The 112995-nt window shown below is 67.3% G+C and carries 111 protein-coding genes and 2 tRNA genes (2 of these 113 running past the window's edge); 26 read left to right on the plus strand and 87 right to left on the minus strand.

The annotated features are described in order from the left end of the window. Both valS and ILP86_RS11035 read left to right on the plus strand, forming a co-directional pair. Nucleotides 1-123 carry the 3' portion of a valine--tRNA ligase gene (gene valS, locus ILP86_RS11030; protein ID WP_193761914.1) on the plus strand. Its footprint begins 2493 nt before the window's first position, so the window shows 123 of its 2616 coding nt (coding positions 2494-2616); the start codon falls outside the window, past its left edge; it ends in the stop codon at nucleotides 121-123. Then, nucleotides 123-338, plus strand: a complete 216-nt coding sequence (locus ILP86_RS11035; protein ID WP_046749254.1) for a hypothetical protein — start codon at nucleotides 123-125, stop codon at nucleotides 336-338. The genes valS and ILP86_RS11035 overlap by 1 nt, the downstream gene beginning before the upstream one ends. A gap of 83 nt (nucleotides 339-421) precedes the next feature. Here the strand turns inward: ILP86_RS11035 and ILP86_RS11040 are convergent, their stop codons facing one another. From ILP86_RS11040 to tdh, 4 genes are read right to left on the minus strand one after another with little or no spacing between them, the layout of a single operon-like run. Further along, nucleotides 422-640, minus strand: coding sequence for a hypothetical protein (locus tag ILP86_RS11040; RefSeq protein ID WP_058632262.1), 219 nt, complete (start codon nucleotides 638-640; stop codon nucleotides 422-424). Beyond that, on the minus strand, nucleotides 637-1254 hold the full coding sequence (locus tag ILP86_RS11045; RefSeq protein WP_193761915.1) for a transcriptional regulator: 618 nt from the start codon (nucleotides 1252-1254) through the stop codon (nucleotides 637-639). The genes ILP86_RS11040 and ILP86_RS11045 overlap by 4 nt, the downstream gene beginning before the upstream one ends. A gap of 54 nt (nucleotides 1255-1308) precedes the next feature. After that, complete coding sequence (locus tag ILP86_RS11050; RefSeq protein ID WP_058632261.1) at nucleotides 1309-2487, minus strand: glycine C-acetyltransferase; 1179 nt, start codon at nucleotides 2485-2487, stop codon at nucleotides 1309-1311. Beyond that, the gene (gene tdh / locus ILP86_RS11055; protein ID WP_046749258.1) at nucleotides 2487-3530 is read right to left on the minus strand and encodes an L-threonine 3-dehydrogenase; all 1044 of its coding nucleotides are present in this window, start codon (nucleotides 3528-3530) and stop codon (nucleotides 2487-2489) included. Before tdh ends, ILP86_RS11050 begins: the two co-directional genes overlap by 1 nt. Before the next feature lie 99 nt (nucleotides 3531-3629). Here tdh and ILP86_RS11060 point away from each other — a divergent pair, with 99 nt between their 5' ends. The 3 genes from ILP86_RS11060 to ILP86_RS11070 are packed head-to-tail and all read left to right on the plus strand — an operon-like array spanning nucleotide 3630 to nucleotide 7147. After that, complete coding sequence (locus tag ILP86_RS11060; RefSeq protein ID WP_061016388.1) at nucleotides 3630-4547, plus strand: LysR family transcriptional regulator; 918 nt, start codon at nucleotides 3630-3632, stop codon at nucleotides 4545-4547. A gap of 31 nt (nucleotides 4548-4578) precedes the next feature. Further along, on the plus strand, nucleotides 4579-6630 hold the full coding sequence (locus tag ILP86_RS11065) for a M3 family metallopeptidase (RefSeq protein WP_193761916.1): 2052 nt from the start codon (nucleotides 4579-4581) through the stop codon (nucleotides 6628-6630). Nucleotides 6631-6649: 19 nt separating this feature from the next. Continuing rightward, nucleotides 6650-7147 carry a GyrI-like domain-containing protein gene (locus tag ILP86_RS11070; protein WP_058632258.1) on the plus strand — a complete coding sequence of 166 codons (498 nt, stop codon included), beginning with the start codon at nucleotides 6650-6652 and terminating at the stop codon, nucleotides 7145-7147. 33 nt (nucleotides 7148-7180) lie between these two features. On the opposite strand, the gene ILP86_RS11075 is transcribed toward ILP86_RS11070, so the two are convergent. From ILP86_RS11075 to ILP86_RS11125, 11 genes are all read right to left on the minus strand, one after another. Then, nucleotides 7181-7717, minus strand: a complete 537-nt coding sequence (locus ILP86_RS11075; protein WP_193761917.1) for an NUDIX hydrolase — start codon at nucleotides 7715-7717, stop codon at nucleotides 7181-7183. Then, complete coding sequence (clpX, locus tag ILP86_RS11080; RefSeq protein WP_046749262.1) at nucleotides 7714-8982, minus strand: ATP-dependent Clp protease ATP-binding subunit ClpX; 1269 nt, start codon at nucleotides 8980-8982, stop codon at nucleotides 7714-7716. Before clpX ends, ILP86_RS11075 begins: the two co-directional genes overlap by 4 nt. 176 nt (nucleotides 8983-9158) lie before the next feature. Further along, on the minus strand, nucleotides 9159-10010 hold the full coding sequence (locus ILP86_RS11085) for an aldehyde dehydrogenase family protein (protein WP_193761918.1): 852 nt from the start codon (nucleotides 10008-10010) through the stop codon (nucleotides 9159-9161). Then, complete coding sequence (locus ILP86_RS11090) at nucleotides 10007-11449, minus strand: aldehyde dehydrogenase family protein (RefSeq protein WP_058632256.1); 1443 nt, start codon at nucleotides 11447-11449, stop codon at nucleotides 10007-10009. Before ILP86_RS11090 ends, ILP86_RS11085 begins: the two co-directional genes overlap by 4 nt. Nucleotides 11450-11462: 13 nt before the next feature. Then, entirely contained in the window at nucleotides 11463-12464 is a 1002-nt protein-coding gene (deoC, locus tag ILP86_RS11095) for a deoxyribose-phosphate aldolase (RefSeq protein WP_141369326.1), read from the minus strand. Continuing rightward, on the minus strand, nucleotides 12461-13396 hold the full coding sequence (locus tag ILP86_RS11100; RefSeq protein ID WP_231728769.1) for a sugar-binding transcriptional regulator: 936 nt from the start codon (nucleotides 13394-13396) through the stop codon (nucleotides 12461-12463). The genes deoC and ILP86_RS11100 overlap by 4 nt, the downstream gene beginning before the upstream one ends. Nucleotides 13397-13544: 148 nt before the next feature. Next, nucleotides 13545-14186 (minus strand): ATP-dependent Clp protease proteolytic subunit, encoded by a 642-nt coding sequence (locus ILP86_RS11105; RefSeq protein ID WP_046749265.1) that lies wholly within the window; start codon nucleotides 14184-14186, stop codon nucleotides 13545-13547. Nucleotides 14187-14206: 20 nt separating this feature from the next. After that, nucleotides 14207-14803 (minus strand): ATP-dependent Clp protease proteolytic subunit, encoded by a 597-nt coding sequence (locus ILP86_RS11110; protein ID WP_017830295.1) that lies wholly within the window; start codon nucleotides 14801-14803, stop codon nucleotides 14207-14209. A gap of 81 nt (nucleotides 14804-14884) precedes the next feature. After that, nucleotides 14885-15379: a tetratricopeptide repeat protein gene (locus tag ILP86_RS11115; RefSeq protein WP_058632255.1), complete on the minus strand. Its 495-nt coding sequence runs from the start codon at nucleotides 15377-15379 to the stop codon at nucleotides 14885-14887. A 72-nt stretch (nucleotides 15380-15451) separates the two neighbouring features. Further along, on the minus strand, nucleotides 15452-16957 hold the full coding sequence (gene tig, locus ILP86_RS11120; RefSeq protein WP_193761919.1) for a trigger factor: 1506 nt from the start codon (nucleotides 16955-16957) through the stop codon (nucleotides 15452-15454). Between the two features lie 63 nt (nucleotides 16958-17020). Further along, nucleotides 17021-17094: transfer RNA gene (locus ILP86_RS11125), tRNA-Pro, on the minus strand. A 109-nt stretch (nucleotides 17095-17203) separates the two neighbouring features. Between ILP86_RS11125 and ILP86_RS11130 the strand changes: the two genes are divergently transcribed. Together ILP86_RS11130 and ILP86_RS11135 are read left to right on the plus strand one after the other, a co-directional pair. Further along, a tRNA-Gly gene (locus tag ILP86_RS11130) sits at nucleotides 17204-17277 on the plus strand. Between the two features lie 109 nt (nucleotides 17278-17386). Beyond that, a complete protein-coding gene (locus tag ILP86_RS11135) occupies nucleotides 17387-18589 on the plus strand; it encodes a hypothetical protein (protein WP_193761920.1) in 1203 nt (400 codons plus the stop codon). Between the two features lie 67 nt (nucleotides 18590-18656). Here ILP86_RS11135 and ILP86_RS11140 read toward each other — a convergent pair whose 3' ends face one another. From ILP86_RS11140 to ILP86_RS11215, 16 genes are all read right to left on the minus strand, one after another. Then, nucleotides 18657-19010 carry an RNA polymerase-binding protein RbpA gene (locus tag ILP86_RS11140; RefSeq protein WP_017830291.1) on the minus strand — a complete coding sequence of 118 codons (354 nt, stop codon included), beginning with the start codon at nucleotides 19008-19010 and terminating at the stop codon, nucleotides 18657-18659. Further along, nucleotides 19010-19258, minus strand: coding sequence for a preprotein translocase subunit SecG (gene secG, locus ILP86_RS11145; protein ID WP_017202783.1), 249 nt, complete (start codon nucleotides 19256-19258; stop codon nucleotides 19010-19012). Before secG ends, ILP86_RS11140 begins: the two co-directional genes overlap by 1 nt. 81 nt (nucleotides 19259-19339) lie before the next feature. Continuing rightward, the gene (tpiA, locus tag ILP86_RS11150) at nucleotides 19340-20131 is read right to left on the minus strand and encodes a triose-phosphate isomerase (RefSeq protein WP_046749268.1); all 792 of its coding nucleotides are present in this window, start codon (nucleotides 20129-20131) and stop codon (nucleotides 19340-19342) included. Beyond that, nucleotides 20122-21336, minus strand: coding sequence for a phosphoglycerate kinase (gene pgk / locus ILP86_RS11155; protein ID WP_113680972.1), 1215 nt, complete (start codon nucleotides 21334-21336; stop codon nucleotides 20122-20124). Before pgk ends, tpiA begins: the two co-directional genes overlap by 10 nt. A 10-nt stretch (nucleotides 21337-21346) precedes the next feature. Next, nucleotides 21347-22357, minus strand: a complete 1011-nt coding sequence (gene gap / locus ILP86_RS11160) for a type I glyceraldehyde-3-phosphate dehydrogenase (protein ID WP_193761921.1) — start codon at nucleotides 22355-22357, stop codon at nucleotides 21347-21349. 115 nt (nucleotides 22358-22472) lie between these two features. Then, nucleotides 22473-23099 (minus strand): superoxide dismutase, encoded by a 627-nt coding sequence (locus tag ILP86_RS11165; RefSeq protein ID WP_025105027.1) that lies wholly within the window; start codon nucleotides 23097-23099, stop codon nucleotides 22473-22475. A 185-nt stretch (nucleotides 23100-23284) separates the two neighbouring features. After that, on the minus strand, nucleotides 23285-24262 hold the full coding sequence (whiA, locus tag ILP86_RS11170) for a DNA-binding protein WhiA (RefSeq protein WP_017830285.1): 978 nt from the start codon (nucleotides 24260-24262) through the stop codon (nucleotides 23285-23287). A 67-nt stretch (nucleotides 24263-24329) separates the two neighbouring features. Next, nucleotides 24330-25202 (minus strand): RNase adapter RapZ, encoded by an 873-nt coding sequence (gene rapZ / locus ILP86_RS11175; protein ID WP_046749271.1) that lies wholly within the window; start codon nucleotides 25200-25202, stop codon nucleotides 24330-24332. Between the two features lie 34 nt (nucleotides 25203-25236). After that, complete coding sequence (gene uvrC / locus ILP86_RS11180; protein ID WP_193761922.1) at nucleotides 25237-27141, minus strand: excinuclease ABC subunit UvrC; 1905 nt, start codon at nucleotides 27139-27141, stop codon at nucleotides 25237-25239. Continuing rightward, nucleotides 27141-30029 (minus strand): excinuclease ABC subunit UvrA, encoded by a 2889-nt coding sequence (uvrA, locus tag ILP86_RS11185; protein ID WP_113680975.1) that lies wholly within the window; start codon nucleotides 30027-30029, stop codon nucleotides 27141-27143. Before uvrA ends, uvrC begins: the two co-directional genes overlap by 1 nt. Before the next feature lie 9 nt (nucleotides 30030-30038). Further along, a complete protein-coding gene (locus ILP86_RS11190; RefSeq protein WP_193761923.1) occupies nucleotides 30039-30635 on the minus strand; it encodes a hypothetical protein in 597 nt (198 codons plus the stop codon). Next, nucleotides 30632-31945: a DUF58 domain-containing protein gene (locus ILP86_RS11195; protein ID WP_308431916.1), complete on the minus strand. Its 1314-nt coding sequence runs from the start codon at nucleotides 31943-31945 to the stop codon at nucleotides 30632-30634. Before ILP86_RS11195 ends, ILP86_RS11190 begins: the two co-directional genes overlap by 4 nt. Continuing rightward, a complete protein-coding gene (locus ILP86_RS11200) occupies nucleotides 31942-32913 on the minus strand; it encodes a MoxR family ATPase (protein ID WP_193761924.1) in 972 nt (323 codons plus the stop codon). The genes ILP86_RS11195 and ILP86_RS11200 overlap by 4 nt, the downstream gene beginning before the upstream one ends. Further along, entirely contained in the window at nucleotides 32910-33383 is a 474-nt protein-coding gene (locus ILP86_RS11205) for a YeaH/YhbH family protein (RefSeq protein ID WP_227750954.1), read from the minus strand. Before ILP86_RS11205 ends, ILP86_RS11200 begins: the two co-directional genes overlap by 4 nt. Continuing rightward, the gene (locus tag ILP86_RS11210; RefSeq protein WP_193761925.1) at nucleotides 33380-34135 is read right to left on the minus strand and encodes a DUF4129 domain-containing protein; all 756 of its coding nucleotides are present in this window, start codon (nucleotides 34133-34135) and stop codon (nucleotides 33380-33382) included. Before ILP86_RS11210 ends, ILP86_RS11205 begins: the two co-directional genes overlap by 4 nt. A gap of 71 nt (nucleotides 34136-34206) precedes the next feature. After that, nucleotides 34207-34650: a MarR family winged helix-turn-helix transcriptional regulator gene (locus ILP86_RS11215; RefSeq protein WP_193761926.1), complete on the minus strand. Its 444-nt coding sequence runs from the start codon at nucleotides 34648-34650 to the stop codon at nucleotides 34207-34209. 45 nt (nucleotides 34651-34695) lie between these two features. On the opposite strand from ILP86_RS11215, the gene ILP86_RS11220 reads away from it, so the two are divergent. Further along, the gene (locus ILP86_RS11220; RefSeq protein WP_105724504.1) at nucleotides 34696-34938 is read left to right on the plus strand and encodes a hypothetical protein; all 243 of its coding nucleotides are present in this window, start codon (nucleotides 34696-34698) and stop codon (nucleotides 34936-34938) included. Between the two features lie 55 nt (nucleotides 34939-34993). Here the strand turns inward: ILP86_RS11220 and ILP86_RS11225 are convergent, their stop codons facing one another. The 12 genes from ILP86_RS11225 to rpsA form a co-directional block, all read right to left on the minus strand. Continuing rightward, nucleotides 34994-35344 (minus strand): TfoX/Sxy family protein, encoded by a 351-nt coding sequence (locus tag ILP86_RS11225; protein WP_218867902.1) that lies wholly within the window; start codon nucleotides 35342-35344, stop codon nucleotides 34994-34996. Between the two features lie 13 nt (nucleotides 35345-35357). After that, on the minus strand, nucleotides 35358-37430 hold the full coding sequence (gene uvrB, locus ILP86_RS11230) for an excinuclease ABC subunit UvrB (RefSeq protein ID WP_046749425.1): 2073 nt from the start codon (nucleotides 37428-37430) through the stop codon (nucleotides 35358-35360). Nucleotides 37431-37477: 47 nt separating this feature from the next. Further along, nucleotides 37478-38269 (minus strand): GNAT family N-acetyltransferase, encoded by a 792-nt coding sequence (locus tag ILP86_RS11235; protein ID WP_193761927.1) that lies wholly within the window; start codon nucleotides 38267-38269, stop codon nucleotides 37478-37480. Nucleotides 38270-38281: 12 nt separating this feature from the next. After that, on the minus strand, nucleotides 38282-39499 hold the full coding sequence (locus ILP86_RS11240) for an MFS transporter (RefSeq protein ID WP_141369306.1): 1218 nt from the start codon (nucleotides 39497-39499) through the stop codon (nucleotides 38282-38284). Next, nucleotides 39496-40095 carry a dephospho-CoA kinase gene (gene coaE / locus ILP86_RS11245; RefSeq protein ID WP_058632240.1) on the minus strand — a complete coding sequence of 200 codons (600 nt, stop codon included), beginning with the start codon at nucleotides 40093-40095 and terminating at the stop codon, nucleotides 39496-39498. The genes ILP86_RS11240 and coaE overlap by 4 nt, the downstream gene beginning before the upstream one ends. Before the next feature lie 31 nt (nucleotides 40096-40126). After that, on the minus strand, nucleotides 40127-40714 hold the full coding sequence (locus ILP86_RS11250) for a CoA-binding protein (protein ID WP_227750955.1): 588 nt from the start codon (nucleotides 40712-40714) through the stop codon (nucleotides 40127-40129). After that, entirely contained in the window at nucleotides 40711-42015 is a 1305-nt protein-coding gene (locus tag ILP86_RS11255) for an O-acetylhomoserine aminocarboxypropyltransferase/cysteine synthase family protein (RefSeq protein WP_193761928.1), read from the minus strand. The genes ILP86_RS11250 and ILP86_RS11255 overlap by 4 nt, the downstream gene beginning before the upstream one ends. Nucleotides 42016-42040: 25 nt before the next feature. Continuing rightward, entirely contained in the window at nucleotides 42041-44047 is a 2007-nt protein-coding gene (acs, locus tag ILP86_RS11260; protein ID WP_193761929.1) for an acetate--CoA ligase, read from the minus strand. Beyond that, complete coding sequence (locus ILP86_RS11265) at nucleotides 44038-44898, minus strand: ABC transporter permease (protein WP_058632237.1); 861 nt, start codon at nucleotides 44896-44898, stop codon at nucleotides 44038-44040. Before ILP86_RS11265 ends, acs begins: the two co-directional genes overlap by 10 nt. Next, nucleotides 44895-45935: an aliphatic sulfonate ABC transporter substrate-binding protein gene (locus ILP86_RS11270; protein WP_141369298.1), complete on the minus strand. Its 1041-nt coding sequence runs from the start codon at nucleotides 45933-45935 to the stop codon at nucleotides 44895-44897. The genes ILP86_RS11265 and ILP86_RS11270 overlap by 4 nt, the downstream gene beginning before the upstream one ends. Then, the gene (locus ILP86_RS11275) at nucleotides 45932-46780 is read right to left on the minus strand and encodes an ABC transporter ATP-binding protein (protein WP_046749288.1); all 849 of its coding nucleotides are present in this window, start codon (nucleotides 46778-46780) and stop codon (nucleotides 45932-45934) included. The genes ILP86_RS11270 and ILP86_RS11275 overlap by 4 nt, the downstream gene beginning before the upstream one ends. A 142-nt stretch (nucleotides 46781-46922) precedes the next feature. Continuing rightward, on the minus strand, nucleotides 46923-48377 hold the full coding sequence (gene rpsA, locus ILP86_RS11280) for a 30S ribosomal protein S1 (protein WP_046749289.1): 1455 nt from the start codon (nucleotides 48375-48377) through the stop codon (nucleotides 46923-46925). 239 nt (nucleotides 48378-48616) lie between these two features. Here rpsA and ILP86_RS11285 point away from each other — a divergent pair, with 239 nt between their 5' ends. Both ILP86_RS11285 and ILP86_RS11290 read left to right on the plus strand, forming a co-directional pair. Beyond that, complete coding sequence (locus tag ILP86_RS11285; protein ID WP_193761930.1) at nucleotides 48617-49174, plus strand: hypothetical protein; 558 nt, start codon at nucleotides 48617-48619, stop codon at nucleotides 49172-49174. Nucleotides 49175-49371: 197 nt separating this feature from the next. Further along, nucleotides 49372-49971: a hypothetical protein gene (locus ILP86_RS11290; protein ID WP_227750956.1), complete on the plus strand. Its 600-nt coding sequence runs from the start codon at nucleotides 49372-49374 to the stop codon at nucleotides 49969-49971. Between the two features lie 18 nt (nucleotides 49972-49989). Here ILP86_RS11290 and ILP86_RS11295 read toward each other — a convergent pair whose 3' ends face one another. After that, complete coding sequence (locus tag ILP86_RS11295) at nucleotides 49990-50715, minus strand: hypothetical protein (protein ID WP_058632816.1); 726 nt, start codon at nucleotides 50713-50715, stop codon at nucleotides 49990-49992. 107 nt (nucleotides 50716-50822) lie between these two features. Between ILP86_RS11295 and ILP86_RS11300 the strand changes: the two genes are divergently transcribed. Further along, complete coding sequence (locus tag ILP86_RS11300) at nucleotides 50823-51758, plus strand: 5'-3' exonuclease (protein ID WP_193761931.1); 936 nt, start codon at nucleotides 50823-50825, stop codon at nucleotides 51756-51758. 21 nt (nucleotides 51759-51779) lie between these two features. Here the strand turns inward: ILP86_RS11300 and ILP86_RS11305 are convergent, their stop codons facing one another. Continuing rightward, nucleotides 51780-52766, minus strand: a complete 987-nt coding sequence (locus ILP86_RS11305) for a PHP domain-containing protein (RefSeq protein ID WP_193761932.1) — start codon at nucleotides 52764-52766, stop codon at nucleotides 51780-51782. A gap of 2 nt (nucleotides 52767-52768) precedes the next feature. Next, nucleotides 52769-53839 (minus strand): anthranilate phosphoribosyltransferase, encoded by a 1071-nt coding sequence (trpD, locus tag ILP86_RS11310; protein WP_046749293.1) that lies wholly within the window; start codon nucleotides 53837-53839, stop codon nucleotides 52769-52771. Nucleotides 53840-54127: 288 nt separating this feature from the next. Between trpD and ILP86_RS11315 the strand changes: the two genes are divergently transcribed. From ILP86_RS11315 to ILP86_RS11345, 7 genes are all read left to right on the plus strand, one after another. Beyond that, complete coding sequence (locus tag ILP86_RS11315) at nucleotides 54128-54685, plus strand: heme-copper oxidase subunit III (RefSeq protein WP_227751204.1); 558 nt, start codon at nucleotides 54128-54130, stop codon at nucleotides 54683-54685. A gap of 20 nt (nucleotides 54686-54705) precedes the next feature. After that, entirely contained in the window at nucleotides 54706-55509 is an 804-nt protein-coding gene (locus tag ILP86_RS11320) for a c-type cytochrome (protein ID WP_058632814.1), read from the plus strand. A 36-nt stretch (nucleotides 55510-55545) separates the two neighbouring features. After that, nucleotides 55546-56622, plus strand: a complete 1077-nt coding sequence (locus ILP86_RS11325; RefSeq protein ID WP_193761933.1) for a ubiquinol-cytochrome c reductase iron-sulfur subunit — start codon at nucleotides 55546-55548, stop codon at nucleotides 56620-56622. Next, on the plus strand, nucleotides 56619-58430 hold the full coding sequence (locus tag ILP86_RS11330) for a cytochrome bc complex cytochrome b subunit (protein WP_058632813.1): 1812 nt from the start codon (nucleotides 56619-56621) through the stop codon (nucleotides 58428-58430). The genes ILP86_RS11325 and ILP86_RS11330 overlap by 4 nt, the downstream gene beginning before the upstream one ends. A 79-nt stretch (nucleotides 58431-58509) precedes the next feature. Then, entirely contained in the window at nucleotides 58510-58914 is a 405-nt protein-coding gene (locus ILP86_RS11335; protein ID WP_046749297.1) for a RidA family protein, read from the plus strand. A gap of 30 nt (nucleotides 58915-58944) precedes the next feature. Then, nucleotides 58945-59460, plus strand: coding sequence for a GNAT family N-acetyltransferase (locus tag ILP86_RS11340; protein WP_193762030.1), 516 nt, complete (start codon nucleotides 58945-58947; stop codon nucleotides 59458-59460). 115 nt (nucleotides 59461-59575) lie between these two features. Next, nucleotides 59576-59995 (plus strand): rhodanese-like domain-containing protein, encoded by a 420-nt coding sequence (locus tag ILP86_RS11345; RefSeq protein WP_141369293.1) that lies wholly within the window; start codon nucleotides 59576-59578, stop codon nucleotides 59993-59995. A gap of 68 nt (nucleotides 59996-60063) precedes the next feature. On the opposite strand, the gene ILP86_RS11350 is transcribed toward ILP86_RS11345, so the two are convergent. The 5 genes from ILP86_RS11350 to ILP86_RS11370 all read right to left on the minus strand — a co-directional run bounded on the left by ILP86_RS11350 (nucleotide 60064) and on the right by ILP86_RS11370 (nucleotide 65117). Beyond that, nucleotides 60064-60498 (minus strand): cytochrome c oxidase subunit 4, encoded by a 435-nt coding sequence (locus ILP86_RS11350; protein ID WP_046749300.1) that lies wholly within the window; start codon nucleotides 60496-60498, stop codon nucleotides 60064-60066. A gap of 3 nt (nucleotides 60499-60501) precedes the next feature. Next, nucleotides 60502-62235 carry a cytochrome c oxidase subunit I gene (gene ctaD / locus ILP86_RS11355; protein WP_171011008.1) on the minus strand — a complete coding sequence of 578 codons (1734 nt, stop codon included), beginning with the start codon at nucleotides 62233-62235 and terminating at the stop codon, nucleotides 60502-60504. A 3-nt stretch (nucleotides 62236-62238) separates the two neighbouring features. Further along, nucleotides 62239-63141 carry a cytochrome c oxidase subunit II gene (coxB, locus tag ILP86_RS11360; RefSeq protein WP_046749301.1) on the minus strand — a complete coding sequence of 301 codons (903 nt, stop codon included), beginning with the start codon at nucleotides 63139-63141 and terminating at the stop codon, nucleotides 62239-62241. A gap of 139 nt (nucleotides 63142-63280) precedes the next feature. Further along, a complete protein-coding gene (gene erpA, locus ILP86_RS11365; protein ID WP_017830247.1) occupies nucleotides 63281-63643 on the minus strand; it encodes an iron-sulfur cluster insertion protein ErpA in 363 nt (120 codons plus the stop codon). A 61-nt stretch (nucleotides 63644-63704) separates the two neighbouring features. Beyond that, nucleotides 63705-65117 (minus strand): dipeptidase, encoded by a 1413-nt coding sequence (locus ILP86_RS11370; RefSeq protein WP_193761934.1) that lies wholly within the window; start codon nucleotides 65115-65117, stop codon nucleotides 63705-63707. 46 nt (nucleotides 65118-65163) lie between these two features. Between ILP86_RS11370 and ILP86_RS11375 the strand changes: the two genes are divergently transcribed. Continuing rightward, entirely contained in the window at nucleotides 65164-65736 is a 573-nt protein-coding gene (locus tag ILP86_RS11375) for a DUF3043 domain-containing protein (RefSeq protein ID WP_046749303.1), read from the plus strand. Here ILP86_RS11375 and ILP86_RS11380 read toward each other — a convergent pair. From ILP86_RS11380 to ILP86_RS11510, 27 genes are all read right to left on the minus strand, one after another. After that, a complete protein-coding gene (locus ILP86_RS11380; RefSeq protein ID WP_127012075.1) occupies nucleotides 65711-66748 on the minus strand; it encodes a quinone-dependent dihydroorotate dehydrogenase in 1038 nt (345 codons plus the stop codon). The genes ILP86_RS11375 and ILP86_RS11380 overlap by 26 nt on opposite strands. Nucleotides 66749-66758: 10 nt before the next feature. Further along, complete coding sequence (nrdR, locus tag ILP86_RS11385; RefSeq protein WP_046749305.1) at nucleotides 66759-67229, minus strand: transcriptional regulator NrdR; 471 nt, start codon at nucleotides 67227-67229, stop codon at nucleotides 66759-66761. Nucleotides 67230-67239: 10 nt separating this feature from the next. Continuing rightward, a complete protein-coding gene (gene hisD / locus ILP86_RS11390; protein WP_127012074.1) occupies nucleotides 67240-68544 on the minus strand; it encodes a histidinol dehydrogenase in 1305 nt (434 codons plus the stop codon). A 2-nt stretch (nucleotides 68545-68546) separates the two neighbouring features. Then, a complete protein-coding gene (locus ILP86_RS11395; RefSeq protein ID WP_193761935.1) occupies nucleotides 68547-69776 on the minus strand; it encodes a hypothetical protein in 1230 nt (409 codons plus the stop codon). 72 nt (nucleotides 69777-69848) lie between these two features. Next, nucleotides 69849-73367, minus strand: coding sequence for a DNA polymerase III subunit alpha (dnaE, locus tag ILP86_RS11400; protein ID WP_193761936.1), 3519 nt, complete (start codon nucleotides 73365-73367; stop codon nucleotides 69849-69851). A gap of 63 nt (nucleotides 73368-73430) precedes the next feature. Then, a complete protein-coding gene (locus ILP86_RS11405) occupies nucleotides 73431-74561 on the minus strand; it encodes a hypothetical protein (RefSeq protein ID WP_193761937.1) in 1131 nt (376 codons plus the stop codon). Continuing rightward, complete coding sequence (locus tag ILP86_RS11410; RefSeq protein ID WP_308431918.1) at nucleotides 74554-75093, minus strand: sigma-70 family RNA polymerase sigma factor; 540 nt, start codon at nucleotides 75091-75093, stop codon at nucleotides 74554-74556. Before ILP86_RS11410 ends, ILP86_RS11405 begins: the two co-directional genes overlap by 8 nt. A gap of 79 nt (nucleotides 75094-75172) precedes the next feature. Further along, nucleotides 75173-75772, minus strand: coding sequence for a GNAT family N-acetyltransferase (locus ILP86_RS11415; RefSeq protein WP_193761939.1), 600 nt, complete (start codon nucleotides 75770-75772; stop codon nucleotides 75173-75175). 50 nt (nucleotides 75773-75822) lie between these two features. Further along, nucleotides 75823-76743, minus strand: coding sequence for an RluA family pseudouridine synthase (locus ILP86_RS11420; RefSeq protein ID WP_046749314.1), 921 nt, complete (start codon nucleotides 76741-76743; stop codon nucleotides 75823-75825). Nucleotides 76744-76745: 2 nt separating this feature from the next. Continuing rightward, nucleotides 76746-77420 (minus strand): signal peptidase II, encoded by a 675-nt coding sequence (gene lspA, locus ILP86_RS11425; protein WP_082682713.1) that lies wholly within the window; start codon nucleotides 77418-77420, stop codon nucleotides 76746-76748. A gap of 9 nt (nucleotides 77421-77429) precedes the next feature. Further along, a complete protein-coding gene (locus ILP86_RS11430; RefSeq protein WP_058632802.1) occupies nucleotides 77430-78020 on the minus strand; it encodes a DivIVA domain-containing protein in 591 nt (196 codons plus the stop codon). 181 nt (nucleotides 78021-78201) lie between these two features. Beyond that, nucleotides 78202-78501, minus strand: coding sequence for a YggT family protein (locus tag ILP86_RS11435; protein WP_046749317.1), 300 nt, complete (start codon nucleotides 78499-78501; stop codon nucleotides 78202-78204). A 3-nt stretch (nucleotides 78502-78504) separates the two neighbouring features. Further along, entirely contained in the window at nucleotides 78505-78978 is a 474-nt protein-coding gene (locus ILP86_RS11440) for a cell division protein SepF (RefSeq protein ID WP_046749318.1), read from the minus strand. 43 nt (nucleotides 78979-79021) lie between these two features. Further along, complete coding sequence (locus ILP86_RS11445) at nucleotides 79022-79729, minus strand: YggS family pyridoxal phosphate-dependent enzyme (RefSeq protein ID WP_193761940.1); 708 nt, start codon at nucleotides 79727-79729, stop codon at nucleotides 79022-79024. Then, nucleotides 79726-80868: a cell division protein FtsZ gene (gene ftsZ / locus ILP86_RS11450; RefSeq protein ID WP_193761941.1), complete on the minus strand. Its 1143-nt coding sequence runs from the start codon at nucleotides 80866-80868 to the stop codon at nucleotides 79726-79728. Before ftsZ ends, ILP86_RS11445 begins: the two co-directional genes overlap by 4 nt. 164 nt (nucleotides 80869-81032) lie before the next feature. Next, nucleotides 81033-81965, minus strand: a complete 933-nt coding sequence (locus tag ILP86_RS11455) for an FtsQ-type POTRA domain-containing protein (protein WP_141369276.1) — start codon at nucleotides 81963-81965, stop codon at nucleotides 81033-81035. A 3-nt stretch (nucleotides 81966-81968) separates the two neighbouring features. Further along, the gene (murC, locus tag ILP86_RS11460) at nucleotides 81969-83369 is read right to left on the minus strand and encodes a UDP-N-acetylmuramate--L-alanine ligase (protein ID WP_058632800.1); all 1401 of its coding nucleotides are present in this window, start codon (nucleotides 83367-83369) and stop codon (nucleotides 81969-81971) included. Nucleotides 83370-83408: 39 nt separating this feature from the next. Next, nucleotides 83409-84485, minus strand: coding sequence for a glycosyltransferase (locus ILP86_RS11465; RefSeq protein ID WP_058632799.1), 1077 nt, complete (start codon nucleotides 84483-84485; stop codon nucleotides 83409-83411). Next, nucleotides 84482-85687 (minus strand): putative lipid II flippase FtsW, encoded by a 1206-nt coding sequence (gene ftsW / locus ILP86_RS11470; RefSeq protein ID WP_046749429.1) that lies wholly within the window; start codon nucleotides 85685-85687, stop codon nucleotides 84482-84484. Before ftsW ends, ILP86_RS11465 begins: the two co-directional genes overlap by 4 nt. After that, on the minus strand, nucleotides 85656-87191 hold the full coding sequence (murD, locus tag ILP86_RS11475) for a UDP-N-acetylmuramoyl-L-alanine--D-glutamate ligase (protein WP_193761942.1): 1536 nt from the start codon (nucleotides 87189-87191) through the stop codon (nucleotides 85656-85658). The genes ftsW and murD overlap by 32 nt, the downstream gene beginning before the upstream one ends. Further along, nucleotides 87181-88287 (minus strand): phospho-N-acetylmuramoyl-pentapeptide-transferase, encoded by a 1107-nt coding sequence (gene mraY / locus ILP86_RS11480; RefSeq protein WP_046749324.1) that lies wholly within the window; start codon nucleotides 88285-88287, stop codon nucleotides 87181-87183. Before mraY ends, murD begins: the two co-directional genes overlap by 11 nt. Next, nucleotides 88284-89696: a UDP-N-acetylmuramoyl-tripeptide--D-alanyl-D-alanine ligase gene (murF, locus tag ILP86_RS11485; protein WP_179516387.1), complete on the minus strand. Its 1413-nt coding sequence runs from the start codon at nucleotides 89694-89696 to the stop codon at nucleotides 88284-88286. Before murF ends, mraY begins: the two co-directional genes overlap by 4 nt. 27 nt (nucleotides 89697-89723) lie before the next feature. After that, a complete protein-coding gene (locus ILP86_RS11490; RefSeq protein WP_058632795.1) occupies nucleotides 89724-91493 on the minus strand; it encodes a penicillin-binding protein 2 in 1770 nt (589 codons plus the stop codon). A gap of 25 nt (nucleotides 91494-91518) precedes the next feature. Then, on the minus strand, nucleotides 91519-92085 hold the full coding sequence (locus tag ILP86_RS11495; RefSeq protein WP_046749327.1) for a hypothetical protein: 567 nt from the start codon (nucleotides 92083-92085) through the stop codon (nucleotides 91519-91521). Next, nucleotides 92082-93020: a 16S rRNA (cytosine(1402)-N(4))-methyltransferase RsmH gene (gene rsmH, locus ILP86_RS11500; protein ID WP_046749328.1), complete on the minus strand. Its 939-nt coding sequence runs from the start codon at nucleotides 93018-93020 to the stop codon at nucleotides 92082-92084. The genes ILP86_RS11495 and rsmH overlap by 4 nt, the downstream gene beginning before the upstream one ends. A gap of 102 nt (nucleotides 93021-93122) precedes the next feature. Further along, the gene (gene mraZ, locus ILP86_RS11505) at nucleotides 93123-93554 is read right to left on the minus strand and encodes a division/cell wall cluster transcriptional repressor MraZ (protein WP_017830220.1); all 432 of its coding nucleotides are present in this window, start codon (nucleotides 93552-93554) and stop codon (nucleotides 93123-93125) included. A 265-nt stretch (nucleotides 93555-93819) separates the two neighbouring features. After that, a complete protein-coding gene (locus tag ILP86_RS11510; RefSeq protein WP_046749329.1) occupies nucleotides 93820-94194 on the minus strand; it encodes a DUF3040 domain-containing protein in 375 nt (124 codons plus the stop codon). Nucleotides 94195-94291: 97 nt separating this feature from the next. Here ILP86_RS11510 and ILP86_RS11515 point away from each other — a divergent pair, with 97 nt between their 5' ends. Further along, a complete protein-coding gene (locus ILP86_RS11515) occupies nucleotides 94292-95380 on the plus strand; it encodes a polyprenyl synthetase family protein (protein ID WP_308431919.1) in 1089 nt (362 codons plus the stop codon). Nucleotides 95381-95384: 4 nt separating this feature from the next. Here the strand turns inward: ILP86_RS11515 and ILP86_RS11520 are convergent, their stop codons facing one another. Next, complete coding sequence (locus ILP86_RS11520; RefSeq protein WP_371861849.1) at nucleotides 95385-95747, minus strand: Rv2175c family DNA-binding protein; 363 nt, start codon at nucleotides 95745-95747, stop codon at nucleotides 95385-95387. Nucleotides 95748-95870: 123 nt separating this feature from the next. Here ILP86_RS11520 and ILP86_RS11525 point away from each other — a divergent pair, with 123 nt between their 5' ends. Both ILP86_RS11525 and pknB read left to right on the plus strand, forming a co-directional pair. Then, entirely contained in the window at nucleotides 95871-97085 is a 1215-nt protein-coding gene (locus tag ILP86_RS11525; RefSeq protein ID WP_193761943.1) for a LysM peptidoglycan-binding domain-containing protein, read from the plus strand. Nucleotides 97086-97163: 78 nt separating this feature from the next. After that, entirely contained in the window at nucleotides 97164-99110 is a 1947-nt protein-coding gene (gene pknB, locus ILP86_RS11530; RefSeq protein WP_193761944.1) for a Stk1 family PASTA domain-containing Ser/Thr kinase, read from the plus strand. Nucleotides 99111-99220: 110 nt separating this feature from the next. Here pknB and ILP86_RS11535 read toward each other — a convergent pair whose 3' ends face one another. Together ILP86_RS11535 and ILP86_RS11540 are read right to left on the minus strand one after the other, a co-directional pair. Then, the gene (locus ILP86_RS11535) at nucleotides 99221-100561 is read right to left on the minus strand and encodes a class II 3-deoxy-7-phosphoheptulonate synthase (RefSeq protein WP_113680234.1); all 1341 of its coding nucleotides are present in this window, start codon (nucleotides 100559-100561) and stop codon (nucleotides 99221-99223) included. 47 nt (nucleotides 100562-100608) lie between these two features. Beyond that, nucleotides 100609-101298: a 1-acyl-sn-glycerol-3-phosphate acyltransferase gene (locus ILP86_RS11540; RefSeq protein ID WP_058632790.1), complete on the minus strand. Its 690-nt coding sequence runs from the start codon at nucleotides 101296-101298 to the stop codon at nucleotides 100609-100611. 151 nt (nucleotides 101299-101449) lie between these two features. Here ILP86_RS11540 and ILP86_RS11545 point away from each other — a divergent pair, with 151 nt between their 5' ends. Continuing rightward, the gene (locus ILP86_RS11545; RefSeq protein ID WP_058632789.1) at nucleotides 101450-103282 is read left to right on the plus strand and encodes a long-chain fatty acid--CoA ligase; all 1833 of its coding nucleotides are present in this window, start codon (nucleotides 101450-101452) and stop codon (nucleotides 103280-103282) included. A 55-nt stretch (nucleotides 103283-103337) separates the two neighbouring features. Here ILP86_RS11545 and def read toward each other — a convergent pair whose 3' ends face one another. The 3 genes from def to ILP86_RS11560 form a co-directional block, all read right to left on the minus strand. Next, nucleotides 103338-103829, minus strand: a complete 492-nt coding sequence (def, locus tag ILP86_RS11550) for a peptide deformylase (protein ID WP_046749335.1) — start codon at nucleotides 103827-103829, stop codon at nucleotides 103338-103340. Beyond that, entirely contained in the window at nucleotides 103829-105505 is a 1677-nt protein-coding gene (locus ILP86_RS11555) for a MinD/ParA family protein (RefSeq protein WP_193761945.1), read from the minus strand. The genes def and ILP86_RS11555 overlap by 1 nt, the downstream gene beginning before the upstream one ends. A 65-nt stretch (nucleotides 105506-105570) precedes the next feature. After that, a complete protein-coding gene (locus ILP86_RS11560) occupies nucleotides 105571-108978 on the minus strand; it encodes a pyruvate carboxylase (protein WP_058632787.1) in 3408 nt (1135 codons plus the stop codon). A 93-nt stretch (nucleotides 108979-109071) separates the two neighbouring features. On the opposite strand from ILP86_RS11560, the gene ILP86_RS11565 reads away from it, so the two are divergent. Further along, on the plus strand, nucleotides 109072-109884 hold the full coding sequence (locus tag ILP86_RS11565; RefSeq protein ID WP_046749338.1) for a ParA family protein: 813 nt from the start codon (nucleotides 109072-109074) through the stop codon (nucleotides 109882-109884). 75 nt (nucleotides 109885-109959) lie between these two features. On the opposite strand, the gene ILP86_RS11570 is transcribed toward ILP86_RS11565, so the two are convergent. The 3 genes from ILP86_RS11570 to ILP86_RS11580 all read right to left on the minus strand — a co-directional run bounded on the left by ILP86_RS11570 (nucleotide 109960) and on the right by ILP86_RS11580 (nucleotide 111776). Further along, nucleotides 109960-110505: a MerR family transcriptional regulator gene (locus ILP86_RS11570; RefSeq protein ID WP_046749339.1), complete on the minus strand. Its 546-nt coding sequence runs from the start codon at nucleotides 110503-110505 to the stop codon at nucleotides 109960-109962. A 99-nt stretch (nucleotides 110506-110604) separates the two neighbouring features. Further along, on the minus strand, nucleotides 110605-111291 hold the full coding sequence (locus ILP86_RS11575) for a MerR family transcriptional regulator (RefSeq protein ID WP_046749340.1): 687 nt from the start codon (nucleotides 111289-111291) through the stop codon (nucleotides 110605-110607). Continuing rightward, nucleotides 111291-111776, minus strand: coding sequence for an FHA domain-containing protein (locus tag ILP86_RS11580; RefSeq protein ID WP_046749341.1), 486 nt, complete (start codon nucleotides 111774-111776; stop codon nucleotides 111291-111293). The genes ILP86_RS11575 and ILP86_RS11580 overlap by 1 nt, the downstream gene beginning before the upstream one ends. Before the next feature lie 100 nt (nucleotides 111777-111876). Between ILP86_RS11580 and ILP86_RS11585 the strand changes: the two genes are divergently transcribed. Then, the gene (locus ILP86_RS11585; RefSeq protein WP_193761946.1) at nucleotides 111877-112527 is read left to right on the plus strand and encodes a copper resistance CopC family protein; all 651 of its coding nucleotides are present in this window, start codon (nucleotides 111877-111879) and stop codon (nucleotides 112525-112527) included. A gap of 9 nt (nucleotides 112528-112536) precedes the next feature. After that, nucleotides 112537-112995, plus strand: the 5' end (the start) of a protein-coding gene (gene lpdA, locus ILP86_RS11590) for a dihydrolipoyl dehydrogenase (protein ID WP_046749343.1). It continues 939 nt past the right edge of the window; the window shows 459 of its 1398 coding nt (coding positions 1-459); the start codon lies at nucleotides 112537-112539; the stop codon falls past the right edge of the window.

The raw sequence follows: 112995 nt of genomic DNA on the forward strand, positions 1-112995 counted from the left end.
GAGGCCCTGCGCGCCGCGGCGGACGACCTCCGCGCGGTCGGCCGCATCGCCGAGCTCGAGATCACCGAGGCGGAGGAGTTCGCGGTCACCGCGATCGAGCTCGCCCCGATCGAGGCCTCCTGATGCAGCTCGGCACGCGCTGGGCCGCGGGTGCACAGCCGCCCGCCTCCGTCCCCGAAGCGCTGCGTCCCGCCATCGCCGAGGTCGAGTCCCAGGGCCTCACCGGCCACTGGACCCTCACCTGGCTGGAAGGGCGTGCGATCGCCGAGCTCGACGCCGGCTGGGAGGTACTCCAGACCGCGTCCGGTGAGGTCGTCGCCCGCCCGTTCGCCGACTGAACCGCACCCCGCCATCGGGACGAGACCCCCTGACACCCGTGCGGATATCAGGGGGTCTCGTCGCGCGGCCCCGGGCCACGGCGTCAGCGGCGGGTCACTCCCCGTTGCGCGAGGGCATGGTCGACGGCACGGGGGTCCTGCCGGCGGGTCTGTTGTTCGCGCAGCAGATCGAGCGAGAGCTCACGCCGCTCCGCGCGATGTGAGATCCGATTCTCGACGTACGCCGTCAGCCGATCGGCCAGTCGGAGCAGCCGACGCTCGGTTCGCGTCGGTGCGACGAGATGGAGAGTTGCCGCGGTCATGATGCCTCCTCGTTGTCGACGGCGGGCGAGGTCGTGCGCGGGGTCGGCAGATCGAAGAGCTCGGCGCGGAGCGAAACCCGCCGCACGTCCGGCCCCTCCTGGCCCCGGTACCGCTCGATGGCGCTCTCGACGATGGCTTCGAGTTCCTCGCGGAGCGACATCGCCTGCTCCGGTGTCATGTCGAGGTGCGTGGTGATCGTGATCCCGACGTCTCGCCACGTTTCGGGGACCTCGGCCTGCGGTCGGTTCAGGTAGCTCATGAGGGTCTCGTGGCGGACGCGGAAGAACTCCGAGGTGACGATCTGCGCCGCGGCGCGGTTCGCCGGCGAGGTCATCTCATCGGGGCCGGGCACGTCGATGCGCCCCTTGGGCCGTTCCCACCATCGCTCCCTCGCCGTGCCTCGCCCCTCCACCTCTCGGATCAGGTCGTGAGCTGCAAGCGCACGCAGGTGATAGCTGGTGGATCCCGATGTCTCTCCCACGAGGGCCGCAAGGGAGCTGGCGGTCTGCGGACCTCGCGCCGCGAGGATGTCGAAGATCTTGACCCGCAGTGGGTGTGCCAGCGCCTTGAGCGCGCTGGCGTCGAGCGTCCTGACCTGCGTCTCGTTCGTCATGAATGCAAAGATACCCTTGCAAAGGATTCTTTGCAAGCTTTTCTTTGCATGTGCTCAGTCGATTGCGTCGCGCGCGGCGACGAAGGCGCCGACGCAATACTCGATCTGCTCCGCCGTGTGCGCCGCCGACAGCTGCACGCGGATCCGTGCCAGGCCGCGCGGCACGACCGGGAAGCTGAACGCGGTCACGTAGATGCCACGCGCCTGCATCTCCTGAGCGATCCGCGCCGTCTTCGCCGCGTCCCCGAACATGACGGGGACGATGGGGTGTTCGCCCGGAAGCAGATCGAAGCCCTCCGCCGTCATGCGCTCGCGGAACAGCGACGCGTTCGCACGCAGCCGCGCCCGAAGGTCCGCGGACCCTTGGACGAGATCGAGGGCGGTCAGCGTGCCGGCGACGATCGCGGGGGCGAGAGTGTTCGAGAACAGGTAGGGACGAGAACGCTGGCGCAGCAGAGCCACAATCTCGGCGTGCGAGGCGACGTACCCGCCCGATGCGCCCCCGAGCGCCTTGCCGAAGGTTCCGGTGTAGATGTCGACACGATCGGCTACTCCGCAGAGCTCCGGTGTGCCACGACCGTTCTCGCCGACGAAACCGACCGCATGGGAATCGTCGACGAAGACGAGAGCGTCGTAACGGTCGGCGAGATCGCAGATCTCGGCGAGGGGCGCGATGTAGCCGTCCATCGAGAACACGCCGTCCGTCACGATCACACGGAATCGGGCGTCCGTTGCCGCCTGCAGCTGCGCCTCGAGATCGGCCATGTCCCGGTTGCGGTAACGAAGCCGCCTCGCCTTCGAGAGTCGGATGCCGTCGATGATCGAGGCGTGGTTCAGCTCATCGGAGATGATGGCGTCCTCGGGTCCGAAGAGTGTCTCGAACACTCCCCCGTTCGCGTCGAAGCACGACGAGTACAGGATGGCCTCGTCCGTGCCGAGGAAGTCGGCGAGGCGGCGCTCCAACTCGAGGTGCTGCTCCTGCGTGCCGCAGATGAAGCGCACACTCGCGAGGCCGTAGCCCCACTCCTCCAGGGCCGTCGTCGCGGCCGAGAGGATGCGCGGATCGTCGGCGAGACCGAGGTAGTTGTTCGCGCAGAAGTTCAGCACGTCAGCGCCGTCAGCGGTGATCTCGGCGTTCTGCGGCCCGCGGATACCGCGCTCGCGCTTGGTCAGGCCGGCCTCCTCGATCGCCGCCAGCTCGTCCGACACATGCTTCTGAAAGGTCCCGTACATCACAACTCCGTCCAGTCGAGGATGATCTTGCCCGTTCCCGCCGATTCGGCGGCGGCGAATCCGCGTTCCCATTCACGAGCGGGGACGACTTCGGCGATCACTCGGCCGATGGCATCCCGCAGGGGCGCACTGGTCTGCAGCATCGCCCCCATGGCGTTCCACGTCTCGAACATCTCGCGTCCGTAGATCCCCTTGATCGTGAGCATGTGGGTGACGAGCTTGCCCCAGTCGATCCCGAACCCGGCACTCGGCAGACCCAGCATCGCGATACGCCCACCGTGGTTCATGTTGTCGATCATGGCGGGGAGGGCCGATGGCGCACCGCTCATCTCGAATCCGATGTCGAAACCCTCGCGCATTCCGAGCGCCTGCTGCGCCTCCCTGATATCGCGGACCGAGACGTCGACGACTTCGTCGGCGCCCATCCGACGAGCCATCTCCAGACGCGGTGCGCTGACATCCGTCGCGGTGATGAACCGCGCCCCGGCGTGCCTGGCGACGGCGATGGCCATGAGCCCGATCGGGCCGCAGCCGGTGACGAGCACGTCTTCTCCGACGAGCGGGTACGTGAGCGCCGTGTGGACCGCGTTGCCGAGCGGATCGAAGATCGCGCCGAGCTCGGGAGTCACCTCGGCGTGGTGCACCCACACGTTCGCCGCAGGAAGCGCGAGGTACTCCGCGAACGCACCGTCCCGCTGCAGACCGAGACCGATCGTCCGGATGCACATCTGCCGGCGCCCTGCCCGGCAGTTGCGACACGTCCCGCAGACGATGTGGCCTTCACCGGAGACGCGATCACCCACGGAGATGTCGTGCACGCCGGGTCCGACCTCCACCACTTCGCCGTAGAACTCGTGACCGGGGATCAGCGGGGCGGCGATCGCCGACGCCGCCCAGTCATCCCAGCGGAGGATGTGCAGATCGGTTCCGCAGATGCCGGTGCGCAGCACCCGGATGACGACCTCGTCGGCGCCGGCCTTCGGTTCGGGACGCTCGACCAGCTCGAGCCCCGCGCCAGGCGCGCCTTTGAACAGTGCTCTCATGCGGACAGTGCCTTCATGATCTCGATCACATCGCATCCACGGTTGTAGATCAATCGGCATCGTCTGCACCGTCCATGTAGCCGCCGCTAAACTGTTCTCGTGGAACTCCATCAGTTGCAGATCCTGAGAGAGCTCGGCGCCCTCGGCAGTGTGACCGCCGTGGCCGACGCGCTCCGAGTCACTCCATCTGCCGTCTCCCAGCAGCTCGCAACCCTGCAGCGTGGTGTGCCGACACCGCTGACCCGCAGAGTCGGGCGCACGCTCGCCCTCACACCCGCCGGCGAAGTACTGGCGACTGCCGGCGCCGAGGCGATCGACGCCATGGCGGCGGCACGACACGCCCTGGACGACTTCGAGGGTTCTGCGACGGGAGTCGTGAGCATCAGCGGGTTCCACAGCGTCGGGCAGGCGCTGTTCGGAGCACTCGTGCGGGAGCTGTCGTCCGCAGCGAACGCGCCATCGGTGCAGCTCACGGACGAGGATGTCGCGCAGACGGATTTCCCTGCGCTCACAGCACGCTACGACCTCGTGCTCGCGCACCGCATGGAGCATTCCGAACCGTGGCCCGCGCAGGGTGTGCGCAGCCTCACCCTGATCCGCGAGCCCCTGGACGTGGCGGTAGCGGCCTCACATCCGCTCGCCGGTCGTGCCAGCCTCACACCGGCCGAGGTCGCAGGAGAGCGATGGGTCACCAGTCGCATCGGCTACTCCCCCGACGACGTGCTCCGTGCCGTATCGGCGGTGGCCCATCGGCCCGTCGACATCCAACACCGCATCAACGATTACGGCGCGGTGTCGGCCGTCGTGGCCGCCGGAGGGGTGATCGGGATGCTACCGCGCTTCACCTCGCGCAGCGTCGACGACCGCGACCTCGTGCGCGTCCCTCTCGAAGGTGTGAGCACGCACCGGATGATCGACGTGCTCGCGCGGCCCGAGACACTTCGTCGTCGATCGGTCCGCGTGGTCGTGGAAGCCCTTCGCGGCGTGATGACGCGCCTGAGCGAGAGCGGCTCCTGAGCACGCCCGGCGCGGTGGATAGGCTCGGAGGATGACCGACGCCACCAATCCGCTGCTGCAGCCGTCGACGCTTCCCTACGGGCTCCCCGACTACGCCGCGATTCGGCCGGAGCACTATCTCCCCGCTTTCCAGGCGGGTTTCGAGGAGCAGCTCCGCGAGATCGAGCGCATCACCGTGGTGCGCTCGATGCCCACGTTCGAGAACACCCTTGAGGCGCTGGAGCGATCCGGCGAGCTGCTGGATCGTGTCGCGCACACCTTCTACACGGTGAGTTCGGCCGATGCGACGCCCGAGATCCAGGAGATCGACGAGCAGCTCGCGCCGCTCATGGCAGCGCATGAGGATGCGATCACGCTCGACAGCCGGCTCTACTGGCGTGTGCAGCAGGTGTACGAGCAGCTCGACGCACTGAACCTCGATCCGGAGCAGCGGAACCTCGTGGAGCGCCGTCATCGCGAGATGACCTTGGCCGGTGCGGGCCTCGACGACGAAGCGAAGGCGCGGCTGACCGCCATGAACCAGAAGCTGTCGACCCTGACCAACACGTTCGAGCGCAACCTGCTGAACGACACCAACGACCTGGCCGTGGTGTTCGACACGGCCGACGAGCTCGACGGATTGAGCGCGGGAGAGCTCTCCGCTGCCGCACGTGCCGCCACGGACAGGGACTTGGACGGAAAGCTCCTGATCACTCTCCCGCTCTTCACAGGCCACCCTGCTCTGGCGCAGTTGCGCCCGCGGGAATCGAGACGTCGCATCATGGCGGCCTCGCTCGCACGCGGGTCTCGCGACAACGCGAACGACAACCGTCCGGTCCTTCTCGCGATCGTGCGTCTGCGGGCGGAGCGTGCACAGTTGCTCGGCTACGACTCGCACGCTGCCGCCGTGACCGCGGATGAGACGGCAGGAAGCCCGGAGGCGGTCGAGCGGATGCTCCGACGCCTCGCCGGACCATCCGCGCGCAACGCCCTGGCCGAACGCGCAGCTCTGCAGACGATCGTCGACGAGACCGAGCAGATCCCGTTCCCGGTCGAGGCGCACGACTGGGCCTTTTACACCGAGCGGGTGCGCACTGCACGATACGACATCGACTCCAGCGCGCTTCGGCCCTGGTTCGAAGCGGAGCGCGTGCTCCAGGATGGCGTCTTCTTCGCGGCGAGGCAGCTCTACGGCGTCACGTTCTCCGAGCGCGATGACCTCGCCGCGTATCACCCCGGCGCGCGCGTCTTCGAGGTGCGCGACGCCGACGGCTCGCCGGTCGGTCTCTACGTGCTCGATCTGTACACGCGCGATTCCAAGCGCGGCGGCGCGTGGATGAATGCGATCGTCAGCCAGTCGCGACTCCGCGGCACCGCTCCGGTCGTGGTCAACAACCTGAACGTGCCGCTTCCCGGAGAAGGGGAGCCGACGCTCCTGACGCTCGACGAGGTGACCACGCTGTTCCACGAGTTCGGACACGCTCTGCACGGCCTCTTCGCGACTGTCACCTACCCACACTTCGCGGGGACGAACGTGTTCCGCGACTTCGTCGAGTTCCCGAGCCAGGTGAACGAGATGTGGATCCTGTGGCCGGAGGTCCTCGAGAACTACGCGCGTCACCACGAGACCGGCGCTCCACTCGATCCCTCGATCGTCGAGCGCCTGCGAGCGACCGAAACGTTCGATCAGGGGCACGCGACCAGCGAGTATCTGGCTGCCGCATGGTTGGACCAGGCCTGGCATCGTCTCGGCACAGATGCCGAGGTCGACGACGTCGCCGCTTTCGAGGCCGCCGCTCTGGCGGACATCGGTCTGAAAGACCCGACCGTGCCGACGCGGTACTCATCCACCTACTTCGCCCACGTGTTCGCCGGCGGCTACAGCGCGGGGTACTACTCGTACATCTGGAGCGAGGTGCTCGACGCCGACACGGTCGACTGGTTCCGAGAGAACGGTGGTCTCACCCGGGCGAACGGCGACAGATTCCGCGCACGACTCCTCGGCGTGGGAGGTTCCAAGGATCCTCTCGAGGCATACCGCGACTTCCGGGGCCGCGATGCGGATATCGATCCGCTCCTGAAGAGGCGTGGACTGGGCGACTGAGGCGTGAGACGCTGAGCGCATGAACGCCTTTCGCGACGCCCCGTTCGGTCCTGCGGACCGCCTCGACCTCGAGTCCGTCCCCCTCGCCGTCATCCGCCACGAGGGCATCCGCCTCGCCGATCTCCCGGAGGCGTTCGACGCCGGCTACTCGGCGATCGCGCTCACCTTCGCCGGAGGCGTGCTCGTCCCGACCGGCCCGGCACTCGCGGTGTATCACGGCGATCCGATGGGCGTCTTCGACCTGGAACTCGGCTTCCCCGTGCAGACGGCACCGGCGAACCCCATCCCCACCGCGAGCGGCCGCGTCATCGTCGCTTCGACACTGCCCTCAGGACCCGCGGTCGCGACCACGCTGTTCGGCTCCTATGAGGAACTGGGTGGCGCATGGGCCGCCCTCGTCGAGCGCGCGTCGGCGCAGGGGCTTCGTCCCGGGGGGATCTGGATCGAGATCTACGTGTCCGACCCGAGCGCTCCGGCACCAGAACTGCGTACGGACCTGATCATGCCGATCGGCTGACGAAACCCGTCACGCGCAGAGCCTCGTTCGGAGTCACCGTCCGAGCTGGTCCATGGCTTTGTACCAGGTGAGCTGGTGGTAGCTCTGCGGGAGGAGGTCGCCGAGTCCATCGAGCGACAGCACATGTACGACGATCGACTCGCTGTCGTCGAGAGACTGCTCCGCGACGCGCGCACACCCGCGTGCGAGGAAATGATGCACCCGGTTCGTGTGGTTGCCGAAGTTCGCCCAGGTCGATCCGAGATCGATGAGATCGTCGGCGGCATACCCGGTCTCCTCGAGCAGCTCACGGCGCGCCGCAGCCTCCGGCGACTCACCAGGCTCTACTCCCCCGCCGATGGTGCCGACGGCCACGACGCCTGCACCGTGCCGATACTCTTCGACGACGATGGCGTCATCGTTCCGGTCCAGGGCGAGGACGGAGATCCAGTCCCCGTACTCCAGCACGTAGTACGGGGCGATCGACATACCGCTGCCATTCACGCACTCGTCGGCGTGGAGGCGGATCCACCGGTCGGCGACGAGCGTCTCGCGCGCCACCGTCTTCCAGGGAGCCGGCTCCGCGCTCATGCGCTCTTGCGCTTGCGCTCCATCACGATGGTGGGCGGTGCGCCTTCGTCGACGGCAGCGCGGGTCACGATGACCTTCGCCACGTCCTCGGCGGAGGGGATCTCGAACATGATGGGTCCGAGCACGTCTTCCAGGATCGCCCGAAGACCGCGAGCACCGGTCTTGCGCTCGACGGCGAGGTCGGCGATGGAGCGCAGTGCCTCTTCTTCGAACTCGAGCTGCACGCCGTCGATCTCGAACATCCGCTGATACTGCTTCACCAGCGCGTTGCGCGGGCCCGTCAGGATGTCGATCAGCGCATCCTGGTCGAGCGGTGACACGTTGGTCACGACCGGCAGACGCCCGATGAACTCGGGGATCAGCCCGAACTTGTGCAGGTCTTCCGGAAGCACCTCGCTGAACAGGTCGAGGTCCTTGCCCTTGTCGTGCAGCGGAGCACCGAAGCCGATTCCATGCTTGCCGACGCGGGCCGACACGATGTCTTCGAGACCCGCGAAGGCTCCGGCGACGATGAACAGCACGTTGGACGTGTCGATCTGCAGGAACTCCTGGTGCGGGTGCTTGCGACCACCCTGGGGCGGCACCGAGGCTACCGTGCCCTCGATGATCTTCAGGAGCGCCTGCTGGACGCCCTCGCCCGAGACGTCGCGCGTGATGGAGGGGTTCTCCGCCTTGCGGGCGATCTTGTCGACCTCGTCGATGTAGATGATGCCCTGCTCGGCGCGCTTGACGTCGTAGTCGGCGGCCTGGATGAGCTTGAGGAGGATGTTCTCGACGTCTTCGCCGACATAGCCGGCCTCGGTAAGAGCGGTGGCATCGGCAACGGCGAACGGGACGTTCAGCCGCTTCGCGAGCGTCTGTGCGAGGTACGTCTTCCCACAGCCGGTCGGGCCGATGAGCAGGATGTTGCTCTTGGCGATCTCGACCTCTTCGGCCTTCTGCTCAGCGGTCTGAAGAGTGCCGTGGGCGCGAACGCGCTTGTAGTGGTTGTAGACGGCGACGGAAAGAGCGCGCTTGGCCGGCTCCTGGCCGACGACGTACTCCTCAAGGAAGGAGAAGATCTCACGCGGCTTGGGAAGCTCGAACTCGGCGACCCCGTCGGCAGACGACTCGGCCATGCGCTCTTCGATGATCTCGTTGCACAGTTCGACGCACTCGTCGCAGATGTACACACCGGGGCCGGCGATGAGCTGCTGCACCTGCTTCTGGCTCTTTCCACAGAAAGAGCATTTGAACAGGTCAGCGCTTTCACCGATGCGGGCCATGCGCGTCCTCCTAGGGGGGATCAGAGATCGTCCTTCGAGCCTAACCGCTGCTTACGACACCGGGCCGCATTGAGGGCACTCGACATCGCGCCCATTGGACGGCGAAGGGATCGACAGCCGTCTGGCGCCTTCTCCGGGCGACGGCTGCCGACCCTTTCGCGAGATCGACTGTTCGGTCAGACCATGCTCTTCGTGTGCCAGACGGTCTTCACCTCGGTGAAGGCGCCGATCCGTTCCGGCGAGGCGACGACCTCACCGGGGGTAAGCACACGCTTGAGCGTCTCCGCTGCGGCGATCTGCATGTCCACCCAATCCAAGGCGCCGGCACCCGCGAGGTCGAGGGCGTTCACGTCCTGGTGGGATGCCAGCCATGGAGCCATCTCCGCCGGCGAACCCGTCAGCACATTGACGACGCCACCGGGGACATCGCTGGTGACGAGGACCTCGGCGAGGCTGATGGCCGAGAGCGGGTGCTGCTCACTCGCGATGACGACCACGGTGTTCCCGGCGACCAGCGCGGGAGCCACGACCGACACCAGGCCGAGCAGCGCCGAGTCCTGCGGTGCGATGATCGCGACGACGCCCGTCGGCTCCGGCACGGAGATGTTGAAGTACGGCCCGGAGACGGGGTTCGCGTTGCCCGCCACCTGGGCGTACTTGTCGCACCAGCCGGCGTACCAGACCCAGAGATCGATCGCCTCATCGACCTGCGCGGCCGCAGCGGCGGACGACACGCCCTCCTGCGCCGAGATCTCGTCGATGAACTGCGCACGGCGACCCTCGAGCACCTCTGCGACGCGGTACAACACCTGTCCGCGGTTGTAGGCGGTCGCCCCCGACCAGCCCTTCACCGCCGCACGAGCGGCGACGACGGCGTCACGGGCATCCTTGCGAGAGCCCTTCGCGGCGTTCGCGAGGAAGCCCCCCTTGGAGGAGAGCACCTCGTACGTGCGGCCGGACTCGCTCCGCGGGAACGCTCCGCCGATCGCGAGCTTGTAGGTCTTCGGCACGGTCAGTCGCTTGCTCATGCTGCGGCTCCCTTGAGGTAGGCGGTGAGCCCCTGACGGCCGCCCTCGCGACCGTATCCGGACTCCTTGTAGCCGCCGAACGGGCTCGACGGGTCGAAGCGGTTGAAGGTGTTCGCCCAGATGACACCGGCACGCAGGCGATCGGCCACCGCGAGGATGCGCGATCCCTTGTCGGACCAGATCCCCGCGGAGAGCCCGTACGGCGTGTTGTTCGCCTTCGCGATCGCCTCGGCGGGGGTGCGGAACGTGAGCACCGAGAGCACAGGCCCGAAGACCTCGTCGCGGGCGATGCGGTGCGACGCCTCGACGCCGGTGAAGATCGTCGGCGCGAACCAGAAGCCCTGCTCCGGGATCGCGCAGTCCGCCGTCCAGCGCTCTGCGCCCTCGGCCTCGCCGATGTCGCTCAGCTCACGGATGCGGGCGAGCTGCGCTGCGGAGTTGATCGCGCCGATGTCGGTGTTCTTGTCGAGAGGGTCGCCGAGGCGGAGGGTCGACAGGCGCGACTTGAGCCGATCGACGACCTCGTCGTGGATCGACTCCTGCACGAGCAGTCGGCTTCCGGCGCAGCAGACGTGGCCCTGGTTGAAGAAGATGCCGTTCACGATGCCTTCGACCGCCTGATCGATGGGGGCGTCGTCGAACACGATGTTCGCGGCCTTGCCGCCCAGTTCGAGCGTCAGCTTCTTCGGAGTGCCGGCGACAGCCCGGGCGATGTCCCGTCCGACACCGGTCGAACCGGTGAAGGCCACCTTGTCGACGTCGGGGTGACGCACGAGCGCAGAGCCCGTCGCTCCGGCACCCGTCACGATGTTGACGACACCGGCCGGAAGGTCGGCCTGCTGCAGGATCTCGGCGAAGATCAGCGCGGTGAGGGGCGTCGTCTCGGCCGGCTTGAGCACCACCGTGTTGCCGGCGGCGAGAGCGGGAGCGATCTTCCAGGCCAGCATCAGCAGCGGGAAGTTCCACGGGATGATCTGACCCGCGACGCCGAGAGCCCGCGGGTTCGCGCCCAGTCCCGCGTGATCGAGCTTGTCGGCCCAGCCCGCGTAGTAGAAGAACCAGGAGGCGACGAGCGGCACGTCGACGTCGCGGCTCTCCTTGATCGGCTTGCCGTTGTCGAGGCTCTCGGCGACGGCGAGCTCACGGGCGCGCTCCTGCACGAGGCGGGCGATGCGGAAGAGGTACTTCCCTCGGTCGCGACCGCTCATCTTCGACCAGGTCTTCTCGTAGGCGCGACGCGCGGCGGCGACCGCACGGTCGACGTCCTCATCACTCGCCGAAGCGATCTCGGCGATGTGCTTCTCGGTCGCCGGTGAGATGGTGTTGAACGGCGTGCCGGAGCCGTCGACGAACTCGCCGTCGATGAACAGCCCGTAGCTGTCCTTGAGGTTCAGGACCGCGGTGGACTCCGGTGCGGGAGCGTATTCCAGAAATGACATGTTCGTCTTCCCGTCAGTCGATCGTGACGTAGTCGGGGCCCGAGTAGTGGCCGGAGCTGAGCTTCTGACGCTGCAGGAGCACGTCGTTGAGGAGGCTGGAGGCGCCGAAGCGGAAGAGGTGCGGCTGGAGCCACTCCTCGCCGACAGTCTCGGCGACGGTGACGAGATACTTCACCGCATCCTTCGACGAGCGGATGCCACCGGCTGGCTTCACACCGATCTTCTCTCCGGTGCCGCGGTACCAGTCGCGCACGGTCTCCAGCATGAGGAGCGTCGTCGGGAGGGTGGCTGCGGGCTGCACCTTGCCGGTCGAGGTCTTGATGAAGTCCCCTCCCGCCAGGATGCCCAGCCACGAGGCGCGCTTGATGTTGTCGTAGGTGTTCAGCTCGCCGGTCTCCAGGATCACCTTGAGCGAGGCGTACGAACCGTCCTCACGACGGCAGGCCTCCTTGACCTGGGCGATCTGGTCGAAGACCAGGCCGTACCGGCCGGACAGGAACGCGCCACGATCGATCACCATGTCGATCTCATCGGCGCCGGCAGCCACCGCCTCGGCGGTGTCGGCGAGCTTGATCGCAAGCGAGGAGCGTCCGCTGGGGAATGCCGTGGCGACGGCCGCGACGGAGATCAGGCCGTCATCGGGGTCACCGTGCATCCCGCCGAGCGCGGTCACCGCGTCGCCGACCATGTCACCGTACACGCAGACCGCTGCGACCCGCGGGGTCGAAGGATCCGCGGCGTCCGGATTCTTCGCCTTGGCCACGAGAGAGCGCACCTTTCCGGGAGTGTCAGCTCCCTCGAGCGTCGTGAGGTCGATCAGCTTGATGATCGTGTCGAGCGCCCACGCCTTCGAGGTGGTCTTGATCGACCGGGTGCCGAGCCCGGCAGCGCGCTGCTCCAGACCGACGGCATCCACGCCGGGAAGTCCGTGCAGGAATCGCCGGAGCGTGGCGTCGTCGGGCTCGCCGCCCAGAACGTCCACCGCCGCCCTGCGACTGAGTTCTTTGGTCGTCACTGTTCCTCCAACAATGCTCGTGCTGTGGTCTCATCGGTCACCAGAACGCCGCACAGGCCGCTGGTGACCACGGTGCGTGCGATGTCGTGCTTGGCGGGGCCTGCCGTCACGAAGATCGCACGAGCGGCTCCGCGCAGACGGTCGAGAGAGACTCCGACGGTCCGTGCATCGAGCTGCGAGTCGACGATGTTGCCCTCCGCGTCGACGTAGCGCCCGAGGACGTCGCCGACGGCGCCGCGTCGTGCGAGCTCTTCGACATCCTCCGCACTGAGGTAGCCGTTCTCGACATGGGCGGACGAGGCATCGCAGGGTCCGGCGGTGAACAGGAAAGCCTGGGCCTCGGCTGCCTCTTCGAGGACGGCGGCGACGGTGCGGTCGGACTCGATCGCCTGCTTCGTCTCCACGCGCTCGAGGATGGCCGGGCTCGGCAGCAGGGAGACCTGCCCCGAAGCGCGCTGGGCGATCGTGACGGCGAGGCCTGCTGCGCCTCCGGAGCGTCGGTTCAGGCTCACTCCCCCGTTGAGCTGCACCACGGTCACGCCGTTCGCCCAGCCGTCCGGAAGCGCCTCGGCCACGGCACGGAGTGTACGGCCCCAGCTCACCCCGAGGGTGCGGGGAACGGGGCGCAGCGCGGTCAGGAAGTCGGCTGCGGCCTGAGCGACGCGTTCGAGGGTGCCGTCATCGCCTTCCGGAGCCGGCACGACCACGGCATCGGTGAGGCCGAAGCGTTCGACGAGAAGCCGCTCCAGGCCGAGTCGGCGGGCGCGCGGGTGCACGATCTCGATGCGGACGATGCCGCGTTCGCGGGCCTGGGTCAGCAGACGGCCGACCTTCCAGCGCGAGATCTTGAGGAGTCCGCCGATCTCGTCCTGGGTCTTGTCCTCGTCGTAGTACAGCTCGGCGACGCGGACCATGAGCAGATCTTCTTCCACGGCTTCCTCCTTCCTCCTCCAGAGTAGGCCCTCGTCAGCGTTCGCGCACCACAGTGCTCATATGCGCACTTTGTCGTCGGGTCGTGCACATCCGCCGGGCACGACGAAGGGCGCCCGTCGGATGACGGACGCCCTTCGATCGATCGGGTCAGACGCGCTTGCGCGTCGTGAGCACCTGGTCGACGATGCCGTACTCCAGCGCCTGTGCGGCGGAGAGGATGTTGTCACGATCGATGTCGCGGTTCACCTGCTCCGGGGTGCGGTTGGTATGTCCCGCGAGCGTCTCCTCCAGCCAGGTGCGCATGCGGAGGATCTCCGCGGCCTGGATCTCGATGTCGGACGCCTGGCCGTGGCCGGCCTCCCCCATCGCGGGCTGGTGGATGAGCACGCGGGCGTTCGGGAGCGCGAGACGCTTGCCCGGCGCACCGGCAGCGAGCAGCACGGCCGCAGCCGAAGCCGCCTGGCCGAGCACCACGGTCTGGATCTGCGGCGCGACGTACTGCATCGTGTCGTAGATCGCCGTCATCGCGGTGAACGAGCCACCAGGCGAGTTGATGTACATCGTGATGTCGCGCTCGGCGTCCTGGCTCTCCAGAACGAGGAGCTGTGCCATCACGTCGTCGGCCGAGGCGTCGTCGACCTGCACGCCGAGGAAGATCACGCGGTCTTCGAACAGCTTGTTGTACGGGTCCTGGCGCTTGAAGCCGTAGGCGGTGCGCTCTTCGAACTGCGGCAGCACGTAGCGGCTGGAAGGCAGGTCACCGGCTGAGCGGAAGGTGGGTGTGTACATGAGCGTCCTTTCGCTTTCCGTTACTCGGTGTCCTGGTCGGTTCCGCCGCCGCCGATGACGTCGGAGGCCGATTCGCGGATGTGATCGACGAAGCCGTACTCGAGCGCTTCCTCAGCCGTGAACCAGCGGTCGCGGTCACCATCGGCGTTGATCTGCTCGACCGACTTGCCGGTCTGGGCAGCGGTGATCTCGGCGAGGCGGTTCTTCATCGACATGATGAGCTGCGCCTGCGTCTGGATGTCGCTCGACGTTCCGCCGAACCCGCCGTGGGGCTGGTGCAGCAGCACGCGTGCGTTGGGCGTGATGTACCGCTTGCCCTTGGTGCCGGCGGTCAACAGCAGCTGCCCCATGGAGGCGGCCATTCCGATGCCGACCGTGACGATGTCGTTCGGCACGAACTGCATCGTGTCGTAGATCGCCATGCCCGCGGTGATCGATCCGCCGGGCGAATTCACGTAGAGGTAGATGTCTCGCTCGGAGTCTTCTGCGGCGAGGAGAAGGATCTTCGCGCAGATCTCGTTCGCGTTCTCGTCGCGCACCTCCGACCCCAGCCAGATGATGCGGTCCTTCAGCAACCGGTCGAAGACGCTCGTTGCGAGGAGGGGTTCTGCAGCCATGTCAGCTCCTGATTCCGTGTTTCAGTGATTCGAATCTACCGGCGACAACGCGGCGCCCAGGCCGTGTTCGCCGTCGGCATATCAGGTGTCGGCGTCCGCGATCTCGTGGGCATAGGCCGTCATCGAACGGTGGTAGCGCGGCAGATGCGGGACGAGGGCGAGCAGTGCCACGGAGAGACCCTCCGCCGGGCGCCCGGCGCTGGCCAGGATGAGGGCATGCACGCAGGCGACGGCGTCGCGATAGGGGCCGTCGGGCGCGAGCTCCTCCTCGGCACGGATCACGGCGAGTGCTTCGTCGTACTCGCCGAGATTCCGGAGCGAACTGGCCATCTGGATCACGCACTGCGGACGATGCTCACCATCCAACCCCAGAGCCAGCGCGCGTCGATACAGGGCGACAGCCTCCGCCGGCCGGCCAGCGGAATCCCGTGCACCGCCGCGCTCGAACTCCGCGCGAGCGTCGTCAGGGCCGCGCTCAGCGGCGAGGGCGTCGATGCGGCTGATCGTGTCGTCACCCACCGCTTCGCCCGTCGCGTCGTCCCACACCTCGTCGATGCGCTCATCCCACGTCTTCATCGCTGCCCTCTCCTCGGATGGAAAAGAGGGCGGATGCCGCAGCACCCGCCCTCTTCACTGGATCGTTTTCGATCACTCAGCCTTGTCGGCCGCCTTCTTGGCCGGAGCCTTCTTGGCAGCAGGCTTCTTGGCCGGAGTCTTCTCGGCCGGAGCCTTCTCAGCGGCGGGCTTCTCGGCGTCGTCGGCCTCGGCGGCCTTCTTGGCCGGAGCCTTCTTGGCGGCGGGCTTCTTGGCAGGAGCCTTCTTCGCCGGCTTCTCCTCGGCTTCCGCGGAGTCCGCGTCCGCAGACTCGGCCTCGTCGTCGGTGACGATGAAGTCGGACAGATCGACGGGCTTGCCGTTGCTGTCGACGACCTTCACCTTGCCGAGCGCGATCGCGAGCGCCTTGTTCCGGGCGACCTCGCCGACGAGCGCCGGGAGCTGGTTCGAGGACTGCAGCGCCTCGACGAACTCCTGCGGGGCCATGCCGTACTGGGCAGCCGACTGGATGAGGTACTGCGAGAGCTCCTCCTGCGAGACCTGCACGTCGGCCTGCTCGGCGATCGTGTCGAGAAGAACCTGCGTGCGGAACTGCTTCTCGCTGGCCTCGGTGACCTCGGCGCGGTGCACGTCGTCCTCGAGACGGCCTTCGCCCTCGAGGTGGTTGTGCACCTCGTCCTCGATGAGCTGCGGCGGAACCGGGATCTCGATCTGCTCGAGCAGCACCTCGACGAGCTTGTCGCGTGCGGCGGAGCCCTGCGTGAACACGCCCTGCTGAGCGACGCGCTCCGCGAGGCTCTCACGGAGCTCGGCGATCGTGTCGAACTCGCTCGCGATCTGCGCGAAGTCGTCGTCGGCCTCGGGAAGCTCGCGCTCCTTGACCGCCTTGACCGTCACGGAGACCTCGGCCTCGGACCCGGCGTGGTCGCCACCGACGAGAGCGGAGCGGAACGTGGTGTCCTCACCCGCGGTGAGCGACTCGATCGCGTCGTCGATGCCCTCGAGCAGCTCGCCCGAGCCGATCTCGTAGGAGACGCCCTCGGCGCGGTCGATCTCGGCGCCGTCGATCGTGGCGACGAGGTCGAGCTCGACGAAGTCACCCTTCGCGGCAGGCCGGTCGACCGGCACGAGCGTGCCGAAGCGGGCGCGCATGTTGTCGAGCTCGGCGTCGAGCGCAGCGTCATCGGCCTCGACAGCGTCGACGGTCACGGTGATGCCGTCGTAAGAGGGCAGCTCGATGTCGGGACGGACGTCGACCTCGATGTCCACGAGCAGGTCACCCGAGAAGTCCTTCTCGTTCGGCCACTGCGTGATGTCGGCCGCCGGGCGCCCCACGACGCGCAGCTTGTGCTCGTTGGTCGCCTCGCGGAAGAACTTGTCCAGGCCTTCGTTCACGGCGTGCTCGATGACCGCGCCGCGACCGATGCGCTGGTCGATGATCGGTGCCGGGACCTTGCCCTTGCGGAAGCCGGGGATCTGGACGTCCTGAGCGATGTGCTCGTACGCGTGAGCGATGCTGGGCTTGAGGTCGTCCGGGGTGACCGTGATGGTGAGCTTGACCCGGGTCGGGGTCAGCTTCTCGACGGTGCTGTTCGCCATGCTGGTGTGTTCTCCTTGTGATTTCCGCTTCGAATCGCGGCTGTAAGGTCCGTGGGGGCCGTGTCGGGGCGACAGGAGTTGAACCTGCGACCTCCCGCTCCCAAAGCGGGCGCTCTACCAAACTGAGCTACGCCCCGGGGAATCCGCATGCGGATTCAGCCCCACCGAGTCTAACGGACAGGAGCATGCGTCAGAGTCCGGTATAGTCGATGAGTCGGTAACCGAACCTTTCGAGGCTCGGATTCCGGGGCTGTAGCTTAGTGGTAAAGCCTTAGTCTTCCAAACTAATGATGCGGGTTCGATTCCCGTCAGCCCCTCCACTCGAGAGGGCCCCCGCCATACGGCGGGGGCCTTCCGCATTTCCGGTCGCCTCGTCGAATACGCTGACAGCATCGCTGCACGCAGGCTCCGACCGGAAGGCATCATCGAATGGGTCAGTCGCCCCGCGACGGCGGGCATCAGCTTCCCGTCGTCTTCTCTTCCGGGGCCTCGTCCTCCACGCCGACACGGTCGCGTCGGAGGAGACGGCCGGGGCTCGTCATCGGCCTGCTCGGCGGCGCCGCGCTGATCGCGGCCTTGGCCATCGTCCAGGTGAGCACGAACCTCGGATACGACGATGCGGCGTCCCGTTACGAGAGCGCAGCTCAGACGACATCGACCGCGAAGACGCAGCTCCGCGCCGACATCGCTGAACTGCGAACCGTCACCGACGCAGCGGGCCAGGTGGTTGCAGGGGGCGATCAGCCGATCTCCGTGCCCGACGAACTGCACGCGAGCTTGGCCTCTGCCGTCGAGGAGGGCACCGCTACCGCGTCAGACGCGGACGGCGTGGTCTCCGTGGCGATCGCTCCGCTGAGCGAGAAGCCCGACTGGTTCTGGGAACTGTTCGGTGCCACCTCGGAGCTCGAACAGCGACGTGACGAAGTGGAGGACCTGTCCGTCGAGGTCGCCGGCGCGGCCGGCGACGTCTCGTCGGCGCACACGGCGATGACGGAGAGTGGCCTCGCGGTGATCACGACGGCCGGAGCGGCTGCGCCTGGATTCGAAGCGGCACATCTGTCGGCCCGCAACGACGCGGTGATCGCGCTACGCGACGCCGCCGCCGATGCCACTGCCGCGACGACGCTCGACGAAGGCACCGCAGCCGCCTACCTCGCCCTGCAGACCGCGGCGGCGCAGGTCGTCGCCACCGAGAGCGAAGAACTGGCGGAGAAGGCAGGCCCGCTCCTGAACTCCCGGCTCGAGATCGAAGCGTTCGCCCGCTCCCTCGCGCCCGGCGTGCTCCTGGACTTCGACTGGGCGCCGGTCGTCAGCGGCGCCGGTTACAACGGCAGCATGGGCGGCTACACGACCTGGTGGTGGGGCGAATCGGGGCGGGCGACCATCGCGTTCTCGAACTCGGTCGCCGAGCAGTGGCCGGCCGTTCGCAGCAAGGCACTGATCGCGCACGAGGTGGGGCACGCGATCAGCGTGAGGTGCCAGAGCATGTACGACTCCTCCACGCAGGACAGCATCGAGAAGTGGGCGACGGCGTGGGCCATCAGCATGGGCTACACCGATGATGCGAACGGCGTCTGGGCGTATGGGTACCCGCCGCAGAGCTACATCGATGCGGCGGCGGGCTGCCGCTGACCGCCGCCTGATACGGAAGAAGCCGCCGCGATCGCTCGCGACGGCTTCTTCGATGTCAGCCTCGAGGTCACTGCCCCCGACGCTCGCGCAGCTGCGTGAGCGCGTCGTCGAGCAGCTGGACGGCTTCCTCGTCCGTACGGCGTTCCTTCACGTAAGCGAGGTGCGTCTTGTACGGCTCCGCCTTCGCGAGCGCAGGAGGATTCTCCTTGTCGCGACCGGCGGGGAGCCCGGACTGCGGGTGGTCGATCGTCTCCGGGATCTCCTCTTCGGGGAGACCAGCGGCGAAGTAGCGGACGGTCTCGTTGCCGAGACCATCCCAGTAGGAGACCGCGATGCGGTCGGCGTGATAGCCGTGGTCCTGCTCCCCCATGGGGCCGGAGCCCACGCGGGTGCCACGGATCGCGTTTCCACCGGTAGCCATCAGATGACCTCGAATTTCGTGATGAGGCCCAGCGCGACGATGGAGACGAACCATGTCAGAGCCAGGACGACGGTGAAGCGGTTGAGGTTCCGCTCCGCAAGCCCGGACGAGCCGACCGCAGAGGTCATGCCCCCGCCGAACATGTCGGAGAGGCCGCCACCGCGGCCCTTGTGCAGGAGGATGAGGAGGGTCAGCAGAACGCTGGTGATGCCCAGCACGACCTGCAGGACGAACTCGAGAATTGCCACGAGAAAGAGCCTTTCGCTGGGGCCGGAGCGCCCCCGTAACGGTCAAGTATACGGTGCGGCGGGGCCGAAGCCCCGCCGCACTCACACGCCGACGTGCTTCTCGAAGCGGATGATCGCGGCGAACTCGTCCACGACGAGGCTCGCCCCGCCGACGAGTGCGCCGTCGACATCGGGCTCGCGCATGAAGCTGGCGATGTTTCCCGACTTCACGGAACCTCCATAGAGGATCCGCGTGCGCGCTGCCGCCTCGTCGCCGAGCACCTTCGCGATGACGGCGCGCAGAGCGGCGCAGACGTCTTGCGCCTGCTGAGGCGTCGCCGCCTGACCGGAGCCGATCGCCCACACGGGCTCGTACGCCACGACGATGTCCGCCTTCGGCGAGACCCCCTCGAGCGCTGCCTCGAGCTGCGACACCGGAACCGCGCTGGCACCGAACTTCTCGAGGTCGCCGGCCGTCTCGCCCACGCAGATGACCGGTACCAGGCCGTGCTTGAGCGCTGCCTTGACCTTGGCGGCCACGACATCGTCACCTTCGGAGTGGTACTCACGACGCTCGGAGTGGCCGATGATCACGTACTTCGCATCGAGCTTCGCCAGGAACGCTCCCGACACCTCGCCGGTGTACGCGCCCGAGTCATGTGCCGACACATCCTGCGCTCCGAGCGCGAACGGGATCTTGTCCGCGTCGATGAGGGTCTGCACGCTGCGGATGTCGGTGAACGGCGGGAACACCGCGACCTCGACGGATCCGTCCTCGTGCTTCGCATCCTTCAACGTCCAGTGCAGCTTCTGCACGAACGCGACCGCCTGCAGGTGGTCCAGGTTCATCTTCCAGTTTCCCGCGATCAGCGGGGTACGAGAGTTCACACCCATCCGAGGACCTCCAGCCCAGGTAGTTTCTTGCCCTCGAGGAACTCGAGGCTCGCGCCGCCACCGGTCGAGATGTGACCGAACTGGTCGTCGCTGAAGCCGAGCTGGCGCACGGCTGCAGCGGAGTCTCCCCCGCCGACGACGCTGAGGCCGTCGACCTCGGTGAGCGCTTGCGCGACGGTCTTGGTGCCCGCTGCGAAGGCAGGGAACTCGAACACGCCCATGGGGCCGTTCCAGAACACGGTCTTCGACCCGCGGATGACCTCGGCGAAGCGTGCCGCCGTCTCCGGACCGATGTCGAGCCCGATGCCGGAGGCACCGAACGGCGTCGACTCGATCGCGTCGGCTGCGGCGACCTCGTGCGCGGCGTCGGCGCCGAAGGACGCGGCCACCACGACGTCGGTGGGGAGCACGAGCTCCACGCCGCGCTCAGCCGCTTCCGCGATGTACCCGCGCACCGTGTCGAGCTGATCCTCTTCCAGAAGGCTCGAGGCGACGGCGTGCCCCTGGGCCTTGAGGAAGGTGAAGAGCATTCCGCCACCCACCAGGATCTTGTCCACGCGCGGGAGCAGGTGCGAGATGACGCCGAGCTTGTCGCTGACCTTCGAGCCGCCGAGCACGACCGCATAGGGGCGCTCGGGGTTCTCGGTCAGGCGGTCCAGCACGTCGAGTTCCGCGGCGATCAGCAGACCGGCCGCCGACGGGAGCAGCTCGGCGAGCTCGTAGACGCTGGCCTGCTTGCGGTGCACGACGCCGAACCCGTCGGAGACGAACACGTCCCCGAGTTCTGCGAGCTCGGCCGCGAAGGCAGCACGCTCGGCGGCGTCCTTCGAGGTCTCCCCCGGGTTGAACCGCAGGTTCTCGATCACGACGACCCCGCCGTCCTCGAGCGATGCCACGGCCTCCTTGGCGGATTCGCCGACCGTGTCGCGCGCGAACGCGACCGGGGCGCCGAGCAGCTCGGAGAGCCGCTGAGCCACCGGCCCGAGGCTGTACTGCGGGTCGGGCGCACCGTCGGGTCGGCCGAGGTGCGAGCACACCACAACACGGGCGCCCGCGTTGATGAGTGCATTGAGGGTCGGCAACGAGGCGCGGACACGGCCATCGTCCGTGATGATCCCATCCCGCAGGGGGACGTTGAGATCACAACGGACGATGACGCGCTTGCCCTCGAGCGACCCCAGGGTGTCCAGGGTGCGCAGAGTCATGTGTCTGAGCTTAGAGGCGCTCGGCCACGTACTCGGTCAGGTCGACGAGACGGTTGGAGTAGCCCCACTCGTTGTCGTACCAGCTGGACACCTTGATCAGGTTGCCGCTCACGTTGGTGAGCGTCGAGTCGAAGATCGACGAGTGCGGGTTGTGCACGATGTCGCTCGAGACGATCGGGTCCTCGTTGTACTGGAGGTAGCCCGCGAGACGGCCCTCGGCAGCAGCCTTCTTGTAGGCCTCGTTGACCTCGTCGACCGTCAGGTTCTCACGGTCGGTGATGAGGGTGAGGTCGACGATCGAGCCGGTGGGAACCGGAACACGGTACGACGAACCGCTCAGCTTGCCCTGGAGCTCAGGGAGCACCTCGCCGATGGCCTTGGCCGCACCGGTCGAGGCCGGGGTGATGTTGATCGCAGCGGCACGGGCACGACGGAGGTCGCTGTGCGGGCCGTCCTGCAGGTTCTGGTCTGCGGTGTACGCGTGCGCGGTCATCATGAAACCGCGGTCGATGCCGAACGCGTCGTTGAAGACCTGAGCCAGCGGCGCGAGGCAGTTCGTGGTGCAGGACGCGTTGGAGATGATGTGGTCGGTCTCCGGGTTGTACGTGTCCTCGTTCACGCCCATGACGAACGTGCCGTCGACGCCCGTACCGGGAGCCGAGATGAGGACCTTCTTCGCGCCGGCCTCGATGTGCTTCTTGGCGAGCTCGGCCTTGGTGAAGAAGCCGGTCGACTCGATCACGATGTCGACGCCCAGCTCGCCCCACGGGAGGCCTGCGGGGTCGCGCTCGGCGAACGCCTTGATGGTCTTGCCGTTGACGGTGATGCTCTCGTCGTCGTAGCTGATCTCGGCGTCGAGGACGCCGCCCACCGAGTCGTACTTCAGCAGGTGCGCCAGGGTCTTGTTGTCGGTGAGGTCGTTGACGGCGACGATCTCAAGGTCTGCTCCCTGCGCGAGAGCCGCGCGGAAGTAGTTGCGTCCGATGCGGCCGAAGCCGTTGATACCGATCTTGACAGACACTCAGGTCTCCCTGTTTCTCGTGCATCGCACGCGGCTTTCCAGCGAGCGTGAGGTGCGGGGTTTTTTGGCTGAGAGGGCGTCCCGACGAGCCGTGGCCCGTCGGGACGCGACCCGATTACGACAGTACCAGCAGGCCGTTCGTCTGCTGACGGGCGACCTCGAGGCGCTGGGCGACGTTCTCCCAGTTGGCGATGTTCCACGCGGCCTTGACGTAGTCGGCCTTCACGTTGAGGTAGTCGAGGTAGAAGGCGTGCTCCCACATGTCGAGCTGGAACAGCGGGATGGTGCCCTGCGCCGTGTTCGACTGCTGGTCGAAGAGCTGCTGGATGATGAGGCGCGAGCCGATCGAGTCCCAGCTGAGCACCGCCCAGCCGGAGCCCTGGATTCCGGTGGCCGCGGCGGTGAAGTGCGCCTGGAACTTCTCGAACGAGCCGAAGTACTCATCGATCGCGGCCTTCAGCTCGCCCTCGGGCTGACCTCCGCCGTTCGGCGACAGGTTGGTCCAGAAGATCGAGTGGTTGACGTGACCGCCGAGGTTGAAGGCGAGGTCCTTCTCGAGCTTGTTCACGTTCGCGAGGTTGCCGCTCTCGCGAGCCTCGGCGAGCTGCTCGAGAGCGGTGTTCGCGCCGGCGACGTAGGTCGCGTGGTGCTTGTCATGGTGCAGCTCCATGATCTTGCCGCTGATGTGCGGCTCGAGGGCTGCGAAGTCGTAGGGAAGGTCGGGGAGCGTGTAGGTCGCCATATCGCTTTCATCCAATCCGCGCCGCGCCGCGGCGCTTGCCGATCCTCCGCGCCGCCGATGTGCGGCGTAGAGCGGACGTGATTCATCCTACTGACGACAACGCGGCCACGGCCCCGATCCTTCCGCCGTATGACGAAGACCCGCCGTCCGGATGCCGGACGACGGGCCTTGGTCGAGGATGCGGATCAGACGTCGAGTCCGACGGGGACGGCGGCTTCCGTTCCGGGAATGCCCTCCTGCTGCGCGCGCTTGTCCGCCATCGCCAGCAGGCGACGGATGCGACCGGCGACGGCGTCCTTCGTCAGTGGCGGGTCGGCATGGTGTCCCAGCTCGTCGAGGCTGGCATCACGGTGCGCGAGACGAAGCTCGCCCGCCACCTTCAGATGATCGGGGACCTCGTCGGCCAGGATCTCGAGGGCACGCTCGACACGCGCGCACGCGGCAACGGCGGCCTGTGCGGAACGGCGCAGGTTCGCGTCGTCGAAGTTCACCAGACGGTTGACGCCGGCCCTGACCTCGCGGCGCTGGCGGAGCTCCTCCCAGGCGATCGCGGTCTTCTGCGCTCCCATCTCGTTCAGGATGGTGCGGATGGCCTCGCCTTCGCGCACGACCACGCGCGGCATACCGCGCACCTCACGGGCCTTCGCGGCCACCCCGAGTCGATGCGCGGCGCCGACGAGAGCCATGGCCGCCTCCGAGGACGGGCAGACGACCTCGAGCATGGCGGAGCGTCCTGGCTCGCTCAGGCTGCCGGCCGCGAGGAACGCGCCGCGCCACAAGCCGGCGACCTCGGCCCGGGAACCGGTGGTGAGCCGGTTGGGAAGCCCACGGACGGGCCGTCGACGCTGATCGAGCAGACCCGTCTGACGGGCCAGGGTCTCCCCCTGCGCGATCACCCGCACAGCCCAGCGTGCACCGTCGTTCGCGGTGCTCGACTGCACCTGGGCGATCTCCGGGCGCACGCCGTAGATCTCGGCGAGGTCGCGGGCGACGCGTCGTGCGAGAGTCTCGGCATCCACCTCGGCCTCCACGGCCACACGGCCGGCGATCGAATGCAGACCACCGGCGAACCGGAGTATGGCGGTCACTTCCGCGACTCGCACCGTCGGGGGTGCGTTGCGGATGCTGACCAGCTCGGCCTTGACGTCGGTGGTTAGTGCCACGACACTCCTTCACGTTCACGCGCCGGATCGCGACGCAAACGTCCAGCTTACTCGGCCGGACGGCCCGCTACTCTCGGCCCAGGTCCCGGTGACGGACGTTCACGGCCACTCCGGGGATCGCAGCGAGGCGGCGCGCCAGCTCTTCCGACATCGCCACGGAACGGTGCTTCCCGCCGGTGCAGCCGATAGCGATCGTCGAGTGGCTCTTGTTCTCGCGCTGGTATCCCTCGAGCACGGGCACCAGCGCCTTCGAATAGGAGTCCAGGAACTCCATCGCGCCTTCGCGGGAGAGGACGTACTCGCGCACGGGCTCGTCCTGTCCCGTCTGACCGCGCAGCTCCTCGTTCCAGAACGGGTTCGGCAGGAATCGCATGTCTGCCACGATGTCGACGTCGGTCGGAAGCCCGTACTTGAATCCGAAGCTCAGCAACGTGACCCGATGCCGCGCCTCGCCCTCTGCCGAGAAGATGTCGGAGACGTGCGTGGCGAGCTGGTGGATGTTGAGCATCGAGGTGTCGATCACCAGGTCCGCGCCTTCGCGGATCGGGGCGAGGCGCTCACGCTCGGTGCGGATGCCGTCGAGCAGAGTCCCCTCCCCCTGCAACGGATGCGGTCTGCGCACGGACTCGAATCGACGCACCAGCACGTCGTCCGACGCGTCGAGGAACAGCACGCGGACGGAGCCACGGGAACGCAGCGCACGCGCCACACCGGGGAAGTCGTCGAAGAGGTTGCGTCCACGGACGTCCACGACGGCGGCGACCTTGGGCAGCGCCGTGCCACCCATGTCGGTCAGATCGAGCAGAGGACGCAGGATCTGCGGGGGCAGATTGTCGACCACGTACCAGCCGAGGTCCTCGAGTGCGTTCGCCACCGTCGTCCGACCCGCGCCGGACATTCCCGTGACGATGAGGAACTCGCCCTTTTCCCCGTCAGACATCGCTCAGTGCTCCCTCTCCCCCTCGACCTCCAGCCTAGCGAGTGGAGAGGTGCGTGTGGATGTTCTGGGCGAGCACGGGACCGATCCCCTGGACCTCTTCGATCTGCCCCGGTTCTGCCGCGCGAAGAGCGGTGACCGAGCCGAAGTGCTTGAGCAGCACCTTGATGCGCGCGGCACCCAGCCCGGGAACCTCGGCGAGGACGGAGCCGATGTCGTTCCGCCGCTTCTTGCGCTGATGCGTGATCGCGAACCGGTGTGCCTCGTCGCGAAGCCGCTGCAACAGATAGAGGGCTTCGCTCGTGCGCGGGAGGATCACCGGGAAGTCCTCGCCGGGAAGCCAGACTTCTTCGAGTCGCTTCGCTATGCCGCACACCGCGATCTCGGTGTGTCCCGCATCACGGAGCGCCCTGGCCGCCGCTTCGACCTGAGGCTGTCCGCCGTCGACCAGAAGCAGCTGCGGTGGATACGCGAAGCGGGGCTTCCGACGTGCTGTCGCCTCGCCGACGTCTTCCCCGACGACCTCGTCTGTCGTCGGGTCGATGGCCTCCGGCTCTTCGGGTCGGTCGAGGTAGGCCAAGCGACGACGGAGCACCTGATACATCGAGTCGGTGTCATCCGTGGTCTCGGCGATGTTGAACGAGCGGTACTGGTCCTTGCGGGGAAGGCCGTCTTCGAACACCACCATCGAGGCGACGACATTCGTGCCGCCGAGGTGCGAGATGTCGAAGCACTCGATCCGCAGCGGCGCTTCGTCCATCCCGAGCGCCTCCTGCAGGTCAGTGAGAGCCTGCGTGCGGGCGACGTAGTCGGTCGTGCGCCGTGTCTTGTGACGGATCAACGCCTGCTGTGCGTTCAAGGTCGCCGTGCGCATGAGATCTGCGCGTTGGCCGCGTTGAGCCACCGCGATCTCGACCTTCTTGCCGCGGCGTTCACGCAGCCACAGCTCGAGCTCCGCGGCGTCGTCGGGCAGCGTGGGCACCAGGATACGCCGCGGCACGTCCTGCGCTTCGCCGTAGGCCTGCTGGAGAACCTGCTCGACGAGTTCGCCGCTGGAGATGTCGATCTCCTTCTCGATCGTCAGAGCACGCACACCACGGACCCTGCCGCCGCGGATGACGAAGTGCTGCACCGCCGCCGCCAACTCGTCCTCGGCGATGCCGAACAGGTCGGCGTCCTCATCACTGGGGAGCACGAGTGCACTCTTGCCCAGCACAGCTTCGATGGCCGAGAGCTTGTCCCGATACTTGGCTGCGGCCTCGTAGTCCATCGCCGCCGACGCGGCCAGCATCCGCTTCGTGAGCTCGCGCGTGAAGCGCTCATCACCACCGGCCATGAAGGCGACGAAGTCGTCGACCATGGCACGGTGCTCCTCGATGCTCACCGTCATCGAGCACGGACCACCGCACTTGCCGATCTGGCCGGGGAAGCACGGCCTGCCCGTCTGCATGGCGCGACGGTAGCTGGCGTCACTGCAGGTGCGGATCGGGAACGCCTTGATCATCAGGTCGATCGTCTCGTGCACGGCCCACACCTTCGGGAAAGGGCCGAAGTAGCGAGCGCCGGGGATCTTCCGGTTGCGCGTGACGATCACACGCGGTGCTTCGTCTGCGAGCGTGACAGCCATGAAGGGATAGGACTTGTCGTCCTTGTACCGCACGTTGAAGGGCGGATCGAACTCCTTGATCCACATGTACTCGAGCTGGAGCGAGTCGACATCGGTCGGGACCACCGTCCACTCGACGGACGACGCCGTCGTGACCATGCGTCGGGTCCGCTCGTGCAGGGTCCGCAGCGGCGCGAAGTAGTTCGACAGCCGCTGCCGGAGGTTCTTCGCCTTCCCCACGTAGAGCACGCGACCGGCCGAGTCGCGGAACCGGTACACGCCGGGGTCGGTGGGTATCTCTCCGGCCCGCGGCTTGTACGGCAACACGTCGGCCATCAGCTGGCCTTCCGCGCGGAGCGCCCCTCACCCAGGATCTCGGCGAGGAAGAGACCGGTGTGGCTCTCCTCGACGCGCGCGATCTGCTCCGGGGTACCCGTGGCGACGATCTGTCCGCCGCCCGAACCGCCCTCAGGGCCGAGATCGATCACCCAGTCCGCGGACTTGATCACGTCGAGGTTGTGCTCGATCACGATGACCGTGTTGCCCTTGTCGACCAGTCCGTTGAGCACTTCGAGGAGCTTGCGGACGTCTTCGAAGTGCAGACCCGTCGTCGGCTCGTCGAGCACGTAGATGCTGCGTCCGTTGCTGCGTCGCTGGAGCTCGGTCGCGAGCTTGACGCGCTGCGCCTCACCACCGGACAGGGTCGTCGCCGACTGGCCGAGTCGCACGTACCCGAGCCCGACGTCGACGAGCGTCTTCATGTAGCGGTGGATCGCCTGGATCGGCTCGAAGAACTCGGCTGCCTCCTCGATCGGCATCTCGAGCACCTCGGCGATGTTCTTGCCCTTGTAGTGCACGGCGAGCGTGTCGCGGTTGTAGCGCTTGCCGTGGCAGACCTCGCAGTCGACGTACACATCGGGCAGGAAGTTCATCTCGATCTTGATCGTGCCGTCGCCTGAGCAGGCCTCGCACCGGCCGCCCTTGACGTTGAAGCTGAAGCGTCCGGGCTGGTAACCGCGGACCTTCGCTTCGGGCGTCTCGCTGAACAGGGTGCGGATGCGGTCGAACACTCCCGTGTACGTGGCCGGGTTCGACCTCGGGGTGCGACCGATCGGGGCCTGGTCGACGTGCACGACCTTGTCGAGGTTGTCGAGTCCGGTGACCCGCGTGTGCTTGCCGGGGACGGTTCTCGCACCGTTCAGCCGCGACGCCAGCACCTGGTACAGGATGTCGTTGACGAGAGACGACTTCCCGGAGCCGCTGACCCCGGTGACTGCGGTGAGGACGCCGAGCGGGAAGTCTGCGGTGACATTGCGGAGGTTGTTCGCCCGAGCGCCCACGACGCTCAGCATCCGCTTCTTGTCGATCTTCCTGCGCTTCTTCGGCATGGGGATCTCACGACGGCCGGACAGGTACTCCCCGGTCATGGATTCCGTGTCGGCGAGCAGGGCGGAGTACGGTCCGGAGTGGACCACCGCACCGCCGTTGACGCCCGCGCCGGGGCCGATGTCGACGACCCAGTCCGCTGCTTCGATCGTCTCTTCGTCGTGCTCCACCACGATCAGCGTGTTGCCGAGGTCGCGCAGCGTGAGCAGCGTCTCGATCAGACGGCGGTTGTCGCGCTGATGTAGACCGATCGACGGCTCGTCCAGGACATAGAGGACTCCGGTCAGTCCGGAGCCGATCTGCGTCGCGAGACGGATGCGCTGAGCCTCACCACCGGACAGCGACCCCGCCGAGCGGCTGAGGTTGAGGTAGGACAGACCCACCTGCAGCAGGAAATCGAGACGAAGGCGGATCTCACGCAGCACCTGAGCGGCGATCTTGGCTTCACGCTCGGTGAGTGTGAGCGTCTCCATGAAGGCACGCGCGTCGGCCAGGCTCAGGTGCGAGACCTCGGCGATCGAGTGCCCGTGCACCTGCACCGCGAGGACCTCGGGCTTGAGCCTGTCGCCGTCGCACACGGGGCACGGCACCTCGCGGAGGTACTCGCCCCAGCGGTTGCGCTGGTTGTCCGACTCGGCCTGCAGGTACTGGCGCTCGATGTACGGGACCACGCCCTCGAAACCCGAGGTGTAGCGCATCTCGCGACCGTAGCGGTTCTTCCACTTCACGGAGACCTTGTAGTTCTCGCCACGCAGCACAGCGTTCTGCACATCGGAATGCAGTTCACGCCACGGAGTGTCCAACGAGAAGTCGAGGTCGTTCGACAGTCCCTCGAGCAGTCGCTCGTAGTACTGGAACAGCCCCTTGCCCTGCGTGGTCCACGGGATGATGACGCCCTCGCGGATCGACAGGTCTTCGTCACCGAGCATCAGGTCGACGTCGACGGACATGCGCGTGCCGAGGCCGGAGCATGCGGGACAGGCTCCGAACGGCGCGTTGAACGAGAACGTGCGCGGTTCGATCTCGGTGAGCGTGAGAGCGTGGCCGTTCGGACAGGCGAGCTTCTCGGAGAAGGTCTGCCAGGCGTCGTCGCCCTCGCCGTCGACGTAGTTGATCTGCACCACACCGCCGGCGAGTCCCAGCGCAGTCTCGACCGAGTCGGTCACGCGTCCGAGGATGTCGTCGGATGCGACCAGGCGGTCGACCACCACGGCGATGTCGTGCTTGTAGCTCTTCTTGAGCGTGGGAGGCTCGGCCAGCTGGATGAGGTCGCCGTCGACGATCGCGCGTGAGTACCCCTTCGCGCCCAGTTCCCGGAAAAGGTCGACGAACTCGCCCTTCTTCTGCGAGACGATCGGCGCGACCACCTGATACCGCGTGCGCTCGGGGAGCTCCATGAGCTGATCCGCGATCTGCTGCACCGTCTGACGCTGGATCCGCTCGCCGCACTCAGGACAGTGCGGGATGCCGATGCGCGCCCAGAGCAGTCGCATGTAGTCGTAGATCTCGGTGATCGTGCCGACCGTGGACCGCGGGTTGCGGTTGGTCGACTTCTGGTCGATCGAGACGGCGGGGCTCAGCCCTTCGATGAAATCGACGTCGGGCCGATCGACCTGACCGAGGAACTGGCGCGCGTACGCGCTCAGCGATTCGACATAGCGGCGCTGCCCCTCGGCGAAGATCGTGTCGAACGCGAGGCTGGACTTTCCCGATCCGGACAGGCCGGTGAACACGACGAGCGAGTCGCGGGGAATGTCGATGTCGACGTTCTTGAGATTGTGGACGCGGGCACCGCGGACACTGAGTTTTCCGGGGGAGGCAACGGGGACGATGGGCACCGGACAAGTCTACGAGGGGCCACGGACATTGGCTCCGTCGTGCCGCACCGCGATGCTCTCCCCCTCCACCTGTTCGGACTCTCGGGGGTGAGCGTCCGCTCTCCGGGCGGCGTGCAGGGCCAGCAGAACTCCGACGGCGAGCGCCGCGGCGGCGAGCGGTGCGAGCGGGGTGAGGCCGTGCACGACATCCGAAGGCGCGAGCAGCCACACGCCGAACACGACGGGCTGCGCCAGCAGCTGGATGACGAGGAGACGCGCGAGACTCGACCCCAGAACGGGAAGCGCGACACGCGAGGAGATCGGGATCACCAGGCTCAACGATCCGAGCACGTGGATCGCATGCACGAGCAGCACGGCCAGAGCGGTGCGCCCCGGATCCGGGTCCGTCAGGAGAATGCCGAACACGAGGCATGCGGCTGCCAGCCAGGCGGCCAGGGAACGTGGGAGCACGACGGCGAGCGCTGCGGCGATCACGGCGACGCCCTGCCACAACGGGAAGGGGACGAGCACGAGCGCCCCTCCCCACGCGATACCCACCACCAGCAGTCGGACGACGACCCCCGGAACGGCCGCCCGCACCCGGAACGATCGGAGTCGGCGCCTCACCTCCGTACCATCCGCATCCGTTGCTGGCGAAGAGCCGCGAGCCTCATCGCGACGTCGGCATCGGAATCCGTCCATCTGACGACCTCGACGCCGGCGTGCTCGAGCTCGACGAGGATGTCGGAGCGCTCCGCCAGCAGGGTGCGCAACGCGATGCGCTGTTCACGCGTGAGTCGGCTCTCCTCCGGTGCAGGGAGGACGTCGACGGCCACCACGGCGTGTCCTGACGCCCGCCAGCGAGTGACCAGCTGAGCGGCGGCGCCGTCGAAGAACGTCGAGAGCACGAAGATGATGGAACCCGGCGGCACGACCGGCGACCGGCGATACCGGGGGTCGCCCTCACTCTGACCCGTCGCCGCGATCACGTCGCGAAGGCCGGCGAGGTGACGCGGGCCGCCGCCGGCGGGAAGGCTCCGGCCGCCGGGCGACAGTGCGTGGTACGACACGCGATCCCTGACGCCGATCGCAGCGGTCGCGATCGACAGCGCGGCTTCGCGGGCGTGGTCCAGGGAGGTGACACCCGATCGGTCGGCGTCGTCCGTTCCCCAGGATGCGACGACCGTTCCCAGGTCCTCTGCGGTGTCGATCGCGATCACCACCGATGAGTCGCTGAGGGCGGCGGTGCGTCGCACGAGCAGGTCGCCGGGTCGACGGGCGGCGCGCGCGGTCGCCCGCCAGTCGACACGACGCAGCTCGTCACCGGGGGCGAACGGATGGATGTCTCGGAAATCGCCGCCCTGTCCGGGCCGAGACCCCTCGTGGGCGCCGTGCAGGCCCGTGAGCCGTGGCGCGACCGGCAGCTGCCCGATGCGCTCCTGCCTCGGTGGCGTGTGCCACTCCAGCGCGACGCGGGGTGCCGGCTCCGACACCCAGGCGCCGTCGAGAGCCACTCCTCGGGCCGTCACGCCGAGGAGCTCGACAGGACCAGAGTGCTGCAGCCGGTTGCGCGATGTCAGGATGGAGCGCCCCGGCAACACGTCGGCGACCCCGGACCGCCGTTCCTCCTGGTCGACCGCGACCTGGAGCCAGCCGGTGTCGAGGTCGGCGCCCACCGCCCCCAACACATCCGACGAAGGGGCGGAACCCTCCGGCCGTGCCCGCAGCTCGATCGACAGCACGCCGTCGCGGGGACGGCGCAGCAGTACCCACACCGTCGCCAGTGCGAGCGGGAGACCGATACCGACCACATCGGGCCGAGAGAACACGAGGCCGGCGGCTGGGACGATCGCGGAACCCGCGAGTCCTATCGCGATCACAGGCGTCCGACTCCAGCGCACATGCGAGCGCGCCGTGACGCGGACCGACTCTGTCACCGTACTGCAGCCACTGTCGGAGGAACCGGAGTCACCTCGACCACCGTCGCGACGACCGAACGAGGATCCACTCCCTGGGCCCAGGCCTGCGGCGTCAGCGTGAGTCGGTGAGCGAGGACGGACCCCGCGATGCGCTTGATGTCGTCCGGTCGGACGTAGTCGCGATCATCCAGGGCGGCGAGTGCTCGACCGAGCAGGACGAGAGCCTGTGATCCCCGAGGAGAGGCACCGACGGCGACGTGCGCCGCGTCCCGGGTGGCCCTCGTCAGCTCGACGCAGTACCTCGCGACATCGGCATCGACGTGGATCCGTTCGACCGCCGCCTGGATCGCGAGGAGCCCTGCTCCGTCGACGACGGGCTCGACGGAGGCATCCGGGCTCTGCCGTCTCACGCGGTCGAGGATGATGCGGGTCTCGTCCTCCGGCACGGGGTAGCCGACCGCGAGCCGCACCATGAAGCGGTCGAGCTGCGCCTCGGGAAGCGCGTACGTTCCCTCGTACTCGATGGGATTCGACGTGGCGATCACATGGAAGGGACGCGGCAGGGCGAAGCTGTTGCCCTCGACCGTCACCTGACGCTCCGCCATCGCCTCCAGCATCGCCGACTGCGTCTTCGGCGTGGTGCGGTTCACCTCGTCGGCAAGGAGCAATCCGGTGAAGATCGGCCCCGGCCGGAACACGAACTCGCCGGTGGCCGGTGCGTAGACGTAGGAGCCCGTGACATCCCCGGGAAGCATGTCAGGGGTGCACTGCAGACGTCGGAAGTCGAGGCCGAGCGCCGAAGCCAGGCTCCGCGCGGCGAGTGTCTTGCCGAGGCCCGGGACGTCTTCGAACAGCACATGGCCGCCAGCGAGGATCGCGGCGAGGGCGATCGTGAGAGGCTCGTCCATCCCGACGACGGCTCCACGGACGCTGTCGAGCACCCGACGCCCGGTCTCGGCGATCTGCGTGGTCTCCTGGCTGGTCATCCGGGCTCCTCCATGTCGTTGGGGATTCTGTCGATCGCATCGAGCACCATCTCGATGTCGGTGCGCTGCACTTCGCGACGGTGCAGGGCGTCCCGCACCCCCTCGCCGAGGAGTGCGTCGATGCGTGCGTGCTGTGCGGGGTCCTCGAGGTCGAGACCGTGCAGGGCGAGGCGTCTTCGCAGCACCGCCTGCACGCGACGCACGACGACGTGGCCGGCGACCCCCGTGCGGGTGTTGATCGCCCATGCCATGCGGGAGACCTCAGAGCCGTGCGAACTGCGGCTCGGCGCTTCCGGAGGCCACTCGGGTCCGACCTCGATGAACTCCTGACGACAGGCGAAGACCACCGCGAGGGCGAGGATCATCCAGGCGAGCACGAACGGCTCGGGGAACCCCAGCTGTCCGAGCAGGAGGAGGACGCCCGCGGCGCCGATGACACCGACGCTCACGACGAGGACCCGTCTCTTCATCGCCACCCCTCCTGGATGCCGCGAAGACACTCGGCAGCTCGGGCACGATCGTCTTCGTCGGCATCGTGACCGCCGAAGCGGACGCGTTCGTAGAGGCCCAGCAGGGTGACGACGTCGTCGGTGATCCCGGCGCGTCTGCCGATGATGCGCACGGTGAACTCTGAGGGCGTCTCGTTGACACCGCGCCCCGCACCGGCATCCGCCGCGGATTCCTCCAGCCCCACCCACGCCGCGATGATGCTGTCGCCGGGTCGGGACCGGTCATCGACCGTCCGCAGCGCCTCCGCGATGCCGCGCCGGATCGTCGCCTCGTCCGGGGCGCCCCCGGCTGCAGGCACTGCGACGACGTGTGCATCCAAGGCCGACGCCGTTCGGCGCGCGAGAGGACGGTCGCGCCAGAGGCCGACGAGGTAGCGGATCAGGAGGCGGGCGCCGAAGAACACCATCGCGAGCACGGCGGCGAGGACGAGCGCGGCGAGGACGTATCCGATGATCGCGAGCAGCGGAGAGTCCTCCGGTGGATCCATCGGAGGGGGTGCGGTCTCCGCCGGCGCCGTCGGCCCTGTGCCCTCGCCGGCCCGTGGCTCGGCATCGGCGAGCCATCCCCCGAACTGCGGAAGCCCCTGCGCCGCTGCAGCGAACATGATCGTCGCGAAGAAGCCGGCGATCGCGACGAGCGGAAGCAGCAGCATCCGTGGGCGATTCGACCTGGCAGTCTCATGCACCGGGACCGAGGGCTCGGAGCGGGACATGCCCCCACCCTAGGGGCTGCGTCTCCCCCGGACCGCCATCACCTCCGGCAGAGCCGGACGCCGACGACAGGTCAGCCGAGGTCGGGACGGCGCCCGGCGAACGGGCCCAGACCGTCGCGGAGCGCCGCGATCTCGTCGATTCCCATACCGACCGCGGCCATCACCTGGTGAGGAACCTCCACCGCGCGCTCGCGCAGCGCAGCGCCCGCCGCCGTCAGAGTGATCTCGAGTCGCCGCTCGTCCTCGGTGCTTCGCTGACGCGCGACCAGCCCGTCCGCCTCGAGCCTCTTCACCAGCGGGGATGCGGTCGCGGGCTCCATGGCCAGGTCGACGGCCAGGTCGTTCAGCGTGCGAGGAGCTCGTTCCCAGAGCGCCAGCATGACGAGGTACTGCGGGTGCGTCAGGCCGAGTGGCTCGAGGATCGGCCGATACAGGGCGACGACGTTGCGCGCCGCTGTCACCAGGGCGAAGCAGAGCTGGTTCTCGAGCCGGAGCAGGTCGTCGGTGGGGGTCACAAGGGAGACTATACATCTGCACTAATAGTTAGTACACTAATCAACATGGCACAGGACTCCGACCGCCCGCCCCTCCGCACTCGCATCCGCGAAGCAGGAGGACTGTACTCCTGGGTGAACACGAACCTCATCCGGTTCGCAGGACCCGCCTCCGTCGGCCCGTACGAGAAGACGCCCCCACCCAGCGCGGCCGAGCGGGCCGAACGCGCCTGCCCTCTCTGCGGGGCTCCGATGACGCAGCACGAGATCGACCGCTCCGGACCCAAGACGCTGGTGCACTGCCCCTAGGGCGAGCGGATCCCCGCGCCCTGGCACGCGATCGTTGAGAGCGCGAGGATCCGTGTCAGCCCTGCTCCGAGCTCTCCGCCCTCGAAACGGCGGACTCTCGAGCGACATCCAGCCAGAACATGAGCGCTGTGTCGTCTTCGATCGCCGTCTGCGAAACGTCGAGCCACCCCGAACTCATGGTGCGCGCCCCCATCACCGCGCGTGCCGCGCCTGGCTCGGTGAGCAGCGCGGCGCCGTCCTCATCCGCCACACGGACCAGCAGCACTCCCCCGGGACGCGCGCCCACCAGGATGTGCCCGTCGTCGAGGAACGCTCTCGTGCCGAACATGCGCCGCTCTTCGATCTCCGTGTCTGCTCCGAGCAAGGCGCGCACACGATCCGCCAGCTCGTTCCCCGCAGCGTCCATCGTTCGTCCCCGCTTACGCGTGTCCGGCGCGCTCCATGGCGCGGAGTTCCTTCTTGAGATCCTGCACCTCGTCGCGCAGACGCCCGGCGAGCTCGAACTTGAGCTCCGCCGCAGCCGCGAGCATCTGGTCGGACAGATCCTGGATGGTGGCCTCGAGCTGCTGCGCGCCCTCGGCGGCGATCCCGGTACGACGCAGGTTGGGCGTCGGCGATTTGCCCTTGCCCGTCGCGCGGCCACGACCCGACAGCATCTCCGCCGTGTCGGCACCTTCACGGGCCAGCACCTCGGTGATGTCAGCGATGCGCTTGCGGAGCGGCTGCGGATCGATGCCGTTCTCCTTGTTGTACGCGACCTGCTTCTCCCGACGTCGGTCGGTCTCCTCGATCGCCTTCGTCATGGAGTCGGTCATCTTGTCGGCATACATGTGCACTTCACCGGACACGTTTCGTGCCGCACGGCCGATGGTCTGGATCAGAGACGTACCCGAGCGTAGGAACCCCTCCTTGTCGGCGTCGAGAATCGCCACGAGGGAGACCTCTGGAAGGTCGAGGCCCTCGCGCAGGAGGTTGATACCCACGAGAACGTCGTACACGCCAGCGCGCAGCTCACTGAGCAGCTCGACGCGGCGCAGCGTGTCGACATCGGAATGCAGGTAGCGGACACGCACACCGTGCTCGCCGAGGAAGTCGGTGAGCTCCTCGGCCATCTTCTTGGTGAGAGTCGTGACAAGCACACGCTCGTCGCGCTCGACCCGCACGCGGATCTCCTCGAGCAGGTCGTCGATCTGCCCCTTCGACGGCTTCACCACGATCTCCGGGTCGACGAGGCCGGTCGGGCGGATGATCTGCTCGACGACGCCGTCGGCGATCCCCATCTCGTACTTCCCGGGAGTGGCCGAGAGGTACACCGTCTGTCCGATGCGGTTCTTGAACTCGTCCCAGCGCAGCGGACGGTTGTCCATCGCGCTCGGAAGACGGAACCCGTGGTCGACCAGCGTCCGCTTGCGGGATGCGTCGCCCTCGTACATCGCGCCGATCTGCGGCACCGTCACGTGCGACTCGTCGATCACGAGCAGGAAGTCGTCGGGGAAGAAGTCGAGCAGCGTGTGCGGAGGCTCGCCCGGCATGCGACCGTCCATGTGACGCGAGTAGTTCTCGATGCCGGAGCAGAAGCCCAGCTGCTGGAGCATCTCCAGGTCGAAGGTCGTGCGCATGCGCAGACGCTGCGCCTCGAGGAGCTTGCCCTGACGTTCGAACTCGGCGAGGCGCTCTTCCAACTCGTGTTCGATCGTGCCGATGGAGCGCTGGATGACGTCGGTACCGGCCACATAGTGCGATGCCGGGAAGATCGGCACGGCGTCGAGCTTCTCGATGACCTCGCCGGTCAGCGGATGCAGCGAGTACAGCGCCTCGATCTCGTCACCGAACAGCTCGATGCGGATGGCGTGCTCTTCGTAGACGGGGATGATCTCGATGGTGTCTCCGCGCACACGGAAGTTGCCCCGCGAGAAGTCGACATCGTTGCGGTTGTACTGCATGGCGATGAACTGACGGATGAGCGCATCGCGGTCATAGCGCTCCCCCACCTGGAGGGCGACCATGGCCCGCAGATACTCTTCCGGCGCCCCGAGTCCATAGATGCAGGACACTGTGGAGACCACGATGACATCGCGTCGGCTCAACAGCGAGTTGGTCGTCGAATGCCGCAGTCGCTCGACTTCGGAGTTGATCGAGGAGTCCTTCTCGATGAAGGTGTCGGTCTGCGGTACGTACGCCTCCGGCTGGTAGTAGTCGTAGTACGAGACGAAGTACTCGACCGCGTTGTTGGGCATGAGCTCGCGGAACTCGTTCGCGAGCTGGGCGGCGAGGGTCTTGTTGTGCGCGAGCACGAGCGTGGGACGCTGGACCTGTTCGACCAACCAGGCCGTCGTGGCGGACTTGCCGGTACCCGTCGCGCCGAGAAGCACCACGTCTGTCTCACCGGCATTGATGCGCGCCGCCAGATCGGCGATGGCCTTCGGCTGGTCTCCGGCCGGCTCATACTCGCTGATGACCTCGAAGGGGCGGACACTGCGCGTGGGTTGCATACCTCCAGGGTATGCCGCCCCTCCGACATCGAGGCCGTCGCGCAGGATCAGCCTCGCACGGGAGTCCACACGTACGGCGTTGTCGTCGACACCTTCACCAGTCCCGACCGCTCCAGGATCGGGCGCGAGAACTCAGTGGAATCGGAGTGGAGGTAGCGGACCCCACGCGCGAGAGCCGAGCGCGCCCGCTCCGCCGTGAGAGCGCGGTAGATGCCGCGGCCTCGCCACTCCGGGAGCGTCGCACCGCCCCAGAGACCGGCGAACTCGGTGCCGGCCACCGGCTCGAGCCTCCCGGCGCTGATCACCTCGTCGTCCACGACAGCGATCCACAGCTCCGCCGAAGGGTCTTCGCGCAGGTGCACGACGAGCTCCTCCGACCTCGAACGCCAGTCGGGGTCATCGAAGACGCGGCCCTGCATCTCACCCGCCGCGAACACGTCGGCATCACTACGGCTCCGCCTGATCGTGACGTGCTCAGGAACGTCGACGTGCCGCGCGAGCGGGCGGGCCTCACCGATCATGATGGACTCCGGCTCCTCCGGCACGAAGTCGCGAGCGACAAGAGCGTCGTGTAGGCCGGGGGCACGATCGTGACCGCGGGTCTTCCACTCGACCGACCTCACCTCCGGACGCCCCGCGAAGTGGTCGGCCGCCGCGTCGACCAACAGCGCGACGTCGTCCGCATCCACGTCGCCGAGCTCGGCATACGTGACGAAGCCGCGTCCGCCGGGGAACGTCGCCATCAGGAGCGGTCCGTGCGCCACCGCGTTCGATGCCCCCGCGATCTCAGGATGTGTGCGGAGCTGACGGTCGTACGCTTCCAGGAACTGCAGCTGCATGATGAGATCCTCTCAGACGGCGGGGCGGCCGCTCTCGGCACCACGGAGAGCGGCGACCGCCGCGAGCGCGGCAGCACCGCACATCGCGACGATGACGGCGACGAACCAGCCCCAGGTCGTCGCACCGAACACGAGACCGAGCAGCCACCCGAACACACTCGACCCGGCGTAGTAGGCGAAGTAGTACAGCGAGGATGCCTGTGCCCTGCTGGCGGGGTCCGCCGCGACGGGCGTCCACCCCGAGGCGATGGCGTGCGCGCCGAAGAACCCCGCCGTGAACAGCACGAGCCCGGCCAGGACGACGCCGGCCACCGGAAGCAGCAGCAGTGCGGCACCCACGGCCATCACTCCGATCGAGGAGAGCAGGACCGGGAATCGCCCGGCCCGCGAGGCGAGCGCCCCGGCCCACGGCGACGACACCGTGCCGGCCAGGTATGCCAGGAACAGCAGGGTGACCAGCCAGGCGGGAAGGAGGAACGGTGCGGCCGAGAGATGGAACCCGAGGTAGTTGTACACCGCGACGAAGGCACCCATCAGCAGGAATCCCTGCGCGTACAGGGCCCACTGCAGAGGTGAACGCAGAGGCGCCAGGAGCTTCGCCAGGATGCCGGGCCCTCGATCGGCGCGCAGACGACCGGGGACGAATCCCCTGGCGCGGGGTGTGAGCCAGAGGAAAAGAACGGCGGCGAGCCCGCACATGACAGCGACCGAGAGGATGCCGGTCCGCCAGCCTCCCACTTCCCCGATGATCCCCGAGACGATGCGCCCGAGCAGTCCACCGACCGTGGTCCCGGCGATGTAGCTCCCCGCGGCAGCGGCGGTATGACGTACTTCGACCTCTTCGCTGAGATAGGCCAGTGCCACTGCGGGTACGGCCCCCAGCGCCATCCCCTCCGCGAATCGCAGGACCAGCAGCGCGGCGATCTCTCCGCTCAGCGGAGCGACGAGGCCGAGTCCCGTGGCGGTGAGCACCCCGGTGGCCATGGCAGGCACGCGACCGATGCGATCGGCCACCATCGACCAGGGGATGACGGCCAGCGCCAAGCCGAGCGTGGCAGCCGACACACTCAGCGCAGCCGTCGCCGGCGTGACCGAGAGCTCGGCCGAGATCTGCGGCAGCACGGCCTGTGCCGAATACAGCTGGGCGAAAGTCGCGACCCCGGCGAAGAACAGACCGACGAGGAGCCGGCGGTACTCGCGTGATCCCGGGGTGTGACCCGCGAACGTCACCGTGAACTGATCCGCTGCCAGAGGGCGTCGGCCTGCTCGATCGTGCTCTCCACGGTGCCCGACGTATCGATCACGACGTCGGCGATCGCGAGACGGCGGTCGTCGGATACCTGGGCGTCGATACGCTCCTGCGCTGCACCCTCACCCATGCCGCGCAGCTCGACGAGACGCTCGCGGCGCACGTCAGCCGGCGCGTGCGCGACGACGATGAGATCCCAGGGATCGTCTACCCTCGCCTCGACCAGGAGCGGCACGTCGTAGACGACCACGGCATCCGCGTCGCCGCGGACGGCCGCATCGAAGCGCCGCTGGGATTCCTCACGGACTGCGGGGTGGACGATCGCGTTGAGCTGCGCGAGGAGACCCGCATCGCCGAACACCTTCGCACCGAGCGCCGCCCTGTCGAGGGAGCCGTCCGAGGAGATGACGTCGTCGCCGAAGGTCTCGGCGATCCTGACGAGCACCGGCGAACCGGGAGACTGCACATCGCGAACAATCTGATCGGCGTCGACGATGACGGCACCGTGCTCGGCCAGGCGGCGGGCGATGGTCGACTTCCCGGAAGCGATACCGCCGGTGAGTGCGATGAGAGGCATGCGGTCAGTCTAGGCTTCGCCCCGACGCGACTCATCTCGCGCGCAACTGGCGACGGGAGCTGATCACACCGGTATCGAAGCCGGCCAGGTGGAGTCCGCCATGGAACCGCGCGTGCTCGATCTTGATGCAAAGGTCCATCACCACGGACAGCCCCGCGCCCTCGGCGATCGCCGCGGCATCCTCGTTCCACGAGCCCAGCTGCAGCCACAGCGTCTGCGCGCCCGCGTCGATGGCCTCCTGTGCCACGCCGGGGAGGTCGTCGTGGCGTCGGAACACGTCGACGATGTCGGGGACGACGGGCAGATCGCTCAGGGTCGCGTAGACGGGCTGCCCGAGGATCTCGGTCTCCCGCGGGTTCACCAGGTAGACGTCGTAGTTCGTGCTGGAGAGCAGGTAGGTCGCGACGAAGTAGGACGCGCGGGCGGGGTTGTTCGACGCCCCGACGATCGCGATCGACCTCGCGCGTCGCAGCAGGCCGAATCGCTCCTGCTGGTTCGGTCCGCTCCAGGTGCGCCCCGGCACCGCGACCGCGACGGGAGTCCCACCGGGCAGTGCACACGTCGCCGCATCGGTCACAGCCGGCAGCGCGCAGGCATCGCCCGAACTCGTCGTGCTCATCGGTTCGCTCCCGTCGCCGTGGTGAGGGCCTGGTCGAGGTCCCAGATGATGTCGTCGGCGTCTTCCAGACCGACTGAGATGCGGATGAGGTCGGGACGCACGCCCGCGGCGACCAGCTGATCCTCTGTGAGCTGCCGGTGCGTCGTCGAGGCCGGATGGATCACGAGCGTGCGCGCGTCGCCGATGTTCGCGAGGTGCGAGGCCAGTTGCAGATTCTCGATCAGGGTCTCCCCCGCCGCGCGACCGTCCGGCGCCGCGACCCCGAACGCGAACACCGAGCCGGGACCGAGAGGCAGGTACTTGGCTGCGCGTGCGTGGTGCGGGTGTCCTTCGAGCCCGGCCCAGGTGACGTAGGCCACACGAGGGTCCGAGGCGAGCCAGTCCGCGACGACGCGGGCGTTCGCGAGGTGGGCGTCTATGCGCTGTGGAAGGGTCTCGATCCCCTGGAGGAGGTTGAACGCCGACTGCGGGCTGAGCGCGGGGCCGATGTCCCGCAGTTGCTCGGAACGGAGCTTGGTGAGGAAGCCGTACTCGCCGAGGTTGTCCCACCACTTGATGCCGCCGTACGACTCGACGGGTTCGGTCATCTGCGGGAACTTGCCGTTGCCCCAGTCGAAAGCGCCCTTCTCGATGACGACGCCGCCGAGGGTGGTGCCGTGTCCTCCGAGGAACTTCGTCACGGAGTGGATGACGATGTCGGCGCCGTGCTCGAGCGGACGGGCGAGGTAGGGCGTGGCGAGCGTCGCGTCGACCACGAGCGGGACACCGGCCGCGTGGGCGATCTCGGCGAGTCCTTCGATGTCGGCGATCTCCCCGGAAGGGTTGCCGATCATCTCGACGTAGACCACCTTCGTCTCCGGACGGATCGCGGCGGCGAAGTCCTCGGGATAGGTCGAGGCGACGAACGTGGTCTCGACCCCGAAGCGACGCAGCGTGACGTCGAGCTGCGTGACCGTGCCACCGTAGAGCTGGGCGGCGGCGACGACATGATCGCCTGCTCCGACCAGGGCCGCGAACGTGATGAACTCCGCGCTCATCCCGGAAGCCGTCGCGACGGCGCCGATTCCACCCTCCAGCGATGCGAGGCGCTCTTCGAGAGCCGCGACCGTCGGGTTTCCGATACGCGAGTAGATGTTGCCGTACTTCTGCAGGGCGAACAGGTTGCCGGCATCCGCGGCGTCGTCGAAGACGAACGAGGTGGTCTGGTAGATCGGCACCGCCCTGGCCCCGGTGGCGGCATCCGGCGTTCCCCCCGCATGGAGGGCTCTGGTGCGGAATCCGAAGCGGTGTTCTTCGGTCATGATGTCCTCGATTCAGAAGCGGAGTTCAAGAGCGCAGTTCCGCTGTGGAGAGCACGTCGGCGATGTCCGCGACGGCCCAGGGATTCTGCAACGACGTCGTGTCACCGAGCTGCAGGGCCTCGCGACCCTGCCTTCGTGCCTGCTCGGCCTCCCAGAGCTGCGCCAGGAGCCGGCGCATGATCTTGCCCGACCGGGTCTTGGGCAGGTCGGGGACCACGACGATGTGCTTCGGCTTGGCGACGGGGCCGATCGACCGCGCGACCTGAGCGCGGAGGTCGGCCGGCGTCACCTCGGCCCGGCCCGAAGCCGTCACGAACGCGACGACGGCCTGGCCGGTGACGGGGTCGGAGACCCCGGCTGAACCGGCTTCGCCGACGGTGTCGTGAGCGACGAGGGCCGACTCGATCTCGATGGTGGAGAGTCGGTGACCCGAGACGTTGACGACGTCATCGAGTCGCCCGAGGATCCAGATGTACCCGTCGATGTCGACGGTCGCCCCGTCGCCGGCGACGTAGAAGCCGCCGAACTCTCCCCGACCGGCGTAGGCCGACCAGTACGAGTCGCGATAGCGCTCCGGATCACCCCAGACGGTGCGGGCCATGCCCGGCCAGGGTCGGCGCACGACGAGCGTCCCCGAACGTCCCGGTTCGACCGGATGCCCCTCGGCATCGACCACCGCGGCATCGATCCCCGGGAGCGGCACCGAGGCCGAGCCCGGCTTGAGGCGCGTGACGCCCGGCAGCGGGGCGATCATCGCGGCACCGGTCTCGGACTGCCACCAGGTGTCGATCACCGGCAGCGCATCCCGGCCGAAGTTCTTCCGGAACCATACCCACGCCTCGGGGTTGATCGCCTCGCCCACCGTACCGAGCAGACGGAGCGTCGAGAGGTCGTGGCCCCCAGGGAGATCGGCGCCGAACCAGGTCATGAAGGTACGGATCAGCGTGGGCGCCGTGTAGTAGACGGTCACGCCGTAGCGCTCGATGATCTCGAGGTGTCGCTCCCGGTGCGGCGAGTCCGGCGTGCCTTCGTAGATGACCTGGGTCAGCCCGTTCGACAGCGGACCGTAGATCTCGTAGGTGTGCGCGGTCACCCAGGCCAGATCGGCCGTGCACCAGTGCACGTCGTCGGGCTTCGCGTCGAAATGCGCCCAGTGCGCCCAGCTCGCCTGCGTGAGGTACCCGCCCGACGTATGGACGAGTCCCTTCGGCTTCCCGGTGGTGCCGGACGTGTAGATGATGAAGAGAGGATGCTCGGCATCGAACGCCGGGGCGTCGTGCGCCGGCGATGCCGTGTCGACCACCTCGTGCCACCAGACGTCCCGACCTTCGGTCCACGGCACCTGCTGGCCCGTGCGTCGGAGCACGAGCACATGCTCGAGGTCGGGGAGGTCCGCGGCCGCCGCATCGGCCGTCGACTTCACCTCGGTGGCGGTGCCGCGTCGGAACTGTCCGTCGCTCGTCACCAGCAGCTTCGCTCCGGTGTCCTCGAGACGGAAGCGCACGGCCTCCGCGGAGAATCCCCCGAACACCAGGGAGTGCACGGCTCCGATCCGGGCACAGGCGAGCGTGATGACGATCGTCTCCACGAGCACGGGCAGGTAGATCACCACACGATCACCCGGCTCGATGCCGAGCGCCACGAGAGCATTCGCGGCGCGTGCGACCCGCTGCTGCAGATCGGAGTACGTCACCGCGATGCGGTCGCCCGGCTCCCCTTCGAAGTACAGCGCCACCTTGGCTCCCCGACCGGCATCGACGTGCCGGTCCACGCAGTTGACGGCCACGTTGATCCGCCCTCCGACGAACCAGCGCGCGGCGGGAACCGCATCTCCGATCGGAGGCTCCCACTCGTGCGCGGTGTCCCACGGTTTCGCCCAGTCGAGGCGTCGAGCGGCCTCCTCCCAGAACGCGACGGGATCCGCTGCCGCGCGCGCATAGGCCTCACCGGAGACGTTCGCCTCCGGGAAGTCGTTCGACGGCGCGTAGACGCGTGTCTCCTGCAGTCGGGCCTCGGTCACGCTCACACCCACCGTCGCAGCAGATACTTCTCTGCCAGGGCGAGGACTCCGTTGGTCACCGTACCGAGCAATGCCAGCAGCACGATCGAGAGCAGGATCCGATCGACACGGCCACTGTTCTGGGAGTCGGTCAGCAGGAAGCCGAGGCCCATCGAGGAAGCGATGAGCTCTGCGGCCACCAGGAACAGCCACGCCTGTGCGAGCGCGAGGCGGAGCCCGGACACGACGGACGGTACGACCGCGGGCAGCTGCACGATGCGGAACAGTGACCATCCGCGCAGGCTGAACGAGCGCCCGGCCTCGACGAGCTGCGGATCCACGTGTCGGAGCGCCGAGGCGACGGTCGTGTAGACGGGGAAGAACGCTCCGATCGCGATCAGCGTGACCTTCGACTCCTCACCGATCTGCATCCAGAGGATGAGCAGCGGCACCCAGGCCAACGAGGGCACAGCCCTCACGGCGGCGAGCGTCGGGCTCAGCAGCACGTCCCCGAGCCGTGACAGGCCCACCACACCGGCCGCGGCGAGTCCGATCACCGAGCCGATCGCGAATCCGAGCAGTACGCGCTGCACCGAGATGGCGATGTGCGTCCAGAGCTGCCCGGTCTCGGCCAGCTCGATGCCTGCCTGGAGGACCGAGACGGGTGTGGGCAGACGGTAGGGCGGGACGAGTCCGTTCGTCGTCACCACCTGCCAGACGATCAGGATGATCGCCGGGAGCAGCAGCCCTGCCACGATCCGCACGACGGGGCGGTCCCAGGATCGTCGTGCGCTGCGGTTCGGACGTCGGAGCTCGCCCTTGGCGAAGTCGAGCGCGTCCCGCGAGTCCGCGGGCACGAGCACGCGCTGGTCGAGTTCGCTCACTCGCCGCCGACCGCCTTCTCGGCGAACGTCGCGTTCACGATCGAGGACAGCGCCTTGTCCACCGACTCCTTGCCGCCCTGCACGTCGCCGGACTCGACGAGCACGGGCGCGATCTTCTCCAGGACGCCGATCTGATCGTCACCCGGGATGCCGCTCACGTCGAGGTTCGAACGCTCCTGGATCACGGTGGTGGCGACGCCGATGTCGATGCCTGCCACCTCGGCGAGGAGCGCTGCCGTCTCGTCGGGGTTCGCCAGCGCCCACTCTCGTGCCTTCTCGTACGCATCCACGACCGCTTGCGCGAGGTCGGGGTGGTTCGTGATGAAGTCCTCGGTCGCGTTCAGGAACCCGTACGTGTTGAAGTCGACGTTGCGGTAGACGAGCTTGTCGCCCGACTCCGCCTCGGCGGCTGCCATGATCGGGTCGAGGCCGGACCACGCATCGACCGAACCGCCGTCGAGGGCGGCACGACCGTCCGCGTGCTGAAGGTTCTGCACCTCGACGTCCGACAGCGACAGGCCCCCTTCTTCGAGCGCCTGGAGCAGGAAGAAGTACGGGTCGGTCCCCTTGGTCGCGGCGACGGACTTCCCCGTGAGGTCTTCGATCGACGTGATGTCGCTGTCCGGTCCGACGACGATCGCCGCCCACTCGGGCTGCGAGAAGATGTCGATGACCTGGATGGGCGAGCCGTTCGCTCGGGCCAGGAGCGCTGCGGAGCCGGCCGTCGAGCCGACGTCGACCGAACCGGACCGCAGCAGTTCGTTCGCCTTGTTCGAGCCGGCGGACTGCACCCACTCCACGGTGACGTCATCTCCGAGGATGTCCTCCAGGATGCCCTGGTCGCGGATCACCAGGCTCAACGGGTTGTATGTCGCGAAATCGATCGACAGCGTGTCGGACGACCATTCGGTCGTGCCGGATGTGGGCTTCGCGTCAGTGGCAGCAGCGTTCTCTCCGGCGACGCAGCCGGTGGCGACGAGCATCATCGTCCCCGCGATGGCGATCGCAGGGATGATTCGGCGGGTGGTGATGCTCATCGGGTCTCCTCGGCGGTGCGGTGGTGGGTGTCTACGCCGAGGCCCTCGAGGAGCTCGGCGCGCAGGTCGGCGAGACCACGATCGGCGCGGTCACGGGGACGGGCGCCTGGCACGGTGATCGTGCGGGCGATGGATGACTCGTCAGGCCGGGTCGCGCTCAGCGTGCGCAGGAGCAGGACGCGATCGGCGAGATAGAGCGCTTCCTCGACATCGTGCGTCACGAGGAGCACGGTGGTCGGCTCTGCGGCGTGGATCTTCAGCAGCAGATCGTGCATCCGCAGGCGCGTGAGCGCGTCGAGCGCCCCGAAAGGCTCATCGAGCAGCAGGACACCGGGGTTCCTGGCAAGGGCTCTGGCGAGGGATGCACGCTGCGCCATCCCGCCGGATACCTCTCGCGGTCGCTGATCGGCGGCATCGTCGAGGCCGACCAGGTGCAGAAGTTCTCGTACACGATCGCGTCCCGCGCGGCGCGCGGTGCCCCGCGGCAGGCCCAGTTCGACGTTCTGGGCAATCGTGCGCCACGGGAGCAGTCGTGGCTCCTGGAAGGCGACGGCGGTGCGGTCGTCGACCGCCGCTACGGGTGTGTCCTCGAGGCGGATGGCGCCCCGTGTCGGGGAGTCCAGACCGCCGACCAGACGGAGGAGCGTCGACTTTCCGCAGCCGGAAGGCCCGACGACGGCGACGATCTCTCCGGCGGAGACCTCGAGGTCCACGCCGCGCAGGACGTCGCGGCGTCCCCGCGCGAGAGGGAAGGACCGTTCTACACCTTCGAGCCGCACTTCCTGCGCTGCACCGGCCGCCGCAGAGGCATCGGTCGTATGCGGCGCCGGCAGCAGGGTGGTCATATGCCCATGCTGGCCGAGCGCGTGGCCTGTTACGAATGCGGTCGTAATGTTGCGTCACGGGCGGGCAGCCGCGGTCCGCACATGCGAAACGGGCCGCCACACCCACCCGAAGGCGAGGTGACGACCCGTTTCAGAATGCTGTTTAAGCGTTGCCGCCCGAGAGCTTCTCGCGCAGAGCGGCGAGAGCCTCGTCGTCGGCGAGGGTGCCGGCGCCGGCAGCCTCGCTCGTGAAGGACTGGCCGCCGAAGTCTTCGCCGGCCGCAGCCTCGGCCTCGGCCGCCTTGACGACCTGAGCCTTGTGCGCCTCCCAGCGAGCCTGGGCTGCAGCGTACTCCTGCTCCCATGCCTCGCGCTGGGCGTCGAAGCCTTCCTTCCATGCACCGGTCTCGGCGTCGAAGCCCTCCGGGTACTTGTACTCGCCGTTCTCGTCGTACTCGGCGAGCATGCCGTACAGGGCCGGGTCGAACTCGGTGCCGTTGGGGTCGACCGACTCGTTGGCCTGCTTCAGCGACAGCGAGATGCGACGACGCTCGAGGTCGATGTCGATGACCTTGACGAAGACCTCTTCGCCGACGGAGACGACCTGCTCAGCCAGCTCGACGTGCTTGCTGGAGAGCTCGGAGATGTGGACGAGGCCCTCGATGCCGTCTGCGACGCGGACGAACGCACCGAACGGAACGAGCTTGGTGACCTTACCCGGCGTGACCTGACCGATCGCGTGGGTACGGGCGAAGACCTGCCACGGGTCCTCCTGCGTCGCCTTCAGCGACAGGGAGACGCGCTCGCGGTCGAGGTCGACCTCGAGGATCTCGACGGTGACCTCCTGGCCCACCTCGACGACCTCGGAGGCGTGCTCGATGTGCTTCCAGGACAGCTCGGAGACGTGCACGAGGCCGTCCACGCCACCCAGGTCGACGAACGCACCGAAGTTGACGATCGACGAGACGACACCCTTGCGGACCTGACCCTTGTGCAGGTTGTTCAGGAACGTGGTGCGCGACTCCGACTGCGTCTGCTCGAGCAGCGCGCGGCGGCTCAGGACGACGTTGTTGCGGTTCTTGTCGAGCTCGAGGATCTTGGCCTCGATCTCCTGGCCGAGGTACGGCGTGAGGTCGCGGACGCGGCGCAGCTCGATGAGCGAGGCCGGCAGGAAGCCACGGAGTCCGATGTCGACGATGAGTCCACCCTTGACGACCTCGATGACCGTACCGGTGACGACGCCGTCGTTCTCCTTGATCTTCTCGACGTCTCCCCAGGCACGCTCGTACTGTGCGCGCTTCTTGGAGAGGATCAGACGGCCTTCCTTGTCCTCCTTCTGGAGAACGAGGGCCTCGACCAGATCGCCGACAGCGACGACCTCGTTGGGGTCGACGTCGTGCTTGATCGAGAGCTCACGCGAGGGGATGACACCCTCGGTCTTGTAGCCGACATCGAGGAGGACCTCATCGCGGTCGATCTTGACGATCGTGCCTTCGATGATGTCGCCGTCGTTGAAGAACTTCAGGGTCTTCTCGACCGCGGCCAGGAAGTCCTCAGCAGATCCGATGTCGTTGATGGCGACCTGCTTGGTGGCCGGGGCGGTCGTTGCGGTAGTCATGTAGTGGGTTGTCCTTGTTGAATGGAGACTCGGGCTGAGAGGCAAAGACCGCGCACGGCCGACAGCATGCTTCACAGCAGTTGGATTTTGGTTTTCTCGCCACGAGGGCATGCGCATGCACGCCACGAGTGACGGTTAAGGCTATCAGAAGTTCTGATACAGCAGGAGTCGGATTCGGCGGACCGACCGACTGTGGATAACTCCCGCGGGCTCGTGGCGCTTCCGACTACCGTGACGGGGTGATCTCGCCGACTCCCGCTCCCGCCACATCCCGCCGCTTCGGCGCCTTCGCGATGGTTCTCGGCGTCATGGTCCTCGCCGGATGCACGCCGTCGCCAGCCCCGACGCCCACCCCGACCGCAGTGTTCGCCTCGGAAGAAGAAGCCTTTGCCGCCGCGGAGGAGACGTTTACCGAGTATGTCCTCGCTCTCAACGAGATCGACACTTCAGACCCGACAACGTTTGAGAGGCTTTTTGAACTTTCGAGCGGGAGTGTCGAGAGAGCAGATCGCGAGAATTTTTCGGCGATGCATGCAGAAGGACAAGTCGTTAGAGGCGACACGCGAGTGCTCTCCTTCAGCGGGGCGCACAGCGATGAACCGTTGACAGAGGTAACCGCCTCGGTCTGCTTAGACGTGAGCGCAGTTGAGATTGTTCGCCCTGACGGATCCTCAGCAGTCAGACCAGATCGTCCCGACGTGTACGGGCTTAGCGTCACTTTCTTAACCGCCGACTCAGGCGCACTGCTAGTCGATTCGGCCGTCTCAGACGAAGAAGTTCAGTGTCCCGCGTCGTAGCCGTGATTGGCCTCGTTGTCGCTCTCTGTCAGTTGAGCGAGACCGACAAACCTCCGGGTTTCTCGGACTTTATTGCTGGAACCGACGGCACCCACGTAACGACCACTGGCACCCAGACGCAACCCTCCTCCGGTGCACCCCACAGCGGCTCGCCCCGAGGAGACTCTCCACCCTCCCCCTCCGGTCCCGGATTCCCCGTGCACGAGTTCGACTTCGATTCCTGCCTCGACGACTGGAACAGTTCCCGAGGGTGCTTCCGCGCGGTGTCCGATGAGGAGCCGCCGACCGATCCCGCGCAGGACGCGACTGCCGCCCCGACCATCACCATCAACGACCTCGCACAGTTCGCGCCCGATCCCGTGGCGAATGTGGGAGAGCCCGACAACCTCGGCGTCGCCGGCATGCCGACGAACTTCGTCGCTGCAGCAGCGGTGCACACCCGCTCAGGATCGCTGTTCGGCACGGTTCTCACCGTGCGGTTCACGCCTGTCGGGTATGAGTTCGTGCACGGCGACGGCACCTCCGCGACCTCGAGCACTGGCGGACAGACCTGGTCAGCGCTCGGCCAGGCACCGTTCACACCCACCACGACGAGCCATACCTATGACGAGCGCGGCACCTACCGGGCCCACGTCACCGTGCGCTACACCGCAGAGGTCGATCTCGGCGGGGGCTGGTTCCCGGTGACCGGGCAGCTCACGATTCCTGGTCCGGCTCGGGAGATACGCATCTTCGAAGCGCACACCGCCCTCGTGGCCCACACCTGCGAGCAGAGACCGACAGCACCGGGGTGCTGAGCCGGACCGACAGGCGCGCTATCGCACGGCAGTCACGACCGCCGCGGCACCGTCGGCATCGACGAAGCCCTCGAGGGTCAGGACGGCGTCGTCCTCGATGCCTTCCGCAGGCACGAAGGTGATCTGCGGGACCAGGTCCATCGTGCACACCTCGTTCGCACTCGGCTCCAGTCGGATGATCCCTTCCTTCGCATTCACGGTTTCCAGCGTTCCCGAGGCCGGCACGCAGGTGGACGAGCCCCATGTGAGGATCGCGAGCTCATGCGCGTCGATCCACGCCGCCGCCGGGGTCTGCGGCGACATCCGATCGGCCGGGATGATCTCCCCCGTTGCGAGTGCCGGCAGGGTGAGCTCGGCCTTCTCTCCCCCGACCTCGGTCACGGTCAGCTCGACAGGGCGGGAGGAGTCGAACCCGGCAGGGAGGCCGAGGTACAGGCCGTGCGCCGTCTGCACAGCGGCGCACGCCTGGTCCGGCCCGGCGACGAGCACGATCTCCAGCGACTGCTCCCCCGCCACGAGGTCGCCGATCTGCGGTGCGCATGCGTCGCCCCACGTCTTCAGCACGAACGACGTCGCATCGAGCCACGCCGCCCGCGGCGCGTACGAGGCATCGGATGCGTCGGGGTCGGATGTCGACTCCGGAGCCGGGGAGGTGCCCGCAGATGCTGCACAGCCGGCCAGGACTCCGGCGAGCACCACCCCGCCCAGGATCACAGCGGACAGCGTTCGGGGGAGAGCATTCATACTCCTGTGTGTCACGACACCCAGGATCGTCTCATCCACGGCTGGTGGGCCACGCCGCCGACGCAGGGGGCCGGTGCCGGGTCGGAGACCCGTGTCAGACTGTGCTCGTGACCGATCGCCTCATGCTGCTCGACACCGCCAGCCTCTACTTCCGTGCGTTCTACGGCGTCCCCGACAAGGTGACCGCGCCGGACGGCTCTCCGATCAACGCGGCGCGGGGTCTGCTCGACATCGTCGCCAAGCTCGTCACGCTCTACGAGCCCACGCACGTCATCGCCTGCTGGGACGACGACTGGCGGCCGCAGTGGCGCGTGGATCTCATCCCGAGCTACAAGACGCACCGCGTCGTCGAGGTCATCGCGAATGGGCCCGATGTCGAAGAGGTACCCGACCCGCTCGAAGCGCAGATCCCCCTCATCCGCGAGACGCTCGCTGCGATCGGCATCCCCATCATCGGTGTCGCCGACCATGAGGCCGACGACGTCATCGGAACCCTGGCCACCGACGCCACGATGCCGGTAGACATCGTCACGGGCGACCGCGACCTCTTCCAGCTCGTCGACGATGCCCGCGATGTGCGTGTGATCTACACCGCGCGTGGCATGAGCAATCTCGAAGTCGTGACCGACGCGACGGTCGTCGCGAAGTACGGGGTACTCCCCTCCCAGTACGCCGACTTCGCCACGATGCGCGGCGATTCCTCCGACGGCCTCCCCGGCGTCCCCGGTGTCGGAGACAAGACCGCCGCGACGCTCCTGCAGGCGCACTCCGACCTCGAGGGCATCCGCGCCGCTGCCGAGACGGGAGAAGGCATGAGCGCCGGGGTACGCGCGAAGATCCTCGCAGCGATCGCCTACCTCGACGTGGCTCCGACGGTGGTCGCGGTGGCCAGGTCCCTCCCCATCACTGCGCCGGACGTTCCACTCCACGTGCTCGACCCCTCAGAGGTCGACGCGGCGAACACCCTGGCCGAGAAGTGGAATCTCGGCGGCTCCATGACGCGCGCGGTCGCCGCTGTGTCGAAGGCCGCCCTCGCGTCCTGATCGTTCTCGGGGCCGCTGCGTCTACTCCGCCCAGGCGAGCAGTCGGGAAAGCCCCCACGTCGTGACGATCCGCGAGGCGGGAACGCCTGCACGCTCTGCGCGCTCGGCGCCGTGATCGAGCAGAGAGAGCTGTCCTGGTGCGTGCGCATCCGAGTCGATGGAGAACAGGCATCCCGCCTCGAGGGCGATCGCGATCAGTTCGTCCGGTGGATCCTGCCGCTCGGGGCGGGAGTTGATCTCGACGGCGACGCCGTTCTCGGCGCACGCGGCGAAGACCGCAGTCGCATCGAACACCGACTGCGGGCGGGTCCCCCGCTCTCCTTGCACCAATCGCCCGGTGCAGTGGCCGAGCACGTTCACCCGCGGATGCGACACCGCGGCGATCATCCGCGCGGTCATCGGTCGTGCGTCCATGCGCAGCTTGGAATGCACGGACGCCACGACGATGTCGAGCTCGCCGAGCAAAGAGTCCTCCTGGTCCAGAGTGCCGTCTTCGAGGATGTCCACCTCGATACCGGCCAGAAGCGTGAAGCCCTCACCGGACTCCTTGCGCACCAAGGGACTCTGCTCCCGCAGCCGTTCGGCGGAAAGCCCGCGTGCCACGCGAAGTCGCGGCGAGTGATCGGTGATCGCCTGATACTCGTGCCCGAGCGCACGCGCTGCCGCGGCCATCACCGGGATGGGCGTGGTGCCGTCGGACCAGTCAGTGTGCGCATGGAGATCACCGCGCAGCTTCGATCGGAGCACGGATACCCGCTCCGGCTCGACATCGCCGCGCAGTTCGACCAGGTACTCCGGCACCTCCCCGGCCTGAGCCTGCCGGATCACCGCGAACGTCGACTCCCCGATCCCCTTCGCCGCGCGCAGCCGCGTGGGGTCGGCGCGGACGCCCTCGGGAAGGTCCTGCAGCGTCGCCGCCGCCTGCCGGAACGCCTTCGCCCGATACCGGGAGGCCCGCTCGCGCTCGAGCAGAGATGCGATCTCCAGCAGCGCGTCGACGGGATCCACGGTCACTCCTTCGGTGCAGCCAGCTCGCGACTCACCGAGATCCACTGGTCGAGCTTGGCCAGCGCGCGGCCGTCGTCCACCGCAGCCGCTGCCTTGTCGTATCCCTCACGAAGGCGTTCGAGGATCGGTCGCTGCACCTGTGTCGCGTCCTGGGAGAGCTCGAAGGCGACGATGCCCGCGGCGGCGTTGAGGAGCACGATGTCCCGCACCGCGCCCGTCTCGCCCGCGAGGGTTCGCCTGAGCACCTCTGCGTTGTGCTGCGGTGACCCTCCGATCAGGTCCGCGAGGTCGGCGATCGGGATGCCTAGATCACGCGGGTCGAGATCGTGCTCATGGATGTCTCCGCGCGTGACCTCCCAGATGCGACTGTGCCCCGTGGTGGTCAGCTCGTCGAGCCCGTCATCCCCTCGGAAGACGAGCGCCGTCGCGCCACGCGTTCGGAACACACCGGTGATGAGGGGAACGCGCTCGATCTGTGCGACGCCCACCGCATTGGCCTCCGCGCGGGCCGGGTTGCAGAGCGGTCCGAGCATGTTGAAGACCGTGGGAACGCCGAGCTCGGCGCGGACGGAACCGGCGTGCCTGAACCCGGGATGGAAGGCCCCCGCCCAGGCGAACGTGATCCCGGTGCGATCGAGGATGGAGGAGACCGACGACGGATCGAGCGACAGCTCGAGACCGAGAGCTCCGAGCACGTCGGAGGAGCCGGACGCCGAGCTCGCGGCACGGTTGCCGTGCTTGACCACCGGCACTCCGGTGGCGCCGATGATGATCGCCGCGGTGGTCGAGACGTTCACCGTACCGACGCGATCGCCGCCGGTACCGACGATGTCCAGCACGTCAGGAGAGACGGGAAGAGGCACCGCGGCCTCGAGGATCGCGTCACGGAATCCGACGATCTCGTCGATCGTCTCCCCCTTCGCCCGAAGTGCGACCAGGAAGCCGGCGAGCTGAGCCTCGGTGACACTCCCTTGCATGATCTGGCGCATCGCCCACGTCGACTCCCACACACTGAGATCGCGGCGCTCCAACAGAGAGGTGAGCACGTCGGACCAGGTCAGGGAATCAGCCATGTGTGCGATCCTATCGGCGCGGAGAAAACATGCAGATGCTTCCGGGCGGACGTGCGATCAGCGCCCATCCCTTGTTTCCCGCGGATTCACCGGCTATTCGCAGTGTTTTCTTAGGGTCCCCTAAGTCGAACTCAGGCAATCCTGGGCCCGCAGGTGCAAGAATCACGCCCGCGGATCGGCCATAATGGAGGGGTGACGACCTCAGCGACGTATGCCCCGGCGGCGAGAACGATTAAGCGGCCCAACCCGGTAGCTGTCGGCACCATTGTGTGGCTCGGCAGCGAGGTGATGTTCTTCGCGGGACTCTTCGCGATCTACTTCACCCTCCGCAGCACCTCTCCGGAGCTGTGGGCGGACCGGACCGAGCTGCTGAACGTCCCGTTCGCCGCAGTGAACACTGCGATCCTGGTGCTCTCCTCGTTCACGTGCCAGATGGGCGTGTTCGCGGCAGAAGACCTGCAGCCCTACAAGATCGGCAAGGGACAGAAGAACGGCGCCGGCCGCCGTCGTCTGTTCGGCTGGGGAATGGTCGAGTGGTTCTTCCTCACCTTCGCCCTCGGCGCCATCTTCGTCTCCGGCCAGGTCTGGGAGTACGCGCAGCTGGTGGCTGAAGGCATGCCGATCAGCGCCGACTCGTACGCCTCCGCGTTCTACCTGACCACGGGCTTCCACGCCCTGCACGTCACGGGTGGCCTGGTCGCGTTCCTGCTCGTCATCGGCCGCGCCTACGCGGTCAAGAACTTCCGGCACAAGGAGGCGACCTCCTCGATCGTGGTGTCCTACTACTGGCACTTCGTCGACGTCGTCTGGATCGTGCTGTTCCTCGTTATCTACTTCCTGAAATAAGAGCGGAGCTGATCCCCGAGATGGCACGAGAGAAGAAGCGCCGTTCCAGCGGTCGTCGCAGCCCTTTGGCGGCGGCCGCGCTCATCGGAGCAGGCCTCATGATCACCGGCGCTGTGTACGCCGGAGCGACCGCCGCGTTCGCCGCGACCGACACCCAGTCGGCTGCGACCTCGCAGCTGACGGTGGAAGACGGCAAGAAGCTGTTCACCGCCAACTGCGCCACCTGCCACGGTCTCGACCTGCAGGGAACCGCCAACGGCCCCAGCCTGTACGGCGTGGGTGAGCTGGCCACCGAATTCCAGCTGTCGACCGGCCGCATGCCGCTGCAGATGCAGGGCCCGCAGGCTCCGCAGAAGGCACCGCAGTTCACCGAGGACCAGATCCTCGCCATGGCCGCCTTCGTCCAGTCCGAGGCTCCTGGCCCGACGTTCCCGTCGGACCACATCCTCGACGGCAAGGGCGATGTCTCCAACGGTGCGGAGCTCTTCCGCGTCAACTGCGCGATGTGCCACAACGTGGCCGCAGCCGGTGGAGCGCTCACCGAGGGCAAGTACGCTCCCGGTCTCGGCGAGACCAGCGCACTGCACATGTACGCGGCAATGGTCACCGGCCCGCAGAACATGCCGGTCTTCGGCGACATGAACCTGTCCGACGAGGACAAGCGCGACATCATCTCGGCACTGCTCTTCCAGCAGCAGTCCGTGCAGATCGGTGGATTCTCGCTCGGCTCGCTCGGACCGGTCTCCGAGGGCCTGTTCGTGTGGATCTTCGGTATCGGCGCGCTCGTCGCCGTCACCGTGTGGATCACGGCGAAGTCCAACTGACGCTTAATCATCGAAGAGGAACGTACGAGGAGCACCATGGCACACGACGACGACTCGCAGGCTCTTGACAGGGCCTACCAGCCCTCTCCAGGGCTGGGTGTCGCAGTCAGCGATCCCGTGCAGAACCCCGGGCTTCCGCCGCACCGCGAGCGGATGACCGACAAGGACCCGCGCGCAGAGAAGGCCGCTGTCCGCACTGTCTACACGCTGTTCTACCTCTCGCTCGCCGGGAGCATCTGGGCGGTCGCCGCCTACATGCTGTTCCCGATCGAGAGCGGCGCGCTCATCGACATCCGTCAGAACAACCTCTTCATCGGTCTCGGCATCGCTCTCGCGCTGCTGGCCCTCGGCATCGGTGCGATCCACTGGTCCAAGGCGCTCATGTCCGACAAGGAGTTCATCGAGCACCGCCACCCGACCCGCGGCAAGGACTCCACGCGTGAGGCGGCCATCAAGGCCTTCTCGGACGCGAACGAGGAGTCCGGTTTCGGCCGTCGCGCCATGATCCGCAACTCGCTGTTCGCCGCGATCGTCGCCTCGATCATCCCTGGCGTGACGCTCTTCCGCGGACTGGCTCCGCACTCCACACCGGATGACCCCACTGCGGGAGATCCGGTCGTGCTTCTCAAGCACACCATGTGGGAAGAGGGAGCACGCCTGGTGCGCGACCCCGACGGCACACCGATCCGCGCGGCCGACGTCACGCTCGGCTCCGCTTTCCACGTGATCCCGGAAGAGCTCGCCACCCTCAGCCACAGCGACGGTTACCTCGAGGAGAAGGCCAAGGCCATCGTGCTGATGATGCGCCTGCGTCCCGAGCAGCTGATCGAGGCCGAGGACCGCAAGGACTGGTCGTACGACGGCATCGTCGCCTACTCCAAGGTCTGCACGCACGTCGGCTGCCCTGTGGCACTGTACGAGCAGCAGACACATCACCTGCTGTGCCCGTGCCACCAGTCGCAGTTCGACGTCACGGACCACGCAAAGGTCATCTTCGGCCCGGCGGCACGTCCGCTGCCGCAGCTGCCCATCACCGTCGATGACGAGGGCTACCTGGTCGCACGCAGCGACTTCACGGAACCCGTCGGCCCGAGCTTCTGGGAGCGCCATTGAGCACCGCAACGCTGTCCAAAGAGGACAAGGACACCAAGGCGCCCCTCGGCGGTCGCTTCGTCGGTGCCGCGTCGAACTACATCGATGAGCGCACCAGCCTCTCCGGCTTCGTCAAGGAGCTGGGTCGCAAGATCTTCCCCGACCACTGGTCGTTCATGCTCGGCGAGATCGCCCTGTGGAGCTTCGTCGTCGTGTTCCTCTCCGGAACCTTCCTGACGTTCTTCTTCCAGGCGTCGATGGTCGAGACCCACTACACCGGCGCCTACGCGCCGATGCGTGGAATCGAGATGTCCGCGGCTCTCGAGTCGTCCCTGCACATCTCCTTCGACCTGCGCGGTGGCCTTCTGGTCCGCCAGATCCACCACTGGGCGGCTCTGGTGTTCATCGCCGGCATCGGCGTGCACATGCTCCGCGTGTTCTTCACGGGCGCATTCCGCAAGCCGCGCGAGCTCAACTGGGTGATCGGATTCATCCTCTTCATCCTCGCGATGGCCGAGGGCTTCACCGGATACTCGCTGCCCGACGACCTGCTCTCGGGTAACGGTCTCCGCATCATCGACGGAATGATCAAGGGCCTCCCCCTGATCGGCACGTGGACCTCCTTCCTCCTGTTCGGCGGAGAGTTCCCGGGCACCGACATCGTCGGCCGCCTCTACACGCTGCACATCCTGCTGCTGCCGATGCTGGTGATCGCGCTGATCGTCGTGCACCTCATGCTGATGATCATCAACAAGCACACGCAGTTCGCCGGCCCCGGCCGCACGAACGACAACGTCGTGGGCTACCCGATGATGCCGGTCTACATGTCCAAGATGGGCGGCTACCTGTTCATCGTCTTCGGCACCATCGTGTTGATCGCGACCTTCTTCCAGATCAACCCGATCTGGAACTACGGCCCGTACGACCCCTCCCCCGTCTCCGCCGGCACCCAGCCGGACTGGTACATCGGCTTCGCGGATGGCGCCCTGCGTCTCGCTCCGTCGAACTGGGACATCGTCTTCCTGAACCACACCTGGTCCTTCGGAATCATCGCGCCTGTTCTGGTCCTCGGTCTGTTCATCGTGGCCGTGGCGATCTACCCCTTCATCGAGGCGTGGGTGACCGGCGACAAGCGCGAGCACCACATCGCGCAGCGTCCGCGCAACGCCGCGACCCGCACCGCGATCGGCGTCGCCGGTGTGGTCTTCTACGCCGTACTGTGGGCCGCTGCATCCTCCGACCTCATCGCGACGCACTTCATGCTCACGATGGAAGGCGTCATCCACACCCTGCAGGCGCTGCTCTTCCTCGGACCGATCCTCGGCTACTTCATCACCAAGCGCATCTGCATCGCGCTGCAGAAGAAGGACCGCGAGATCGTCCTGCACGGTTACGAGTCGGGCCGCATCGTCCGCCTCCCCGGCGGCGAGTTCATCGAGGTCCACCAGCCTGTCGACAAGTACGACCGCTGGAAGCTCATCGACGTCGACACCTACGAGCCGCTCGTGGTGCGTCCGAACGCGAAGGGTCGCATCCCGTGGACCGAGAACCTCCGTTCTTCGATCTCGCGCTGGTTCTTCGAGGACCGTCTGGCGCCGCTCACCCAGGCGGAGGTCGAGGCCGCGGATGCTCACCAGCACCACGTCACGGCTCAGAACGACGAGACCGAGGCTGCGGAGATCCAGGGCGCGCATGAGCGTGCAGGATTCCCCGACGCCCCGCTCACGGTCGACGAGACGCACGTCGACGAGACGCCCAACACCCCCAGCACGGTCATCGCGACCGAGCCGGTGAAGAAGCCCCGCAAGAAGTCGGAGGACGGCGAGTAGTCGCCGCTCCCCCACTGATGAAGGCCTCGTCCACGCGGACGGGGCCTTCATCGTTGTTGCCGAATGAGAGGATCGAACCATGTCTTCCGCCGTCCAACTGATCCGGGCCACTTCCCTCGCCGATGCTCCCTATGCCTACGCCGCGACAGCCCCGTCCGGATCACGCCTCATCTTCCTTGCGGGCGCGTGTCCGCTCAACGACGACGGCTCGACCGCCGCGCCCGGCGATTACGCGGCACAAGCAGCCAGGTGCGTGGAGACCCTCGAGGAAGCGCTCGACGTCGCAGGCGCGTCCCTCACCGATGTCATCAGCACACGAGTACTGGTAGCCTCCTCGTCCCAGGCCGACCTCGTCACCGCCTGGGATGTGGTCCACGCCGCCTTCGGCGCGCACGACGTCCCCAGCACCCTCCTCGGCGTCACGGTGCTCGGATACGACCACCAGCTCGTGGAGATCGAGGCCATCGCCGCCGTGGCCGACTGACCTCGGCCAACTGATCCTGGCTGCTTGAACATGGAGATCGTCATCCGTCCGGCCACCCCTGACGACGACGCCGCCACCGAACGCATCGAGATCGCCGCGGATGCGCTGCTGGTCGACCGTTTCGGCGCGGTCGACTGGCCTCCCCCTACGCCCGCGGTCGAACGCACGTCGTCGCCGGGGTTCGTGTTGGTCGCCGAGCACACCGACGACGCAGCAGTCGAGCGCCCTGTCGTCGGGTTCGCCCACGTGCTGGAGATCGATGGCCATGCGCACCTCGAACAGCTTTCCGTGCTTCCGTCATACGGGCGCCGAGGAATCGGTCGTGAGCTCGTCGAGGCTGCTCTCACGGAGGCACGGAACCGCGGGTACGCAGAGATCACGCTCCGCACGTATGTGGATGTGCCCTGGAATGCCCCCTTCTACAGCTCCTGTGGTTTCGTCGCGAGCGATCCGGACACTCCGCTGCTCCGGAAGCTCGTCGAGGTCGAATCCGCGCTCGGTCTCTTCGAGTATGGTCCGCGCGTGCAGATGACTGCATCACTCTGAATTGCGGGAGCGGAACAGGCCTCCTGCGATTCGCGGGCAGGATGTGACCGCATTCGCACGTCACGAGACGGGATTCCGCTGTCGACGTCTCGCATCGGCTCCTTAGGCTGAGGGAATGATCGATCGCACCGACTTCTATGAGGCCAAACTGACCTACGAGACCGACTCCAGCGACGTCCATGCCGCAATCAAGGCCGGTGAGAACCTGGTGGTGATCGACGTCCGTTCGGACGAGGCATGGGCTCAGGGGCGCGTCGCCGGCGCCGTACACATGCATTACAGCGAGATCGCCTCCCGTGCCCCGAGGGAGATCCCTGCGGACACCGATGTCGTGGTCTACTGCTGGAGCCCTGGGTGCAATGCGGGTGCGAAGGGTGCGCTCGAGTTCGCACGCCTCGGCTATCGGGTGCGCGAGATGATCGGCGGCTTCGAGTACTGGGTCAGGGAAGGGTACGCGGTGGAGGACGCCGATGGCGTGCATCATCGCCCGGTGGATCCGCTCACCGGAATCGCTCGGATCCGCACCCGCGCCTGAACACGGCTGTCGCTACACAGGAAGAAGGCCCCCGGACGGATCCGAGGGCCTTCTTTCGATACGCGGTATCAGCGGGCGAAGTTGCCGCGGTAGTACTCGTATACCCAACCGACGATCGCGACGACGAAGATCGCCAGCCCGATCGGGAGGAGGAAGTGGCCGACTGCCAGGCCCACCACGAAGACACCGGCTGATGCGGCCAGGACGATGGGCCACCACGACCACGGGCTGAACTCGCCGAGCTCCGGGTCACCGTCGTCGATGTCCGACGTCAGGATGTCCTCCGGCAGCTCGCCGCGCTGGGCCTTGTGGGTGCGGTCGAGGTAGAACGCGATCATCGCGGCCATGAAAGCGGCGAAGAACAGGGCGACCGTGCCGACCCACTCGACCCGCATGGCGAAGTCGTCGTTAGGCGTGGCGAGGATGTGCCAGCCGGTGTAGACGACTCCGACGAGGGCGAAGAACGCCGTCAGGATCCACCAGAGAATGACATTGTCGCGCATGACTTAGTGGGCCTCTCGCTCGCCGGGAGCCGTCGTGGCGAACTCCGCAGCTTCCGGGTGATTCAGGTCGAACGCAGGACGCTCGCTGCGAATGCGCGGGATCGACGTGAAGTTGTGTCGCGGCGGCGGGCAGGACGTCGCCCACTCGAGCGATCCGCCGTAGCCCCACGGGTCGTTGACCGTGACCTTCGGAGCCTTGCGTGCCGTGATCCAGACGTTCAGGAAGAACGGCAGCATCGAGGCACCGAGGATGATGGCACCGATCGTCGACACCTGGTTCTGCCAGGTCCAGCCGTCGGCCTCCGAGTAGTCGGCGTAACGACGCACCATGCCGTCGACACCCAGCCAGTGCTGGATGAGGAACGTCATGTGGAAGCCGATGAACAGCAGCCAGAAGTGCACGTAGCCGAGACGCTCGTTCAGCATGCGTCCTGTCCACTTGGGCCACCAGAAGTAGAAGCCGGCGAACATGGCGAACACCACGGTTCCGAACACCACGTAGTGGAAGTGGGCGACGACGAAGTACGAGTCGGAAAGGGCGAAGTCCAGCGGCGGAGCCGCGAGGATGACACCCGTCAGACCACCGAAGACGAACGAGACGAGGAAGCCGAGTGCGAAGACCATCGGCGTCTCGAAGGTCACCGAACCTCGCCAGAGCGTACCGATCCAGTTGAAGATCTTCACACCCGTCGGCACAGCGATGAGCATGGTCATCAGAGCGAAGAACGGCAGCAGGACCGAGCCCGTCACGTACATGTGGTGAGCCCACACGGCGACGGACAGCGCCGCGATGGCGATCGTCGCGTAGACGAGGGTCTTGTATCCGAAGATCGGCTTGCGGCTGAACACCGGGAAGATCTCGGAGACGATGCCGAAGAACGGCAGCGCGATGATGTAGACCTCAGGGTGTCCGAAGAACCAGAACAGGTGCTGCCAGAGCAGGACTCCGCCGTTGGCCGGGTCGTAGATGTGCGCACCGAGGATACGGTCTGCAGCAGCAGCGAAGATGGCCGCGGCCAGCACCGGGAACGCCATCAGGATGAGCAGGCTCGTGATGAGCGTGTTCCACGAGAAGATCGGCATGCGCCACATGGTCATACCGGGCGCACGCATCGTGATGATCGTGGTGATGAAGTTGACGGCACCGAGGATGGTACCGAAACCGGAGATGCCGAGACCGACCATCCAGAGGTTTCCACCTGCGCCAGGCGAGAACGACGCTCCCGCCAGCGGCTGGTACGCGAACCATCCGAAGGAGGCCGCGCCCTGCGGGGTCAGGAAGCCGGCGACGGCGATCGTGGAGCCGAAGAGGAAGAGCCAGAAGGCGAAGGCGTTCAGACGCGGGAAGGCGACGTCAGGGGCACCGATCTGCAGCGGCAGGATGGCGTTGGCGAACCCGGCGAACAGCGGCGTCGCGAACATCAGCAGCATGATCGTGCCGTGCATCGTGAAGAGCTGGTTGTACTGCTCCTTCGTCGGGATGATCTGCATGCCCGGCGCGAACAGCTCTGCGCGGATGACGAGAGCCATCACACCGCCGAGGAGGAAGAACATCACCGACGCGATCAGGTACATGTACCCGATCGTCTTGTGGTCGGTGGAGGTGATCCACTTGACGACGATGTTGCCCTTCTGCTCGACGCGCGAGGAGCTCATGAGAGCGGCCTGGCGTGCGGGCAGAGTGCTGGGACGCGAGCGGGGGGACTCGTCGGTACGGGGAGCTTCTGTGGTCGACATGGCTTACTCCCCTCCTTCCTCGGTGTCGGTCTTCGGGGTGGTCCCCGGCAGGTTCGCGAGACGGTCGTACGCACCGGTGATGTCGCCGGTGTTGCCCTTCTCCTCGAGCGATGCCACGTAGGCGTCGTAGTCGCTCTGGGAGACCACCTTCACGTTGAAGAGCATCATGGAGTGGTACTCACCGCAGAGCTCGGCGCACTTGCCGGCGTACTCGCCCTCTCGAGTCGGGATGAACGACCAGGAGTTGTCCTTCCCGATGAACATGTCCTTCTTGTACAGGAAGTCGATGATCCAGAAGGAGTGGATGACGTCGCGCGACTGAAGGTTGATCGTGACCTTCTTGTCGACGGGCAGCACCAGGGTCGGCAGCTGTGCCTGGTCGATGTTGCCGTCCTTGTCGGGCTGCGCCTGGACGCCCATCGTCCAGACGGCGTCGGAGTTGTCCTCCTCCTCGCCGTCGTACTGGAAGTCCCAGGCCCACTGCTTCGCGATCGCGGTGATCTCGACGTCGGGGTCGTCCCACTTCGCCTCGATCTCGGACTGGTCGCGAGCCGTGAAGAAGAACATGCCCAGCACGAGGATGAGCGGCACGATCGTGTAGAAGATCTCGATCGGCATGTTGTAGCGCATCTGCACCGGGAGGCCGGTCTGGCCCTTGCGGCGGCGGTAGGCGATCGCAGCCCAGGCCATCAGGCCCCAGGTGATGATGCCGACCGCGAGGAGCACGATCCAGGAGTTGACCCAGAGCGACGAGACGCGCTCGGTCTGGTTGGTGGCTGCGGGACCACCCTCCACGAAGCCCGGAAGAAAGCCGTTCAGCTCGGTGGGAGAGCATCCCGCCAGGGCCAAGGCTGCCGCAACTCCCACAGGGAGGGCGGCCCAACGAAGGCTGCGTTTCGAGGGCACGATGCACCTTTCAGATCGCGAACAGAGCACACCCAAGTCTAGGGCAACCTCACACCTGATTCATGCCATCCACGCAGGTAGTGAAACCAGAACGGCCGCCGTCACCAGCGGTGACGGCGGCCGTGTGCACGGCGCGGGATCAGTGGAAGCTGTCGCCGCAGGCGCAGCTTCCCGCCGCGTTGGGGTTGTCGATCGTGAAGCCCTGCTCGGAGATCGTGTCCTTGAAGTCGATCGCCGCACCGTCGAGGTACGGGACGCTCATGTTGTCGATGATGACCTCCACGCCGTCGAAGTCGACGGTCTCGTCACCCTCGAGGTAGCGCTCGTCGAAGTACAGCTGGTAGATCAGGCCCGAGCATCCGCCCGGCTGCACGGCAACGCGCAGCCGAAGATCGTCGCGGCCCTCCTGCTCCAGGAGGTTCTTCACCTTGGTGGCAGCAGCGTCGGTCAGGGTGACGCCGTGTGCGCGGGTGGTCTCTGGGGAGAGTGTGGTGTCGCTCATGTCGCTCCTTGTGACGGGCCGCGGGTGCACGGCTTCTCGGACGATTCTACCGCCGCTGATCTCAGACGGCTCCGCGTTCTTCGTCATTCATGCGGGCGAGCAGCAACGCCTCGGTCGCGATCGCATGGCGGAAGGTGTCGAGATGCAGCGACTCGTTGGGGCTGTGTGCGCGCGAGTGCGGGTCCTCGACACCGGTGACCAGGATCTGCGCGTCGGGGAACTCCCGCACGAGGTCCGCGATGAACGGGATCGAGCCGCCCACTCCGAGGTCTACGGGAGGCACCCCGTAGCCGTCGCGCATGGCGTCGCGGGTGAGGGCGACAGCCCAGCCGCTGGTGTCGACGAGGAAGCCGTCACCGAGGTCGATGTCGGAGAAGGTGAGGTCTGCTCCGAACGGCGCGTGCGCGCGGAGATGACTCTCGAGAGCGTCGTAGGCCTCCCTGCCGGTCTGGCCCGGTGCCACCCGCGCGCTGATGACCACCGTCACCTCGGGGAGCAGGGTGTTGGAGGCCGCCGCCACACTGGTGGCATCGATCCCGATGACCGTCACCGAGGGCTTGTTCCAGATCCGGCTGAGGATGGTGCCGCCGCCGATCGGCGAGGTGCCGGGCAGCAGACCCGCCTCGTCTCGCAGCGTCGCCTCGGTGTATTCAGGAGTGGGAGCGTTCCGCTCGGTCATGCCCTCGACCGCGACCGAACCGTCGGCGTTCCACAGTGTGGAGAGCAGTGTGACAGTCGCCATCATCGCATCGGGCACGGCGCCGCCGAACATGCCGGAGTGCGAAGCGTGGTCGAGGGTGCGCACACGCATCGTGAAGCGCGCATTGCCACGGAGCGAGACCGTGAGCCCCGGGGTCACGGAGTCCCAGTTCCCGGAGTCCGCGACGACGATCGCGTCCGCGCGGAGCGCGTCCTTGTTGTCGGAGAGGAACTGCGCGAACGAGCGGGAGCCGTACTCCTCCTCCCCCTCGATGAACATCGCGATGCCGAGGTCGAGATCATCGCCCAGCACCTCGCTGACCGCACGGATCGAGGCGATGTGCGACATGATGCCGGCCTTGTCGTCCGCCGCCCCACGGCCGTAGAGACGCCCGTCACGCACCGTCGGCTCGAACGGCGGAGTCTCCCACAGGGCATCATCCCCCGGAGGCTGCACGTCGTGGTGGGCGTAGAGCAGGATCGTCGGCTTGCCGTTGCGCGCGGCACGCGTGGCGAGCACAGCCGGCTGTCCCTGCTCGTCTGTCCCGGGGATCGCGGCGCGGAGCACGCGCACCTCGTCGAACACACCGGTGCCGGATGCCAGCGCGGCGACAGCCTCTGCGCTGCGTTCCAGCTGCGTCTGATCGAACGCCGGCCAGGCCATGCCGGGGATGCGCACCAGGTGGCCGAGATCCGACAGCGCAGAGGGGATCCCGGTCGCCACCGCCTCGAGGACGGCGGCGTCGGACTCACGGGGAGGAACAGGAGAGGTCATGCGAGTAATCTTAAGGTGATCCCCCACCGGCGAACCGAGGAACTCCGTGTCCACTACCCCTACCTCCCCTTCCACGAACGACGACGCACCCGAGACGACCTCCGTCGGCAAGGGGCGCGCGACGCCGAGCCGTGCGGAGCAGGAGGCAGCTCGTCGCCGGCCCCTCGTCGCCAACACCAAAGAGGCGAAGGCGGCGGCCAAGGCGGAGCTCAATGAGCGCCGTGCCCGCGCGCAGGCAGGCATGGCCGCCGGTGAGGAGAAGTACCTCCCGGTTCGCGACAAGGGCCCGCAGCGCCGCTGGGTCCGCGACTACGTGGACGCGGGGTGGCACCCGGCCGAGTTCGTGATGGGTGTGATGGTGCTGGTCATCCTCGCCTCGCTGGTGCCGGCGAACACAGCCATCTCCTTCTACGCCTACATCGTGATGATGGGCTACCTCGTGATCGCGATCGGCGGCATGATCCTGCTCGGCATGCGGGTCAAGCGCAAGGCGGCGGCGAAGTTCGGCAAGGACCGACTCGAGCGCGGCCTCGGCTGGTACGCCGCGATGCGCGCGCTGCAGATGCGCTTCATGCGTCTGCCGAAGCCGCAGGTCAAGCGCGGCCAGTACCCCGCCTGAGCAGTCCCCTGTTGATCTCGCGACCCCAGAACGGGCCGCGGTAGAGGAACGCCGTATAGCCCTGCACGAGCGTCGCACCTGCGTCGATGCGCTCCTGCACGTCCGAAGCGGTCTCCACTCCCCCGACCGCGATGACGCAGAAATCTGCGGGAACCGCGTCGCGCACGACGCGCAGCACTTCGAGGGACCGCTTCTTCAGCGGCGCCCCGGAGAGCCCACCCGCTCCCGCGGCCTCGACGGTCGCCGCATCCGTACGCAGCCCGTCTCGACTGATCGTCGTGTTGTGGGCGATGATCCCCGCCAGCCCCTCGGCGACGGCCAACTGTGCGATCGCCGTGATCTCATCATCCGGGAGGTCAGGCGCGATCTTCACGAGAAGTGGCGTGCTGCCGGAGGCTTCCCTGACCGCGCGAAGAAGCGGCGCGAGCGTCTCGACAGCCTGCAGGCCGCGCAGCCCCGGCGTGTTCGGTGACGACACGTTGACGGCCAGATAGTCGGCGAGCGGAGCGAGGCGCGTCGCCGAAGCCACATAGTCGGCGGTCGCGTCTTCGACGTCGACGACACGGCTCTTTCCGATGTTGACGCCGATGATCGTGTCGGGCGCGCCACGCCGCAGGCGCGCGAGTCGACGAGCGGCGGCATCCGCTCCCGCGTTGTTGAAGCCCATCCGATTGATCACGGCCCGGTCTTCGACGAGACGGAACAGCCGCGGCTTGGGGTTTCCCTCCTGAGGGATCGCCGTCACGGTGCCCACTTCCACGTGCCCGAACCCCAGCGCGGCGAGTCCCCGCACGCCCACCGCGTTCTTGTCGAACCCCGCAGCGACACCGAACGGCGAGGGGAAGGTGAGACCGAGGGCTTCGACCTGAAGCGACGGATCCGGTCGAGTGAGAGCCCGCGTCGCCCAGGAGAACGGAGGCGCCCCGAGTACACGGATCACCGCCATGCCGGCGTGGTGGGCGAACTCGGGGTCGAAGCGCGACAGGACAGCGCGAAAGAGCAGCGGATACATCCCTGCCAGATTACCGCTCCGCGGACTCCCGCTTCGTGTGGTCGGCGCGCAGGTCGGTGATGGCGGACTCGAAGTCCTCGAGCGAATCGAACGCCTGATAGACGCTGGCGAACCGCAGGAACGCGACCTCGTCAAGCTCGCGCAACGGTCCCAGGATGGCCAGACCGATCTCGTTCGTGTCGAGCTGCGAGACGCCGGTCTGCCGCACGGCCTCTTCCACGCGTTGAGCGAGCACCGCGAGGTCTCCCTCGGTGACCGGACGTCCCTGGCACGCCTTGCGCACGCCCGTGATGACCTTCTCCCGACTGAACGGCTCCATCACCCCGGAACGCTTGATGACGTTGAGGCTCGCCGTCTCCGTCGTGGTGAACCTGCCACCGCACTCCGGGCACTGTCGACGACGCCTGATCGAGAGTCCGTCGTCGCTGGTGCGTGAATCGATGACGCGGGAATCGGGGTGTCGACAGAAGGGGCAGTGCATCTGACCGATCCTACGCGGTGAAACGCGCCTCGATCGCTTCGCCGTGGGCAGGAAGCACCTCGGTTTCGGCCAGGGCGACGACTCCAGCCCGCACAGCCGCCAGGGCAGCTCTGTCGTAGGAGATCACCTGCTGCGGGCGAAGGAAGGTGTACGAGCCGAGACCCGGGGCATAGCGCGCCTGCCCTCCAGTCGGCAGGACGTGATTGCTGCCTGCCATGTAGTCCCCGAGGCTGACGGGGGTCTGGTCGCCGACGAACACGGCCCCGGCGCTGGTGAAGGCCGCGGCAGCCTGCTCGGCGTCGACGAGGTGGAGTTCGAGGTGCTCCGGTGCGTAGGCGTTGCTGAAGGCGGTGGCCATGTCGCGATCGTCGACGAGGACGATCGCGGACTGCGGCCCCGACAGCGCGGCCGCGACACGTTCGCTGTGGCGCGTGCCGGCGGCGATGCGCTCCACTTCGGCGGCCACCTTCTCGGCCAGATCCGCCGCGTCAGTCACGAGCACCGCCGATGCCTGCTCGTCGTGCTCCGCCTGGCTGACGAGGTCTGCGGCGATGAGCCGAGGATCCGCGTGGGCGTCGGCGACGACGAGGATCTCCGTGGCCCCGGCTTCCGAGTCCGTTCCGACGACGCCGGCGACGGCGCGCTTGGCGGAAGCGACGTAATTGTTCCCCGGACCCGAGACGACGTCGACAGGGTCGAGGTCGAGCGACGGCACTCCGTGGGCCAGCGCGCCGATCGCGCCGGCGCCACCCATCGCGTACACCTCGGTCACACCCAGCAACGCGGCCGCCGCGAGGATCGTCGGGTGGATTCGTCCGCCCTGGTCCGACTGCGGCGGCGATGCCAGGGCGATCTCCTGGACACCGGCGACCTGTGCCGGCACGACGTTCATGATCACGCTCGACGGATACACGGCTTTGCCGCCGGGGATGTAGACCCCCACGCGGTGCACCGGCTGCCAGCGCTGCGTGATGACGGCCCCTTCCCCGATGCGCGTCACCTGCGTCGCGGGAACCTGGGCTGCCGACGCGAGGCGCACGCGACGGATCGCCTCCTCAAGCGCACTCCGCACCTCCGGCGCGAGCTCTTCCAACGCCGTGATGAGGTGATCGGCGGGCACGCGCACTGCGTGTTCCGTGACTCCGTCGAATCGTTCGGCCTGCTCCCGAAGAGCCGCCTCACCGCGCTCGCGCACGTCGTCGACGATGCGCGCTGCGGTGTCCAGCGCTTCGGCTCTGGCCTGCGTTGCCCTGGGGACGGCGGCGAGCATGCCCGCGGGCGAGAGCTCGCGCCCTCGCAGATCGATCGTGCGCATTGTCAACCCTTCGTGATGTCGGAGATGTCGTGGAGGTAGCCGATCCGTCCGTCGTCATGTCGGACGACGAACGCACCCCCACGGTCCTCGATCACGAGAGCCCACGCGCTCGGGCCGATGCGGAAGAGCGGCTCTCCACGCTCGTCGTGGACGTCGCGCTCGGACGGCGCGAGGATCCAGAACGGCTGGGCTGCGGGCGCCGTCGCTCGGGGATTCGTCGCCTCGAGGTCGGCGTCCGTGACGCCCTCCAGGATCAGCGGCTCCGGCTCTTCCTCGGCCGTGCTCGTCTCATACGTCGCCGCTGTCTCGAGCAGCGACTCGATGCTCCCGGTATCCGAGACGATCTCCGGCTCCTGGTTGCGGGAGCGACGTGAGTACGAGGGAACGTAGTCCTCGTCGGACTCCTCCGGCGTGGTGCCGATCCCGCCACCGGACGCGTGTGCCGTGAGCGGCACCTGCTCGGCGAGGTCGAAGCGAGCGATCTCGTCCGTGGCCTGGTGGCCCGACAGCTCGACATCGCGGTCGATGACGAGAGGAAGAGCCGAGCTGTCGACGATGACGTCGGTCTGCGTCTCGGACTCCTCAGACACCTCGAGCTCGTCGGAGGTCGCAGGTACGCGCGACGGCTCTTCGACCGTGTCGGTGATCGCGGGCTCGGGACGCGGTCGCGCGATCACGGGACGAACGGGGTTCGCATTGCGGTGTGCGAGCGTCACGAGACGCCCGTGGAAGTCTTCCTTGAGACCCGGGATGATCGGGGCGAACACCGTGAGGACGACGAGCGCCACAGAGGTGATGGCCAGAGCGACTCCGTTCCACGGAAGGGTCCAGACGCCACCGGAGACGAGCGCGGAGATCGCGAGCCACAGGCTGCCGATCCAGACCACGGCGGACACGGAGAACGCGACAGAGGCGAACTGATCGATGCCGAGTGAGCCGACCCGGCGGATGCCGTCGGGCGAGAATCGGCGGAGCACCAGAAGGAACACGGCGACGGTGGGCAGCGCGATCGGAAGCACCCACTGGATTCCGACGCCCCAGAGCGAGAGGTCGCCGATGAGCGGGAAGAACGAGAACACGAACGAAAGCAGCCACACGCCCACGATCAGCAGCTCGCGCAGCGTGAACCCGAGGATTCCGAGCTCCGGCGTGACCTCTTCGTCGTAGAGGACACCGTCGTCGTCGCTGAAGACCTCGTCCTCAGGATCCGTTTCGGGGAGATCCGTGCTCATGCGTGGTCCTTTCGTCACGGGGCTCGACGGGTGGTTTCGTCGTGCTGCCGACGGCTCACGATCCTACCCCGCTCACCCCAGACAGGTGGGCCCGAGCAGCGACTTGAGGTCACCGAACAGATCCGCGGACACCTTGACAGGCATCGGCACCTCGAAGACCTTCGCCGTGCCGCCCCGGTGCACGCGGAGCACCACCTCGGTGTCTCCGTTGTGGCGCCGGAGCACCTCCGCGAGTTCCATCATCACCCGCTCGGTCGCCCGCTGCTCGGCGAGGACGAGTGCCAGCGGACCGGCCGCGTCGAAAGAGCCCACGTCGGGAGCGAACGCCGACTGCGCGTGCAGGTTGAGCCCGTCGTCGCGCCTGGACACGCGCCCGCGCACGGCGAGGATCGCGTCCTGCTGCAGCGTGTGCTGGAACTCGGTGTACGTCTTTCCCATGAACATCACGGTGACCTCACCGTTGAAGTCCTCTACGGTGATCATGCCGTACGGGTTTCCGCTCGCCTTGGCCACGCGGTGCTGCACGCTGGTCACGAGTCCGGCCACCGTCACCTGGTCGCCGTCCTGCAGGTCTTCGGAGTTGTTCAGATCGTTGATCGAGATCGACGCATGCTTCGCGAGCGGTACCTCGAGTCCGGCGAGAGGGTGGTCCGACACGTAGAGCCCGAGCATCTCCCGCTCGAACGCGAGCTTGTCCTTCTTGACCCACTCGGGTCTGGCCGGGACCTTGGCCGGCGCGACCTCTTCGGTCCCGTCGTACAGGCTGTCGAAGTCGAAGCCGATCGCCCCCTGGGCCTCGTTCCGCTTGCGGTCGACCGCCGCCTCGACCGCGTCTTCGTGCACCTCGTACAGCGCGCGACGGGTGTCTCCCATGGAGTCGAACGCGCCCGCCTTGATCAGGGACTCGACGGTGCGCTTGTTCGAGACGTGCAGAGGAACCTTCTCGAGGAAGTGATGGAACGAAGTGAAGCGCTCGTCCTTGCGGGCCTTGACGATGCCCTCGACGACGTTGCTGCCGACGTTGCGCACGGCTCCGAGGCCGAAGCGGATGTCGTCGCCCACGGCGGCGAAGAAGTTGATCGAGTCGGAGACGTCGGGCGGGAGCACCTTGATGCCCATCCGACGGCACTCGTTCAGGTACAGCGCCATCTTGTCCTTGGAGTCGCCGACGCTGGTGAGCAGCGCCGCCATGTACTCGGCGGGATAGTGCGCCTTGAGGTATGCGGTCCAGTACGACACCAGGCCGTACGCGGCGGAGTGCGCTTTGTTGAACGCGTAGTCCGAGAAGGGCAGCAGGATGTCCCACAGGGCCTTGATCGCCGCCTCGCCGAAGCCGCGTTCCTTCATACCGCCGGCGAAACCCTCGTACTGCTTGTCCAGCTCGGACTTCTTCTTCTTGCCCATGGCACGACGGAGGATGTCTGCCTGTCCGAGGCTGAAGCCGGCGACCGCCTGAGCGATGGCCATGACCTGCTCCTGGTAGATGATGAGCCCGTAGGACTCCTGCAGGATCTCGGCGAGAGGCGCTTCCAGTTCGGGATGGATCGGAGTGATCTCCTGCAGGCCGTTCTTGCGCAGGGCGTAGTTCGTGTGCGAGTTGGCGCCCATGGGCCCCGGACGATACAGGGCGATGAGTGCCGAGATGTCGCCGAAGTTGTCGGGCTTCATCAGCCGCATCAAGGAACGCAGGGGCGGGCTGTCGAGCTGGAACACACCGAGGGTGTCTCCGCGGGCGAGCAGCTGATAAACGCCCGGGTCGTCGAGGCCGAGGTGCTCGAGGTCGAGTTCCTCACCTCGGTTGGTGCGGATGTTGTCGAGCGCGTCGGAGATGATCGTGAGGTTGCGGAGCCCCAGGAAGTCCATCTTGATCAGACCGAGCGACTCGCACGACGGGTAGTCGAACTGCGTGACGATCTGGCCGTCCTGCTCACGGCGCATGATCGGGATGATGTCGAGCAACGGGTCGGACGACATGATCACACCGGCGGCGTGTACGCCCCACTGACGCTTCAGGCCCTCGAGACCCAGCGCACGGTCGAATACGGTCTTCGCCTCCGGATCGGTCTCGATCAAGGTGCGGAACTCGCTCGCCTCCTTGTACCGCGGGTGCGCCGAGTCGAACATGCCGTCGAGGGGCATGTCCTTGCCCATCACGGGCGGCGGCATCGCCTTGGTGAGACGCTCTCCCATGCTGAACGGGAACCCGAGCACGCGCCCGGCGTCCTTCAGCGCCTGCTTGGACTTGATGGTGCCGTACGTGACGATCTGCGCGACGCGCTCGGAGCCGTACTTCTCGGTGACGTAGTCGATGACCTCGCCACGGCGCCGGTCATCGAAGTCGACGTCGAAGTCGGGCATCGATACACGGTCGGGGTTGAGGAATCGCTCGAAGATCAGTCCGTGCTCGAGCGGATCGAGGTCGGTGATCCTCATCGCGTACGCGACCATCGATCCGGCACCGGAGCCACGGCCGGGACCGACCCGGATGCCGTTGTCCTTCGCCCAGTTGATGAAGTCGGCGACGACCAGGAAGTACCCGGGGAACCCCATCTGCAGGATGGTGCCGGTCTCGTACTCGGCCTGCTTGCGCACCTTGTCGGGGATGCCACCCGGGTAGCGGTAGTGGAGCCCCGCCTCGACCTCTTTGATGAGCCAGCTGTCCTCGGTCTCGCCGTCCGGCACCGGGAATCGCGGCATGTAGTTCGCGGAGGTGTTGAACTCCACCTCGCACCGCTCGGCGATCAGCAGCGTGTTGTCGCATGCTTCCGGGTGGTCTCGGAAGAGCTGCCGCATCTCGGCCGCTGTCTTGATGTAGTAGCCGTCGCCGTCGAACTTGAACCGGTTGGGGTCGTCCATCGTCGACCCAGACTGCACGCACAGGAGAGCCTCGTGCGCGTCGGCCTCGTGCTGGTGCGTGTAGTGCGAGTCGTTGGTGGCGACCAGGGGGATGTTCAGGTCCTTCGACAGACGGAGCAGGTCGGTCATGACACGCCGCTCGATCGACAGGCCGTGGTCCATGATCTCGGCGAAGTAGTTCTCCTTGCCGAAGATGTCCTGGAACTCGGCCGCCGCCGCGCGCGCCGCGTCGTACTGTCCCAGTCGCAGACGTGTCTGGATCTCCCCCGAAGGGCAGCCTGTCGTGGCGATGAGTCCCTTGCCGTAGGTCTGGAGCAGCTCGCGGTCCATACGCGGCTTGAAGTAGTACCCCTCCATGCTCGATCTCGAGCTGATGCGGAAGAGGTTGTGCATGCCCTCGGTGCTCTGGCTCCACATCGTCATGTGGGTGTACGCGCCGGAACCCGAGACGTCATCGCTCTTCTGGTCGGGCGAGCCCCACTGCACGCGAGTCTTGTCGCTGCGGTGGGTACCGGGGGTCATGTACGCCTCGAGCCCGATGATGGGCTTGATGCCGGCGTTTCGTGCGGCGTTGTAGAACTCGAAGGCCGCGAAGGTGTTGCCGTGATCGGTGACGGCGATCGCGGGCATGCCGTATTCGGCAGCCGCCTGGGTCATCGCATTGATCTTCGCCGCACCGTCGAGCATCGAGTATTCGCTGTGCACGTGCAGGTGGACGAAAGAGTCGGATGCCATGCCTTCGAGTCTACGGCGGGGCCCCGACACCGGAGGTCGGTGGCGGGGCCCCGTCGAGACTCGTCACGGCAAGGTATCGACCACACTCGTCTCGAAGGTCATCCGGACGTCCGGCACGTCACTCGGGATCACCCCTTCGCCGACCGAACTTGTGTCGGTGATCTCGGTCACGAGCCCCGTCGCCATCTCGATCGTCACCGTGTAGCGCCTCAGCGATGTCTCCGCAGTCTCGGACGAGCCGAGCTGCGAGTCGAACGTGACCACCCGTTCGCCGTTGAGTTCGGCACCCACCGTCGACCCGGGAAGCAAGCTGAGTGCGCGGTACATCGACGCCCGCAGCTCCGGGTCCCCGACGTTGTGCGAGAGCAGTCCGATGATAAGCCACCCGACCTTTCCATCGGCCCAGCCCTGCTCGTCCGGACCCAGGTAGTCGCGGATCCAGCCGATCATGGCGTCGGGGTCACGTGGCATCGACTCGAAGAACCACAGGACGTCTTCGACGCCGCCCTCGGACAACCGGGGGGCGGCCGAGGCGAACAACGAGACGGCCGGCCCGTAGCCCTGCATCGCCGCACTCTGCTCCGCATGCCCCTGCGTCTGATCGCCGTAGACGCTGCCTGCGACCGGAGCGCCCCACTCTCCGTACCACTGCGAACGCAGATCTGCAGGCGAGTAGTCGGCGCCACTGCGACTGATCACCCAGCCACTCGACGCCGCAGCTCGCGAGACACTGTAGCCAGGTTGCCCGGCTGTATCGAGATCGGCGTCGAACACGCCCAACGACTCCGTCGTCCAAGCACGGCGCTGATACTGCCCGGGAGCAAGCTGGGGCGGCGAGAATCCCGCCGCGGAGTTCGCAGCTCCCAGCAGCGCCTCAGGCCCTGTCATCGGAGTGGCTGTGGGGGTCGGCACCCGGCTCGGCACGAGCTCGGGACCAGGCGCACGTGTCGGCACCGCTTCCACCGTCGGTGCGGGGGCTGGCGCGGCGATGCCGCTCATCACGAGCACCCCGGTGGTGACCGCAGCCACCGCGCCGAGCGAGGCTGCGGCTATCAGCCACGACCTTCGCGCTCCTCGAGCACGTGCCGGCCTGCGCTCACCTTCGATCGCGGTCAGGAGAACGGCTCGCGCGGCCGCGATGTTCTCCTCAGCGCCGTCGATGTCGGGCCTGGTCTGCTGGGCCTTCTCAAACATGTCCAAGGGTCTCCCCCTTCTGCTGCTGCTCGAATGCCTGGATCCTTCGGGTGGAGTCCAGCCGTGTGCGGACCCTGTTCAGGCGCGATCGCACCGTTCCCACCGGTACGGCGAGTGCGACGGCGATCTCCTCGTATGTCAGCCCCTGCCACGCGTAGAGCAGGAGCGTCTCCCTGTCCTTTGGGGCGAGTGCCGCGATCCGCGTTTTCAAGGATCGGACTTCGCGCTCGGCATCGACCCGCGACATCGCGTCGTCCAGACCTCCAAGCGACGAATGATCCTGCTGAGAGACAGACGCTGCGAAAGACCTCCAGTGTTTCGCTTCCACCGAACGATGGCGGCGGATCAGGCGCGAGGCTATGCCGAGGAGCCACGGCGCCGCCGACTCGACGTCTGTGTCGAAATCCGCTCGGCGGCGGAATGCGACGAGGAATGTCTCGCTCAGGACGTCTTCCGCCGCGTGCCGGCCGATGCGATACGTGGCGAAGGCGTTGACGGCGCGCGCATGTCTGTCGAAGAGCTCGGCGAACACCGCCGGATGCTGAAGAGATCGCTGGATGATCTCGCTGTCTGTGGTCACGCTATGTATTGGCCGTGCGCCGCAGAGCGGTTCACGGTTTCTTCGACGACGTCGACGATGCTCCGAGTTCGAGCCGCATCAGGACTCGGGGGAACCCGTCCAGCACGGAACGGGTGTCGGCGGCCCTCTCGAACCCCGCGCTCTCGAACAGCGACCGAGTGCCGACGTATGCCATCGTCAAGTTCACCTTCTCGTCGCCGTTGTCGACGGGGTACCCCTCGATCGCCGGGGCTCCGCGCTCCCTCGCGTAGGCGACTGCGCCCTCGACGAGTGCATGCGTGATCCCCTGCTTCCGGTACCCAGGGCGAACCCGGAAGCACCACAGCGACCAGACGTCGAGGTCGTCGACGTGCGGGATCAGCCGGTTTCGGGCGAAGCTCGTCTCCCGACGCGGCTGGAGGGCCGCCCATCCGACCGGTTTCCCGTCCAGGTACGCGATCACTCCGGGAGGAGGATCTTGATGGCAGAGTTCGCGCACGCGATCGGCACGGGCCTGACCCCTCAGCGCAACATTCTCCTTGTTTCCGATGCGATAGCTCAGGCAGAAGCACACGTTCGATGTCGGCTTCCTCGGCCCGACGAGTGTGGCGACGTCGTCGAAATCGGTCGCGGGACGAACCTCGATGGTCATGCGCCCAGTGTCGCGCACCTCACGGACACATGTCCGGCGAGACACGGGGATCATTCCCCGCGCAGCACATCCAGAGCGTGCTCGAAATCCGCGGGATAGGGAGACTCGAACTGCACCCAGTCACCCGTCGTCGGGTGCGCGAAGGCGAGCTGATGCGCATGCAGCCACTGGCGGGTGAGCCCCAGCCGCGCCGACAGCGTCGGGTCGGCGCCGTACAGGGGGTCGCCGACGCACGGGTGCCGGTGCGCAGCCATGTGCACGCGGATCTGATGCGTGCGGCCGGTCTCGAGGTGGATCTCGAGCAGCGATGCGCCGGGAAAAGCCTCGAGGGTCTCGTAGTGCGTGACGGACGGCTTCCCATCCGGGACGACGGCGAACTTCCAGGAGTGATTGGGGTGGCGCCCGATCGGAGCGTCGATCGTGCCGGCGAGCGGGTCCGGGTGCCCTTGGACGACGGCGTGATAGATCTTCTCGACCGTACGGTCCTTGAACGCCTGCTTCAGCACCGTGTAGGCGTGCTCCGATTTCGCCACGACCATCAGGCCGCTCGTGCCCACGTCCAGCCGGTGCACCACGCCCTGGCGCTCCGGCGCTCCGCTGGTCGAGACACGGAAGCCCGCCGCGGCGAGGGCACCGACGACGGTGGGCCCCTCCCAGCCGAGGGAAGGATGAGCGGCGACGCCCGTCGGCTTGTCGACGACGACGATGTCGTCATCGTCGTAGACGATGCCGAGCTCCGGCACCGCGATCGGGACGATCTTCGGCGCCTCCTTCGGCTGCCATTCGATGTCGAGCCAGCCGCCTCCTCGCAAGCGATCGGACTTGTCGAGCGTGACGCCGTCGAGACGCACTCCCCCGGCGGCGGCGACGTCAGCAGCGAAGGTGCGGGAGAAACCCATCAGCTTCGCCAGGGCAGCATCGACACGCGAGCCGTCGAGACCGTCGGGTACAGGCAGTGACCGCGACTCCACGGTCAACGTCCCTCCGCTGCGGGTGCCGCGCCCTCCGAAGGCGTGTCGTCATCGACCTTTCGCAGGGGCGCCGCGTCGGCTGCGTCGACCATGTCGTCATCGGTGTCGGTCGCCTCGACCGCCGCTGCAGCCTCGGCCTCGGCCTCGGTCTGCACGAGCTGGTGATCGCGTTCCCGCGTCCCGTCGAAGCGCAGGCCGACCACGACGAGCAGCGCCACGGAGATCATCCCCGTCACGATGAAGACGTCCGCGACGTTGAAGATCGCCGGCATCATCCACGGCATCGAGATCATGTCGACGACATGTCCCATAGGGAAGCCGGGCTCGCGGAAAAGACGGTCGCTGAGATTGCCGAGCACTCCGCCGAGAAGGCAACCGAGAACGACAGCCCACAGCCGGGACTTCAGACCGAATGCCTTCCAGACGATCACGCCTGCCACGACCGCGAGGGCGATGGTGAAGATCCACGTGACTTCGGACCCGAGCGAGAAAGCAGCTCCGGGATTGCGCACGTAATACAGCTGAAGGAACTCGCCGAGCACGGGGACCGGCTCCTGATAGGGCAGGTTCTCGATGGTGAGGTACTTCACAAACTGATCGGCGGCCAGCACGAGCGCTGCGAGAATCGCAACGATCGCGCCGGCCGCCGACCGAGGAAGGGGACGGCGTCCTGACAAGAGGGCGCCTTACAGACCGATCGCGGAGACGGGGGTCGAGTCCGTGGAGGTCGACTTCTCGTCGAGCTCGCGGAGCTGGCCCTCGATGTAGCCGCGCAGCTGCGAGCGGTAGTCGCGCTCGAAGTTGCGGAGCTCGGTGATCCGAGCCTCGAGCGTGTTGCGCTCGCGCTCGAGACGTGCGGTCTCTTCGCGCTGCTTGGCCTCGGCCTCGGTGCGGATGCGAGCCACCTCGGTCTCAGCCTCGGAGATGAGCTGGTTGCGCTTGGCCTCGCCCTCGGCCACGTGCTCGTCGTGCAGACGCTGCGCGAGCTCGATGATGCCGGCGGTGGCGGTCGCGGATCCGGTCGGGGCCGGCTCTGCCGGAGCCTCGGCGACAGGAGCGGCGGCGGGGGCCTCGGCAGCGGGAGCGGCGGCCTCAGGGGCAGCACCGGACTCGTACGCGGCCAGCTTGGCCTTCAGCTCGACGTTCTCCTCGAGAGCCTTGCGCCACTCGATGACGATCTCGTCGAGGAAGTCGTCCACCTCGTCCGGGTCGAAGCCGTCCTTGAAGCGGACGTGCTGGAACTGCTTGGTGACGACGTCATCCGGGGTAAGTGCCATGGGTGGCTCCTCTTTCGATGAGTTCGATTGCCAGTATCGATGTATGGCGTGGTCGTGATGTGGCGCGAACCCGGGGCGCGCACCTGGGTGCCAGCATAGCCCCCGCGCATCGGTGCCGCGATGTCACGACACTCAGAGAGCGGGAACTCACCGCAGCCGGAACACGGGACACGCCGGTGATTCAGCGGACGAACAGTCGGACGATGTTCATCAGAATCAGGACGATCAGCAGTGTGAGTGCGAACCCGAAGTCGAGCGACAGCGAGCCGATCCGCAGCGGCGGGATGATCCGTCGGAAGAACCGGATGGGGGGATCGGTGAGCGTGTAGACCGCCTCGGCGGCGACGAGGCCGAAGCCCTTGGGCCTCCATTCCCGATTGAACATCGGGATGTAGTCCAGGATCAGGCGCGCGAAGAGCACGATGACGTACAGGAGGAGCACCAGATGAACGATGCTCGCGAGGACCGAGACCAGCTGCACGGGCTACGACTGGTCGAAGCTCGCAGACTCGGCGTCTGCGTGTGCGATGCCCCCGTGACCCGAGACCGCGATGTTCTCCGGCGACAGCAGGAACACCTTCGAGGTCACGCGCTCGATCCGGCCGTAGAGGCCGAGCGAGAGCCCACTCGCGAAGTCGATGAGGCGACGCGCATCGGCATCGCTCATCTGCGAGAGGTTGATGATGACCGGGACACCCTCGCGGAAGCTCTCCGCGATCAACTGGGCGTCACGGTACTGCTTCGGGTGGACGGTGAGGATCTCGTTCACGGCTCCTGCAGACGGCTGGCGGACGGCGACGGGGCGGCGAAGCGGCGTGACGGGGGCCGGTGCCGGCTCCTCGCGGTCACGATCGCGTTCGCGGTGAGCGCGGGCGGGCGCCTGCGCTTCTTCTTCGTAGACCTCTTCCTCGTCGGCGAGGCCGAGATACACCATGGTCTTCTTCAGTGGGTTACCCATCGTGTCCTCCGGTTCGAACGTGTCGGGCTGGTCTGTTCACAGGTTAACCCCGGTCAGGCCGGGGGCCGGTGATTGCGGAACCGATCCGCAGGTGTGTCGCGCCGGCGGCGATCGCCTCGACGAAGTCCCCCGTCATCCCGGCAGAGATCCACGATGCCGAAGGGTCGATCGCACGGACGCTCTCCGCGATGCCGTGCAATCGTGCGAAGGCGGAGGCAGGCTCCTCGTCGAGCGGCGCCACCGCCATCACGCCGCGCAGGCGCAACGACGGCAGCGAGAGGACGTGCTCCGCGAGAGCGACCGCCTGCGCCGGTGCCGCTCCCCCGCGGCCGGGATCGTCGGTGAGGTTGATCTGCACCAGCACATCGAGCTGATCGTCATCATCGGCCGCGCGGTGCAGGGCGTCGGCGAAGCGGTCGCGATCGACCGAATGCACGACTGACGCGCTCCGTCGGATCGCACTCGCCTTGTTGGTCTGGCCCTGGCCGATGAAATGCCATCGCAGATCCAGCTCGGTGAGCTCGCCCTCCTTCGCCGACAGCTCCTGCTGACGGTTCTCACCGACGTCGCGCACTCCGAGCTCGTGCAGATCACGCACCAGCGACGCCGGATGGAACTTCGTCACCACGATCCTGGTGATCTCGTCGTGATTGCGTCCCACGGCTTGCGCGGCTGCGGCGATCCTGTCATCGATCGCCGACAGCCGCGCAGCCAGAGGCGCGAGCCCAGGGCCGTCGACCGGAGAGGTCACTTCAGGAATTCAGGGATGTCGATGTCGTCGTCCGCGAAAGCCGGCTCGATGCTGGTGGTCGGAACGCGCTGCTGGATCGGCTCGGGCTTGACCGGCTCAGGCTTGTGGTCCGTCTCCTCGTCGAGCGCCACCTCGGGGAGCGGAGTCGTCGAGGGCCGGGAGACGACCATCGGGTCCAGCCGCAGCGAGGGCTCACCGCCGTCGAAGCCTGCTGCGATCACGGTCACGCGCACCTCGTCGCCGAGCGTGTCGTCGATGACCGTACCGAAGATGATGTTTGCCTCGGGGTGAGCGGCTTCCTTGACGAGGTCTGCTGCGTCATGGATCTCGAAGATACCGAGGTTGGAACCACCCTGGATCGACAGCAGAACGCCGTGCGCACCCTCGATGCTCGCTTCGAGGAGCGGGGACTCCACAGCCAGCTCTGCGGCCTTGATCGCGCGATCTGCACCGCGAGCGGAGCCGATGCCCATGAGCGCGGAGCCTGCTCCCTGCATCACGGACTTGACGTCGGCGAAGTCGAGGTTGATGAGACCGGGGGTCGTGATGAGATCCGTGATGCCCTGCACACCGGCGAGGAGTACCTGGTCGGCCGTGGCGAACGCCTCGATCATCGAGATACCGCGGTCGCTGATTTCGAGGAGACGGTCGTTCGGCACCACGATGAGGGTGTCGACCTCTTCCTTGAGCTTGGAGACGCCGGCCTCAGCCTGGCTCTGGCGACGGCGACCCTCGAAGGAGAACGGCTTGGTCACGACGCCGATGGTGAGGGCGCCGATGGACTTCGCGATGCGTGCCACGACGGGCGCCCCGCCGGTTCCGGTACCGCCACCCTCTCCCGCCGTCACGAAGACCATGTCGGCCCCGGTCAGCGCCTGCTCGATCTCCTCGGCGTGGTCCTCGGCGGCACGACGCCCCACCTCGGGATCGGCACCTGCACCGAGACCGCGGGTGAGTTCACGGCCGACGTCGAGCTTGACGTCGGCGTCGCTCATGAGCAGCGCCTGCGCATCGGTGTTCACGGCGATGAACTCGACTCCGCGGAGGCCGAGATCGATCATGCGGTTCACGGCGTTGACGCCGCCACCGCCGACGCCGACGACCTTGATCACGGCGAGGTAGTTCTGGTTCTGGCTCATGGCCGGCCTCCGATTATTCGAGCCTGGAAGTGGGTGAACCTTAAACCTCAACTAGAGGTGTAAAGTATTTCCCGGTATTGCGTTCTCTTTGATCGAAGGTAAGCGCCGCCCGGCCGTGCACGCGCGAAGACACGGGCGTGTCGCCCCATTCCCGACGAAAGCACTCAGCCGACGACGGCGACTTCGGGAGACGTCACGTCGATCGAGCCCGCCGCCGGATTCGCCGCCATCGTCTTCGAGAGCACGACGGCCTTCAGCGCCGACTCCTCCGCACTCCCCCAGACCACCGTCAGCCCGCCGTTGAGGGTGAGGGTCACGTCGTCCGCCGTCGTCGCGCGGACACCGGTCAGAGCGGCGCGGACGTCCGCGGGAAGGGTGCGCACGACGAGGCCAGCGCTCCGGAACGCCGCCGATTCGACACCCCCGACGACGTCGAGCACCGGCTGCCCTGCCGGCTGATCGGAGGTGGTCGAAAGGACCACGCCGGCGGCGTCCACCAGTGTGTAACCGGCGTCGGAGCGGAGCACGCCGACGGGAGTGCGCTCGACTATCCGCACGGTGAGGTCATGCGGCGGGCGCGCTTCGAGGGCGTATGTCTCGATGAGAGGGAAGCCCAGCAACGCGGCCTTCACCTTGCTGGAGTCGACCAGTGCGAGTGGAGTGCCGAGCTGATCCCCCAGTGCCGCCTCGATCGCGGCGGGATCGAGACTCGTGGCACCTTCGACGGTGATCTTCTGCACGGCGAACAGCGGACTGTACGCCGCGGCGACGCTGCCCCCGACCAGCAGCAGTGCGGCGCCGATGCTGCTCAACCAGACGATCCTCCGCCGCCGCGACCTCTGCGTGAAACGCCGGATCTCCGCACGAAGAGCCTTTCGACGCGCACGTGCCGCGCGCCAGACATCCATCGTCGACGTCGGCTGCGGGTCGCCGACCGAGGTGCTGTCCGGCTCCTCGCCGGGTGCCGGGTCAGGAGTCGACGGAGTGTCCTGACCGGCTCCGGGATCGCGTCGCCGCCGACGGGACCTCTCCTCCGGCGCGGCGTCCTTCTCGTCCGGAGACTCCGGGCTGGTCGGAAGCGGTGCGGGCCGGCGCATCCGCTACTCCTCGTCGGTCCGGCGCAGAGAGTCCAGGACCTGCGGGATGATCTGGTAGACGTTGCCGCACCCGAGCGTGACGACGAAGTCGCCGTCTCGCGCGACTGAGGCGGTGTAGTCGGCGGCCTGCTGCCAGTCTGCGACATAGTGGACGTGCGACGGGTCACGGAAGGCACCGCTGACGAGCTCGCCCGTGACACCGGGAACGGGGTCTTCTCTGGCCCCGTAGACGTCGAGCATCACGGTGTGGTCGGCGAACTGCTCCAGGACGTCGGCGAACTCCTGGTACATGTGCTGCGTGCGCGAGTAGGTGTGAGGCTGCTGGATCGCGATGATCCGACCGGACCCGGCGATGCTGCGCATGGCTTCGAGCGCTGCTCGCACCTCCGTGGGGTGGTGCGAGTAGTCGTCGTACACGGTGACCCCACGCTCGACGCCGTGCTGCTCGAGGCGACGCACCGTACCGGCGAAGCCCTCCACCGCGCGAACGGCGTCGGCGAGCGGATAGCCGAGGGCGCGGAGAACGGCGACGGCGCCGGCCGCATTGATCGCGTTGTGGATGCCGGGGACGGCGAGCTGCATGCGGGCGTGCTCGTCGCCGTGCGTCAGCGTGGCGGCGACCGGTCCCGCAGCCACGATGTCGGTGACGCGCACATCCGCGCCGTCTGCCTGCCCGAAGGTGAGCACGTTCGGGTGCGACAGGCCCGCACCGACGCGCAGTGCGCCGGCGTCGTCGCTCGAGATCACCACGGCCTCGGTCGCGGCGTCCGCGAACTGCACGAACGCCTGATGGAAGGCTTCGTCGGAGCCGTAGTGGTCGAGGTGGTCGGGGTCGACGTTCGTGATGAGCGCCACAGCCGTGTCGTACAGGAGGAAGGTGCCATCGGACTCGTCTGCCTCGATGACGAAGAGGTCGCCGCTCCCGGTGGCGCTGGACACGCCGAGCTGCTCGATCACGCCGCCGTTGACGAAGTGCGGGTCGGCGTCGAGGTCGCGCAACGCCGTGACGATCATGCCCGTCGAGGTGGTCTTGCCGTGCGCACCCGCCACCGAGACGAGGCGCCGCGTGCCGATCAGCCAGTGCAGAGCCTGGGACCGGTGGATGACGTGGAGGCCCCGCTCCTTGGCGGTGACGAACTCGGGGTTCTCCGGCCAGATGGCGCCGGTGTGCACGACCGTGTCGGCATCACCGAGGTGGGCGGCATCATGACCGACGTGGACCGTCGCCCCCGCGGCGGCCAGCGCCCGCAGGTTGTCGCTGTCTGCGCGGTCGCTGCCGGACACGCGGATGCCCGCGTCGAGGAACATCTTGGCGAGTCCGCTCATCCCGGATCCACCGATGCCGATGAAGTGCGCGGAGGTGATCGTCTCGGGAATGGGGAGGGAGAGGTCGGGTCTGATCATGTCCGCTTCAGTCTACTTTTCTTCCGCTTCGTGGACGCGTCAGGCAGCCGCGAGTGCACGGTCGATGAGGGTGATGACGTTCTCGGTTCCTGCGCGGGTTCCGGCCGTCTGGGCAGCGGCAGCCATCTCCGCGATCCGCGCCCGGTCTTCGAGCAGCGGCACCACGATGCGCCGCACGGCATCGCCGTCGAAGGTCGCATCGTCGAGCAGCTCGGCGGCTCCGGCAGCGACGGCCGATGCGGCGTTCAGGCGCTGCTCGCCGTTTCCCACGGAATACGGGACGTAGAGCGCGGGTATCCCCAGTGCGCTCACCTCGCTCACGGTCGCCGCACCGGAACGGGAGACGATCAGATCCGCGACGGCGAAGGCAAGATCCATGCGGTCGACGTAGCGGCGCAGCACGTAGCCGTCCGTACCGGGATCTGCCAGATCACTGCGCTCACCGGTCACGTGCAGCAGTTGCCATCCGGCGTCGAGGACGTCTCGCCATGAATCAGCGAGCGCCTCATTGAGTCGCTGCGCGCCCAGCGAGCCGCCGAAGACCAGGAGGACGGGCCGTTCGGGGTCGAGACCGAAGTAGTCCGCCGCTTCAGCGCGCGACGCCGCGCGGTCCAGAGCGATGACCTCTTGGCGCAGAGGCATGCCGACGACCTCGCCACCACGAAGCGGGGTCCCCTCGAACGCGACGCCGACGGCAGCTGCCCGCCGCGCACCGAGCACGTTCGCCAACCCCGGCTTGGCATTGGCCTCGTGCACGACGAACGGCACGCGCTCACGGCGAGCGGCGACATAGGCAGGCGCGGAAGCGTATCCCCCGAAGCCGACGACCACGTCGATGCCGTGCTGACGGATATGGGCGCGCACCTGGGAGACGGCGCGACGGAACCGTGCGGGGAACGACATCGCCTGCTTGTTCGGTCGGCGCGGGAACGGCACCTTGTCGACGATGAGGAGCTCGTAGCCGCGTGCAGGGACCAGACGGGATTCGAGCCCCTCGGCAGTGCCGAGCACGAGAACGGTGGCCTCGGGATCGCGGGCGCGGAGGCCATCGGCGACCGCGAGCAGGGGATTGACGTGACCGGCGGTGCCACCGCCGGCGAGGAGATACGAAGTCACCTGGTGACCCTACCCCGCTCAGCTGGTCGCTTCTCGGTCACAGGGATCGTGCGCGCGAATGCGAGCAGCACACCGCACGCGATCAGCACGGCGAGCAGAGCGGTACCGCCCTGCGACATGAATGGGAGCGGGACACCCATGACGGGGAAGACGCCGATGACGACGCCGACGTTCATGACGGCCTGGCCGACGATCCACACGGTGATGCCGCCGGCCGCCACCCGGATGAAGGGGTCGGAGGTCTTGCGGATGATGTGGAACGCGCCGATCGTGAAGAACGTGAAGAGGGCGAGAACGACGATGCACCCGATCAGTCCCAGCTCCTCGCCGACGATGGCGAAGATGAAGTCGTTGCCCGCCGCAGGGAGCCACCCGTACTTCTCCTGCGAGTTGCCGAGACCGAGACCGAAGATGCCACCGGTCGCCATCCCCCAGATCCCGTGGATCGACTGGTAGCAATCGGTGTAGTAGAGCGCCATGTTGTCGCACGTCGCGGTGATGCGCCGCATGCGATCCTCGCTGGACAGCGCATAGGCGAGCACGGCGACGACGCCGAGGATCAGCGGGATGATGAACAGCCGGAGCTTGACCCCCGAGAAGAACAGACAGCCGAGCAGGATGAGCACCAGGACCATCGCCGTGCCGAGGTCCTTCCCCGCGAGGACGGTGCCGATCGCCAGTGCCCCGACCGGAATCACCGGGATGAAGACGTGATGCCAGGTGCCGAGCATCGCGCGCTTGCGCAGCAGCACGGCCGCGATCCACAGGGCGAGAGCGAGCTTGAGGAACTCGGACGGCTGGAGCGTGAAGCCGGCGATCCGGATCCAGTTCCGGTTTCCGCCGTCTTCGATACCGAGCGGGGTGAACACCAGCATCTGTAGGGCCACGGCGCCGAAGAGTGCCGGCCACGCCATCCGCTTGAGGAACTCGATCGGCAGGCGGCTGATCAGGAACATCAGCGGGATGCCGAGGAGTGCGAAAACCCCTTGACGAAGCACACCGTCCAGCGGATTGACGCCCTTGGACACGGCGGTGGCGCTGGTCGCCGACAACACCATCACGAGGCCGAACAGAGTGAGCAGCAGGGCGGTGGACGCGATCAGCAGGAACTCGGTCGACACCGGGGTGAACCGGCGTCCCAGCGAGACCCTGGCAGCGAGACCGCCGGCTTCAGAGCGCGGAGGGCGGGATACCTGTGTCATCGGCACTCCCCCGGTCGATCCAGTCCCGCACCGCCTCGGCGAAGCGATGGCCCCGTTCCGCGTAGCCGGAGAACTGATCGAAGGATGCCGCCGCCGGGGCCAGCAGGACTGTTCCCTCGTCGTCGACGATTCCCGCGGCGATCTCCACGACACGGTTCATGACCTGTCCAGTGTCACCAGCATCGACCTCGAACACCGGCACCCCGGGCGCGTGTCGCCGGAATGCCGTGACCACGGCAGAGCGCTCGACGCCGATCACGACGGCCGCCCGGGCTGTCGTCCCGACGTCGGCGACGAGGTCGGAGATGTCGACCCCCTTCAGATCCCCGCCGAGCACCCATACGGCTCCCGGGTACGCGCGCAATGATGACGCGGCCGCATGCGGGTTGGTGGCCTTGGAGTCGTCGATCCACGTGATGCCGCGATGCCGCGCGATCACCTGGATGCGGTGAGGATCGAGGCGGAAGGACTGCAGGGCCGCGTGGATGGCCTCGGGCTCGACGCCGAGCGACCGCGCCAAGGCGCTCGCTGCGAGGATGTTCTGCACGATATGGGGAGCGGCGAGACCCGCAGCCTCGAGGTCGGCGACGGTCGTCAGCTCGAGAGCGCTGCGAGACCGGTCGTCGAGGAAGGCCCTGTCGACGAGAAGGCCCTCCACCACGCCGAGGTCGCTCGGACCGGGGATCCCCAGGTCGAAGCCGATCGCCCTGGCGCCTTCGACGACCTCCGCCTCCTCGACCATCTGCCGTGTGGCCTCGTCCGCCTTGTTGTAGACGCACGCGATCCGGGTGTTGCGGTAGACCACGGCCTTCGCGTCGCGGTAGGCCCGAGCGCTCCCGTGCCAGACGAGATGATCGTCGGCGAGGTTGAGGCACACGGACGCGTAGGGGAAGAGCTCCCCCTCGGCCCGCGACTGCCCCAGGTACCAGAGCTGATGGCTGGAGAGTTCGACCACGAGGACGTCGAACCCTGCGGGGTCGCGTACCGCGTCGAGCACCGGCACACCGATGTTGCCGCACGGAGCCGCACGCAGTCCTCCCTCGACGAGGAGGGTGGCTGTCAGCTGGGTCGTCGTGGTCTTGCCGTTCGTGCCCGTGATGAGCACCCAGTCCGCCGGTGTGCCGTCGGAGCGCAGGACCTTGTCACGGACGCGCCAGGCGAGTTCGACGTCTCCCCAGATCGTGACATCCGAATCCTGCGCCCATCGGATGACCGGGTGCGACGGCGAGAACCCCGGCGAGGCGACGATGACCTCGGGGGCGAACTCGACCAGCACGGCAGGGACTTCTGCAAGCGGACCCAGCTCGAGCCGGGCGCCGATGACAGGAAGCAGACGCTCGTACTCCTCTTCGGCGGCTTCGCTCAGCACGAGCACGTCCGCGCCGAGTTCGGCCAGCGTGTCGGCGACCGAGAACCCGGTCATGGAGAGGCCGAGCACGGCGACCCGCAGGCCGCTCCAGTCGGCGTTCCAGCTGGTGAGGCCTGCCAGCCGATCAGTCGACACGGGTCAGCCATTCGACGTAGAACAGACCGACGGCAGAGACGGCGAGCAGCCCGGCGATGATCCACATGCGGACCACGATCGTGACCTCGGACCAGCCGCGCATCTCGAGGTGGTGGTGGAACGGGCTCATCAGGAACAGTCGCTTGCCGCGCGTGATCTTGAAGTATGCGCGCTGCAGGATGACCGAACCGGAGGACAGGACGAAGACACCGGCGATCACGAGCAGGAGCAGCTCGGTCCGGGTCAGGATGGCCATCGCGGTGATGACACCACCGATCGCCATGGATCCGACGTCGCCCATGAAGACCTTCGCCTTGGGGGCGTTCCACCACAGGAATCCGATCAGGCTGGCGGCGAAGGACGCGGCGATGATCGCCAGGTTGAACGGGTCGCGCACTTCGTAGCATCCGCCCAGGGCATCGGGGTCTCCGCCGATGCAGGGCTGCTTGAACTGCCAGAAGGCGATGAGGCTGTACGCCCCGACGACGATGACGCCGGCTCCGGCCGCGAGACCGTCGAGACCGTCGGTCAGGTTCACGCTGTTCGAGGTGGCGACCCCGATGATCGAGATCCACACGAGATAGAGGATCCACCCGAGGATCACGCCGAAGGCGAAGAGGTTGAGCCAGGTGATGTCGCGGAACAGGGAGATCGCGGAACTCGCCGGCGTCTGGCCCCATTTGTTCGGGAAATTCAGCGCGACGATGCCGAAGGGGATCATGACCAGCAGCTGACCGATCACCTTGCGCCAGCCCGACAGTCCGAGACTGCGCTGGCTGCGCACCTTCATGTAGTCGTCGATGAACCCGACGGCACCGAAACCGACCATCAGCCAGATCACGAGCAGCGCCGAGAGCGCCGGCACCTCTCCGCTGACCAGAACACCGGTGAAGTAGCCCACCATCGAGCCGACGATGAAGATGACGCCGCCCATCGTCGGCGTTCCGCGTTTCGCTTCGTGGCTCGGGTTGTGGACGGACTCCGGGGTGCGGATCACCTGCCCCCAGCCCCACTTCCGGAAGAGCCGGAGGAAGACGGGGGTCAGGAACAGGGTGAAGGCGAGCGAGATCGCCGCCGACATGATGAGAGACCTCACGAGAACAATTCTCCCAGACGATCGCCGAGATGCCGGAGGCCCACGGAGTTGGATGACTTCACGAGCACGCGATCGCCGTCGCGGAGCTCGGTGCGCAGATACTCGAACGCCGCGTCCTGGTCGGGCAGATGCACAGCCTCGCTGTCCCACGAGCCCTCTCCGACGGCGGCGAGATACAGCCGTCGCGCCTCAGCGCCGACGACCACGATCCGCTGGATGTTCAGACGCACGGCGAGCAGCCCGATCCGGTCGTGCTCCTCCCCCGCGCTCTCCCCGAGCTCGCTCATGGCACCGAGGACGGCGACCGTGCGCTCTTCGGGGCCGGTGATCTGCGCGAGAGTGCGCAAGGCAGCGGCCATGGAATCCGGGCTGGCGTTGTAGGCGTCGTTGATGATCCGCACGCGGTCGTTGCCCAGGGGCTGCATCCGCCACCGTTCGGCGATCTCGACGGTCTCCAGACGAGCCACGGCATCGACGGGCGAGACGCCGAGGACCAGCGCCGAGGCGATCGCTGCCAGAGCGTTGGAGATGTGGTGAGCCCCGAGGACCCGGAGCCGCAGGGGCAGGCTCTGCCCGCCGACCTCGACGATGCAGGCGGTGCCGGAGGCCGACACCTCGATGTCGCGGGCCCGCACATCGGCCGTCGGGCCCTGGCCGAAGCCGACCGTGCGCAGCCCGCGGGAGTCCGCGAGCTCTCGCATCGCCGCGACTCTGGGGTCGTCGACGTTCAGGACGGCAGTCCCCGGCACCCGGGCCGCCGCGACGAGCTCGGCCTTGGCCTTCGCCGTCGCTTCGATTCCGCCGAAGCCGCCGGCGTGCGCCATGCCGACCATCAGCACCACGGCGATGTCGGGCTCCACGAGACCGGCGAGGTGGGCGATGCTCCCCGGAGCCGCCGCTCCGAACTCGCTCACGAGGTACCGCGTGCTCTCCGTGACACGAAGCATGGTGACGGGAGCGCCGACTTCGTTGTTGAACGACTTCACGGGCGCGACGGTCTCGCCCTCGTCCTCGAGGATGCGTGCGAGGAAGTTCTTGGTGGTGGTCTTGCCGTTGGATCCCGTGATGCCGATGATGCGGAGCTGACCTGCGGCTCGGACCCGCGCGACGACATCTCTGGCGAGTGCGCCGAGTGCGGTGACGGCATCCGCGACGATGATCTGGCTCACCGCGATGTCGACGGGATGCTCGACGATGGCCAGCACGGCGCCCGCCTCGACGGCGGATCCGACGAATCGGTGGCCGTCGGTCTCGGCTCCGGGTTTGGCCACGAAGATCGAGCCGGGGCCCATCATCCGCGAATCCGTGTCGACCAGGCCATCGACCACGGTCTCGGGTGTGTCTGGTGCGACCACGCGAAGATCACCGCCGACTGCGGCGGCGATCTCAGCGAGCGTCAGGGCGATCATGTCATCTCCATGCGCGGCTCTCGCCGACTATCCGAACTTGGGGAGGAGCTCGTCCATCGGGACAGAGGACGGCATCACGCGATAGGTTTTCATCACCTGCGTCATCGCCTTCTGGAAGGCGGATGCGGTGGCCGCGGACGATACAACCTTAGTCGGCTCGTCGAGGGTGACCACGACGACGTACTGCGGATCGTCGACCGGCGCGAAGCCCACCATGCTGGTGTAGTACACCCCGGACTTGTATCCACCGTTGCCGTCGGAGACCTGGGCAGTACCCGTCTTGCTGGTCACGCGGTAGCCCGGCACCTGGATGCGCTCCGCATTGCCGCCCTGCACCGCGACGTTCTCCAGCATCCGGGTGAGCTCGCCTGCCGTCTGCTCCTTGATGATCTGCTCGTGCTTCGGATCTGCCGGTGTGGTGACCTTGCCGTCGGATCCCGTGCACGACTCGACGAGCGAGAGATCGATCTTCTCTCCTCCGTTGGCGATCGCCTGGTAGGCGCCGGCGAGCTGGGCTGCCGTCACCGTGAAGTACTGACCGAACGTGGTCGTGTACAGCGACTGGCTGTCCCAGTCCTTGACGGGGTGCAGGATGCCGCCGACCTCGGACGGGAAGTCGAGCGTCTTGTCGCCGACCCCGAACCGCTCGAGGTAGTCGTAGCGGACCTCGGGACTCACCATGGTGCCGAACTTCGACAGTGCGACGTTCGACGAGTCGATGAGTCCGCCGGCGAGGGTGTAGTTGTAGGCGGGGTGGGTGAAGGCGTCGTTGACGACGGCGCCGTTCGGGAACTTCTCGCGAGAGGCCGCGCTGACGGTGCTGTAGGGGGTGAGGCCGGCGCCCTCGATGGCTGCAGCCGCGGTGATCGCCTTGAACGTCGAGCCCGGCTCGAAGTCCCTGTGGAAGATCTGGCTGGCCCTCGTCGCCGGTGTCGAAGCATCGAGATCGTTGGGGTCCAGCGCGGGCCATTCGGCCGCCGCCCTGATCTTGCCGGTCTTCACCTCGACCACCGTGACCGTGCCGCCCTTGGCGCCCTGGGTCTGCGCCTCCTCGGCGATCATCTGCTGCAGGTACCAGTTGAGGTCGCTGTTGATGGTCAACTGCACGGAGCCGCCGTTCACGGCGTCGACCGTGCGCTCGCTCCCGGGGATCACGACCCCGTCCTTGCCGATGCGATAGCTCTCCTCGCCGTCGACGGGCGCGAGGCAGGAGTCGTCCAGCTGCTCCACGCCGGCCTGCGCCTCGCCGGAGCTGTCGAGGTAGCCGAGGAGGTTCCCGGCGACCGCGCCGTTCGGGTAGACCCGGGTCTCGCGCGCCTTGAGTGCGAGATAGGAGCCGACTCCCAAGTCCCTCAGCTTCATGTACTGCTCGGTGTTCAGCCCCTTCTTGAGGGGTGCGTACTGGCTGTTCGGGTTCTCGGCGAGGGCGTTCGACACCAGCGCACGCACTTCCTCCCCGGTCTGCCCGGTGATGGCCGCGATCTTCTCGGAAGCCTCGGCCCACGGCAGCTTGGGGTCGTTCTCCTCCATGAGCATGATGACCTGGGGGCTGAGCTGAGCGTCGTAGACCATCACGCTGGAGGCGAGCACTGTCCCGGAGGAGTCGACGATCGATCCGCGCTGTCCGGAGATGGCTGAACTCGCCCCGATGTGCTCGAGAGAGTCGGAGACATGCTCGTCGGCGCTGACCACCTGGATGTCGACCAGCCGCACGACGAAGGCGCACAGCACCGAGAGGATGACGGCGAGGGCGACGACTGTGCGTCGCCGCGGTCCGCGGGTGGCTCGTGTCGTCATGGGATCTCTCCGTCGATCGTGGGTGTCAGTGCGTCGTGGGGCTCGGCAGGCCGTCGGTGATCGACGGCGGAAGCTCTTGTGTCGGCTGCTCGGTCGTCGCTGCGCCGTCCGTCTCCTGTGCAGGAGGGGGCGGCGGTTCCACGATGAGCGAGTTGCTCACGGCTCCGACGCCGTCAGGGTTGACCGTAGAGGTCCAATCGGCGCCGTCGCCGGTACCGAAGACGGCTCCATCGCTGAGGCGCAGATACGATGGCGATCCGGCGACCACCATTCCGAGTCCGGCCGCGCTGCTCGCGAGCACCTGCGGGGAGCTGACCCCGGTCAGTTCCTCCTGGAGAGCGTGCGTCTTGAGGTTGAGTTCGCGCTGCTGCGACGAGAGACTGGCGAGGGTGAACGAGTCCTGGGTGATCGCGAGCGAGAGCGCGATCTGCGCGGCGCCGATCGCGAGCGCTCCCCCCAGCGCGACGAGCGCATAGGCGAGCTTGGGCTTGCGGCGGGCGGCGGGATGCGTGACCGGCTGCAGCTTCCGCTGCGGAGTCTTCTCCGGCGCGACCGGCTGTACCGGCTTCCGGACGACGGCGTTCAGGCTCATGCGCTCTCCCGCAGCTTCTCGGCGGCGCGCAGACGCACCGGGATCGCCCGCGGGTTGCGCGCGCGCTCATCATCGTCGGCGAGTTCTGCGCCCTTGGTCAGGATGCGGAATCGCGGGGCGTGTTCGGGGAGTTCGACCGGAAGACCGGCAGGTGCGGATGAGGCGGCCGCGGCGGCGAACGCCTGCTTCACGAGGCGGTCTTCGAGCGACTGATACGACATCACGACGATGCGTCCTCCGACGCTGAGCGCATCCATGGCCGAGGGGATCGCGTCGGCCAGCACATTGAGTTCCGTGTTGACCTCGATGCGCAGCGCCTGGAAGACGCGCTTGGCGGGGTGGCCCGCTCGTTGCGCGGCAGCGGGAGTAGCCGCGATGAGGATGTCGACCAGCTCGCCCGACCGCGTGATGGGCTGCTTCTGACGTGCCTCGATGATGAAGCGGGCGTAGCGGCCGGCGAGCTTCTCCTCGCCGTACCGCTCGAAGATGCGACGGAGGTTGCCTTCGCTGTACGTGGCGATGACATCGGCGGCGGTGACGCCCTTGGTCTGGTCCATCCGCATGTCGAGCGGAGCGTCCTTGGAGTACGCGAAGCCGCGCTCGGCCTCGTCGAGCTGCAGGGAGGACACCCCGAGATCGAACAGGATGCCGGACGCGCCCTGCGCATGCAGGCCGATCTCGTCATACACCGTGTGTACGAGAGTCACACGGTCGCGGAAGCGGGCCAGCCGCTCCCCCGCGATGCGCAGCGCATCGGTGTCGCGGTCGAGCCCGACCAGACGGATGTTCGGGAAGCGTTCGAGCAGCGCCTCTGAGTGGCCGCCCATGCCGAGGGTGGCGTCGACGAGGACCGCACCGTCCGCGTGAAGGGAAGGAGCGAGCAGCTCGACACAGCGGTCGAGCAGGACGGGGGTGTGGATGTCTCGGAGGTTCATGATCTTTCTCGGGGTGACCTTCGGCTCTGATCCCCCTCCGCTTCTCGACCCGGCACCGGGGAAGTGTGTCGGGGCGGGAGCGGCGGGGCATCACAGCCGTGGTCAGAAGAGTCCCGGAATCACCTCCTGCTCGAGGTCGGAGTAGGTCTCCTCGCCGGCGGCGAGGTAGGCGTTCCAGCTCTCCGCGTCCCAGATCTCGGCGTGGGCGCCGACTCCGGTGACGATGAGTTCCTTCTGCAGACCTGCGTACTGACGCAGGTGCGCCGGGATGGTGATGCGGTTCTGGCTGTCTGGCATCTCCGCGCTGGCTCCGGAGAGGAACAGGCGCATGAAGTCACGCGCCTGCTTGTTGGCGAGCGGTGCCTGCCGGATCCGCTCGTGCATCGCCTCGAACTCGGCCGTGCTGAACACGTAGAGGCACCGTTCCTGCCCTCGGGTGACGACGATGCCGCCGCCGAGGTCTTCGCGGAACTTCGCAGGAAGGATGACCCGTCCTTTGTCGTCCAGCTTCGGAGAGTGCGTACCCAGCAACATCGGCCACCACCCCCTCTGCGTCCGGCCAACTCGAGGTGCGCCCCACTTTACTCCACTTTCCTCCACATACCTACGACCAATCCGCAGACGATCGCGGTCAGTGCGAGCGGGAACGCCGAAAAACCGCGAGATTCCGCGGTGGAGGAAGGTGGAGGATGAGTGGAGGGATCTGCCGGGTCAGCGGCCGACCCTCCCCCGCCCGGCGTTAACGACCGAAGCCCGGATGCTGAGCATCCGGGCTTCGGTGGTGAAGATGTGAGAGAGGTCAGTGACCGTCTTGGCGTCGATCCCATCGATCGTTCATACGATCCATGAACGACGCGGATTCCTGTCGCTTCGGTGCGGAGTGCTCTCGCGGTGCCGTCGCGGTCGTCCGCCGAACGGGCGTCACGGCCACCATGACTCCGGCGAGCATCGCCGCGAAACCGACGACGCCGACGACGATTCCCCAGACACCGCCGAGGATGACTCCGGCGACCAGACCACCGACACCGGCGAGCAGCAGGAGCGCACCGTAGACGAGATTTCGGTAGCTCAGAGCTCGGTCACCGGACGGCGCGGTCACGACGTCGGCATCATTGTGAAGGAGATGGCGTTCCATCTCGTCGAGCAGACGCTGCTCCTGTTCGGAGAGTGGCATTTCGTCCCCCTCGGGTATCGTGCCTTCCATTCTACGCGCGCGAAGGCGTCCGGGGCTAGCAGTTCGACCCACCCTTGCTTTACGTATGCTGGGAGTCGTGCCGTCCTCCTCCCCCGTCCCCGACGCCGTCGCCGCACACCTCGACCGCTTCCTCTCGCGGATGCGGGACGAAGCGACGGACTACGGTCCGGACGCGGCGGCGTTCCTCGACGCGGCCGCCGGCACCCTCGACGGCGGCAAACGCCTGCGTGCGCGCTTCTGCCATGCGGGTTGGCGTGCCGTCTCGGCTTTCAGAGACCGCGACGCGACAGAGCCCGATGCACTGTGGGACATCTGCACCGCGCTGGAGATCTTCCAGTCCGCGGCGCTCGTCCACGATGATCTGATCGACAACTCGGACACACGCCGTGGCCGTCCGGCCGCGCACCGTGCCCTCGAGGCCTCCCACCGCGCCGCGGGATGGGCGGGCGACGCAGACGCCTTCGGCCGCGCCTCAGCGATCCTCCTCGGCGATCTCCTCGTCGCCTGGAGCGATGACCTGCTGGAATCGGCCCTCGACGGGCAGGCGCACGCACGCGCCGTGCGTTCCGAGTACGCGAGGATGCGGAGGGATGTCACGACCGGTCAGTTCCTCGACATCGCCGAGGAATCGGCGTGGAGCGTGAACGACGGGAGCCTGCACGCGGAACGGGCGTTGCGCGTGGCATCGCTCAAGTCCGCGAGGTACAGCATCGAGCAACCTCTGGTTCTCGGCGGCGCGTTCGCCGGGGCCGAGCCTGATCAGACGGAGGCGCTGCGCCGCTTCGGACATCCCGTCGGCATGGCCTTCCAGCTGCGCGACGATGTGCTCGGAGTGTTCGGCGACCCGTCCGTCACGGGCAAGCCGACCGGGGACGACCTCCGGGAGGGCAAGCGAACCGTCCTGATCGCTCTCACCAGGCAGACGCTGGACGCGTCCGCGCGGAACCTGCTGGACGAGATGCTGGGCGACCCGGAGCTCACGCCGCAGCAGGTGACGTTCCTCCAGGCCACCATCCGCGACTCGGGGGCCGTGGATCAGCTGGAGGCGATGATCACCGGCTATGCCCGCGACGCCGATCGCGCCCTGTCAGGCGCCCGACTGGACAACGCCGCGGTCGGTGAGCTGCGTGATCTCGCACGAGCGGCGACGGTGCGCTCGGCCTGACGGATCAGGCGAGCGTGCGCGCCAAGCGCCGCACGGAACTCTTGTGCCCGGCCAGCAGGGCGTCGATCGGGGAACGCCCCAGGCTCTCCTCCTCCGCGAGGAGCCAGTCGATCAGCTCGTCGTCGGTGAACCCGGCGTCCTGAAGCACGATCACGGTGCCACGCAGTGAGCTCAGCGGGTGTCCGTCGACGATGAAGACGGACGGCACCGCGAATGCTCCGTTGCGACGAGAGCCGACGAGATAGTGCTCATCGATCAGACGGCGCACACGGCCGAGGGGTTCGTCGAGCACCTCGACGAGGTCGGGCATCGTCAGCCACTCGACGGCGGCAGGGGTTCCGGCAACGTTCTCAGACACGTCGCCCACTATCTCACCTCCGGATGATCTGCGCATGTCGGCACTCCAGTCACACTGTTCACTTGCGTCACTTCTGTTGACTTCTGTTTACATCCGTGTCAGCGTGAAAAGCTCGAAAAAAGGGGGCAGACCTTGACTCTGAAGACCGCCACACGGCGAACGCGACACCTGCAGATCGGAGTGCCTGCAGCGGTGCTCGGAGCACTGGCGACCACTCTCACCGCTGCGCCGGCCGGAGCGACTGTGCACGCGGACACGACTGCCGTCGAGCGGCCTCGCCTACTTCCGGCACGCGTCGCACCCGCCGAGACCGCACCATCGACCTACCGCGTCCAGCCCGGCGACACGGTTTCGGCGATCGCCTCGCGCTTCGGATTGCGCACGGTCGATGTCCTGACCTGGAACGGACTCTCCTGGCGCTCGGTGATCCACCCCGGCCAGACACTCACGCTCGCGCCCTCGCCCGCGCCGGCAGCCCCTGCGACGCCCCAAGCCCCTGCTCCCGCGGCCGCCGCGACGCATCAGGTCGTCTCCGGCGACACCGTGTACGCCATCGCCCGGAAGTACGGGACCTCCGTCGATGCCGTCCTCGCGGCGAACGGGCTCACACGCGCCTCGGTGATCTACCCCGGCCAGAACCTCGTCATCAGCGGCTCGGTCGGCGCGCCGACTGCTGCCGCTCCCATAGCGGCCGCGGCGCCGACTCCGGCTCCGGCCCCGGCGTCCGCCGCGTCCCATACCGTCGTCGCAGGCGACACCCTGTTCGGCATCGCGCAGAAGTACGGCACCACCACGCAGGCGCTGTACGCCGCGAACGGTCTCGGGCCGTCGTCGATCATCTACCCGGGCCAGGCCCTCTCCCTCCAGGGCACTCCGCCGACAGCGCCTGCACCGGCCCCGTCGGCGACCCCCTCGGCGGCGGGTGGCCCGCAGACAGCGGTGCTGACGGCCGAGCAGGCCTCGAACGCCGCGCTCATCATCCGCGTCGGCCGCGAGATCGGGGTGTCCGATCGGGCGATCGCGATCGCTCTCGCCACCGGCATGGTCGAGTCGGGTCTGCGAAACCTCGACTGGGGCGACCGCGACTCACTCGGCATCTTCCAGCAGCGTCCGAGCACCGGCTGGGGAACGCCGGCGCAGATCATGGACGCCGATCGGAGCACTCGCGTGTTCTACGGAGGGCAGAGCGACCCCAACGGCCAGGTGACCCGCGGGCTTCTCGACATCCCCGGCTGGGAGAACATGACCTTCACCGACGCTGCTCAGGCGGTCCAGATCTCGGCCTATCCCGAGAGGTACGGACAGTGGGAGGCGCAAGCATATGCCTGGCTCGCGCTCCACGGTTGACGACATCCGGGAAAACCCGCAGGCGCGAGGGGTGAGCCGCTCCCCTGTCTTTCAGGCAGTTCTCCATAGAATTCTGACGTGACGACCAATCAGCAGGCCGACCCCCTCATCGGGCGGCTTGTCGACGGCCGGTACCGCGTCCGCGCTCGCATCGCTCGGGGCGGCATGGCGACGGTGTACGTCGCGACCGACCTCCGCCTCGAACGACGCATCGCTCTCAAGGTGATGCACGCGCACCTCAGCGACGACTCCGCTTTCCAGAGCCGCTTCATCCAGGAGGCGAGAGCCGCTGCCCGCCTGGCCGACCCCCATGTCGTGAATGTGTTCGACCAGGGGCAGGATGGCGAACTCGCCTATCTCGTGATGGAGTACCTCCCCGGCATCACGCTGCGTGAGCTCCTCCGCGAGCAGAAACGTCTGACGATCCCGCAGACCATCACGATCATGGACGCGATCCTGGCGGGCCTCTCTGCGGCGCACCGCGCGGGGATCGTGCATCGCGATGTGAAGCCGGAGAACGTCCTCCTCGCGGAAGACGGTCGCATCAAGATCGGCGACTTCGGATTGGCACGGGCGACCACCGCGAACACCGCGACCGGACAGCAGCTGCTCGGGACGATCGCCTACCTCGCCCCCGAACTCGTCACGCGCGGCACCGCCGATGCCCGCAGCGACATCTACGCCCTCGGCATCATGCTCTACGAGATGCTGGTCGGCGAACAGCCGTACAAGGGCGAGCAGCCGATGCAGATCGCGTTCCAGCACGCCACGGAATCGGTACCGCGTCCCAGCGTGCGCAATCCTGCCGTGCCGGAGCAGCTCGACGAGCTCGTGCTCTGGGCCACCGAGAAGTCACCGGACGATCGACCGGACGATGCCCAGCAGATGCTCGAGCGCCTGCGGGAGATCGAGCGCGACCTCGGCATCGCCCCGACTGCGGCCAGAGCCACCGCCCCGCAGCACAGCCACGGTGATTCCGGAGACCTCACCAAGGTGATGCCGGGCACCATGCCCCTCGCCGACCCCACGGCTCCCGTCCCTGCGACACTGGACAACGCGACGCTCCTGCGCAGACGCGCATCCAAACGTCGCGCCCGCGGTGCCTTCCTGCTCGCTCTCGTCCTGCTGCTCGCGGTGCTCGCCGGCGGGGTCGGCTGGTGGTTCGGTTCCGGCCCTGGTTCGCTCATCGCCGTACCAGCCGTCACCGGCGGCACGTACGACGCGGCAGCAGCGACCCTGACCGAAGCCGGGTTCGTCCCCACGCAGAAGGACGAGTTCTCCATCGACATCCCCGCCGGAACGGTGATCGAGACCGATCCGGCCGAGGGCGTGCGCCTCGACAAGGGCGCCTCGGTCTCCGTGATCGTCTCCGCAGGACCGGCGTCCCACACCCTCGATCCGCTGAACGGACGCGCCGAGCAGGATGCGCGCGACTACCTGGCCGGACTCAACGTCAATGTCACGGACACCTCGCTGCTGCTCTTCTCCGACGCCGACGCCGGCATCGTCATCAACGCCTCCGTCACGCCCAGGGCGGGCGGGGAGTCATACATCTGCGGCGACGGGTGCGAGATCTTCGAGGACGACACCGTCGAGCTGTTCGTCTCGGCCGGCGAGTTCCCCGACGTCGCCGGCATGTCGGTCGACAAGGCGACGTCCACCCTCACGGACAAGGGACTCACCGTCACCGCCGACCCGCAGTACGTCTTCAGCGACAGCGTGTCCAAGGATGTGGTGATCGGTGTCGCCGATCGCGCAGAAGAGGGCAACTGGCGGCCGGGAGACAGCGTGCAGCTGATCGTCTCGAAGGGCCCGGAGCTCTTCCCCGTGCCCGACGTCTCGGGCAAGACCCTGAATGAGGCGAAGAAGATCCTCTCGGACAAGGGTTTCAAGTCGACCTACGCCGCCTGGGGAGACCTGCCCGGTTTCGCCGAGATGGCCAAGGTCACCGGCCAGGATCCGGGCTCGGACAAGTCCCTCCCGCGTGGCGGCACCGTGAACCTCTCGATTCAGCTCAGCGGCTGAGAGGCCCTACCCGTTCGGTCGAGCGCTCGCATGTGCGACGAAGAACGAAAAGGAGCCGCCCTCCCCGATGGTCTCGGGGAGGGCGGCTCCTTTTCGTCCCGTGTGGGAGGTCAGCGCTTCTCGAGCTCCTCCGCCACCAGGAAGGCGAGCTCGAGCGACTGCATGTGATTCAGACGCGGGTCGCACAGGCTCTCGTAGCGAGTGGCCAGGGCCGCCTCGTCGATCTGCTCGGACCCGCCGAGGCACTCGGTGACGTCGTCGCCGGTCAGCTCGACGTGGATGCCGCCGGGGAACGTGCCGACCGCGCGGTGCGCTTCGAAGAAGCCCTGCACCTCGTCGACGACGTCGTCGAAGCGACGCGTCTTGTAGCCGGTCGGCGTGGTGATGCCGTTGCCGTGCATCGGGTCGGTGACCCACAACGGCTGGGCGCCGGAGTCACGGACCGCTTCGAGCAGCGGCGGCAGGGCGTCGCGGATCTTGCCCGCTCCCATGCGCGTGATGAAGGTCAGGCGCCCGGGCTCGCGCTCGGGGTCGAGCTTGTCGATCAGCGCGAGGGCGGTCTCGGGCGACGTGGTCGGTCCGAGCTTCACTCCGATGGGATTGCGGATCTTGGAGAAGTAGTCAACGTGCGCACCGTCGAGCTCACGCGTGCGCTCTCCGATCCAGAGGAAGTGGGCGGAGGTGTTGTACGGCGTGTCCGTGCGCGAGTCGATGCGCGTCATCGGACGCTCGTAGTCCATCAGCAGACCCTCGTGCCCGGTGAAGAACTCGACGCGCTTGAGTTCGTCGAAGTCGGCTCCCGCCGCTTCCATGAACTTGATCGCGCGGTCGATCTCCGCCGCCATGCGCTCGTACCGCTGGTTGGCCGGGTTCTGCGCGAAGCCCTTGTTCCAGGAGTGCACCTCGCGGAGATCGGCGAACCCGCCCTGCGTGAAGGCACGGATCAGGTTCAGCGTCGATGCCGCCGTGTGGTAGCCCTGCAGCAGTCGACCGGGATCGGCCGTGCGGGAGCCCTCGGTGAAGTCGTAGCCGTTCACGATGTCGCCGCGGTACGCGGGCAGCGTGACGTCGCCACGGGTCTCGGAGTCGCTCGAGCGCGGCTTCGCGAACTGCCCCGCCATGCGGCCCATCTTGACGATGGGCATCGAGGCGCCGTACGTGAGCACGACCGCCATCTGCAGCACCGTCTTGATGCGGTTGCGGATCTGCTCGGCAGTCGCTCCGGCGAAGGTCTCGGCGCAGTCGCCGCCCTGGAGCAGGAACGCCTGGCCGGACGCCGCGCGCGCGAGCCGGTCGCGAAGGTTGTCGACCTCGCCGGCGAAGACCAGCGGCGGGAGGGTCGCGATCTGCTGGGAGACGTCGGCGACGCGGTCCGCGTCGGGCCACTGCGGCTGCTGCTTGATGGGAAGCGAGCGCCATGCATCAAGGGCTTCGATGTGGTGCGGGAGCATGCGTTCCAGCCTAGTGGTCGCCGGTACCACCGAGATCCGCGTCGGGCCTATGTGACGCGGGGCGGGATCCGGTCCTTGACCGTCGACGCGTAGACGTCTTCGTACTTCTGCTCACCGAGACGCTGCAGCGCCACCATGATCTCGTCCGTGACCGAGCGGAGGATGTACCGATCGTTCTCCATGCCGGCGTATCGGGAGAAGTCGAGCGGCTCCCCGATCACGATTCCGACCCGCACGATGCGGGGCAGTCGCCTTCCGATGGGCATCGCTGTGTCGGTGTCGACCATGATCACCGGCACGACGGGGACCTTCGCCTCAAGCGCCATCCTGGCGATGCCGGTCCGGCCCCGGTACAGCTTGCCGTCGGGGCTACGCGTCCCCTCGGGGTAGATCCCGAGCAGATCGCCCCCGCCCAGCACCTGGAGCCCCGTGTTGAGTGACGCCTCGGAAGCCTTGCCACCCGATCGGTCGATGGGGATCTGCCCGGTGGCCTTCATGAAGAACTTCGTCGCCCACCCTTTGAGGCCCCGACCGGTGAAGTAGTCGCTCTTGGCGAGGAAGGACATCGACCGGTCGATGACCAGTGGAAGGAAGATGGAGTCTGCGAACGAGAGATGATTGCTCGCCAGGATCGCCGCCCCGTTCGCGGGCACGTTGTTCCTCCCCACGATCCACGGGCGGAACACCGCCTTGACCACGGGGCCGATCACCACGTACTTCATCAGCCAGTAGAACATCGTGGTGAAGTCTAGCGCCGCGCCCGGGCTCCGACCGAGCGGTCTCTTCGGCTCTCCCGCTTCCGCGACCCAGTTCCACCTGGAGAGCGACTGGGTTCCATGCCCTAGACTCGATGGAAGTCCGTGCCCGACCGGTACCGAAGGAGCTGCCGTGGTCCAGTTTGAAGTCCCCGCGATCGTCCCCGCCGATCCCGACGCGAACGTCGCCGACCTCCTGGTGAAGCGCGTGGAGGCGACGCCGGATCGGGCGTTGTTCTCCGTCCCGGAGGGAGACGGGTGGCGCGACATCTCCGCCGCCGACTTCCAGACCGCGGTGATCGCCCTCGCGAAGGGCTTCGCCGCAGCAGGCATCCAGCCCGGAGAGAAGGTCGGCTTCCTGGCGCGCACCACATACGAGTGGACCCTCGTCGACTTCGCGTTGTTCTACACCGGCGCCGTGATGGTGCCGATCTATGAGACCAGCTCCCCCTCGCAGATCCAGTGGATCCTCGAAGACTCCGGTGCGATCGCGCTCATCGTGGAGTCGCCGGAGCATTTCGCCCGCGTCGACGAGGTGCGCGGCGACCTGCCGCTGCTCCGCGAAGTCTGGCAGCTGCACCTCGGAGCGATCGACACTCTGACGGCCCAGGGCGCGTCGGTGAGCGACTCCGAGATCGAGCGCCGGCGAAACCTCGCTGTCGGTTCCGACATCGCGACGCTCATCTACACCTCGGGGTCCACAGGCCGCCCGAAGGGATGCGTCCTCACGCACAGCAACTTCGTCGAGCTGTCGCGCAACTCGGCGAAGGCACTGGACGAAGTCGTCCAGACGCCCGGCGCATCCACACTCCTCTTCATCACCACCGCGCACGTGTTCGCGCGATTCATCTCGATCCTCGATGTCCACGCCGGAGTGCGCACCGGGCACCAGCCCGACACGCGCCAGCTCCTGCCTGCACTCGGGTCGTTCAAGCCGACCTTCCTCCTCGCCGTGCCGCGCGTCTTCGAGAAGGTCTACAACTCGGCGGAGCAGAAGGCGGAAGCCGGGGGCAAGGGGAAGATCTTCCGCGCCGCCGCCGAGGTCGCGGTCGAGCACTCGAAGCTGCTCGAGGAGGGCAAGCCGATCCCGTTCGGCATGAAGCTCAAGTTCGCGCTGTTCAACAAGCTCGTCTACAGCAAGCTCCGTGAGGCCATGGGCGGCAACGTCGTCTACGCGGTGTCCGGCTCCGCTCCCTTGGGCTCACGACTCGGACACTTCTTCCACAGCCTCGGTGTGGTGATCCTCGAGGGCTACGGCCTGACGGAGACGACGGCCCCCGCGACGGTGAATCTGGCGGACAAGTCGAAGATCGGCACCGTCGGTCCCGCTCTCCCCGGCGTCGGTGTGCGTCTCGCCGACGACGGCGAGATCGAGGTCCGCGGCATCAACGTGTTCAAGGAGTACTGGAACAACCCGGAGGCGACGGCCGACGCCTTCAGCGAAGGCGGCTGGTTCCACACGGGCGACATCGGCAGCTTCGACTCCGAGGGATTCCTGACGATCACCGGCCGCAAGAAGGAGATCATCGTCACCGCCGGCGGCAAGAACGTCGCACCCGCCGCGCTCGAGGACCCGATCCGCGCGAACCCGATCATCGGGCAGGTCGTCGTGGTCGGCGACCAGCGTCCGTTCATCTCGGCCCTGGTGACGCTCGACCCCGAAATGCTCCCGACATGGCTCGCGAACAACGGACTCGAGGGCACGATGTCGCTCGCCGATGCTTCGAAGAACGCGGCGGTGCGCGCGGAGGTGCAGCGTGCGGTCGATGCCGCGAACGGCCGTGTCTCGCGCGCGGAGTCGATCCGCAAGTTCACGATCCTCGACTCCGAGTGGACGGAAGCCTCCGGTCACCTGACGCCGAAGCTCTCGATCAAGCGCAACATCATCATGAACGACTTCGCCGACGAGATCGCCGCGATCTATGACGAGCCCGTCGCCACCACGAACGTGCCGATCGGCGGCTGACCCTGAGGACACGAAGAAGGGCCCCGCAGGTGCGGGGCCCTTCTTCGTGTGCTCATCAGAACCAGGAACTCTCCCGCACCTCCCGCATCGCGATCTTGCGCGTTTCCGGGTCGAGGCGAGTCAGGAAGAGCTTGCCGTCCAGGTGATCGGTCTCGTGCTGCAGAGCCTGGGCGAGGAGGCCCTCGCCTTCGAGGACCACCGGGTTGCCGTCGAGGTCGATTCCCTCCACGCGTGCCCATGGATGGCGCTGCGCGTCGTGCCACAGGCCGGGAACCGAGAGGCAGCCCTCCCCCGTCGGCTCGGGCTCGCCGCGGACTTCGGTCAGCACGGGGTTGAGGACATATCCGATGTCACCGTCGATGTTGTAGCTGAACGCGCGCAGGGCGACGCCGATCTGAGGCGCGGCCACGCCTGCGCGCCCGGGGAGCTCGACGGTATCGACCAGGTCTGCGACGAGGGCGCGCACTCCGTCGTCGATCTCCTCGATCGGGGCGCAGACCGTGCGCAGGACGGGGTCGCCGAAGATGCGGATCTCGCGGACGGCCATCAGGCGGCCTTCGCCCGGAGGCCCTCGACGAGCAACGCGGCGAGTTCGCGGGCGGCGATCCGTGTCTCCGGCAGGAGGTTGGCGAACACTATCGCCCCTCCCCCGGCGATCTGCGGGTCGTACGGCACGCGGACGACACTCCGGGCCCGCGTGGCGAAGTGCGCCTGCAGTTCGTTCAGACGCACGAGCGGAGCGCCCGGCGTGGACTGATTGAGGACGACGATCGCTTCCCTCGCCTGCTCCGCGTACCCGTTGGTCTCGAGCCACGTGAGCGTCTCGGATGCGAGTCTCGCCTCGTCCACGCTGAGCCCCGAGACGATGACGATCTGATCCGCCAGGTCGAGGGTCGCCGACATCACCGAGTGGACGATCCCCGTCCCCGTGTCGGTGAGGACGAGCGAGTAGTAGTGAGCGGCGACGTCCGCGACGTCGCGGTAGTCGCTGTCGCTGAAGGCCTCAGCGATGCGCGGGTCGGCATCGGAGGCCAGGACGTCGAGGCGTGTCGCGTCACGCGCAACGATCGCGGAGATGTCGTGGTAACCCCTGACGTCGTCGTGGATCCGGACGAGGTCGCGCACCGACTTGCTGTGGTTCGGTCGCACGATCCGCTCCGCGAGCGTGCCACGGTCGGGGTTCGCGTCGACCGCGATCACCCGGTCCTCACGCGCATCGGCCAGGGCCATGCCCAGGAGCGCGGTGATCGTGGTCTTGCCCACCCCTCCCTTGCGGGAGAGCACCGGCACGAAGCGCGCTCCGCCCGCGATCGGCGCCGCGATCCGCGCGGAGAGGGCTTTGCGCTCCCGCGCGCGGCGCCCGTCGCCGATGTTGATCCGCCGGCCGGAGACCGCGTACAGCAGATGACTCCACGCTCCCTCAGGCTCGGGCTTGGTGATCTGATGCGGATCGAGCAGTCGGTCTGCCGTCAGCAGATCAGCGGATTCGCGTGAGGATTCGCCCAGCTCATCCAGGCGCTTCGACGTGAGTGTCACGTCCGCACGACCCGCCGGGCGTGCCGGCTGGGCCACGACGGGCCTCTCTTCGGGGATGGACACGGTGGTCTCCTTCTCAGCGGGTGTCCGCACGGCGGGTGCCGGTGCAGATGCCGTCGTCTCGGTCCGGGCCTGAGCGAGGAAACGCGCCGCAGCCGCTTCCTCGGCAGCCTCTTCTGCGGCAGCCGCTTCCTCGGCAGCACGCGCACGAACGGCGTCGGGGTCGTCGGCGATCGAGTCGCCGGGCTCCTCGTCATCGACGATCACGGCATCGATGACGGCGTCCGCATGCGGACGCGAACCGATCGCTGTCGCATCGATCGCGATCGGCTCGATCACGGGCGAATCGATCACACCGGTGACGACATCGGGCTCTGCGGGCGGCTCCTCCGCCGACGCCGCATCGATCGAGGGTACCTCGGGCAACGGCTTCGTCTTCGTCTTCGTCTTCGCCGGAAACGCCGTCTCCTGTTCGACGGCAGGCACCGGATCGATCACGAGGTCTCCGATGACCTCGCCGTCGATCACCTCGTCGTCGGCGAGATCGTCGTCCTCGTTCATTGGCAGGGTCACACGGACCTGGGCCGTCCCGCCGAGGATGCCGATACCGGCCGTGTCGAGAGACGCGGCTTCGTCGAGCACCCCCAGCGAGTCGTCCTCGGGGTCGGTGGTGTTCTTCGGTGTCACGATGTCGCTCCAAGCCTGCGCGAGCCCCGGGTGCGCACGGATGCGCGGCCCTCGCCCGCACAAGATTAGTGCGCCGGGCGGATCACGACCAAAAGATCTCCGGCGTCCACCTGCTGCGTCTCGGCGATGGCGTGCCGCTCGATGACACCGTCGACGGGTGCGGTGATGGCCGCCTCCATCTTCATCGCCTCGATGGATGCGACGGGTTCACCGGCGTGCACGGTGGCCCCCACCTCGGCCTTCAACGTGACGACACCGGAGAACGGTGCGGCGACCTGGCCGGGAACCGAGGTGTCCGCCTTCTCCACCTCGATCGCATCGACCTTGACCGCGCGATCACGGACGAACACCGGACGAAGCTGCCCGTTGAGGGTGGTCATGACCGTGCGCATGCCCTTGTCATCCGCGTCGCCGATGGCCTCGAGTCCCACGTAGAGCCGCACGCCCCGGTCGATCTCGACCTGATGCTCCTGGCCGGCGACGAGGCCATAGAGGTAGTCGCTGGTGTCGAGCACCGAGAGGTCGCCGAACAGTTCACGGCGCTCGGCGAACTCCGCACTCGGCGCAGGGAACAGCAGGGTGTTGAGCCGCGCTCTGCGCTCAGAGCTGGTGCCACCGAGCGCTGCTTCATCGTCCGCGGTGATCGCCGTGATCCCGGTGCGCACCGACCGTCCTGCGAGGACCTTGGTACGGAACGGCTCTGGCCATCCGCCGGGAAGGTCGCCGAGTTCACCAGCCATGAATCCGACGACCGAGTCCGGCACGTCGTACTTCTCGGGGTTGGCCTCGAAGTCGGCCGGATCGGCTTTCACCGCCGCGAGATGGAGCGCGAGGTCTCCGACGACCTTCGACGACGGCGTGACCTTGGGCACCCGCCCGAGGATGCGGTCCGCGGCGGCGTACATGTCCTCGATGAGTTCGAAGTCGTCGGCCAGACCGAGTGCCTTCGCCTGCTGCCGGAGGTTGGAGAGCTGGCCGCCGGGGATCTCGTGGTGGTAGACACGGCCCGTGGGTCCGGGCAGTCCCGACTCGAAAGGCGCATACTGGCGACGGACCGCCTCCCAGTACGGCTCCAGGTCGGAGACCGCTCCCAGGGAGATGCCGCTGTCGCGCTCCGTGTGGGCGAGCGCAGCCACCAGGGACGACAGCGAGGGCTGGCTCGTGCTCCCCGAAAGGGGTGCCGATGCGGCGTCCACCGCGTCGACGCCGGCCGCGCTGGCGGCGAGAAGCGTGGCGAGCTGGCCTCCGGGGGTGTCGTGCGTGTGCAGATGCACGGGCAGGTCGAAGCGCTCGCGCAGCGCCGTCACCAGCTTGGCCGCCGCCGCGGGTCGCAGCAGACCAGCCATGTCCTTGATGGCGATGATGTGCGCGCCAGCTTCGACGATCTGATCCGCCAGGCCCAGGTAGTAGTCGAGCGTGTAGAGGTCTTCTGCCGGATCGAGCAGGTCACCGGTGTAGCAGAGCGCGACCTCGGCGACGGCGGTCCCCGTGTTGCGGACGGCCTCGATCGCCGGACGCATCTGCTCGACGTCGTTGAGGGCGTCGAAGATGCGGAAGATGTCCACCCCGCTGGCGGCCGCCTCGGCGACGAACGCCTCGGTCACCGCGGTGGGGTACGGGGTGTATCCGACCGTGTTGCGCCCGCGCAGCAGCATCTGGATCGCCACGTTCGGGAGCGCGGCCCTGAGCTTGTCGAGTCTCTCCCAGGGGTCTTCGCCGAGGAAGCGCAGCGCGACGTCGTATGTCGCCCCTCCCCACGCCTCGACCGACAGCAACTCGGGAGTCAGCCGTGCGAGATAAGGAGCCGCGGCGACGAGGTCCTTCGTGCGCACACGCGTGGCGAGGAGGGACTGATGCGCGTCACGGAAGGTGGTGTCGGTGATCGCCAGCGCCGTCTGCGCACGGAGACTGCGGGCGAAACCCTCCGGTCCCCGTTCGAGAAGCCTCTGGCGAGAGCCCGGAGCCGGCTCGGTCGTCAGATCGACGGAAGGAAGCTTGGCGACCGGATCGATGACGCCGGGGTGTGCACCGTGCGGCTTGTTCACCGTGACGTCGACCAGCCAGTTGAGCAGCTTCGTTCCACGGTCCTTCGAAACCCGGCCACGCAGCAGCTCTGGACGCTCATCGATGAAGGACGTGCTGACGTCACCAGCGATGAACGCGTCATCTTCCAGGAGAGCCTGGAGGAAGGGGATGTTGGTGGAGACACCCCGGATGCGGAACTCCGCGAGCGCTCGACGTGCGCGGGCGACCGCCGCAGGGAAGTCACGACCGCGGCACGTGAGCTTCGCGAGCATCGAGTCGAAGTGAGGGCTGATCTGTGCGCCCTGGTGCACCGTGCCGCCGTCGAGACGGATGCCGGCGCCTCCCGGCGAGCGGTAGGTGGTGATCTTGCCGGTGTCAGGACGGAATCCCTGAGTGGGATCCTCCGTCGTGATCCGGCATTGGAGCGCCGCTCCGCGCAGGTGCAGATTCTGCTGCTGCAGACCGAGGTCGGCGAGGGTCTGGCCGGAGGCGATGCGCATCTGGCTCTGCACGAGGTCGACGTCGGTGACCTCCTCTGTGACCGTGTGCTCGACCTGGATGCGCGGATTCATCTCGATGAAGACGACCTCGCCCGTGCGCTCCCCCGCGGTCTCCAGCAGGAACTCGACGGTTCCCGCGTTCTCGTAGCCGATCGACCGGGCGAAGGCCACGGCGTAGCCGTGCAGCGCCGTCCGCACGCTGTCGTCGAGGTTCGGCGCCGGAGCGATCTCCACGACCTTCTGGTGGCGCCGCTGCACCGAACAGTCGCGCTCGAACAGGTGGACCGTCTCACCCGTCTTGTCGGCGAGGATCTGCACCTCGATGTGCCGAGGGCGCACGACCGCCTGCTCGAGGAACATCCGGGCGTCCCCGAACGCGCTCGCAGCTTCCCGCATCGCCTCCGCGAGAGCGGGCGCGAGATCACCTGCCGTCTCGACACGACGCATCCCGCGGCCTCCACCACCGGCCACGGCCTTGGCGAACAGCGGGAAGCCGATCTCCGCCGACTGGGCGACGAGTGCATCGACGTCGTCGGAGGCTTCTGTGGATCGCAGCACCGGCACTCCGGCCTCGACCGCGTGCCGCTTCGCCTCGACCTTGTTCCCCGCCATCTCGAGCACATTCGAGGGTGGGCCGATGAACACGATGCCGTTCGCTGCGGCCTTCTCGGCGAGCTCCGGGTTCTCGGAGAGGAACCCGTACCCGGGGTAGATCGCATCGGCGCCGGACTCCAGCGCGACCCGGATGATCTCGTCGACGTCGAGGTAGGCGCGGACGGGATGACCGCGTTCGCCGATCTCATAGGCCTCATCGGCCTTCAGCCGATGCACGGAGCCGCGATCTTCGTAAGGGAACACCGCGACGGTGCGCGCTCCCACTTCGACTGCCGCACGGAAGGCGCGGATCGCGATCTCGCCGCGATTCGCCACAAGGATCTTCTGGAACATGCACACCTCTGGAAGCTCGATGCGCAGCTTTTTCGATGCGCATGGGGCGGGGCTGAGTGTTCCCCCAGCCTAGGGGAAGGTAACGTTGTCTCCGTGCACGTACTCAGCGTCAGCTCTCTCAAGGGAGGCGTCGGCAAGACGACCGTGACACTCGGGCTGGCCTCAGCGGCTTTCGCCCGAGGAGTCCGGACGCTCGTCGTCGACCTCGACCCGCAGTCCGACGTCTCCACCGGGATGGACATCCAGGTGGCCGGACGACTCAACATCGCCGATGTCCTGGCGAACCCGAAGGAGAAGGTCGTCCGTCAGGCGATCACGTCCAGCGGGTGGGCGAAGGTGCACCCCGGGACGATCGATGTCCTCATCGGCAGTCCCTCCGCGATCAATTTCGACGGCCCGCACCCGAGCGTGCGCGACGTGTGGAAGCTGGAGGAGGCTCTCGCATCCGTCGAGTCCGAGTACGACCTCGTGCTCGTCGACTGCGCACCGTCGCTGAATGCCCTGACCCGCACGGCGTGGGCGGCGAGCGACCGCGTCATGGTCGTCACCGAGCCCGGCCTCTTCTCCGTCGCCGCAGCCGACCGTGCCCTCCGCGCGATCGAGGAGATCCGCCGCGGTCTCTCGCCGCGACTCCAGCCGCTCGGCATCGTGGTGAACCGCGTGCGTCCGCAGTCCATCGAGCACCAGTTCCGCATCAAGGAGCTCCGCGACATGTTCGGCCCTCTCGTGCTCTCCCCCCAGCTTCCGGAACGCACGTCTCTGCAGCAGGCGCAGGGCGCCGCCAAGCCCCTGCACATCTGGCCGGGCGACTCCGCTCAGGAACTCGCCGCCGACTTCGACCAGCTGCTCGACCGCATCATCCGCACCGGACGCATCGCCGTGCCCGAGAGCGGTCAGCAGAGCTGACACGTCCGACGCATACAGCGAAACGGCCACCCTCTTCGAGGACGGCCGTTTTCTGTCTGTGGGTGAGGCGCTGTATCACGCCGAGCGCTTGGTCCGGCGCGCCGACAGCTCGTCGACCGGGTCGGGCGCCGTCGCGTCGAAGGAGACGAGCGTCGACTCCACCTCGCGGAGGACCTTGCCGACGGCGATGCCGAACACACCCTGCCCGCGGCTGACGAGGTCGATGACCTCGTCGTTCGACGTGCAGAGGTAGACCGAGGCTCCGTCGCTCATGAGCGTGGTTCCGGCCAGGTCGCGGATACCGGCACGCCGGAGCTCTTCGACGGCCGTGCGGATCTGCTGCAGCGAGATGCCGGTGTCGAGAAGGCTCTTCACCAGCTTGAGGACGAGGATGTCACGGAAGCCGTAGAGACGCTGCGAGCCGGAGCCGTTCGCGCCGCGCACGGTGGGCTCGACCAGCTCGGTGCGCGCCCAGTAGTCGAGCTGACGGTAGGTGATACCGGCGGCACGCGCTGCGACCGCACCACGGTAGCCGACCTCGTCATCCATGGCCGGGAGTCCGTCGGTGAAGAGGAGTTCGGGTACGAACCGCGGGTCGCCTGCGAGCTCATCCGCATTCATCTGAAATCCTCTCTGGAACGGTTTCTTCCACGGTAGAGCAGTGCCAGGGCACCGGCAATCACATCCGTGTGGCCGCGAAGGTGTGTCGCAATCAGTTCGTTACGAAAGCACGCGCGAGAGCGCATCCTTGACGAAGAGCGATCGCACCTCGTCGATGCGCGAGGCCAGTTCGGGGGCGAGTTCGCTGGCCTTCGCCCGTGACGCGGCGTCGGTCCGGCGCAGCAGCGCGGACATGGCGGATTCGATCAGGGCGACCTCACGTTCGGCGCCCTGACGCAGCGAGCGCAGGTGCCGTGGCTCGATGCCGTGGCGGTCGAGCGCGACCAGGCCGCGCAGCAGCGTCACGGTCGCCTCGGGATAGCTCTCCTGCGCGGTGATGACCCCTGTGCTGATCGCGTCGTTGAGAAGCTGCGGTCCCGCTCCCGCCGCGGCGAGGAGTTCGTCTCGGCGATAGCGACGGGGCGACGGGGCGATGGACGGCGGTGGCAGCAGCGGGGTCGAGTCCCCGGCGGCATCGGCCTCGTCGAGTTGCTCGCGGATCACGCTCAACGGAAGGTAGTGATCGCGCTGCAGGGTGAGCCCGAGACGGAGACGCTCGATGTCGGACGCCGAGAACTTCCGGTAGCCGGAGTCCGTGCGAGAAGGACTGACGATGCCCTGCACCTCGAGGAACCGCAGTTTGCTGGAGGTCAGGTCGGGAAACTCCGGGGTGAGCCTCGCGAGCACCTGACCGATACTCAGCAGGCCCGCGGACGCAGAGCGTTCGCGGGCGGGAGAGGCCGCCATCAGGCGTTCGCCGCCTGGCGGTCCTGCGGGGAGGCGAAGAAGTTCAGACGGAACTTGCCGACGCGGAGTTCGGAGCCGTCAGCCAGAGTGCTGCGGTCGACGCGCTCACCGTTGACATAGGTGCCGTTGAGCGAGCGCTGGTCGATGATCTCGAACGTCGATCCCGTGCGGGTGATCTCCGCATGCCGACGGGAGACGGTCACATCGTCGAAGAAGATGTCGGCCTCGGGGTGGCGACCCACGGTCGTCACATCGGTGTCGAGGAGGTACCGCGCCCCGGCGAGAGCGCCGGAACGGACCAGCAGAAGAGCCGATCCTGCAGGCAGCGCGGCGATGGCCGTCTGCTCGACGTCGGTGAGCTCCACACCGAACGGCACGAAGGACAGATCGGAATCGTGTCCGAACGTCTGCGTCACGTCGTGTCTCTGCTCACCGGAACGGTGGATCGCGGCTTCTCCGGCCGGTCGGCTGTCGCTGTCAGTCACTGTGCCCTCCTGGTTGTCCAGACTAACGGATGCCGAGGGGCTCGCGGGAGGGCGCATCCACACTCAGCCGTCCCATACCGAGGATTCATAGGCTGTACTCGTGAAGACCAAAGCTCTGAGCCGCTCGGCCGCACCGATCGCCCTCGCCACGACCCTGCTCGCCGCCTTCCTCGTGTTCCTCTCCCCGCTGTCGGCCTCGGCGCACGACGCGCTCGTCTCGTCGTCACCGGCAGCCGACGAGTCGGTCGAGACGGTCCCCGACACGCTGACCCTCACCTTCAGCGCGAAGCTGATCGGCGGCGAGGGCGCGACCGAGGTCGTCGTGACCGACCCCGCGGGGAACCCGATCACGGACGGGCCGGCGACGGTCGACGGTGCGATCGTCACGCAGCCCCTGCAGGGCGCGGGACCGGCCGGTGCCTATCACGTGATCTGGAAGGTCGTGTCGAGCGACGGGCACCCCACCTCCGGCGAGTACTCCTTCACCGTGACCGTGGGGGACGAAGGAGCCGCCACGGAGGAGCCCAGCGCCGCACCGACGACGGCCGCGCCGACCGCGGAGCAGACGGCATCCCCCGAGGTGACGAGCACGCCGACCGCGAACGCGGATGACGAGGCGGGTGGATCGGCGGCGATCTGGATCGTCGCGATCCTCGCTGTGCTCGTGGTCGCCGGCGTGGTCGTCTGGATCGTCATGAGCCGCCGCCGAGGCGCGGCCGCGACCGATTCCGACACCCCCCCGGAGCGATAGGCTTAAGGCATGCCACACTACGACGTCGTCATCCTTGGTGCAGGTCCTGGCGGATACGTCGCTGCGGTTCGCAGCGCGCAGCTCGGTCTCTCCACCGCCATCATCGAGGAGAAGTACTGGGGTGGTGTCTGCCTCAACGTCGGCTGCATCCCCTCCAAGGCGCTCCTGAAGAACGCGGAGCTCGCGCACACCCTGAACCACAAGGCCGACTTCTTCGGGATCTCCGGCGAGTTCACGATCGACTTCGGCAAGGCGTTCGACCGCAGCCGCGAGGTCGCGGAGGGTCGCGTCAAGGGCATCCACTTCCTGATGAAGAAGAACAAGGTGACCGAGTACAACGGTCGCGGCACCTTCACCGGCCCCAAGGCGATCTCGGTCGCCAAGGCCGACGGCTCCACCGAAGAGGTCACGTTCGACAACGTGATCATCGCCACCGGCTCCAAGGTGCGTCTGCTCCCCGGCGTCACG

The organism is Microbacterium sp. R1, assembly GCF_015159725.1.
Taxonomy (GTDB): Bacteria; Actinomycetota; Actinomycetes; order Actinomycetales; family Microbacteriaceae; genus Microbacterium; species Microbacterium oxydans.

What these genes read in the sequence shown, in the direction of transcription:
- ILP86_RS11035 (WP_046749254.1), top strand. Translation starts at nt 123, where the DNA reads ATGCAGCTCGGCACGCGCTGGGCCGCGGGTGCACAGCCGCCCGCCTCC.
- ILP86_RS11040 (WP_058632262.1), bottom strand. Translation starts at nt 640, where the DNA reads ATGACCGCGGCAACTCTCCATCTCGTCGCACCGACGCGAACCGAGCGT.
- ILP86_RS11045 (WP_193761915.1), bottom strand. Translation starts at nt 1,254, where the DNA reads ATGACGAACGAGACGCAGGTCAGGACGCTCGACGCCAGCGCGCTCAAG.
- ILP86_RS11050 (WP_058632261.1), bottom strand. Translation starts at nt 2,487, where the DNA reads ATGTACGGGACCTTTCAGAAGCATGTGTCGGACGAGCTGGCGGCGATC.
- tdh (WP_046749258.1), bottom strand. Translation starts at nt 3,530, where the DNA reads ATGAGAGCACTGTTCAAAGGCGCGCCTGGCGCGGGGCTCGAGCTGGTC.
- ILP86_RS11065 (WP_193761916.1), top strand. Translation starts at nt 4,579, where the DNA reads ATGACCGACGCCACCAATCCGCTGCTGCAGCCGTCGACGCTTCCCTAC.
- ILP86_RS11070 (WP_058632258.1), top strand. Translation starts at nt 6,650, where the DNA reads ATGAACGCCTTTCGCGACGCCCCGTTCGGTCCTGCGGACCGCCTCGAC.
- ILP86_RS11075 (WP_193761917.1), bottom strand. Translation starts at nt 7,717, where the DNA reads ATGAGCGCGGAGCCGGCTCCCTGGAAGACGGTGGCGCGCGAGACGCTC.
- clpX (WP_046749262.1), bottom strand. Translation starts at nt 8,982, where the DNA reads ATGGCCCGCATCGGTGAAAGCGCTGACCTGTTCAAATGCTCTTTCTGT.
- ILP86_RS11085 (WP_193761918.1), bottom strand. Translation starts at nt 10,010, where the DNA reads ATGAGCAAGCGACTGACCGTGCCGAAGACCTACAAGCTCGCGATCGGC.
- ILP86_RS11090 (WP_058632256.1), bottom strand. Translation starts at nt 11,449, where the DNA reads ATGTCATTTCTGGAATACGCTCCCGCACCGGAGTCCACCGCGGTCCTG.
- ILP86_RS11105 (WP_046749265.1), bottom strand. Translation starts at nt 14,186, where the DNA reads ATGTACACACCCACCTTCCGCTCAGCCGGTGACCTGCCTTCCAGCCGC.
- ILP86_RS11110 (WP_017830295.1), bottom strand. Translation starts at nt 14,803, where the DNA reads ATGGCTGCAGAACCCCTCCTCGCAACGAGCGTCTTCGACCGGTTGCTG.
- ILP86_RS11115 (WP_058632255.1), bottom strand. Translation starts at nt 15,379, where the DNA reads ATGAAGACGTGGGATGAGCGCATCGACGAGGTGTGGGACGACGCGACG.
- tig (WP_193761919.1), bottom strand. Translation starts at nt 16,957, where the DNA reads ATGGCGAACAGCACCGTCGAGAAGCTGACCCCGACCCGGGTCAAGCTC.
- ILP86_RS11135 (WP_193761920.1), top strand. Translation starts at nt 17,387, where the DNA reads ATGGGTCAGTCGCCCCGCGACGGCGGGCATCAGCTTCCCGTCGTCTTC.
- ILP86_RS11140 (WP_017830291.1), bottom strand. Translation starts at nt 19,010, where the DNA reads ATGGCTACCGGTGGAAACGCGATCCGTGGCACCCGCGTGGGCTCCGGC.
- tpiA (WP_046749268.1), bottom strand. Translation starts at nt 20,131, where the DNA reads ATGGGTGTGAACTCTCGTACCCCGCTGATCGCGGGAAACTGGAAGATG.
- pgk (WP_113680972.1), bottom strand. Translation starts at nt 21,336, where the DNA reads ATGACTCTGCGCACCCTGGACACCCTGGGGTCGCTCGAGGGCAAGCGC.
- ILP86_RS11165 (WP_025105027.1), bottom strand. Translation starts at nt 23,099, where the DNA reads ATGGCGACCTACACGCTCCCCGACCTTCCCTACGACTTCGCAGCCCTC.
- rapZ (WP_046749271.1), bottom strand. Translation starts at nt 25,202, where the DNA reads ATGTCTGACGGGGAAAAGGGCGAGTTCCTCATCGTCACGGGAATGTCC.
- uvrC (WP_193761922.1), bottom strand. Translation starts at nt 27,141, where the DNA reads ATGGCCGACGTGTTGCCGTACAAGCCGCGGGCCGGAGAGATACCCACC.
- ILP86_RS11200 (WP_193761924.1), bottom strand. Translation starts at nt 32,913, where the DNA reads ATGACCAGCCAGGAGACCACGCAGATCGCCGAGACCGGGCGTCGGGTG.
- ILP86_RS11205 (WP_227750954.1), bottom strand. Translation starts at nt 33,383, where the DNA reads ATGAAGAGACGGGTCCTCGTCGTGAGCGTCGGTGTCATCGGCGCCGCG.
- ILP86_RS11210 (WP_193761925.1), bottom strand. Translation starts at nt 34,135, where the DNA reads ATGTCCCGCTCCGAGCCCTCGGTCCCGGTGCATGAGACTGCCAGGTCG.
- ILP86_RS11220 (WP_105724504.1), top strand. Translation starts at nt 34,696, where the DNA reads ATGGCACAGGACTCCGACCGCCCGCCCCTCCGCACTCGCATCCGCGAA.
- ILP86_RS11225 (WP_218867902.1), bottom strand. Translation starts at nt 35,344, where the DNA reads ATGGACGCTGCGGGGAACGAGCTGGCGGATCGTGTGCGCGCCTTGCTC.
- uvrB (WP_046749425.1), bottom strand. Translation starts at nt 37,430, where the DNA reads ATGCAACCCACGCGCAGTGTCCGCCCCTTCGAGGTCATCAGCGAGTAT.
- ILP86_RS11235 (WP_193761927.1), bottom strand. Translation starts at nt 38,269, where the DNA reads ATGCAGCTGCAGTTCCTGGAAGCGTACGACCGTCAGCTCCGCACACAT.
- coaE (WP_058632240.1), bottom strand. Translation starts at nt 40,095, where the DNA reads ATGCCTCTCATCGCACTCACCGGCGGTATCGCTTCCGGGAAGTCGACC.
- ILP86_RS11250 (WP_227750955.1), bottom strand. Translation starts at nt 40,714, where the DNA reads ATGAGCACGACGAGTTCGGGCGATGCCTGCGCGCTGCCGGCTGTGACC.
- ILP86_RS11255 (WP_193761928.1), bottom strand. Translation starts at nt 42,015, where the DNA reads ATGACCGAAGAACACCGCTTCGGATTCCGCACCAGAGCCCTCCATGCG.
- ILP86_RS11270 (WP_141369298.1), bottom strand. Translation starts at nt 45,935, where the DNA reads ATGAGCATCACCACCCGCCGAATCATCCCTGCGATCGCCATCGCGGGG.
- ILP86_RS11275 (WP_046749288.1), bottom strand. Translation starts at nt 46,780, where the DNA reads ATGACCACCCTGCTGCCGGCGCCGCATACGACCGATGCCTCTGCGGCG.
- rpsA (WP_046749289.1), bottom strand. Translation starts at nt 48,377, where the DNA reads ATGACTACCGCAACGACCGCCCCGGCCACCAAGCAGGTCGCCATCAAC.
- ILP86_RS11295 (WP_058632816.1), bottom strand. Translation starts at nt 50,715, where the DNA reads ATGAATGCTCTCCCCCGAACGCTGTCCGCTGTGATCCTGGGCGGGGTG.
- trpD (WP_046749293.1), bottom strand. Translation starts at nt 53,839, where the DNA reads ATGGCTGATTCCCTGACCTGGTCCGACGTGCTCACCTCTCTGTTGGAG.
- ILP86_RS11315 (WP_227751204.1), top strand. Translation starts at nt 54,128, where the DNA reads ATGTTCTTCGCGGGACTCTTCGCGATCTACTTCACCCTCCGCAGCACC.
- ILP86_RS11320 (WP_058632814.1), top strand. Translation starts at nt 54,706, where the DNA reads ATGGCACGAGAGAAGAAGCGCCGTTCCAGCGGTCGTCGCAGCCCTTTG.
- ILP86_RS11325 (WP_193761933.1), top strand. Translation starts at nt 55,546, where the DNA reads ATGGCACACGACGACGACTCGCAGGCTCTTGACAGGGCCTACCAGCCC.
- ILP86_RS11335 (WP_046749297.1), top strand. Translation starts at nt 58,510, where the DNA reads ATGTCTTCCGCCGTCCAACTGATCCGGGCCACTTCCCTCGCCGATGCT.
- ILP86_RS11340 (WP_193762030.1), top strand. Translation starts at nt 58,945, where the DNA reads ATGGAGATCGTCATCCGTCCGGCCACCCCTGACGACGACGCCGCCACC.
- ILP86_RS11345 (WP_141369293.1), top strand. Translation starts at nt 59,576, where the DNA reads ATGATCGATCGCACCGACTTCTATGAGGCCAAACTGACCTACGAGACC.
- ILP86_RS11350 (WP_046749300.1), bottom strand. Translation starts at nt 60,498, where the DNA reads ATGCGCGACAATGTCATTCTCTGGTGGATCCTGACGGCGTTCTTCGCC.
- ctaD (WP_171011008.1), bottom strand. Translation starts at nt 62,235, where the DNA reads ATGTCGACCACAGAAGCTCCCCGTACCGACGAGTCCCCCCGCTCGCGT.
- erpA (WP_017830247.1), bottom strand. Translation starts at nt 63,643, where the DNA reads ATGAGCGACACCACACTCTCCCCAGAGACCACCCGCGCACACGGCGTC.
- ILP86_RS11370 (WP_193761934.1), bottom strand. Translation starts at nt 65,117, where the DNA reads ATGACCTCTCCTGTTCCTCCCCGTGAGTCCGACGCCGCCGTCCTCGAG.
- ILP86_RS11380 (WP_127012075.1), bottom strand. Translation starts at nt 66,748, where the DNA reads ATGTATCCGCTGCTCTTTCGCGCTGTCCTGTCGCGCTTCGACCCCGAG.
- nrdR (WP_046749305.1), bottom strand. Translation starts at nt 67,229, where the DNA reads ATGCACTGCCCCTTCTGTCGACACCCCGATTCCCGCGTCATCGATTCA.
- hisD (WP_127012074.1), bottom strand. Translation starts at nt 68,544, where the DNA reads ATGCGCACGATCGATCTGCGAGGGCGCGAGCTCTCGCCCGCGGGCATG.
- ILP86_RS11395 (WP_193761935.1), bottom strand. Translation starts at nt 69,776, where the DNA reads ATGAGCACGGATCTCCCCGAAACGGATCCTGAGGACGAGGTCTTCAGC.
- dnaE (WP_193761936.1), bottom strand. Translation starts at nt 73,367, where the DNA reads ATGGCATCCGACTCTTTCGTCCACCTGCACGTGCACAGCGAATACTCG.
- ILP86_RS11405 (WP_193761937.1), bottom strand. Translation starts at nt 74,561, where the DNA reads ATGTTTGAGAAGGCCCAGCAGACCAGGCCCGACATCGACGGCGCTGAG.
- ILP86_RS11415 (WP_193761939.1), bottom strand. Translation starts at nt 75,772, where the DNA reads ATGACCATCGAGGTTCGTCCCGCGACCGATTTCGACGACGTCGCCACA.
- ILP86_RS11430 (WP_058632802.1), bottom strand. Translation starts at nt 78,020, where the DNA reads ATGGCACTTACCCCGGATGACGTCGTCACCAAGCAGTTCCAGCACGTC.
- ILP86_RS11440 (WP_046749318.1), bottom strand. Translation starts at nt 78,978, where the DNA reads ATGGGTAACCCACTGAAGAAGACCATGGTGTATCTCGGCCTCGCCGAC.
- ftsZ (WP_193761941.1), bottom strand. Translation starts at nt 80,868, where the DNA reads ATGAGCCAGAACCAGAACTACCTCGCCGTGATCAAGGTCGTCGGCGTC.
- ILP86_RS11455 (WP_141369276.1), bottom strand. Translation starts at nt 81,965, where the DNA reads ATGCGCCGGCCCGCACCGCTTCCGACCAGCCCGGAGTCTCCGGACGAG.
- murC (WP_058632800.1), bottom strand. Translation starts at nt 83,369, where the DNA reads ATGATCAGACCCGACCTCTCCCTCCCCATTCCCGAGACGATCACCTCC.
- ftsW (WP_046749429.1), bottom strand. Translation starts at nt 85,687, where the DNA reads ATGACACAGGTATCCCGCCCTCCGCGCTCTGAAGCCGGCGGTCTCGCT.
- murF (WP_179516387.1), bottom strand. Translation starts at nt 89,696, where the DNA reads ATGATCGCCCTGACGCTCGCTGAGATCGCCGCCGCAGTCGGCGGTGAT.
- ILP86_RS11490 (WP_058632795.1), bottom strand. Translation starts at nt 91,493, where the DNA reads ATGACGACACGAGCCACCCGCGGACCGCGGCGACGCACAGTCGTCGCC.
- ILP86_RS11495 (WP_046749327.1), bottom strand. Translation starts at nt 92,085, where the DNA reads ATGAGCCTGAACGCCGTCGTCCGGAAGCCGGTACAGCCGGTCGCGCCG.
- rsmH (WP_046749328.1), bottom strand. Translation starts at nt 93,020, where the DNA reads ATGAACCTCCGAGACATCCACACCCCCGTCCTGCTCGACCGCTGTGTC.
- mraZ (WP_017830220.1), bottom strand. Translation starts at nt 93,554, where the DNA reads ATGTTGCTGGGTACGCACTCTCCGAAGCTGGACGACAAAGGACGGGTC.
- ILP86_RS11510 (WP_046749329.1), bottom strand. Translation starts at nt 94,194, where the DNA reads ATGCCACTCTCCGAACAGGAGCAGCGTCTGCTCGACGAGATGGAACGC.
- ILP86_RS11535 (WP_113680234.1), bottom strand. Translation starts at nt 100,561, where the DNA reads ATGCTCCCGCACCACATCGAAGCCCTTGATGCATGGCGCTCGCTTCCC.
- ILP86_RS11540 (WP_058632790.1), bottom strand. Translation starts at nt 101,298, where the DNA reads ATGTTCTACTGGCTGATGAAGTACGTGGTGATCGGCCCCGTGGTCAAG.
- def (WP_046749335.1), bottom strand. Translation starts at nt 103,829, where the DNA reads ATGGCCGTCCGCGAGATCCGCATCTTCGGCGACCCCGTCCTGCGCACG.
- ILP86_RS11560 (WP_058632787.1), bottom strand. Translation starts at nt 108,978, where the DNA reads ATGTTCCAGAAGATCCTTGTGGCGAATCGCGGCGAGATCGCGATCCGC.
- ILP86_RS11570 (WP_046749339.1), bottom strand. Translation starts at nt 110,505, where the DNA reads ATGAATGCGGATGAGCTCGCAGGCGACCCGCGGTTCGTACCCGAACTC.
- ILP86_RS11575 (WP_046749340.1), bottom strand. Translation starts at nt 111,291, where the DNA reads ATGGCGGCCTCTCCCGCCCGCGAACGCTCTGCGTCCGCGGGCCTGCTG.